General features: G+C 66.4%; 108 protein-coding genes (1 of these 108 running past the window's edge). 57 read left to right on the top strand and 51 right to left on the bottom strand.

The window, feature by feature from the left end:
• Positions 1-51 precede the first annotated feature (51 nt).
• The gene (locus ACXI0D_RS10145; RefSeq protein ID WP_119007574.1) at positions 52-2226 is read left to right on the top strand and encodes a glycoside hydrolase family 3 N-terminal domain-containing protein; all 2175 of its coding nucleotides are present in this window, start codon (positions 52-54) and stop codon (positions 2224-2226) included.
• A 131-nt stretch (positions 2227-2357) separates the two neighbouring features.
• Positions 2358-2912 (top strand): hypothetical protein, encoded by a 555-nt coding sequence (locus ACXI0D_RS10140; protein WP_119007573.1) that lies wholly within the window; start codon positions 2358-2360, stop codon positions 2910-2912.
• Positions 2913-2982: 70 nt separating this feature from the next.
• On the opposite strand, the gene ACXI0D_RS10135 is transcribed toward ACXI0D_RS10140, so the two are convergent.
• On the bottom strand, positions 2983-4149 hold the full coding sequence (locus ACXI0D_RS10135; RefSeq protein ID WP_119007572.1) for a PQQ-dependent sugar dehydrogenase: 1167 nt from the start codon (positions 4147-4149) through the stop codon (positions 2983-2985).
• A 169-nt stretch (positions 4150-4318) separates the two neighbouring features.
• Here ACXI0D_RS10135 and yiaA point away from each other — a divergent pair, with 169 nt between their 5' ends.
• A complete protein-coding gene (gene yiaA, locus ACXI0D_RS10130) occupies positions 4319-4771 on the top strand; it encodes an inner membrane protein YiaA (protein WP_049444529.1) in 453 nt (150 codons plus the stop codon).
• A gap of 69 nt (positions 4772-4840) precedes the next feature.
• Here yiaA and ACXI0D_RS10125 read toward each other — a convergent pair whose 3' ends face one another.
• From ACXI0D_RS10125 to ACXI0D_RS10100, 6 genes are all read right to left on the bottom strand, one after another.
• Entirely contained in the window at positions 4841-5164 is a 324-nt protein-coding gene (locus tag ACXI0D_RS10125; protein WP_119007571.1) for a hypothetical protein, read from the bottom strand.
• A gap of 110 nt (positions 5165-5274) precedes the next feature.
• A complete protein-coding gene (locus ACXI0D_RS10120) occupies positions 5275-6576 on the bottom strand; it encodes an APC family permease (RefSeq protein ID WP_049444533.1) in 1302 nt (433 codons plus the stop codon).
• Positions 6573-7334 carry a L,D-transpeptidase family protein gene (locus ACXI0D_RS10115; protein ID WP_119007570.1) on the bottom strand — a complete coding sequence of 254 codons (762 nt, stop codon included), beginning with the start codon at positions 7332-7334 and terminating at the stop codon, positions 6573-6575. The genes ACXI0D_RS10120 and ACXI0D_RS10115 overlap by 4 nt, the downstream gene beginning before the upstream one ends.
• A gap of 15 nt (positions 7335-7349) precedes the next feature.
• Positions 7350-8198, bottom strand: coding sequence for a MurR/RpiR family transcriptional regulator (locus ACXI0D_RS10110; protein WP_119007569.1), 849 nt, complete (start codon positions 8196-8198; stop codon positions 7350-7352).
• Positions 8199-8792: 594 nt separating this feature from the next.
• Positions 8793-9887, bottom strand: a complete 1095-nt coding sequence (locus ACXI0D_RS10105) for a dipeptide epimerase (protein ID WP_432592984.1) — start codon at positions 9885-9887, stop codon at positions 8793-8795.
• Positions 9884-11323, bottom strand: a complete 1440-nt coding sequence (locus ACXI0D_RS10100) for a C40 family peptidase (RefSeq protein ID WP_049444538.1) — start codon at positions 11321-11323, stop codon at positions 9884-9886. Before ACXI0D_RS10100 ends, ACXI0D_RS10105 begins: the two co-directional genes overlap by 4 nt.
• A 132-nt stretch (positions 11324-11455) precedes the next feature.
• On the opposite strand from ACXI0D_RS10100, the gene ACXI0D_RS10095 reads away from it, so the two are divergent.
• The 9 genes from ACXI0D_RS10095 (at position 11456) to hglS (ending at position 22488) form a co-directional block, all read left to right on the top strand.
• Positions 11456-12940: a transglutaminase-like domain-containing protein gene (locus ACXI0D_RS10095; protein WP_479642554.1), complete on the top strand. Its 1485-nt coding sequence runs from the start codon at positions 11456-11458 to the stop codon at positions 12938-12940.
• A gap of 51 nt (positions 12941-12991) precedes the next feature.
• Positions 12992-15991, top strand: a complete 3000-nt coding sequence (locus ACXI0D_RS10090; protein WP_101764802.1) for a TonB-dependent receptor — start codon at positions 12992-12994, stop codon at positions 15989-15991.
• A gap of 32 nt (positions 15992-16023) precedes the next feature.
• The gene (locus ACXI0D_RS10085) at positions 16024-17565 is read left to right on the top strand and encodes a serine hydrolase domain-containing protein (RefSeq protein WP_479642553.1); all 1542 of its coding nucleotides are present in this window, start codon (positions 16024-16026) and stop codon (positions 17563-17565) included.
• Positions 17498-18211: a M15 family metallopeptidase gene (locus ACXI0D_RS10080; protein ID WP_479642552.1), complete on the top strand. Its 714-nt coding sequence runs from the start codon at positions 17498-17500 to the stop codon at positions 18209-18211. Before ACXI0D_RS10085 ends, ACXI0D_RS10080 begins: the two co-directional genes overlap by 68 nt.
• Before the next feature lie 364 nt (positions 18212-18575).
• The gene (locus ACXI0D_RS10075; protein WP_101764805.1) at positions 18576-18947 is read left to right on the top strand and encodes a hypothetical protein; all 372 of its coding nucleotides are present in this window, start codon (positions 18576-18578) and stop codon (positions 18945-18947) included.
• Between the two features lie 232 nt (positions 18948-19179).
• The gene (locus ACXI0D_RS10070) at positions 19180-19590 is read left to right on the top strand and encodes an EF-hand domain-containing protein (RefSeq protein ID WP_014035758.1); all 411 of its coding nucleotides are present in this window, start codon (positions 19180-19182) and stop codon (positions 19588-19590) included.
• 95 nt (positions 19591-19685) lie between these two features.
• Positions 19686-20438 carry an HAD family hydrolase gene (locus ACXI0D_RS10065; protein WP_049412263.1) on the top strand — a complete coding sequence of 251 codons (753 nt, stop codon included), beginning with the start codon at positions 19686-19688 and terminating at the stop codon, positions 20436-20438.
• Positions 20439-20469: 31 nt separating this feature from the next.
• Positions 20470-20958 (top strand): hypothetical protein, encoded by a 489-nt coding sequence (locus ACXI0D_RS10060; protein ID WP_430344908.1) that lies wholly within the window; start codon positions 20470-20472, stop codon positions 20956-20958.
• 165 nt (positions 20959-21123) lie between these two features.
• The gene (hglS, locus tag ACXI0D_RS10055) at positions 21124-22488 is read left to right on the top strand and encodes a 2-oxoadipate dioxygenase/decarboxylase HglS (RefSeq protein WP_479642551.1); all 1365 of its coding nucleotides are present in this window, start codon (positions 21124-21126) and stop codon (positions 22486-22488) included.
• Between the two features lie 175 nt (positions 22489-22663).
• Here hglS and ACXI0D_RS10050 read toward each other — a convergent pair whose 3' ends face one another.
• The gene (locus tag ACXI0D_RS10050) at positions 22664-24178 is read right to left on the bottom strand and encodes an acetyl-CoA hydrolase/transferase family protein (RefSeq protein WP_101764809.1); all 1515 of its coding nucleotides are present in this window, start codon (positions 24176-24178) and stop codon (positions 22664-22666) included.
• Between the two features lie 375 nt (positions 24179-24553).
• Between ACXI0D_RS10050 and glnE the strand changes: the two genes are divergently transcribed.
• The gene (gene glnE / locus ACXI0D_RS10045) at positions 24554-27349 is read left to right on the top strand and encodes a bifunctional [glutamate--ammonia ligase]-adenylyl-L-tyrosine phosphorylase/[glutamate--ammonia-ligase] adenylyltransferase (protein ID WP_479642550.1); all 2796 of its coding nucleotides are present in this window, start codon (positions 24554-24556) and stop codon (positions 27347-27349) included.
• A 259-nt stretch (positions 27350-27608) separates the two neighbouring features.
• On the opposite strand, the gene ACXI0D_RS10040 is transcribed toward glnE, so the two are convergent.
• The 6 genes from ACXI0D_RS10040 to ACXI0D_RS10015 form a co-directional block, all read right to left on the bottom strand.
• Positions 27609-28169 (bottom strand): queuosine precursor transporter, encoded by a 561-nt coding sequence (locus tag ACXI0D_RS10040; protein ID WP_101764811.1) that lies wholly within the window; start codon positions 28167-28169, stop codon positions 27609-27611.
• A 75-nt stretch (positions 28170-28244) separates the two neighbouring features.
• The gene (locus ACXI0D_RS10035) at positions 28245-28757 is read right to left on the bottom strand and encodes a hypothetical protein (RefSeq protein ID WP_014035766.1); all 513 of its coding nucleotides are present in this window, start codon (positions 28755-28757) and stop codon (positions 28245-28247) included.
• A 32-nt stretch (positions 28758-28789) separates the two neighbouring features.
• Positions 28790-29293, bottom strand: coding sequence for a hypothetical protein (locus tag ACXI0D_RS10030; RefSeq protein ID WP_101764812.1), 504 nt, complete (start codon positions 29291-29293; stop codon positions 28790-28792).
• Positions 29294-29312: 19 nt separating this feature from the next.
• The gene (locus ACXI0D_RS10025; RefSeq protein WP_479642549.1) at positions 29313-30164 is read right to left on the bottom strand and encodes a DUF2145 domain-containing protein; all 852 of its coding nucleotides are present in this window, start codon (positions 30162-30164) and stop codon (positions 29313-29315) included.
• Between the two features lie 48 nt (positions 30165-30212).
• Positions 30213-30440, bottom strand: a complete 228-nt coding sequence (locus tag ACXI0D_RS10020; RefSeq protein WP_014645731.1) for a hypothetical protein — start codon at positions 30438-30440, stop codon at positions 30213-30215.
• A 153-nt stretch (positions 30441-30593) separates the two neighbouring features.
• Complete coding sequence (locus ACXI0D_RS10015) at positions 30594-31553, bottom strand: mitochondrial fission ELM1 family protein (protein ID WP_479642548.1); 960 nt, start codon at positions 31551-31553, stop codon at positions 30594-30596.
• A gap of 126 nt (positions 31554-31679) precedes the next feature.
• Between ACXI0D_RS10015 and ACXI0D_RS10010 the strand changes: the two genes are divergently transcribed.
• The gene (locus tag ACXI0D_RS10010) at positions 31680-32270 is read left to right on the top strand and encodes a malonic semialdehyde reductase (RefSeq protein ID WP_049443517.1); all 591 of its coding nucleotides are present in this window, start codon (positions 31680-31682) and stop codon (positions 32268-32270) included.
• 75 nt (positions 32271-32345) lie between these two features.
• The gene (locus ACXI0D_RS10005) at positions 32346-33053 is read left to right on the top strand and encodes a YceI family protein (protein WP_005415047.1); all 708 of its coding nucleotides are present in this window, start codon (positions 32346-32348) and stop codon (positions 33051-33053) included.
• A 196-nt stretch (positions 33054-33249) separates the two neighbouring features.
• On the opposite strand, the gene ACXI0D_RS10000 is transcribed toward ACXI0D_RS10005, so the two are convergent.
• A complete protein-coding gene (locus tag ACXI0D_RS10000) occupies positions 33250-33651 on the bottom strand; it encodes a hypothetical protein (protein WP_479642547.1) in 402 nt (133 codons plus the stop codon).
• 184 nt (positions 33652-33835) lie between these two features.
• Here ACXI0D_RS10000 and ACXI0D_RS09995 point away from each other — a divergent pair, with 184 nt between their 5' ends.
• Positions 33836-34669, top strand: a complete 834-nt coding sequence (locus ACXI0D_RS09995; protein WP_479642546.1) for a hypothetical protein — start codon at positions 33836-33838, stop codon at positions 34667-34669.
• 73 nt (positions 34670-34742) lie between these two features.
• Here ACXI0D_RS09995 and ACXI0D_RS09990 read toward each other — a convergent pair whose 3' ends face one another.
• Together ACXI0D_RS09990 and ACXI0D_RS09985 are read right to left on the bottom strand one after the other, a co-directional pair.
• A complete protein-coding gene (locus tag ACXI0D_RS09990; RefSeq protein ID WP_479642545.1) occupies positions 34743-35540 on the bottom strand; it encodes a siderophore-interacting protein in 798 nt (265 codons plus the stop codon).
• Positions 35541-35600: 60 nt separating this feature from the next.
• Positions 35601-36161: a PadR family transcriptional regulator gene (locus tag ACXI0D_RS09985; protein WP_014035775.1), complete on the bottom strand. Its 561-nt coding sequence runs from the start codon at positions 36159-36161 to the stop codon at positions 35601-35603.
• Positions 36162-36706: 545 nt separating this feature from the next.
• Here ACXI0D_RS09985 and aceE point away from each other — a divergent pair.
• Together aceE and ACXI0D_RS09975 are read left to right on the top strand one after the other, a co-directional pair.
• Entirely contained in the window at positions 36707-39394 is a 2688-nt protein-coding gene (gene aceE, locus ACXI0D_RS09980; protein WP_143994065.1) for a pyruvate dehydrogenase (acetyl-transferring), homodimeric type, read from the top strand.
• 148 nt (positions 39395-39542) lie between these two features.
• Positions 39543-41090 carry an HNH endonuclease gene (locus tag ACXI0D_RS09975; protein ID WP_479642544.1) on the top strand — a complete coding sequence of 516 codons (1548 nt, stop codon included), beginning with the start codon at positions 39543-39545 and terminating at the stop codon, positions 41088-41090.
• 62 nt (positions 41091-41152) lie between these two features.
• Here ACXI0D_RS09975 and ACXI0D_RS09970 read toward each other — a convergent pair whose 3' ends face one another.
• From ACXI0D_RS09970 to ACXI0D_RS09930, 9 genes are all read right to left on the bottom strand, one after another.
• A complete protein-coding gene (locus ACXI0D_RS09970; RefSeq protein ID WP_479642543.1) occupies positions 41153-41476 on the bottom strand; it encodes a hypothetical protein in 324 nt (107 codons plus the stop codon).
• A 305-nt stretch (positions 41477-41781) separates the two neighbouring features.
• Complete coding sequence (locus ACXI0D_RS09965; protein WP_479642744.1) at positions 41782-43125, bottom strand: type II restriction endonuclease; 1344 nt, start codon at positions 43123-43125, stop codon at positions 41782-41784.
• Between the two features lie 16 nt (positions 43126-43141).
• Positions 43142-43573, bottom strand: a complete 432-nt coding sequence (locus tag ACXI0D_RS09960; RefSeq protein WP_458074946.1) for a very short patch repair endonuclease — start codon at positions 43571-43573, stop codon at positions 43142-43144.
• Positions 43574-43575: 2 nt separating this feature from the next.
• Positions 43576-44826: a DNA (cytosine-5-)-methyltransferase gene (dcm, locus tag ACXI0D_RS09955; RefSeq protein WP_479642542.1), complete on the bottom strand. Its 1251-nt coding sequence runs from the start codon at positions 44824-44826 to the stop codon at positions 43576-43578.
• A gap of 196 nt (positions 44827-45022) precedes the next feature.
• Positions 45023-46114 (bottom strand): hypothetical protein, encoded by a 1092-nt coding sequence (locus tag ACXI0D_RS09950; RefSeq protein WP_479642541.1) that lies wholly within the window; start codon positions 46112-46114, stop codon positions 45023-45025.
• 199 nt (positions 46115-46313) lie between these two features.
• The gene (locus ACXI0D_RS09945; protein ID WP_479642540.1) at positions 46314-46682 is read right to left on the bottom strand and encodes a hypothetical protein; all 369 of its coding nucleotides are present in this window, start codon (positions 46680-46682) and stop codon (positions 46314-46316) included.
• 487 nt (positions 46683-47169) lie between these two features.
• Entirely contained in the window at positions 47170-47382 is a 213-nt protein-coding gene (locus tag ACXI0D_RS09940) for a hypothetical protein (RefSeq protein ID WP_479642539.1), read from the bottom strand.
• 91 nt (positions 47383-47473) lie between these two features.
• Complete coding sequence (locus tag ACXI0D_RS09935; RefSeq protein WP_479642538.1) at positions 47474-48799, bottom strand: XVIPCD domain-containing protein; 1326 nt, start codon at positions 48797-48799, stop codon at positions 47474-47476.
• Between the two features lie 21 nt (positions 48800-48820).
• Positions 48821-49690 (bottom strand): hypothetical protein, encoded by an 870-nt coding sequence (locus ACXI0D_RS09930; RefSeq protein ID WP_479642537.1) that lies wholly within the window; start codon positions 49688-49690, stop codon positions 48821-48823.
• A gap of 215 nt (positions 49691-49905) precedes the next feature.
• Between ACXI0D_RS09930 and ACXI0D_RS09925 the strand changes: the two genes are divergently transcribed.
• The 4 genes from ACXI0D_RS09925 (at position 49906) to ACXI0D_RS09910 (ending at position 54000) form a co-directional block, all read left to right on the top strand.
• Entirely contained in the window at positions 49906-50832 is a 927-nt protein-coding gene (locus ACXI0D_RS09925; RefSeq protein WP_101764824.1) for an XVIPCD domain-containing protein, read from the top strand.
• A gap of 165 nt (positions 50833-50997) precedes the next feature.
• Entirely contained in the window at positions 50998-52143 is a 1146-nt protein-coding gene (locus ACXI0D_RS09920) for a YncE family protein (RefSeq protein ID WP_479642536.1), read from the top strand.
• A 143-nt stretch (positions 52144-52286) separates the two neighbouring features.
• Positions 52287-52862 (top strand): hypothetical protein, encoded by a 576-nt coding sequence (locus ACXI0D_RS09915; protein WP_479642535.1) that lies wholly within the window; start codon positions 52287-52289, stop codon positions 52860-52862.
• Between the two features lie 40 nt (positions 52863-52902).
• Entirely contained in the window at positions 52903-54000 is a 1098-nt protein-coding gene (locus tag ACXI0D_RS09910) for a hypothetical protein (protein ID WP_479642534.1), read from the top strand.
• A gap of 46 nt (positions 54001-54046) precedes the next feature.
• Here ACXI0D_RS09910 and ACXI0D_RS09905 read toward each other — a convergent pair whose 3' ends face one another.
• Both ACXI0D_RS09905 and ACXI0D_RS09900 read right to left on the bottom strand, forming a co-directional pair.
• On the bottom strand, positions 54047-54463 hold the full coding sequence (locus ACXI0D_RS09905; protein WP_479642533.1) for an XVIPCD domain-containing protein: 417 nt from the start codon (positions 54461-54463) through the stop codon (positions 54047-54049).
• A 75-nt stretch (positions 54464-54538) separates the two neighbouring features.
• On the bottom strand, positions 54539-55018 hold the full coding sequence (locus ACXI0D_RS09900; protein WP_479642532.1) for a nuclear transport factor 2 family protein: 480 nt from the start codon (positions 55016-55018) through the stop codon (positions 54539-54541).
• A 221-nt stretch (positions 55019-55239) separates the two neighbouring features.
• On the opposite strand from ACXI0D_RS09900, the gene ACXI0D_RS09895 reads away from it, so the two are divergent.
• Positions 55240-56052, top strand: coding sequence for an alpha/beta fold hydrolase (locus ACXI0D_RS09895; protein WP_479642531.1), 813 nt, complete (start codon positions 55240-55242; stop codon positions 56050-56052).
• A 9-nt stretch (positions 56053-56061) separates the two neighbouring features.
• Positions 56062-56235, top strand: a complete 174-nt coding sequence (locus ACXI0D_RS09890) for a hypothetical protein (protein WP_182474440.1) — start codon at positions 56062-56064, stop codon at positions 56233-56235.
• 262 nt (positions 56236-56497) lie between these two features.
• Here the strand turns inward: ACXI0D_RS09890 and ACXI0D_RS09885 are convergent, their stop codons facing one another.
• The gene (locus ACXI0D_RS09885) at positions 56498-57178 is read right to left on the bottom strand and encodes a hypothetical protein (protein WP_101764831.1); all 681 of its coding nucleotides are present in this window, start codon (positions 57176-57178) and stop codon (positions 56498-56500) included.
• A 134-nt stretch (positions 57179-57312) separates the two neighbouring features.
• Here ACXI0D_RS09885 and ACXI0D_RS09880 point away from each other — a divergent pair, with 134 nt between their 5' ends.
• The 3 genes from ACXI0D_RS09880 (at position 57313) to ACXI0D_RS09870 (ending at position 59589) form a co-directional block, all read left to right on the top strand.
• Entirely contained in the window at positions 57313-57972 is a 660-nt protein-coding gene (locus tag ACXI0D_RS09880; RefSeq protein ID WP_080347471.1) for a hypothetical protein, read from the top strand.
• 36 nt (positions 57973-58008) lie between these two features.
• The gene (locus tag ACXI0D_RS09875) at positions 58009-58554 is read left to right on the top strand and encodes an RNA 2'-phosphotransferase (protein ID WP_049443664.1); all 546 of its coding nucleotides are present in this window, start codon (positions 58009-58011) and stop codon (positions 58552-58554) included.
• 66 nt (positions 58555-58620) lie between these two features.
• Positions 58621-59589 (top strand): polysaccharide deacetylase family protein, encoded by a 969-nt coding sequence (locus tag ACXI0D_RS09870; protein ID WP_101764832.1) that lies wholly within the window; start codon positions 58621-58623, stop codon positions 59587-59589.
• Positions 59590-59592: 3 nt separating this feature from the next.
• On the opposite strand, the gene ACXI0D_RS09865 is transcribed toward ACXI0D_RS09870, so the two are convergent.
• From ACXI0D_RS09865 to ACXI0D_RS09850, 4 genes are all read right to left on the bottom strand, one after another.
• Complete coding sequence (locus ACXI0D_RS09865) at positions 59593-60513, bottom strand: class I SAM-dependent methyltransferase (RefSeq protein WP_236251849.1); 921 nt, start codon at positions 60511-60513, stop codon at positions 59593-59595.
• Between the two features lie 65 nt (positions 60514-60578).
• Positions 60579-60773 (bottom strand): hypothetical protein, encoded by a 195-nt coding sequence (locus ACXI0D_RS09860; RefSeq protein WP_101764834.1) that lies wholly within the window; start codon positions 60771-60773, stop codon positions 60579-60581.
• Between the two features lie 96 nt (positions 60774-60869).
• Entirely contained in the window at positions 60870-61532 is a 663-nt protein-coding gene (locus ACXI0D_RS09855) for a hypothetical protein (protein ID WP_158297977.1), read from the bottom strand.
• A gap of 111 nt (positions 61533-61643) precedes the next feature.
• Positions 61644-62063: a hypothetical protein gene (locus ACXI0D_RS09850; protein WP_101764835.1), complete on the bottom strand. Its 420-nt coding sequence runs from the start codon at positions 62061-62063 to the stop codon at positions 61644-61646.
• Positions 62064-62153: 90 nt separating this feature from the next.
• On the opposite strand from ACXI0D_RS09850, the gene ACXI0D_RS09845 reads away from it, so the two are divergent.
• The gene (locus ACXI0D_RS09845) at positions 62154-62438 is read left to right on the top strand and encodes a hypothetical protein (RefSeq protein ID WP_014035798.1); all 285 of its coding nucleotides are present in this window, start codon (positions 62154-62156) and stop codon (positions 62436-62438) included.
• 120 nt (positions 62439-62558) lie between these two features.
• Here the strand turns inward: ACXI0D_RS09845 and dmeF are convergent, their stop codons facing one another.
• On the bottom strand, positions 62559-63539 hold the full coding sequence (dmeF, locus tag ACXI0D_RS09840) for a CDF family Co(II)/Ni(II) efflux transporter DmeF (RefSeq protein WP_101764836.1): 981 nt from the start codon (positions 63537-63539) through the stop codon (positions 62559-62561).
• A 50-nt stretch (positions 63540-63589) separates the two neighbouring features.
• Here dmeF and ACXI0D_RS09835 point away from each other — a divergent pair, with 50 nt between their 5' ends.
• Positions 63590-63874 carry a metal-sensing transcriptional repressor gene (locus tag ACXI0D_RS09835; RefSeq protein WP_049443556.1) on the top strand — a complete coding sequence of 95 codons (285 nt, stop codon included), beginning with the start codon at positions 63590-63592 and terminating at the stop codon, positions 63872-63874.
• A gap of 76 nt (positions 63875-63950) precedes the next feature.
• Here the strand turns inward: ACXI0D_RS09835 and ACXI0D_RS09830 are convergent, their stop codons facing one another.
• Positions 63951-64322: a MerC domain-containing protein gene (locus tag ACXI0D_RS09830; RefSeq protein WP_049443558.1), complete on the bottom strand. Its 372-nt coding sequence runs from the start codon at positions 64320-64322 to the stop codon at positions 63951-63953.
• Positions 64323-64391: 69 nt separating this feature from the next.
• Here ACXI0D_RS09830 and ACXI0D_RS09825 point away from each other — a divergent pair, with 69 nt between their 5' ends.
• Positions 64392-65717: a GTP-binding protein gene (locus ACXI0D_RS09825; protein WP_101764837.1), complete on the top strand. Its 1326-nt coding sequence runs from the start codon at positions 64392-64394 to the stop codon at positions 65715-65717.
• 78 nt (positions 65718-65795) lie between these two features.
• Here the strand turns inward: ACXI0D_RS09825 and ACXI0D_RS09820 are convergent, their stop codons facing one another.
• Together ACXI0D_RS09820 and ACXI0D_RS09815 are read right to left on the bottom strand one after the other, a co-directional pair.
• Positions 65796-67403, bottom strand: a complete 1608-nt coding sequence (locus ACXI0D_RS09820; RefSeq protein WP_479642530.1) for an ATP-binding cassette domain-containing protein — start codon at positions 67401-67403, stop codon at positions 65796-65798.
• Positions 67404-67669: 266 nt separating this feature from the next.
• Complete coding sequence (locus ACXI0D_RS09815; protein ID WP_432593023.1) at positions 67670-68569, bottom strand: LysR family transcriptional regulator; 900 nt, start codon at positions 68567-68569, stop codon at positions 67670-67672.
• Between the two features lie 228 nt (positions 68570-68797).
• On the opposite strand from ACXI0D_RS09815, the gene ACXI0D_RS09810 reads away from it, so the two are divergent.
• Positions 68798-69976 carry a serine hydrolase domain-containing protein gene (locus ACXI0D_RS09810; protein WP_479642529.1) on the top strand — a complete coding sequence of 393 codons (1179 nt, stop codon included), beginning with the start codon at positions 68798-68800 and terminating at the stop codon, positions 69974-69976.
• Positions 69973-71157: an MFS transporter gene (locus ACXI0D_RS09805; protein WP_479642528.1), complete on the top strand. Its 1185-nt coding sequence runs from the start codon at positions 69973-69975 to the stop codon at positions 71155-71157. Before ACXI0D_RS09810 ends, ACXI0D_RS09805 begins: the two co-directional genes overlap by 4 nt.
• A gap of 313 nt (positions 71158-71470) precedes the next feature.
• Here the strand turns inward: ACXI0D_RS09805 and ACXI0D_RS09800 are convergent, their stop codons facing one another.
• Entirely contained in the window at positions 71471-73087 is a 1617-nt protein-coding gene (locus tag ACXI0D_RS09800) for an EAL domain-containing protein (protein ID WP_101764842.1), read from the bottom strand.
• Positions 73088-73317: 230 nt separating this feature from the next.
• On the opposite strand from ACXI0D_RS09800, the gene cycA reads away from it, so the two are divergent.
• Both cycA and ACXI0D_RS09790 read left to right on the top strand, forming a co-directional pair.
• Positions 73318-74691 (top strand): D-serine/D-alanine/glycine transporter, encoded by a 1374-nt coding sequence (cycA, locus tag ACXI0D_RS09795; RefSeq protein ID WP_049444868.1) that lies wholly within the window; start codon positions 73318-73320, stop codon positions 74689-74691.
• 327 nt (positions 74692-75018) lie between these two features.
• Positions 75019-75795, top strand: a complete 777-nt coding sequence (locus ACXI0D_RS09790) for a lytic transglycosylase domain-containing protein (protein WP_101764844.1) — start codon at positions 75019-75021, stop codon at positions 75793-75795.
• A 7-nt stretch (positions 75796-75802) separates the two neighbouring features.
• Here the strand turns inward: ACXI0D_RS09790 and ACXI0D_RS09785 are convergent, their stop codons facing one another.
• On the bottom strand, positions 75803-77323 hold the full coding sequence (locus ACXI0D_RS09785) for a tetratricopeptide repeat protein (RefSeq protein ID WP_101764845.1): 1521 nt from the start codon (positions 77321-77323) through the stop codon (positions 75803-75805).
• Positions 77324-77483: 160 nt separating this feature from the next.
• Between ACXI0D_RS09785 and ACXI0D_RS09780 the strand changes: the two genes are divergently transcribed.
• Positions 77484-79565 (top strand): gluconolaconase, encoded by a 2082-nt coding sequence (locus tag ACXI0D_RS09780; RefSeq protein WP_479642527.1) that lies wholly within the window; start codon positions 77484-77486, stop codon positions 79563-79565.
• On the opposite strand, the gene ACXI0D_RS09775 is transcribed toward ACXI0D_RS09780, so the two are convergent.
• Both ACXI0D_RS09775 and ACXI0D_RS09770 read right to left on the bottom strand, forming a co-directional pair.
• Complete coding sequence (locus tag ACXI0D_RS09775) at positions 79543-79950, bottom strand: YciI family protein (RefSeq protein WP_005412102.1); 408 nt, start codon at positions 79948-79950, stop codon at positions 79543-79545. The two genes, ACXI0D_RS09780 and ACXI0D_RS09775, sit on opposite strands and share 23 nt — an antisense overlap.
• 207 nt (positions 79951-80157) lie before the next feature.
• Positions 80158-80373, bottom strand: coding sequence for a hypothetical protein (locus ACXI0D_RS09770; RefSeq protein WP_458220975.1), 216 nt, complete (start codon positions 80371-80373; stop codon positions 80158-80160).
• Positions 80374-80668: 295 nt separating this feature from the next.
• Between ACXI0D_RS09770 and ACXI0D_RS09765 the strand changes: the two genes are divergently transcribed.
• The 13 genes from ACXI0D_RS09765 (at position 80669) to ACXI0D_RS09705 (ending at position 93168) form a co-directional block, all read left to right on the top strand.
• Entirely contained in the window at positions 80669-81082 is a 414-nt protein-coding gene (locus ACXI0D_RS09765; RefSeq protein WP_479642526.1) for a YciI family protein, read from the top strand.
• Between the two features lie 67 nt (positions 81083-81149).
• Positions 81150-81572 (top strand): VOC family protein, encoded by a 423-nt coding sequence (locus ACXI0D_RS09760; RefSeq protein WP_075675489.1) that lies wholly within the window; start codon positions 81150-81152, stop codon positions 81570-81572.
• Positions 81573-81606: 34 nt separating this feature from the next.
• Positions 81607-82017 carry a VOC family protein gene (locus ACXI0D_RS09755; RefSeq protein WP_101764849.1) on the top strand — a complete coding sequence of 137 codons (411 nt, stop codon included), beginning with the start codon at positions 81607-81609 and terminating at the stop codon, positions 82015-82017.
• 23 nt (positions 82018-82040) lie between these two features.
• Positions 82041-82397 carry a DUF1428 domain-containing protein gene (locus ACXI0D_RS09750; RefSeq protein ID WP_014645774.1) on the top strand — a complete coding sequence of 119 codons (357 nt, stop codon included), beginning with the start codon at positions 82041-82043 and terminating at the stop codon, positions 82395-82397.
• Positions 82398-82442: 45 nt separating this feature from the next.
• Complete coding sequence (locus ACXI0D_RS09745; protein ID WP_458220972.1) at positions 82443-83705, top strand: RNA polymerase sigma factor; 1263 nt, start codon at positions 82443-82445, stop codon at positions 83703-83705.
• 106 nt (positions 83706-83811) lie between these two features.
• Complete coding sequence (locus ACXI0D_RS09740; protein ID WP_458220971.1) at positions 83812-85008, top strand: hypothetical protein; 1197 nt, start codon at positions 83812-83814, stop codon at positions 85006-85008.
• On the top strand, positions 84999-86099 hold the full coding sequence (locus tag ACXI0D_RS09735; protein ID WP_479642525.1) for a hypothetical protein: 1101 nt from the start codon (positions 84999-85001) through the stop codon (positions 86097-86099). The genes ACXI0D_RS09740 and ACXI0D_RS09735 overlap by 10 nt, the downstream gene beginning before the upstream one ends.
• A 98-nt stretch (positions 86100-86197) precedes the next feature.
• The gene (locus ACXI0D_RS09730; RefSeq protein ID WP_458220970.1) at positions 86198-86884 is read left to right on the top strand and encodes a hypothetical protein; all 687 of its coding nucleotides are present in this window, start codon (positions 86198-86200) and stop codon (positions 86882-86884) included.
• A 16-nt stretch (positions 86885-86900) separates the two neighbouring features.
• The gene (locus ACXI0D_RS09725; protein ID WP_458220969.1) at positions 86901-88553 is read left to right on the top strand and encodes a CsgG/HfaB family protein; all 1653 of its coding nucleotides are present in this window, start codon (positions 86901-86903) and stop codon (positions 88551-88553) included.
• A 353-nt stretch (positions 88554-88906) separates the two neighbouring features.
• Positions 88907-90556: a M28 family metallopeptidase gene (locus tag ACXI0D_RS09720; RefSeq protein WP_101764854.1), complete on the top strand. Its 1650-nt coding sequence runs from the start codon at positions 88907-88909 to the stop codon at positions 90554-90556.
• 212 nt (positions 90557-90768) lie between these two features.
• The gene (locus tag ACXI0D_RS09715; RefSeq protein WP_101764855.1) at positions 90769-92028 is read left to right on the top strand and encodes a sensor histidine kinase; all 1260 of its coding nucleotides are present in this window, start codon (positions 90769-90771) and stop codon (positions 92026-92028) included.
• Positions 92018-92788, top strand: a complete 771-nt coding sequence (locus ACXI0D_RS09710) for a LytR/AlgR family response regulator transcription factor (RefSeq protein ID WP_075675481.1) — start codon at positions 92018-92020, stop codon at positions 92786-92788. Before ACXI0D_RS09715 ends, ACXI0D_RS09710 begins: the two co-directional genes overlap by 11 nt.
• A gap of 35 nt (positions 92789-92823) precedes the next feature.
• Positions 92824-93168, top strand: a complete 345-nt coding sequence (locus tag ACXI0D_RS09705; protein WP_119007525.1) for a hypothetical protein — start codon at positions 92824-92826, stop codon at positions 93166-93168.
• Positions 93169-93207: 39 nt separating this feature from the next.
• Here the strand turns inward: ACXI0D_RS09705 and ACXI0D_RS09700 are convergent, their stop codons facing one another.
• Complete coding sequence (locus tag ACXI0D_RS09700) at positions 93208-93822, bottom strand: hypothetical protein (protein WP_014035825.1); 615 nt, start codon at positions 93820-93822, stop codon at positions 93208-93210.
• 309 nt (positions 93823-94131) lie between these two features.
• Here ACXI0D_RS09700 and ACXI0D_RS09695 point away from each other — a divergent pair, with 309 nt between their 5' ends.
• The gene (locus ACXI0D_RS09695) at positions 94132-95061 is read left to right on the top strand and encodes an oxygenase MpaB family protein (protein WP_101764857.1); all 930 of its coding nucleotides are present in this window, start codon (positions 94132-94134) and stop codon (positions 95059-95061) included.
• Between the two features lie 109 nt (positions 95062-95170).
• Here ACXI0D_RS09695 and ACXI0D_RS09690 read toward each other — a convergent pair whose 3' ends face one another.
• Positions 95171-95758 (bottom strand): TetR/AcrR family transcriptional regulator, encoded by a 588-nt coding sequence (locus ACXI0D_RS09690; protein ID WP_479642524.1) that lies wholly within the window; start codon positions 95756-95758, stop codon positions 95171-95173.
• A 133-nt stretch (positions 95759-95891) separates the two neighbouring features.
• Between ACXI0D_RS09690 and ACXI0D_RS09685 the strand changes: the two genes are divergently transcribed.
• The gene (locus ACXI0D_RS09685) at positions 95892-97106 is read left to right on the top strand and encodes an MFS transporter (RefSeq protein WP_101764859.1); all 1215 of its coding nucleotides are present in this window, start codon (positions 95892-95894) and stop codon (positions 97104-97106) included.
• A complete protein-coding gene (locus tag ACXI0D_RS09680) occupies positions 97103-98275 on the top strand; it encodes an MFS transporter (protein ID WP_479642523.1) in 1173 nt (390 codons plus the stop codon). The genes ACXI0D_RS09685 and ACXI0D_RS09680 overlap by 4 nt, the downstream gene beginning before the upstream one ends.
• 76 nt (positions 98276-98351) lie before the next feature.
• Here the strand turns inward: ACXI0D_RS09680 and ACXI0D_RS09675 are convergent, their stop codons facing one another.
• Positions 98352-100463: a M13 family metallopeptidase gene (locus ACXI0D_RS09675; protein ID WP_014035827.1), complete on the bottom strand. Its 2112-nt coding sequence runs from the start codon at positions 100461-100463 to the stop codon at positions 98352-98354.
• Between the two features lie 176 nt (positions 100464-100639).
• Between ACXI0D_RS09675 and ACXI0D_RS09670 the strand changes: the two genes are divergently transcribed.
• On the top strand, positions 100640-103702 hold the full coding sequence (locus tag ACXI0D_RS09670) for a bifunctional diguanylate cyclase/phosphodiesterase (protein ID WP_119007522.1): 3063 nt from the start codon (positions 100640-100642) through the stop codon (positions 103700-103702).
• Positions 103703-103797: 95 nt separating this feature from the next.
• On the opposite strand, the gene ACXI0D_RS09665 is transcribed toward ACXI0D_RS09670, so the two are convergent.
• Entirely contained in the window at positions 103798-104679 is an 882-nt protein-coding gene (locus tag ACXI0D_RS09665; RefSeq protein ID WP_479642522.1) for a LysR family transcriptional regulator, read from the bottom strand.
• 96 nt (positions 104680-104775) lie between these two features.
• Here ACXI0D_RS09665 and ACXI0D_RS09660 point away from each other — a divergent pair, with 96 nt between their 5' ends.
• The 3 genes from ACXI0D_RS09660 to ACXI0D_RS09650 all read left to right on the top strand — a co-directional run bounded on the left by ACXI0D_RS09660 (position 104776) and on the right by ACXI0D_RS09650 (position 107773).
• Positions 104776-105186 (top strand): DoxX family protein, encoded by a 411-nt coding sequence (locus ACXI0D_RS09660; protein ID WP_075675478.1) that lies wholly within the window; start codon positions 104776-104778, stop codon positions 105184-105186.
• Positions 105187-105217: 31 nt separating this feature from the next.
• On the top strand, positions 105218-106006 hold the full coding sequence (locus tag ACXI0D_RS09655) for a dioxygenase family protein (protein ID WP_049424806.1): 789 nt from the start codon (positions 105218-105220) through the stop codon (positions 106004-106006).
• 117 nt (positions 106007-106123) lie between these two features.
• On the top strand, positions 106124-107773 hold the full coding sequence (locus ACXI0D_RS09650) for a Na+/H+ antiporter (protein ID WP_014035832.1): 1650 nt from the start codon (positions 106124-106126) through the stop codon (positions 107771-107773).
• Positions 107774-107854: 81 nt separating this feature from the next.
• Here ACXI0D_RS09650 and ACXI0D_RS09645 read toward each other — a convergent pair whose 3' ends face one another.
• Positions 107855-108103 carry a DUF3297 family protein gene (locus tag ACXI0D_RS09645; RefSeq protein WP_012509930.1) on the bottom strand — a complete coding sequence of 83 codons (249 nt, stop codon included), beginning with the start codon at positions 108101-108103 and terminating at the stop codon, positions 107855-107857.
• Between the two features lie 90 nt (positions 108104-108193).
• Between ACXI0D_RS09645 and ACXI0D_RS09640 the strand changes: the two genes are divergently transcribed.
• Positions 108194-108736 carry a DUF6630 family protein gene (locus ACXI0D_RS09640; RefSeq protein ID WP_075675476.1) on the top strand — a complete coding sequence of 181 codons (543 nt, stop codon included), beginning with the start codon at positions 108194-108196 and terminating at the stop codon, positions 108734-108736.
• Positions 108737-108883: 147 nt separating this feature from the next.
• Here ACXI0D_RS09640 and ACXI0D_RS09635 read toward each other — a convergent pair whose 3' ends face one another.
• The 5 genes from ACXI0D_RS09635 to msrB all read right to left on the bottom strand — a co-directional run bounded on the left by ACXI0D_RS09635 (position 108884) and on the right by msrB (position 112114).
• Positions 108884-109159 (bottom strand): DUF4031 domain-containing protein, encoded by a 276-nt coding sequence (locus tag ACXI0D_RS09635; RefSeq protein WP_004153991.1) that lies wholly within the window; start codon positions 109157-109159, stop codon positions 108884-108886.
• A gap of 13 nt (positions 109160-109172) precedes the next feature.
• The gene (locus ACXI0D_RS09630) at positions 109173-109661 is read right to left on the bottom strand and encodes a hypothetical protein (RefSeq protein ID WP_014035836.1); all 489 of its coding nucleotides are present in this window, start codon (positions 109659-109661) and stop codon (positions 109173-109175) included.
• A 97-nt stretch (positions 109662-109758) separates the two neighbouring features.
• A complete protein-coding gene (gene motB / locus ACXI0D_RS09625; RefSeq protein WP_101764865.1) occupies positions 109759-110697 on the bottom strand; it encodes a flagellar motor protein MotB in 939 nt (312 codons plus the stop codon).
• Between the two features lie 3 nt (positions 110698-110700).
• Positions 110701-111555 (bottom strand): flagellar motor stator protein MotA, encoded by an 855-nt coding sequence (gene motA, locus ACXI0D_RS09620; protein WP_005407915.1) that lies wholly within the window; start codon positions 111553-111555, stop codon positions 110701-110703.
• 91 nt (positions 111556-111646) lie between these two features.
• Complete coding sequence (gene msrB / locus ACXI0D_RS09615; RefSeq protein ID WP_479642521.1) at positions 111647-112114, bottom strand: peptide-methionine (R)-S-oxide reductase MsrB; 468 nt, start codon at positions 112112-112114, stop codon at positions 111647-111649.
• A gap of 140 nt (positions 112115-112254) precedes the next feature.
• Here msrB and ACXI0D_RS09610 point away from each other — a divergent pair, with 140 nt between their 5' ends.
• Positions 112255-112626, top strand: partial view of a classical arabinogalactan protein 4 gene (locus ACXI0D_RS09610; RefSeq protein ID WP_479642520.1) — the 5' portion only. The gene runs 3 nt beyond the window's last position; only the first 372 of its 375 coding nucleotides appear in the window; it begins with the start codon at positions 112255-112257; its stop codon lies off the right edge, out of view.

Here is a 112626-nt window from a genome sequence, read left to right as displayed (position 1 = left end):
TCGGGATCGCTAGAATGCCGGGCTTGTAAACGTTTTCATCAAGGACTGCTGGTGGCCTCCGATCGCATCGAATCCCTCATTGCCCAGATGACCGTCGAGGAAAAGGTCGGCCAGCTGGGTGTCTTCGCGGACATGGTCCGCCCGTTCGCCCCGGACGTGAACCCGGAAGCCAACGTGCGCAATGCCGACCAGGTGCTGCAGCAGGTGCGCGAGGGCAAGGTCGGTTCCCTGTTCAACGGCGTGGGCGCCGAGCTGGGCCGCCGCATCCAGCAGGTCGCCACCGAGGAGAGCCGCCTGGGCATTCCGGTGATCCTGGCCGCCGACGTCATCCACGGCATGCGTACCGTGTTCCCGATTCCGCTGGGCGAGGCCGCCAGTTTCGAGCCGGAGCTGGCCGAGCGCACTGCGCGCGCCACCGCCATCGAAGCCACGGCTGCTGGCCTGCACTGGACCTATGCCCCGGCCGTGGACATCGCCCGCGACCAGCGCTGGGGCCGTGGCGCCGAAGGTGCCGGTGAGGACGTGGTGCTGGGGTGTGCGTTCGCCGCCGCCCGCGTGCGTGGCTTCCAGGGCAGCGACCTGCGCGCCGCCGATTCGCTGCTGGCCACGCCGAAGCACTTCGCCGCCTACGGCGCGGTGATGGCGGGCATGGAATACAACATGGTGGACATCTCGCCGCAGACCCTGCGCGACGTGCACCTGCCGCCGTTCAAGGCCGCCTTCGATGCGGGCGCGATCACCGTGATGTCCTCGTTCAATGACATCAATGGTGTGCCGGCCAGCGCCAATGCCGAGCTGCTGACCGACATCCTGCGCGGTGAGTGGAAGTTCCCGGGCGTGGTGATCTCCGATTACACCGCCGACATGGAGCTGGTCGCGCACGGCTATGCCGCCGATGACCGTGATGCCACTGCCAAGGCGTTCACCGCCGGCCTGGACCTGAGCATGCAGAGCGGCTTCTACGCCGAACACCTGCCGGGCCTGGTCGAGAGCGGCGACGTGCCGATGGCGGTGCTGGATGAAGGCGTGCGCCGCATCCTGTGGCTGAAGGAAACCATCGGCCTGTTCGACGACCCGTACCGTTCGCTGGACCCGGCGCGCGAAGCGGATACTTCGCACATCGGCGCACATGACGCGCTGTCGCGCGATGCCGCGCGCCGTTCGATCGTGTTGCTGAACAACCGTGACAACGTGCTGCCGCTGCAGAAGCGCGGGCAGAAGATCGCGCTGATCGGCCCGTTCGTGCAGGACCGCGAGAACATCGAAGGCTGCTGGACGCTGTTCGGCGACAAGCAGCGCTATGTGGACCTGGAAACCGGCGTGCGTGCCGCCATCGGCGACGAGGCGCTGCTGGAGATCGTGCCGGGTTGCGAACTGGAAGCCGCGATTCCGGGCGGCACCGAAGCGGCCGTGGCCGCCGCGCTGCGCGCCGACGTGGTGGTGCTGGCGCTGGGCGAACCGCAGCGTTACAGCGGTGAAGCGCAGTCGCGCGTGGAGATCACCCTGCCGCCGGCACAGCAGGCGCTGGCCGAGGCCGTGGCGATGACCGGCAAGCCGCTGGTGGTGCTGCTGCGCAATGGCCGTGCGCTGGCACTGCAGGGGGCGGTGCGCAATGCACAGGCCGTGGCGGTGACCTGGTACCTGGGCACGCAGACCGGCCATGCGGTGGCTGATGTGCTGTTCGGCGATTACAGCCCGTCCGGTCGCCTGCCGGTCAGCTTCCCGCAGGTGTCCGGCCAGCAGCCGTACTTCTACAACCACCCGCGCACCGGCCGCCCGGAACTGCCGACGATGTCGGAGTTCAAGGCCCGCTGGCGCGAGATCCCGAATGAGCCGCTGTACCCGTTCGGCCACGGCATCGGCTACACCAGCTTCGCTTACGGCGTGCCGCAGTTGAGTGCGGGCCAGCTCGGCTGGGACGACACCCTGACCGTCACCACCACGCTGACCAACAGCGGTGACGTGGCCGGTGAAGAAGTGGTGCAGCTGTACATCCATGACCGCGTGGCCAGCCGCGTACGTCCGGTGCGCGAACTGAAGGACTTCCGCAAGGTGGCGCTGCAGCCGGGCGAGTCGGCTGAGGTGGTGTTCACCCTGACCCGCGAGCAGCTGGCCTTCACCGGCCGCGATGGTGTGCTGCGTGCCGAGCCGGGCCACTTCGACCTGTGGGTCTGCGCCTCGTCGGCGGCAGGTGACGCCGTGCAGTTCGAGCTGCTGAAGGGCTGACCAACGCAAAAAGGGGACGGAGGGGATTAAGTCGTTTGTGCCAAAACGACTTAATCCCCTCCGTCCCCTTTTTGTTGTCCTCACTGCGGCGGCGCTACCATCGGTGTTCTTGAACCGATGGATGGCCCCGCATGCGCACGATCGCTGTGTTGATTCCCGCCCTGTTGCTGGCGGCCTGTTCGCAGCCGGCGCCGCCGGCCGAGCCTGCGGTGGATGCGCCGCCGCCGATGAAGGTCGGTGCTGCTGCGACGCCTGCGGCTGAACCGGCGATGCCTGCTGCTGAACCCGCTGCAGCTGCACCGGCTACCCCTGCAGCGGACGCGCCTGCTGAAGATGCACGTGCGCGAATCGAGAGCGTGCTCGGTGATGCCGCGCAGTATGAAAAGGTCTTCAACGCGTTCAAGACCGCGGTGGTCGGCGGTGATCGCGCTGCGGTGGTGGAAGAGGTGCGCTTCCCGTTGAACATCAGCGGCGGAAAGAAGATCACCGGCCCCGGTGAGTTCCAGCGCAACTACGAGAAGATCATCACCCCGGCGGTGGTCAAGGCGGTGTCCGAACAGGACTTCGGCAAGGTCTTCGTCAACCAGCAGGGCGTGATGATCGGTGATGGCCAGGTGTGGTTGAACGGGCAGTGCCTGGACAAGGCCTGTGCGCAGACCGAAGTGAAGGTCATCACCATCCAGTGAATGCGGACGGCCCCGCGTGCGGGGCCGTTGCGGGCAAACATGCCGGCCAGCGGCCGGCACTACCGGGGCATCAGGTCTTCGGCGTGAGCTTCAACAGGCGTGCCTTGCTGCCATCTTCCAGCAGCCACAGCGCGCCATCCGGGCCCTGTTCCACTTCGCGGATGCGCTCGCCCATGTTGAAGCGCTCGGCTTCGCGCGCGCTGTCGCCATCGAAGGCTACGCGCACCAGCGACGTGGACGACAGGCCGCCGATGAAGCCGCTGCCCTTCCACTGCGGGAACAGGCTGCCGCTGTAGATCACGAAGCCGGCAGGCGAGATCACCGGCGTCCAGGTCACATTCGGCGCGGCGAATTCCGGCCGGGTATCGTGATCGGGAATCGGTCGACCGTCGTAGTGGTCACCGTTGGAAACGATCGGGTAGCCATAATTGGCGCCGCGCACGATCAGGTTCAGTTCGTCGCCGCCGGCCGGGCCCATCTCGTGCGCCCACAGCTTGCCGTTGGCATCGAAGGCCATGCCAAGGATGTTGCGGTGGCCCAGCGACCACACCTGTGCGGCAACCCCGCCCTGGGAGGCGAACGGGTTGTCGGCGGGCAGGCTGCCATCGTCGTTGAGGCGGATGATCTTGCCGAGGTTGCTGCCCATGTCCTGGGCCGGATCGAACTTCTGCCGCTCGCTGGAGCTGATCCACAGCTTGCCGTCCGGACCGAAGGCGAGGCGGTGGCCGTAGTGGCCCTCGCCGCTGACCTTGGGGCTCTGCCGCCAGATCACCTTCAGGTCCTTCAGCTGGCCGGCACCCGAGGCGTCCAGCGCCAGCGTGGCGCGGGCCACGGCGGCACCGCGGGTGTCCAGCGTGCCTTCCTCGGCGTAGCTGAGGTAAATGACATGATTCCGGGCGAAGTCCGGGTGCAGGATGATGTCGCCGAAACCACCCTGGCCACCGTAGGCAACCTTCGGAACGCCGGTGATCTCGTGTTTCTGGCCGCTGGCCAGGTCCAGGTGCTGCAGCTTGCCGCGCTTTTCGGTGACCAGCAGGCTGCCGTCGGGCAGGAAGGTCATCGCCCAGGGCTGGTCGAAGCGGCTGACTTCGGTGGCGGTGAACGGGCGCTGGTCAGCCGGTGTGGCTGCCGGCGTAGCAGCCTGGGCGCCATTGGCGGTGGGATCGGCGGCATTGCAGGCGGAGGTGGCGAGGATAGGCACGAGGCCGAGGGCGAGCAGCAGGGGCGTGCGGGTCATGGGTATCTCCAGGGCGGGGATGCGGATGGCCGGGCTGTCCCTTGTATACCACTGCAGCGGTGACCGTCGTGGCCCGAAGGTCCTGCGCCCCCCTGTGCGACGGCAGCGGGATCGTCTAGGGTGGGCACGCCCGGGCAAAGCGTGCCCGTCTGCCTGCCAAGGATCTGCAATGAACACTGCCATGCCCCACAAGCCGTCCACCGCCTTCATTGCCGCCTCCTGGGTGGCCCTGCTGCTGGGTGCGGCGGCCTACCTGATCGGCCTGTTCAACGCCACGATGGCGCTCAACGAGAAGGGCTACTACCTGACGCTGCTGCTGTTCGGCCTGTTCGCGGCGGTGTCGCTGCAGAAGAGCGTGCGCGACCGCGTTGAAGACATTCCGGTCAGTGGCCTGTACTACGCGCTGTGCTGGTTCGCGCTGCTGTCGGCGCTGATGCTGCTGCTGGTCGGCCTGTGGAATGCCACGCTGGCGCCGAGCGAGAAGGGCTTCTATGGCATGGCGTACGCGCTGTCGCTGTTCGGTGCGGTGGCGGTGCAGAAGAACACCCGCGACCTGATCGCCGCCGGTGGCGGCGAGAGCAAGCGCAGTGCGATCGTGCCGCCGCTGCCGGAACAGGATTGATCGATCCGGTGTAGAGCCGAGCCATGCTCGGCTCAGTCGAGCATGGCTCGACTCTACCGCAGCCTGGCGCTATCGCTTCAACCGCGGATCCGCCAGCTGAGCTTCCTCCCAGCCACGACGCGCCGCGTTGCGTGCCTGCGCCCAGTCCAGGCGGCTGCGGCCACGTTCGCTGGCCCAACGTGATTCGAGCTCGCGTTCCACTTCCTCGTAGGCGCGGATCATGTCCTGCGCACGCGCTGCGTGGCCGATCCGGTAGGCCGGCTCGTAGTCCTCGAAGAACAACTGGTCGTCGTAGTAAGGCTCGGCCGTGTAGCGCTCACGCCAGTAGTTGCTGACCGCGTCGCGCGGTGTGCTGTCGTCCGGTACGCGGCCGGGAATCTGGTACTCGGTCATGGAAGGGCTCCGTTGTGGACGAAGCCTGATCGTGCCTGCGTGGCGGTTAACGGCCCGGTCCCGCAGCGTGATCGCCAGATCAATCCGCCGGGCATGGCCCGGCGCTACGCTCACCCAGCGTCGGCATCCTTGCGCGGCAGCTTGTAGATCACCGCGCCGATGGCGAACGCGACCAGTGCAGCAGCGATGTTCTGCCAGCTGGCACTGGCGAACAGCGCCAGGCACAGCAGCAGCGCCAGCACCGGAATCAGCGGGCCACCCGGCAACTTCAACGCACCGGGGCGGTCGGCGTAGCGCTTGGCCAGTACCAGTACCGCCGCGGCAGTGCCGATGTAGGCGAACAGGCGCGTGGTCATCGACAGCAGGGCCAGCTGCACGAACGAGCCGGACAGGGCCAGGCCGAGTGCGATCAGGCCCTGGCACAGGATCGATGCTGCCGGGGTGTGGAAGCGCGGATGCACCTGCGCCAGGATCTTCGGCCCGTAGCCATCGCGCGCCAGTGCGAACAGGAAACGTGGGCCCATCATCATCGTGTTGCTGTTGGTACCGAGGATGGAGATGGTGGCGCCGATGGTCAGGATCAGTGCCAGTGCCTCGCCACCGAAGCCGGCGGCGGCATCGGCCAGCGGCGTCGCCGAGCTGGACAGGCCGGCCAGCGTGCCCTGCGCCACCACCTGCACCGCGCCGTAGATGACGGTGACGGTGATGATCATGGTGATCAGTGCGAACGGAATATCACGGCGCGGATTGCGGTACTCGCCGGCGGCGGCCGGGATGTTCTCGAAGCCCGCGTAGGCGTACAGCAGCAGCAACGCGGCTTCGCCCATGCGCTGCAGGTCGTGCGGGTCCGGGCGCTGGCCGGAGAAGGCCAGCTGTGGATCGATGTAGAACGCACCGATGGCCACGAACAGCAGCAGCGGCAGCATCTTGCCGATCACCAGCACCACGCCGGTGCGCGCAGCCGAGCGCACGCCAATGATGTTGACGCCGGTGAGGAAGCCCAGCGACACCACGATCACCGCGATGCGACCCATGCCGGCGCCGGCCCACGGCCAGAAGCGCGCGACCGCATCGGCCAGCGCATTGCTGAGTGCGGCCGCCGAACTGATGCGGGTCAGCCAGATCATCCAGCCAATCTCGAACCCGGCGAATCGCCCGAACGCCTCGCGTGCATACAGGTAGCTGCCACCGGGCTCGTCGAAATAGCTGGCGGCCTGCGCGTAGCACAGCACCAGCAGCGCTACTACGATGCCAGCGGCGACCACGCCCCACAGGCTGAACGGGCCGAGCAGAGCGACGGTGGCGGCCGGCAGCAGGTAGATGCCACTGCCGATCACATCGTTGATCGACAGGCCGACGATCTGCCAGCGGCTGACCGCGCGCTGCAGCTGCGGTTCGTCCTGCGCGCTCAACGGGCGTCTCCGCGCAGTGCGGGCAGCTGCCACTGGGCCTGCAGGCGCGTGTACTCGGCGCGCGGCAGCAGCACGAAGCGCGGCGTATCCTGCGGCCGCAGCCAGTCCAGCAGCGCCTGCATGCGCGCCTGCGGCATGGCGGTACAGCCAGCGGTGGCCTCACCGGGCTGGCGCCAGAGATGGGCGAAGATGCAGCTGCCCTTGCCGGGCTGGTTGCCAGGGTTGTGGGCAATTACAAAACCTTCCCGGTAGCGCACATCGCCCTTGTTGTGCAGGTCCAGCCGCATCGGCTCGGTGGAGCCCTTGACCGCTGCACTGCCGACCTTCTTTTCATCCACGATGCGGTTGTAGAACGGCGAGCTGGGCACGTCCATGCAGTAGCTGCTGTCCAGCATCGGCTGGTAGGGCATCGCGGTGCCGGGGCGGGTGACGGCATAGCCGAACGCACTGCCGAGCGCGAATATGCCGGCCGGGCTGCGACCGTCCCCTTCCTGCTTCTGGGGGCCATCGGCCTGTGCCGGATGCAGGCCCAGTCCCCAGGCGCTGCCGGTTCGACCGAGCGCAACCGGGAACGCCTGTCCGTGCGTGTGCCAGCCCTTGCCGTCGCGCACATAGGCCTGCAGCTGCCCCTGGGTGCTGTCCCAGCCTTCGCTGGTGACCACGATCAGCTGGCGTGCGCCATCCAGCGGCGCTGCGTGAACGGACACCGCCGCAGCAAGCAGCAGTGCAGTAGTGGCAAGGCGGACCAGCGATCTCATCAACGTGCGCTCCGGTCAGGAATCCAGCAGGTGGTCGATCCGCTCCAGGTTCACCGCAAGCTGCTGCTGGCGATCCGGATTGGTGTGGCAGAGCAGCACGAACAGGAAATCGAGCAGGGCGTGCATGGCGCTACGGTACAGCAGCTGCGCGACCTGCGGCGTGCGGTCGTGCGCGCAGACCGCCAGTGCCGCATCAGCATGCGCGCGCAACGGGTTGGCGGTGTGGCGGGTGATGGAAATCACCTTGCCACCCATGTCCTGGAACTGCCGTGACAGCTGCGAAAGCTGCGGCAGATTGCCGAACTCGGAGAACACCAGCAGCGCATCACCGGGACGTGCGGCCGAGAGGTTGGCCAGCATCAGGACCGGGTCGGTGTGCGGCACCACCAGCAGGCCGAGCAGCGACAGCCGCATGGCGAATTCGCGGGCATACAGGCCGTCGTCACCCAGGCCGTACACGAACAGTTTGGGCGCACCGTCGAGCAGCTGCACGATGCGCTCGATCTCCTCGCGTGGATTGGCCTGACGTGTTTCCTCTTCGGCCTGTGCCTTGCTGCGGCGCAGGGCCTCGCCCAGGCGCAGGTAGTCGTCGCCGCTGTCGGGTTCGCTGGGGGCCTGTTGTGGATCGGCACCGGCGCGAGCCACATCCTGGCCGATCGAGTACTTCAGGTCCGGATAGCCCTTGAAGCCGAGTTTCTGGCTGAACTTCACCACGCTGGACTGGCTGATGCCCAGTGCGCTGGCCAGCTGCTGGGACGAGTAGTCACGCAGCAGGTGGGCATTGTCGAGGATGAAGTCGGCGATGCGGCGCTCGATGGCCGACATCTGCCCGCGCTCGGAACGGATCTTCAGCAGGGGCGGCATGCGGGGTGTCCGGGTGTCTGCAAAGGCGTTGCGGTTGGCAGCGTAAAGCGAATTATGGGGTGGGTCGGGCGGGTGGGGTTTGCGGGGGACGCCGCAAGTACGTCCGTGTAGGCTTGGCCGCGCTTGCTCGTTTGCGCTGTCCTGCGCAAACGGCAAGACCGGGGTTGGGCGTTCTGCCCAACCCGCCCGAGGCATGCCTCGGGCCCATGGCGCGGACACCCCTGCAAGCCCCACCCGCCCGACCCCGGACAGATCGCGCGCGTGCCAGCCGCGAAGGGGTTACGAGGTAGGGCAGAAGCAGGAGCATCCACGCATGGCGTGGATCCACGGGGTGCAGTTGTTGCCTTTGACGTTGAGTCCGTCTTGTAGCGAGCCGAGCACCGCAGGTCCGGCGAGGGCGAAGAGGCGCGGGTGTCTGAGCGCAGCGAGTTCCGCGCCGTCCTCGACGGACCGAGGAGCGCAGGGCACCGGCGTGCGCAGCACGTCGGCTCGCGGATGGCGGAGCGTTTCTTTTGGTTACTTTTCTTTTCGCGAAAAGAAAAGTAACGCGCGACCCAACGTCAGTGACACGCAGCGTCAGCCGCAAGGCAGAGATCACCCCAGCATCTCCAGCCCACGCACTTCGGTGATGCCCAGCCCCGGCACGTCGCTGATGCTGATCTCCGATTCGTTGAAATGCACACCGCCGCTGACCGGGTCGAACTGGCCCAGCGAGGGGCCGTCGAGGTCAACCTTGGTGATCACATCGCTCTTGGCCACGGCCAGGTGCACGGCCGCAGCCACGCTGATGCTGGACTCGATCATGCAGCCGATCATGCACGGCACGCCGTAGATGCCGGCGATGTCGGCGATGCGGATCGCGTTGGACAGGCCGCCGGTCTTCATCAGCTTGATGTTGATGATGTCGGCCGCGCGCTGCTGGATCAGGTCCATCACCTGGCTCGGGCTGAACACGCTTTCGTCGGCCATCACCGGCGTGTTGACGCGGTCGGTGACGTACTTCAGGCCGCTGATGTCGGCTGCTTTCACCGGCTGCTCCAGCAGTTCCAGCACGACGCCGGCCTCTTCCAGCGTGCGCATCGCATGTACTGCCTGCTTGGCGGTCCAGCCCTGATTGGCATCCAGCCGCAGCAGGGCGCGGCCTTCCACCGCGGCGTGGATGGCCTTGACCCGTTCGATGTCCAGGCCGATGTCCTTGCCGACCTTGATCTTCAGCGACTCGAAGCCGCGTTCGATCGCCGACAGCGAGTCGGCCACCATCTTGTCGATGTAGTCCACGCTGATGGTGATGTCGGTGGTGATCACCGGGTCGCCACCGCCGAGCATCTGGTACAGCGGTGCACCGTGCAGCTGCGCCCACAGGTCGTACAGCGCGATCTCCACCGCGGCCTTGGCGCTGGTGTTGCGCTCCATCGCGGTCTGCACCAGCCCACACAGGCGATTGAGGTTGACCACCTCCTGGCCGATCAGGCGCGGGGCAATGAAGTGGCGGATCGCTTCGATGATCGAGCCGTGCGTATCGCCGGTGATCACTGCAGTGGCCGGGGCTTCACCGTAGCCGGTGTGACCGGTGTCGGTACGGATCAGCACCACCACGTCCTCCACGGTTTCCACCGTGCGCAGGGCAGTCTTGAACGGCGTTTTCAGCGGCACGCGCAGCATGCCCAGTTCGATGGCAGTGATCTTCATTCAGGAGTCTTGGCGCGCAGGCGCTGGATGTTGGTGATGCGGTCGATGTAGCGGACGGTATCGCTGGCCATCATCGGTTCCAGCGGCGTGACCGAAACACCATTGAGATGGGCCTGCACGCGCGTGCCGTCGGCACCGAACCAGCTGCCGCCCGCCGTATCGTGGATGACCCAGGTGCGGCCGTCGACGTGGCCGATGGCCATCATCACGTGGCCGGGGATGTAGACCAGGTCGCCCACCTGCAGGTCGGTGACGGCGCGGTCGCGCACCGCCTTGCCGTCCTTGCCGGTGAACGGCAGGCGATCCAGGGCAGGGCTGACCGCCTGTGCACTGGTATTGCGTGGCAGCAGCACGCCGAAGCTGCGGTAGATCTCGGAGACGAAACCGCTGCAGTCGCGGGTGTCGTAGTCGTGGCCCCAGCCGTAGCGCTCGCCGAGGAACTTGAAGGCCTGCTGCAGCAGCAGGCGCGGGGTCAGCGGCAGGTAGTCGGCGGCGGTGTCCTGCGAGCGTGGCAGCAGCGCCGGCACCAGCTTCAACCGACCATCGGCTTCGCGTACCGGCAACTGCACCACCCACGACGCATGCGCCTGCTGACCGTTCACCGGTTCGGCGGCCGGCCAGTCGGCCAGCACCGGCAAGCGCACGCCCATGTCCAGCTGCAGGCGCGAGACGCGCGGCTCTTCCGGGGTGTAGGCGGTCTGCGCGGTGGAGCCGGTGACGATCCGGTACGGCCCCTTGGCGCCATAACCGAGCACGGTGGCTTTGTCGCCGCTGGCAATGGCCTCGGCTTCGATCCACGCGCTGTAGCGCTCGCTGTGCACGAACAGCCAGCGGCCGTCGGCGCTGCGATGGACCACGGCAACCTTGTCGCCGGGGAACAGCGCCGATTCCTGGAAGCGATCGATGTCGGTGTCGCCGATGCTGCTGAACACGCGCTCGCGGGTGGGGAAGGTGCGCAGTGCCGCGCGCTTTACCACCAGCCCATACTGCGGTGCCACCTGCGTGGGAATCGCATCGAGGCCGAGGTTGGCTTCGATCATGCTGCGCACTGCCGGCGCGATGGCCTGGCCCTTGTCGTTGTACAGGGTGCGGCTGGGCCAGCTCGACAGCGCGGTGATGCTGGCACGCACCGTCGCCGCATCAAGCTGGGCTGGCAATGCGGCGATGTCCTGGATGTGGCTGTCCTGCGCCTGCATCCGCACGTTCTGTGCCTCGATCTGGCCGCGGTCAAGGATCGGCACGTCGGCGTTGTCCAGGCGCGCGGCCCAGTACTGCGGGGTGAGGTAGGCCTCGTGCAGGCCGATCACATAGGGCAGCGGCGCGCCCGGGTCGGGCAGCGGTGCCGCCTGTGCAAAGGCCGGTGCGGCCAGCAGGCACAGGGCCAGGGTCAAGCGGCGTGGCCAATGCCGATGCCGTTCGCGGGAAGCCAGGATCATGCGCTGCACACCCTCCTCGAATGCCTGTTGGAATATTTATTCCTTTTGGCATCGAAAGCAAGAATAAATTATTGACCGGCATCCCGGCCCGTGTTACACAGCCGTTACCACCCGCGCTGGGGAAGTGTCGCTGTGGATCCTGCCGTTCGCAAACCGCGTCTGCCTGCCACCGCCGGCCTGTGTGCCGCGCTGCTGCTGTGGGCGTGGTCGGCGGGGGCAAAGGATCCCTGCAGTGCGCTTGATCTGGCGATCGATCGTGAGCGGGAATGGCAGCTGATCGACTGGGTCGACAGTGGCCAGTTCAACAGCGTGGTCATGGCGTTTGCCACGCAAGGCGTCTTCCCGCCGGCCGACTTCCAGTTCGAGCGCATGCGCCGCATCCGTCTGGATTTCAGCCTGGACCAGGCAGCCGCGAAGGCGGCCGTGCGCCGCTGGATTCCCGACCTGACCGACGAGGAATTCGCGCGCTGGGACCAGCTTGGCCTGATCGAGCATCTCGATATCGATGGCGAGCGCTGGTACTTCAAGCGCGCACCATCGAACCTGTTCCTGCTCAGCGACGAAGCACGTGCACGTCGCCGCGCGGATGCACCGATGCCGTCTCCGGGCCCCAACGAAGTGCTTAACGCACACCACGCGCGCGTGGTTGCCGCGGCCGAACAGAGTGGCCAGGCGTCGGTGCTGCCGCAGCGTATCGAATTCACCCAATCGCTTACGGTGAAGGCCGATGCCGTGCCGGCCGGCGAAACCGTACGCGCCTGGATTCCGTACCCGCGCGAGATCCCGGGCCAGCAGGAGCAGGTGCAGTGGCTGGGCGGCAGCCCGGGCAAGGCGCGGGTGGCACCGGCCAGCACCTTGCAGCGCACGGCCTATCTGGAAGCCAAAGCGGTGGCCGGGCAGCCGACCCGCTTCGAGGTCCGCTATGCGGTCACGATCTTCGCCCGGCATACCGCGATTGATCCGGCCAGGGTGCAGCCGACCCCGGCTGATCCGGCGTTGAAGCCGTATCTGGCCGAGCAGCTGCCACATGTGCGCTTCACCCCTGCACTGAAGCTGTTCTCCGACCAGGTGCTGCAGGGCGAGACGCGCCCGTATGAAGTGGTGCGCAAGCTGTTTGCTGCGGTTGACCGCATTCCCTGGGCCGGCGCGCGCGAGTACTCAACGATCAGCAACATCAGCGATTACGCGCTGCGTGCCGGCCATGCTGACTGCGGGCAGCAGACCCTGCTGCTGATCGCGCTGCTGCGCCTGAACGGCATTCCCGCGCGCTGGCAGTCGGGCATGGTGTTTTCCGACGATGGCAGTGGTTACAACAACCTGCATGACTGGGGCCAGGTCTACCTGGCGCCGTATGGTTGGCTGCCAATGGACGTGACTACCGGGGCGCTGGCCAGCGACGTGCCTGCACTGCGTGATTTCTACCTGGGTGGCCTCGACGGCTACCGCATCGCCTTCAACGATGATTTCGGCCAGCCCATCGTGCCGGCCAAACAGCATTACCGCTCGGAAACGGTCGACTCGCAGCGTGGCGAGGCCGAGTGGGCAGGCGACAACCTGTACTTCGACCAATGGAGCTACGACTTCCAGTGGCGGGTACTGCCAGCCAGGCAACGCTAGCGCGACACATCGCACACCACACCATTCAATTCTTGCAGGAGAGAGCAGGGGATGAAGGCTTACAGCATCAAGCGGGCGGCGTTGTGCGTCGCCCTCGGGGCGTGTCTGGGCGTGATCGCGCCCAGCGCATTCGCACAGGATGGTTCGGTGGTTGGCCGGTTGGTCAGCGAGGCCGGGCAGGTGCCGGCCGGTGCCACGGTGACCGTACGCAATCCGGCAACGGGTTTCGTCCGTTCGGTGCAGGCCGAGGCCAACGGCAGCTACCGCATTCCACTGCTGCCGGTAGGCACCTACGAGATGGAGGTCGGCCTGCCCGGTGGCGGCGCCAGCCGTGTTGGCCAGGTGACCGTCAGCCTCGGCAGCGCGACCACGGTGAACGTACCGCTCGGCGCGGTCAGCACGCTGGGCACGGTGGAAGTGCGGGCGCCGCAGGTGGTGTCGATGGTCGATGTGAAGTCCACCGAGTCGGCCACCAACATCACCCGCGAGGAACTCTCGCGCCTGCCGGTGGACCGTGACATCACCGCCGTGGCGCTGCTGGCGCCGGGTGCGGTGAAGGGCAAGGGGTCGCTGGGTGGCCAGGGCATTTCCTTCGGCGGTTCGTCGGTGGCCGAGAACACGGTCTACATCAATGGCCTGAACGTCACCGACTTCTACAACCGGGTCGGCTTCTCGTCGGTGCCGTTCTCGTTCTACCAGGAGTTCCAGGTCAAGACTGGCGGCTATTCGGTGGAGTTCGGGCGCAGCACCGGCGGTGTCATCAATGCGGTGACCCGCTCGGGCAGCAATGACTTCAAGGCCGGTGCCGAGCTGGTGTTCGAGCCGCGCGCATGGCAGTCGCAGGCACGTGACCGCTACGACGGCAATGGCAGCCGCTACATCACCGCCAGCCGCGACGACTACAGCCGCAGCGCGCTGAACGTATTCGCTTCCGGTGCGCTGGTGCAGGACCGGTTGTTCTTCTTCGGCATGTACGAAGCCCGCGACTACCGCCCGACATCGACCAACGACGCCGGCACCCGCTTCAACCAGGGCAAAGCCGATGACCCGTTCTGGGGCGGCAAGATCGATTGGCGCATCACCGATAACCAGATGTTCTCGCTGTTCGGCTTCTCCGATCGCAACAAGACGCTCACCGACGTCTATGCCTACGATTACGACCTTGGCAGCAGCGTGGGCGAGCGTGCCAACCAGATCATGAACACCGTGGGTGGCCGCAACTGGTCGGGCACCTACAGCTGGCAGGTCAACAATGATCTGACCATGAAGCTGATGTACGGCGAGAACAAGCGCAACCGCGTGCAGAGCTCGTTGATGGACGAGAACTGCAACCGCGTCTTCGACAACCGCACGGCCGGCCAGGGTGTGCCGCCGTCGCTGCAGGGCGACCGCAGCTGCACCAGCAGCTCGCAGCTGGAGTCGGCGCTGGATACGCGCAAGGCGGCGCGCGCGGACTTCGAATGGACCCTGGGCAACCATCTGCTGCGGTTCGGCCTGGACCGGGAAGAGAACACGTCCGACTACAGCCGCGCCTACCCTGGCCCGGGCGGCTTCCGCTACGACATCTACTACCGTACCCCCGGCAGTTCGCTGAACGGTGGCGTGGTGCCGGCCAGCGGCGTGGTCGTGCGCACCCGCCGCTATGAAGTGGAAGGTGCGTTCAAGACCATCAACTCGGCCTACTACCTGGAAGACAACTGGCAGGTCACGCCGAACCTGCTGCTCAACCTCGGCCTGCGCATGGAGGCGTTCGACAACAAGGGCGGCGACGGCAACAGCTACATCAAGATCGACAACATGCTGGCCCCGCGTGCCGGCTTCTCCTGGGACGTGCGCGGCGATGGCACCACCAAGGTGTTCGGCAACCTCGGCCGCTACTTCCTGCCGGTTGCCAACGTCATCAACATCAAGCAGGCCGGTGGCTTCCTCGACGAGCGCACCTGGTACGAGTTCCTCGGCTACACCGGCGCAGCCAACAACATCCCCAACCTGGGTGCGCAGATCGGCCCGGTGGACAACTCGCAGGGCGACGGCAGCGTGCCGGACCTGCGCGCGGAAGTGAACCGGGACATGGACCCGGTCTACCAGGATGAGGCCATCCTGGGCTTCCAGCAGATGATCAACGAGGCCTGGTCGGTCGGCGCCAGCGTGACCTACCGGCGCCTGCACAACGCCATCGATGACATGAACATCACCGCCACCGGGCAGTGCGGTGCCATCGACAGCGTGTGGATCATGGGCAACCCGGGGCGTACCAACACCGTGTGGGGCGACACCGACTGCGATGGCCGCAACGATGGCTGGATCAGCATCGACACCTCGAAGGAAGGCTGGGCGCTGTATGACGACAACGGCAACTATGTCGGCCAGCGCGGCTGGGTGAAACCCAAGCGCGACTACAAGGCGCTGGAGCTGCAGGTCGACCGCGCATGGGACGGAAAGTGGGGCTTCAATGCGTCCTATACGCTGGCCTATGGCCGCGGCAACGCCGAGGGGCCGGTCAACTCCGATACCGACTTCGCCGATGCCGGTCGCACCGAGAACTTCGACAATCCGTGGGTGAACTACCGGGGCTATGGCTACCTGGCCAATGATCGCCGCCATCAGTTCAAGTTCCGTGGCAGTTATGCGCTGACCGAGAACCTGAGTGTGGCCGCAACCCTGGGCGTGCAGTCGGGCAGCCCGATCACCCGCTTCGGTGCCGGCAATCCGTTCGATGCGACCGATTTCCACAGCTACTACGTCTGCGTGTCCAACTGCCAGGCGACGGTGCCATCCGAACGTGTGTTCGTACACTCGCCGCGCGGCGGTGATGGGCGCACGCCGTGGACCTACGATCTCGATGTCAGCGTTTCCTACAAGGTGCCGATTCCCACCGACCTGCGCCTGAAGCTGGCGGTGTACAACGTGCTGAACCAGCAGCGGGTGGTGACCGTGGACCAGGACTACGAGCCGCAGAACGGCATCGGCTCACCCAATCCGCTGTACCGCTACGGCACCGGCTTCCAGTCACCGCGCTATGCGCAGCTGACCGTCACATGGGCGTACTGAAGCCAGCCCAGCACGCTCGACGCTGCTTCTGCATGGCGGCGTTGGCGGTCTTTCCGGTTGCGGCGGCGCAGACGAGCGCGACCGCCTCGATCGATGCCGACGTCGCGGCCGTGGTCCAGCACGAGCATCTGCCCGGGCTGGCCATGGCCGTGGTCGAACAGGGGCGCGTGGTCTACCAGCGCGCCGAGGGTGCGCGTGGTGATGGCGGCCGCATCAACGAGGACACGCTGTTCAAGATCGCCTCCAACAGCAAGGCGATGACCGCCGCGCTGCTGGCGCGGCTGGTGCAGCAGGGCAAGCTGCGCTGGGACGATCCGGTGCAGCGCCATCTGCCGGAGTTCCGCATGTACGACGCATGGGTGGGCCAGCAGATGCAGGTACGTGACCTGCTGATCCACAACAGCGGTCTCGGACTGGGTGCCGGCGACCTGATGCTGTGGCCGGAGCCGAACGCGTTCACCCGCGCCGATATCATCGCCGGGCTGGCGCATCTCAAGCCGGTCAGCAGTTTCCGCAGCCACTACGCCTACGACAACCTGATGTATGTAGTGGCGGGCGAAGTGGCCGCTGCGGCCGGTGGCAAACCTTATGACCAGTTGATGCGCGAGCAGGTGTTCGAGCCGCTGGGCCTGTCACGCTGTCAGGTGGGCGCGTGGTCGCTGAAGCGCGTGGGCAATGTCGCGCAGCCGCATGCATGGCGTGGTGATCGCAATGAGGTGGTGAACGCCGACGGTGATATCAGCCCGGACCTGCCGTCGATGGCGGCCGGTGGCATCCGTTGCTCGCTGCGCGACATGACGCGCTGGATGCAGGTACTGCTGGATCCTGCCGTGGTGCCGGACTGGCTGGGCAGTGAACAGCGCCGCACGCTGTGGACGTTGCACATGCCGATGCCGCTGGGCGAGCGCCAGCAGCGCTGGGACAACGCGCACTTCTACGGTTATGGCTATGGCTGGCGCGTGTCCGACATGGATGGGCAGTGGAAGGTGGCGCACACCGGCACGCTGTCGGGCATGTACTCGTCGCTGGCGCTGCTGCCTGACCGGAAAGTGGGCGTGGTGATGCTGATCAACGGTGAAGGCGAGGATGCACGCACAGCGCTGATGCAGGCAGCGCTGAAGCGCTTCACCACACGCGACGATGCGAAGCCGGCGATGGAGTACCTGGGCGAGCTGAAGGCTGACCAGGCAACGCGGGCGGCGACCGGCCATTCGCGGCCATCCACCGCTGCGGCGCAGGAGACGAGCCGTACTGATCTGCCACGCTGGCAGGGTCGTTACCGCGATCCGTGGCTGGGCCCGGCCTCACTGTGCCCGGGCGCGGACGGCCTGCGTTTCAGCGTCGACAAGTCGCCGCGACTGCAGGCCACGGTGCTGCAGTTGCAGGGGCGTTGGCTGCTGCGCTGGGATACGCTGGGCGAAGACGCACAGGCCTGGCTGCAGCCCGGTGACGGTGCGCCGCCCACACTGGACCTGCGTGCCATCGACCCGGACATCGACTTCAGCTATGACTTCCAGGACCTGCATTTCACTCGTACTGGCGACTGCGCTGGCAGCGAGCGCCAGCGCCGCTGAACCACCGCGCGTTTCGCCGGCGATCGACGCCGCCAGTGCCGGTCTGGTCGAGATCCGTTCGCTGTCGCCACGCATCGAGATGGATATCCGCTACGCCGGCGCCAACAACTTCACCGGCGCGCGCGTACCGGGCTACGAGGCGCCCTCGTGCTATCTGCTGGCGCCGGTGGCGAAGGCGCTGGCGCAGGTGGAACAGGACCTGCGCGCGGATGGATTCGGCCTGCGCATCTACGACTGCTACCGCCCGGTGCGCTCGGTGCAGGCCTTCATGGCCTGGGTGAACGACCCGCGCGAGCGCTCGCGCAAGGGATTGCAGTACCCGGATCTGGACAAGCCGCGGCTGCTGGCCGACGGCTACATCGCCGAACGCTCCGGACACAGTCGCGGCGCCACGGTGGATCTGGGGCTGCTGGATTGCCGCAGCGGTGCATGTACGCCGCTGGACATGGGCACCGACTTCGATTTCTTCGGACCGCGCGCGCATACGCAGGCCAGCGGGTTGAGCGATGCACAGCAGGCCAATCGCCAGCAGCTGGTGCGCGCGATGGCGCGGCGGGGCTTCGTCAATTATCCGCAGGAGTGGTGGCACTACACCCTGCACCCGGAACCGGATCCCGGCACCGCGTACGACGTTCCGGTGCTCTAGGGGGTTTCGGCAGGGCTGCGCCCTGCACCTGCAGAGGCAACGGCCGAATCAACAGCAACAGCGTGCGTTCCGTGGGTTGGCGGGGCGGTGCCGGAGTGCGGGGACGCCGTAAATCCGTCCATGGAGGCTTGGCAGCCGCATCCATGCGGCTGACACCCCGCACTCCGGTACCGCCCCGCCTCTGACAGTTTCCCGCGGAGTCCGTTGTAAAGCCGAGCCGATGCTCGGCTGCTCTTTTTTCAATCGTCGAGATATTCGATCTCGATGGAGATTCATCCACGCATGGCGTGGATCTACCGTGGCCACCGGATCGGGTCCGGGGCAGATCCCTTACACTGGCCGCCTTCTCATCCCAGCCCGCCCGATGAACCTTCCCCTGCACTTCGGCCTGCTCGGCACCCTGGAGGCCGGCGCCATCGCGCTGCTGGTCGGCCTGCTGGTGTACTTCCTGTGGTCGCGGTTGTGCCGGCTGCTGCACTGGACGGTGGGGCATGCGATTGGCTGGTCCTGCGTCATTTCGGTGGTGGCCTCCGCCGGCATCGATGCGTGGAAGCTCTTTTACATGGGCATCGTGCGGCTGGAGTCGCCGCTGTACGCGCGCCTGTTCCTGGCCACCATCCACGATCCGAACGAACTTGGCAGCCGTGTCGTGCTGGAAATCGCCGGGGCGCTCGCCGGTGTCGCCCTGGGATGGGTGTTGTTCAGTTCGCGGTCATTGGAAAAAACCGTCGACTGACGCAGGTTTTTCGTTGCCTGCCGGTTAAATCCAGAGGCGCTGAATGCGCATCTTATGAGCCGCTCACTCGACGCTAACCAGCGCGCTAAAGCATGCGTGGAGGCGAGTGGTTAATCGTGCGTGTGGAGGCCGGTCGCGGCCCAAAATCGATTCAGAAAGGCGGTGGCAGGGTAGGTGCCGTGCGGAAACAACAGGCCGCGCAACACCACCCAATTGGTAGGAGACACCCCTGATGACTATTCGCAACCGCAAGCCCCTGATCGCCCTGATCGTCGCCGCCGGCAGCGTGCTGGCCATCCCGGCGATGGCCCAGTCGGCCAAGCAGCAGGCCGCGCATGCGCAGAATGAAGCGGCGCAGGCCCAGCAGGCGGCGGCACAGGCCGGGCAGGCGGCTGACCAGGCGACCGACGCGGCCGCAGCGGCCTCGGCGCAGGCCAACGGCGGTGGCCAGACCTGGGCCAGCATCGATACCGATGGCAACGGCACCATCAGCAAGACCGAGGCGCAGGTGAACGCCGGCCTGGCGCAGGTGTTCGACCAGGCCGATACCAACAAGGACGGCGAGCTGAGCGCCGACGAGTACAAGGCCTACGTGGCCGCGCAGCAGGCCGGCGCAGGTGCCGGCGCGGCGCAGGGCCGCTGATCCAGACCTGATTCGGGAAGACCGGTGCATGGGGACCCGGGCGGCTGCGGCCGCCCGGGTTTTTCTCGTCATCGCCACCCCTGTATCCTTGGCCGATGAACACCCCCACGCCTGCGCCGTCGCGCGCCATCGGCCTGGTCGGTTTTGACGGTGACGATACGCTGTGGAAGAGCGAGGACTACTACCGCAAGGCCGAGCAGGATTATCTTGACCTGCTGTCGCGCTACGTCGACGTGCATGACACCCAGACCGCGCGCCACCTGCTGGAAGTGCAGCAGCGCCACCTGGGCACCTTCGGCTACGGCGTGAAGAGCATGACGCTGTCGATGATCGAAGCGGCCATCGACATCACCGGCCAGCGCATCGAGGCCAAGGACATCCAGCGCATCCTGGATATCGGCCATGACACCCTGCGCCACCCGGTCGAGCTGATCGACGGCGTGCGCGAAGCGGTGGCGGCCATCGCCGAGCACTACCCGGTGGTGCTGATCACCAAGGGCGACCTGTTCCACCAGGAAGCAAAGATCAAGGTGGCCAACCTGGCCGAGCTGTTCCCGCGCATCGAGATCGTTTCCGAGAAGGATCCGGAGACCTACGCCCGCGTGCTGGCCGAATTCGACCTGCCGATGCAGCGCTTCGTGATGGTTGGCAACTCGCTGCGCTCGGACATCGAGCCGGTGGTGACCCTGGGCGGCTGGGGCGTGCATACGCCGTACGCGGTGACCTGGGCCCACGAGACCCAGCATGGCGTGGCCGACGATGAACCGCGCATGGTCACCGCCGATACCGCCCACGACTGGCCGGCTGCACTGGCGGCGATCGAGGCCAAGGCCGCTGCGGCGGCCTGACAGGGCGCGGCGGCTGCGGCAGAATCGGGGCATGAACGTCCGACTGCGCGCGCTGTTGTTGTCCCTGCTGCTGGTGCCAGCCACCGTGCTGGCCCAGCAGACCGCCGAGCGTTCGGCGGCCTACGCGGTGGAAACCGGTGACAGCTGGGTCGATGCCCAGCTGCAGGACATCAACCACTACGCCGAGCGCTACCCCGACGCCTTCCTCGACGAGGTGTCGCGCTATGCCGACGTACCGCGCGGCTACATCAGCGCACTGTTCACCACCCATGGCTGGCAGGCCGGGGATATCTACTTCGCCTGCTTCTGGGCCAAGGCCAGCGGCCAGACCTGCCGCGACAGCGTGCGCGCCTTCAGCCAGGACCCGGCCGGCGGCTGGGAGGCGGTGGTGAAGCGCATGCCGACCAAGCCGGAGAACCTGCATTACCGCGCGCTGCGCCACGCCATCGTGGCCAGCTACCAGCACTGGGACCGGCCGATCACCCTGGATGCCACCCTGAAGCGCCAGCTCAAGCGGTAGTGCCGGCCGCTGGCCGGCAACGGTACCCTTCCAGGCATCCGGCGGCTGCCGGCCAGCGGCCGGCACTACCGGTTTCCTTCATGTTGCTGTGCATATCGCCGCCGCCGCGCGCTCCGGCGACAATACGGGTTCGAGCTGTTCCCCGTTCCCGTAATCGAGTGACTGATGAGCGCCTCTTTCGTTTCGCCCGATGTGATCCGCCGCCTGTTCGCCCAGGCCATGTCCCGCATGTACCGCACCGAAGTGCCGCTGTACGGCACGCTGGTGGAACTGGTGGAGCGGATCAACGCGCAGGTGCTTGACCAGGACCCTGCGCTGGCCGCGCAGCTGCTGCGCAACGACGAGCGTGCGCGCCTGGACGAGGAGCGTCATGGCGCGATCCGCGTCGGCACCGTGCAGGAGCTGGCGACGCTGCGCCGCCTGTTCGCGGTGATGGGCATGTTCCCGGTCGGCTACTACGACCTGTCGGTGGCCGGCGTGCCGGTGCACTCCACCGCGTTCCGGCCGCTGACCGGCGCCGCGCTGGCGCAGAACCCGTTCCGCGTGTTCACCTCGCTGCTGCGCCTGGAGCTGATCGAGGACGAAACCCTGCGTGCCGAATCGGCGCGCATCCTCGAACGCCGTCGCATCTTCACCGACGGCGCATTGGCGCTGATCGACCAGGCCGAGCGTGATGGCGGGCTGTCGCAGGCCGATGCCGAGCGCTTCGTCGATGAAGCACTGGAAACCTTCCGCTGGCACGGCGATGCCACCGTCGACCTGCCGACCTACCACGCGCTGCACAACGCGCATCGCCTGGTGGCCGACGTGGTCAGCTTCCGTGGCCCGCACATCAACCACCTGACCCCGCGCACGCTGGATATCGACGCGGCGCAGGCGGCGATGATCGAGCATGGCATGGCGGCCAAGGCGGTGATCGAAGGCCCGCCGCGCCGTGCCTGCCCGATCCTGCTGCGCCAGACCAGTTTCAAGGCACTGGAAGAAGCGGTGCATTTCCCGGACAGCGAGGGTGGCGATGCCGGTACCCATACCGCGCGCTTCGGCGAGATCGAGCAACGTGGCCTTGCGCTGACCCCGAAGGGCCGCGCGCTGTACGACCAGCTGCTGTCGCAGGCACGCGATGCCGGTGGCGAAGGCAGTACGGGGGGCGACTACGGCCAGCGCCTGCAGGCGGTGTTCGCCAGCTTCCCGGATGACCACGACACGCTGCGCCAGGAAGGCTTGGGCTATTACCGCTACCAGCTGACCGACGCCGGTCGCGCCGCGCCGGAGCGCGTGGCCGATCTGCCGGCCGAAGTGCTGGTGGCTGCCGGCCTGGCCACCGCCGACCCGATCGTCTACGAGGATTTCCTGCCGGTCAGTGCCGCGGGCATCTTCCAGTCGAATCTGGGCGGTGAAGAACAGCGTGCCTATGCCGCGCATGCCAACCGCGAGGCCTTCGAGCAGGCCTTGGGTGTGGCGGTGAATGACGAGTTCGAGATCTACGAGCGGCTGCAGGCTGAGTCGCTGGCGAGCCTGCGCACCGCGTGAAGGTAGAGCCGGCCGCTGGCCGGCTGTTTTGGGAAGCCGGCCAGCGGCCGGCTCTACCCGATGTCCGTGCCTGGGGTCAGAGCCCTTTCCTGCGGAAAGGGATCCGACCCCGACGTTGCGCATGACCGGGGTCAGATCCCTTTTCGGTAGAAAAGGGCCCTGACCCCCAACACAGTCAGCCCTTCATCGTGCCGGTATCCAGCCAGCGCTGGTGCCACGACAGCGCTTCCGGCAGCAAGTGCGGGGTGTGCTTGCCGTAGCTCTCGCGGCTGGCACGGTCGAAGTAATCCTGCAGCTGCGCGCGGAAATCCGGATGCGCGCAGTTGTCGATCAGCACCTGCGCACGCTTGCGCGGGGTCAGGCCACGCAGGTCGGCCAGGCCCTGCTCGGTCACGATCACCGACACGTCGTGCTCGGTGTGGTCGACATGGCTGGCCATCGGCACGATCGCCGAAATGGTGCCGTTCTTGGCGGTGGACGGGCTCAGGAACGCGGACAGGAAGCCGTTGCGGGCAAAGTCACCCGAACCGCCGATGCCGTTCATGATCCGCGTGCCCATCACGTGCGTCGAATTGACGTTGCCGTAGATGTCCACCTCGATCATACCGTTCATGCCGATGCAGCCAAGGCGGCGCACCAGTTCCGGATGGTTGGAGATTTCCTGCGTGCGCATGATGATGCGTTCGCGGTAGAAATCGATATGTTCCTTGAACGTCTCGTTGGCCTGCGGGCTCAGCGCGAAGCCGGTGCACGAGGCGTAGCTCAGCACGCCGTCGCGCAGCAGGTCGAGCATGCCGTCCTGAATCACTTCGGTGAACGCGGCCAGGTCGCGGAAACCGCTCTTGGCCAGGCCGGCCAGCACCGCGTTCGGGATGTTGCCCACGCCCGACTGCAGCGGCAGCAGGTTCGGCGGCAGGCGGCCCTTCTTCACTTCGTGCTTGAGGAATTCGATCAGGTGCGAGGCGATCTGTTCGCTGGTCGCATCGATCGGGCTGAACGGGCTGTTGCGGTCCGGGCCGTTGGTGCGCACCACCGCCACGATCTTGTCCGGGTCGCAGCGCAGCGCGGTGTCGCCGATGCGGTCGTTGGCGTTCACCAGCGGAATCGGCTTGCGGTGCGGTGGCAGCGCGGTGCCGTAGTAGATGTCATGCATGCCGTCGACGCCGGCCGGCTGCCATTCGTTGACCTCGACGATCACCTTCTTCGCCAGGTCCAGCCAGGTCTTGTTGTTGCCGACCGAGGTAGAGGGCACCAGCGAGCCATCCTCGCGGATGGCCGAGACTTCGATCACGGCGGTATCGATCTCGCCGTAGAAGCCGAACCACACGTGCTGGGCGACGTGGCTGAGGTGGATGTCGATGTAATCCAGCTTGCCCTCGTTGATGCGGTTGCGCGCATCCGGGTCGCTCTGGAACGGCATGCGCATGGCGATGCCATCGGCCTTGGCCAGCGCGCCATCGAGTTCCGGCGCGGTGGAGGCGCCGGTCATCAGCTTGATCTGGAAGGGCTGGCCCTGGACATGCACCGCTTCGATGCGGCGCGCCAGTTCGACGGGAACGGCCTTGGGATACCCGGAGCCGGTAAAGCCGCTCATGGCCACGGTTTCACCGGGCTGGATCAGCGCGGCTGCGGCCTCTGCGGAGACCACGCGGTCACGGAGACGCGCGTTGGCGATGCGATCAACAGACATGACGACACGTGTTGCTGGGGGGAATTCCGATTATCGGCCATCCTCATCCGTACGGGGGGTTCTACCTTCGTGGAATGGCTTTTCCCCGCAGGGGTCACCCATACCCACCGGTTTTGTTTTGCAGTGCAGCGTGCAAAGTGCTTTCGCAGCCCGCACGATGGCCCTGCATCCCGACGTGGGGGAGGGAGCAGAGCCCGCTGGCAGTTCGCTGCAAGCGGGCTTTTTTATTGCCTGTCGCCCAGTATGAATACGCGCGACACACCGGGTCGGATCCTTTTGCCATGGGCAAAAGGCTCTGACCCGCGCAGTGCCAGCAATCCGGGGTCAGAGCCCTTCGCCGTTGGCAAAGGGATCCGACCCCGCGAGAATCGAGGCATGACCCTCGCCCCCGCCGACCTTCCCGCGTCCCTGCAGCCTCTTGTCGACCGCGCTTTGGCGCGCCTGGCCCAGGTCCTGCCCGAGCCCGTTCCTGCCGAGCTGCTGCCGCTGCTGACCCGCCTGGCGGTGGCCAGCGACTTCGCGCTGGACACCCTGGTGCGGCAACCGGCGCTGCTGGCGCAGCTGGCCGCGCCCGGCTGCCCGCCGATCCCGGCGCCGGTGCTCGATCCGCTGCAGCCCAGCGACTGGCCGGCGCAGATCCGGCGCTGGCGTACCGCCATGTCGACGCGGCTGATCTGGCGCGACCTGACCGGTCTGGACGACGTGGCGCAGACCCTGGCCGGCGCCACCGCTTTGGCCGAAGACTGCCTGCGGCTGGCACTGGACGCCTTGCAGCAGGAATTCGCCCAGCGCCACGGCGTGGTCCGCGATGGCGAAGGCACGCCGCAGCAGTTGGTGGTGTTCGGCCTCGGCAAGCTCGGCGGTGGTGAGCTCAACTTCAGTTCCGATGTGGACCTGGTCTACGCCTACCCGCACGGCGGCGAATCCGACGGTCCGCGCGCGTTGGCTGCCGAGGAGTATTTCGCGCGCCTCGGCCAGCGCCTGGCCAAGCTGCTGGACGAAACCACCGTCGATGGCTTCAGCCACCGCGTCGACCTGCGCCTGCGCCCGTTCGGCAGCGCTGGTCGCGTCGCGCTCTCGTTCGCGGCGATGGACCAGTACTTCCAGCGCGAAGGCCGCGACTGGGAACGCTATGCGTGGCTGAAGGCGCGCGCGGTGGCCGGCGATATCGACGCCGGTGAAGCGTGGCTGCAGACCCTGCGCCCGTTCGTGTATCGCCGCTACCTGGATTTCACCGCGCTCGACGGCCTGCGCGAGATGAAGGCGGCGATCACCGCCGAAGTCGCGCGCCGCGAACTGCATGAGGACATCAAGCGCGGCGCCGGCGGCATCCGCGAAATCGAATTCCTGTGCCAGGCGCTGCAGTTGATCCGTGGCGGCCGCGAACCAACCTTGCGCGAGCGTCGGCTGCTGGTGGCGCTGGACGCGCTGGTGGCGGCCGGGCAGATCGCGCCCGAGGATGGCAGCGCACTGCGCGAGGCTTACCTGTTCCTGCGCCGGCTGGAAAACCGCCTGCAGATGCTGCGCGATGCACAGACCCACGTGCTGCCCAGCGATGCGCTGGACCGCGAGCGCATCGCCGTCGGCCTCGGCTACCCTGACTGGGACGTGCTGCGCGCGGCACTGGCCGTGCAGCAGCAGCGGGTCAGTACCGAATTCGCCGCGCTGCTGGCGCCGCGAAAGGGCCAGGCCGCGCCCGATGCACTGGCCAACTACTGGCGCAGCCTGCCCGAGGGCAGCAATGCGCCGCTGCTGGCCGAAGCCGGTTTCCTCGATGCCAATGGCGCCGACCAGTCGCTGCGCGATTTCGCGCAGGGCACCGGCGTGAAGTCGTTGTCCGATGCCGCGCGTGCGCGACTGGATCGCGTGCTGCCCGCGTTGCTGCATGCGGCCACGCGCTCGCCACAGCCCGATGCCGCGCTCAAGCGCGTGCTTGGCCTGCTGCAGGCGGTGCTGCGCCGGACCAGCTATCTCGCACTGCTGGACGAACAACCGAGTGCGTTGGCGCGTCTGGTCGATGTGCTGGCGCGCAGTGCGCTGCTGGCCGAGCGCCTGGCCGCGTACCCGCTGCTGCTGGACGAACTGCTGGACGTGCGCGTGTCCGGGCCGATGCCCGATGCCGCCGGCATGCTGGCCGAGTGCCAGCAGGTGTTGGCGGTGGAAGATCCCGAATCCGCACTGCGCTGGCTCAATGAAACGCGACTGGCACTCAGCTTCCGCATGGCGATGGCCACGCTGGATGGCCGCCAGGGCGCGGTGGACAGCACGCGGCAACTGGCTGAGCTGGCGCAGGCGGTGGTGGTCACCGTGCTGGCGATGGCCGAGGCGGACATGCGCACCGCGCACGGTGAGATCCCTGGCGGGCGCTTCGCGATCATCGGCTATGGCAGCCTCGGTGGGCTTGAACTGGGCTTCGGTTCCGACCTGGACCTGGTGTTCCTGCACGACAACCCGGCCGGCGTGGATGCCAGCGATGGCACGCGTCCGCTGGAGCCGGGGCGCTGGTATGCGCGCCTGGCGCAGAAGGTGATGGCGCTGCTGGGTGCGGTTACCGCCGCCGGCCGCCTGTACGACATCGACGTGCGCCTGCGCCCGGATGGCGGCAAGGGTTCGCTGGTGTCTTCGCTGGCCAGTTACACCGAATACCAGCGCGAACGGGCGTGGACCTGGGAACACCAGGCGCTGGTGCGCGCGCGTGGCGTGGCCGGCGATGCCAGCCTGCTGGCCGACTTCGAGCAGGTGCGTGCGCAGACGCTGGGCCGCGAACGCGATGCCGGTGTGCTGTATGCCGACGTGTTGAAGATGCGTGGGCGCATGCGCACCGAACTGGACCGCAGCGATGCCGCGCGGCTGGACTTGAAGCAGGGTGCTGGCGGCGTGGTGGACCTGGAGTTCCTGCTGCAGACCGGTGTGCTCGCGCGCAGTGCGCAGCACGTGGCGTTGCTGCAGCCGCGCGATACGCCATCGTTGATCGATGCGTTGGCGGTTGCTGGTTTCCTGCCGGAAGACACCGCGCAGGCGTTGCATGCAGCGCATGCCACATTGCTGGAGGTAGGCCTGGCCTGCACGCTGGATCGACGTCCGCGACTGGCACCGACCACGCCCGCGATTGAAGAGGCGTGTGCCGCGATTACGGCGGCGTGTAGTGCTGCAGCGCTGCCGTTCGCCTGACAGCCAGCACAAAGCACCATCGGAGCAATGATCTGGCCGTTGTCCTGCTGTTGGTAGGTGCCAATCTTGGTTGGCACAATCCATCAGCGTTCATGAACCCGGCAACAGCGTGCCAACCAAGGTTGGCACCTACCAGGGCTATGGCCTGGCGATGACCTGCTGTTGGTAGGTGCCAACCTTGGTTGGCACAACCCATCAGCGTTCATGACCCCGGCAACAGCGTGCCAACCAAGGTTGGCACCTACCAGGGCGACGGCGGTCAGCTGGTGGCGCGCAGCGGCGCCATCTTCCACAGCAGGGCGCGGAACGGGGCCAGCAGGCAGACGCCGATCGCCAGCTTCACCGCCAGGTCGCCGGCGGCCCAGCTCACCCACGGCAGGGTGGAACCGGCAAACGCGATCGACCAGAAAATGGTGGTATCCACCGTCGCACTGCAGGTGGTGGCCACCATCGGTGCGCGCCACCAGCTGCCACGGCGCAGGCGGTCGAACACGGTGATGTCCAGCAGCTGCGCCACGATGAAGGCCGAGCACGAGGCAATGGCGATGCGCGGCGTGGCCACCCAGATCGACAGCAGCACCGCCACCAGGAAACCGATCCACGCCACGCGGCGCGCCGGGCCCGGGCCGAAGCGGCGGTTGATCAGGTTGCTGACCAGAAACGCGACCGGATAACTGAAGGCACCCCAGGTCAGCCAGTCGTTGATCGGGTACTGCACCAGCACGTTGGACAGCAGCACCACCGCGCCCATGGCCAGTACCGCCAGCACCAGGGCGCGGGCGGTCAACGGGGCAAACACAGGGGCAGGACGCACGGACATGGCGAGCCAGGGGGACAAAGGGAATCCCACATTATCCGCCCGGCCCGCGGCAAAGCCAAAACCGGTCGTTCAGCTTTACAGCGCTTCGCTCATCACATCGCCAGCGGCGTAGGCGGTGGGCACGTAGGCCAGCGCCTGGCCCTGTGCGCTCTTCACGGTCCAGCCCGCACCGGCCTCGGTGGGGTCGAAATGCACCTGCTGGCCGACCACGAACGCCGCCGTCTGGTCTTCGTGCACGCGCGCCGGCCAGCGCAGGGTAGCGGTCTGGTCGGCCTTGTCGGGCACCTGCAGCTGCACCTGGCGCTCGCCTGCCGGCGTGGTCTCCACCTTCTTCACTTCCATCGGCGGCAGCGGTACCGCCTTGGTGCGGGCAGCCCGGGCATTGCGTTCGCTGGCCTTGAACGGCGCCTTCGACAGTTCGGACAGGCCCGCCGACGCGGCGAGGGGGACCGAGACCACGATCAGCGAGGTGATCAGCACGCTGGCCTCACTGCTGTTCAACTGCGGCGCGGCGCCGGCATGGACGGTGGGCACCAGCAGCGCCGAGAGCAGCAGGGCAGAAGCGGGAACGCGCAGGCAACGGAACATGGAGACCTCCTGGTCAGGGTGGGGACGGCGACTCAGCGCCGGTTATCGAAAATGTCGCGCGGGCCGGTGGCCTCGGGCAGGTATTCCAGCGCACGGCCCTGGTTGTCCTTCAGCTGCCAGCCCTGGTCGGCGCCGGTCGGCTCGAAGTTCACGGTCTGGCCCACGGTGAACTGCACGGCGGGATCGCCGATGCCGCGCGGGTACTGCATCGATGCGGTGTTCTGCGGGTCGTTGGCATCGCGCAGCAGCACTTCGCGGCGGCCATCGACGGTGGTGGCGATCCCGCTCACCTCCATCTGTGGCAGCTTGATCTGCTGCGGTCGGGCCAGCGGCTGGCCCGCCTCGGCGGCATCCTGGGCTTCCTGCGCCGCCGCTGCGCGGGCCGAGGCCACCATCTGCGTGGACATCTCCAGGCTCGGCCCCTGCGGGCCCGGGTCATGGATGATCACGATGCGGCGTTCGGCGTGTGCGGCCGTCGACCAGGCCAGGCCGGCGACGATCACCATCGACATCAGGGAAACAGGCAGGGCGCGCATGTCGTTCTCCTTGCGGGATTCAGGGCGAGGCTGCGGCGGCACCGGCCACCGGCACGTGGGGGATCACCAGTTCCTGCTGCAGCTGGCTGCGCTGGTGCAGGAAGTCGAATACCGATTCCACCGTCACCACCGAATAGTTGCCGGAGATGCGCTCGCCGGCCGGATGGTCGGTGGTGGTGGCGTTGGCCACGAACAGGCGCGCTCCTACGCGCTTGCCGAGGCCGATATGCAGCACGCTGGGCTGGTACTTCTGTTGGCGCAGCCACTGCTGCGCCTGTTCGCGCTTGACGATGGCCGGCGCGCCTTCGGCCTGCGCCATTGCTGCCGCCAGCACCTCCAGCACCCACTGGTTGGAGTTCTGGTAGTCGGTGGCAAACGGGTAGGCGACCACGTTGTACCTGGTTTCGTGCAGCGCCTTGGGCTGGATCGAGGGCGACACCAGCATCGCTTTCAACGCCGCACGCAACGGCGCCGATGGCACGCCGATGCGCAGGTCGGTATGGCCGCCGCTCTCGCCGACGAAGTTGCCCAGGCCCTCGTGGTACAGCTGCGAGCTGTCGGTCTTGCAGCGGTTGAGCAGGTGCATCGCGCGCCAGCGGCCGTCGTCCTCGCGCAGCAGGAACGCCAGGTGGCTGTGACGCAGGCCGTAGCGGCTCAGGTCCTGGCCACCGCGCGCGGCGATCACTACGTCCACATCGGGCAGCGCGTCCAGCCGCTCGGCGGTGGTCCAGGCCACGTCCAGCATTGCCGCCTGCGACGCCACACTGGGGTAGCGCTCGCGGCACTCGGTGCTGTTGGCCCATGCAGGTGCGGTCGCCAGCAGGCTGGCGATCAGCAGCGCGGCGCGGGGCAGGCGGGAAAAACGATCCATGTCGGTACCTTCAACGGCGGGCAGGCCCGCGCGCCGATCATACGCTGCTCAGCGCAGCGGGCGATCCACGCCCTTGCGCTTGAGTTCCTTGTCGCAGGCGTCGCTGATCGGGGCAACCGGCAATGGCGGGCGCTGGCCCTTCGGATCGCGCAGCGCTGGCTGTTCGCGGTAGGCGTCCAGCTGCTGCTGGCATTGATACGAGATCGGGTCCAGCTCGGTGGGCGCGGTGGAGCAGGCAGCGAGCAGGGCCAGGGGCAGCAGGAGCAGGGTACGCATGAAGACGTTCAGAGTGATGGGGGAAGCTGGACTCTACCCGCGCAGCTGGATCGAAATGTTCAGAAATCGCTGCGCACCCGGGTAGTGCCGGCCGCTGGCCGGCAACGGTAGGTGTTCGGCAATGCGTACAGCGTTGCCGGCCAGCGGCCGGCACTACCGTGCTGCCAGCCGCGCTTTCACTTCTGCCGCGATCCGCGCGGTTTCGCGCAGTGGCTCGATGCGGTCGTACTGCCAGTCCAGCCAGTGCGTCTGCAATCGCCCGCGCTCGCGCAGCTGTTGCTGGAAGCGCGCCAGCCGCCCCTGCACGGTATCGGCCAGCGCCACCATCACCGGCATGCGCGTGGCGCAGGCCTCCGAGAGCAGGTTCACCGAATCGGGCGAGACCACCACGCGGTTGGCCCAGCCGAGCAGGCCACCGTAGGGATTGGTACCGTCGCCACCATCGCCCCAGATCACGTGCGGCAGGTCGGCGAACTTCGCGCGCAGGATCTCGGCCAAGGCCGGTGGCGTGCGTCGCGAGGTGGTCGCCAGCAGGCTGCCGCCTTCGCTGCGGATCTGGTCGGCCAGTGCCTGGAACACACCGACCATCGCCGTCTCATCCCACGGCGCCAGCGGCGTCGGCCCGCCCACCAGCAGCGCAGTGCGCGGGCCGGGCAGGGTACTGAAGCCGGCGAACGCGGCGCGGCCCCAGGCCAGCCAGTCATCGTCCACCGGGTTGAGGCTGCCGAGCAGGGTCAGCACGTTGCTGCCGCGCAGGGCGTCATGTTCGGGCACCACCACCACATCCCAGTGACGCGCGCCGATGCGCGGGTCCAGGATCTGCACCACCTGGCTGCCACGTGCGCGCAGCACGCGCAGGGCGCCAGCGGCCTGTCGGCCACAACCGATCGCCAGCGCCGGGGCCTCGGCGGCCAGTGACGCGAACGCCTCGCCATAGCCATTCACATCGCCCGGCAGGCGGCGCGGCGACAGCCAGCGCCAGGGCGCGCGGGGCTGCAGGACCAGCGGCTGATGGGTGCCCTGGCGCAGCGCCGAGGCCAGCGCGACCGCCTGGCGGACATTGCCCGCGCGGCCGTCGGTGACCGTCCAGGGCGCGCTCGATCGTTTCACCATTGGCATTAATTCGTTTCAGCCCTGCTGGGTGTTGCAACAGTCGCGACACTCTACACTGCGGCTCGTCGATTCGCCCCGCGCCGCCCGCGGGCACTGACTTCCTTTCGCCGCCCTGGAGATCCACCGATGTCCCACGCGCTCGACGCTGCTGCCCTCGATCAGCTGTTCCGTACTGCCCGTACCCAGAACGCCTTCCTCGACAAGCCGGTCCCGGCCAGCCTGCTGCAGGAACTGTACGACCTGGTGAAGTGGGGCCCGACCGCGGCCAACACCACGCCGGCCCGCTTCGTCTTCGTCACCTCGAAGGAAGCCAAGGACAAGCTGGCCCCGGCCCTGTCCGAAGGCAACCTGGCCAAGACCATGGCCGCCCCGGTCACCGCCATCATCGGCTTCGACCTGGACTTCCACGAGAAGCTGCCGTACCTGTTCCCGCACACCGATGCCAAGGCCTGGTTCGACGGCCCGCAGGAAGGCCGTCACGAAGCCGCCATCCGCAACGGCAGCCTGCAGGGTGCCTACCTGATCCTGGCCGCACGCGCGCTGGGCCTGGATGCCGGCCCGATGTCCGGCTTCGATGCGGCCAAGGTGGACGAAGCCTTCTTCGCTGGCACCTCCATCAAGTCGAATTTCCTGGTCAACCTGGGTTACGGTGACCCGGCGGGCCTGTTCCCGCGTCTGCCGCGCCTGTCGTTCGACGAAGCGGCGCGCATCGCGTAAGTCGCTGTATCGATTCCGGGCCGCCCCCTTGGCGGTCCCTGCTGTACCCACCCTACGATCCGGAGAGTTCCTGAGATGAGCGCCACCCGTAAACTGCTGCTGCCGCTGGCCCTGACCCTGGCCATCGCCGCCTGCTCCAAGCCGGCCGACACCGCTGCCCCGGCGGCCGACGCCGCCGCCCCGGCCACCACCGAGCAGGCCGCCACCCCGGCTGCTGATGCCGCCGCCGCTGCGCCGGCCGCCGAAGCGATCAAGATCGCCTCGGGCACCTACAAGCTGGACCCGAGCCACACCGACGTGCTGGCGCAGTGGAGCCACTTCGGCTTCTCCAACCCGAGCGCGCACTTCGGCAACGTCGAAGGCACCCTGGTGTACAACGCCGAAGACGTGACCAAGTCCACCGTGGAAGTGAAGCTGCCGCTGAGCGGCCTGAACAGCTTCACCGCCAAGTTCGACGAGCACCTGAAGAGCGCCGACTTCTTCGACGCCGCCAAGTTCGCCGATGCCACCTTCAAGAGCACCAAGGTGGAAGCCGCTGGCACCAACAAGCTGACCGTCACCGGCGACCTGACCATCAAGGGCATCACCAAGCCGGTCACCCTGGACGTCACCGTCAACGGCGGCGGCGAGCACCCGATGGCCAAGGTTCCGGCCGCCGGCTTCGATGCCACCACCACCCTGAAGCGCAGCGATTTCGGCGTCGGCGCCTACGCCCCGAACGTCAGCGATGAAGTGAAGATCCGCATCACCACCGAAGCCACCGGCGAAAAGCCGGCCGCTTGATGCACCCCACTCACTCGTCGTGAGAAGGCAGAAGGCCCGCTGAAAAGCGGGCCTTCTTTTTGGGTGCTGCATGCGAGGTGCCCGATGCCGATGGGGTTGCCGGCCAGCGGCCGGCACTACCCGGTAGGTGCCAACCTGCATTGGGAGGGTGCGGACCTGCATCTGGTGGGTGCGGACCGTTGGTCCGCACGATCCCTCAGCGCAACGTGCCCAACCACGCCCCACACGCTTCGCTCGGGCTCTGCTTGGCCTTCACCGCCAGCCCGCTCACGCGCACGAAGGTCTGCGCGGCCTGTGCCACCACCTGGCGTGCGATCAGCGCCGCCTGCTTGGTCGCGGCCTGCTGCTTGCGCAGCTGCACGATGTTGATCGAAGGCCGACCGACCGGCGCATATTTCTGGTCGCGGCGCAGCACATCGGCTACCTGCGCCACTTCGAATTCGGCCTGCAGGTAACGGTGCTGTGCCTCCACCAGCTCACGCAGCGGTACGCGCAGCGCAGCGGTGTCGGCGAAGGCGGCCAGGGCCGCATCGCAGGCGGCGTCATCGGCAAAGCGGGTACGCAGCGCATCCACGCTGGCCAGGGTCAGTTTGGCCATGTGGGCCTCGTTGCTGCAGGAAAGGAGCGCGATTGTCGCATTGCTTGCCGGGTAATGCCGGCCGCTGGCTGGCAATTGCATGGGAGTGTGCGGACCAACGGTCCGCACCCACCAGTCGATGGCGCAGCCAAGCGTGGGCTCGGCTCTACAATGGTCCGCTGTACCACCCACGGAAGGAAGATCCATGCAGGACGCGCAGTATTGGTTGAACGAATTCTGGACGGGCCTGAGCGTGCTCGATCTGCTGGGCGGCAGCCTGCTCGGCACGCTGCTGGGCCTGGTGCTGGGCATCTTCGCCTGGCGCCGGCTGCACCGCCGCGGTTGGCTGCAGCGGCGCAAGCGCTGGCATCACTGGTTGCTGGCCAGCTACGTGGTGCTGTTGCCACTGGTGACGGCTTTCTTCGGCCTGCAGCTGGGCTTCACCGCCGGTGCTCACCGCGCGCTGTTCAAGCAGCTCGATCATTTCCAGCCGCACCTGCAGACCCTGGTGGAAGGCTGGAGCGAAGGCTTCACCGATTCACTGGACGACCCGCGCATGCGCGAGGCATTGCGCAGCCAGGGCACGGTGGGCGATGTGGCCGACACCATCGCCTCGGCCTACCTCAGCGAACATCCGTTGCCCGGCCTCGAACGTCTGGGCAACGGCCCGCTGGCACGCGGCACCGGCTGGGTGATCGGCAAGGTGCGCGAAGGCCTGCTGCGCGGCATGGTGGAAGACACGCTGGTGGACAAGGCCGGCACGATTGGCCTGGAGCCCAAGGTGGTGCGCGAGGCGCTGACGATGCACGTCGATGAGCTGCTGCACACCCGTGGCGTGCTGCGGCTGGTGAAAGCGCAGATCAACGGCATGATGCCCGGCGTGTACTTCGGGCTGCTGATGCCGCTGCTGATCATCGCGCTGCTGGTGGCGCTGGAGATCTGGGCCGCGCACCGGTTCGGGTGGACGCGGCAGGTGGCATCCAGCGTGGTAGTGCCGGCCGCTAGCCGGCAGCTGCAGGTTCCTGCCGAAGGTTCATGAGGTTGCCGGCCAGCGGCCGGCACTACCCATTCGAAGGCGTGCGGACTAACGGTCCGCACCTACCGTCTTTTGTTCAATCGCCGTCGGTTTCGTCGGGGTGGGCCTTCCAGTAGCCGGTCGAGCGGATCCAGTCGCGCGGCACGCCCAGGTGGCCTTCGATGAACTTGCGCATCATCCGTGCGCGGCGCGATTCGGTGGCGATCCAGTAGAAGACATCGCCGTCCGGCGCTTCGAAGTCGGTCAGCATGTCTTCCAGCAGGGTGCTGCTGGCCGCCGGGAAGCCATTGCGCTCCAGCCAGTGGATGCGCACGTTCTCGTACTGCGGTAGCTCCTGGCGCTCGGCTTCGTCGCTCACTTCGATGAAGGCCTGCACTTCGGCGCCGTCCGGTAGCACGTCCAGCCAGCGGGCGATGGCCGGCAGCGCGGTTTCATCGCCGATCAGCACATAGGCGTCGTAACTGTCGGCCACCACGAACGAGCCGCGCGGGCCGCCGATCACCAGCACGTCGCCCGCCTGCGCCTGCTCGGCCCACGGTCCGGCAATGCCCTGGTCGTGCAGCACGAAGTCGATGGCCAGCTCGCCGGTTTCGTGGTCCCACCAGCGCGGGGTGTAGTCGCGCGACGGCGAGGGCTCCTTGCCGGCCGGGTAGCTGCGGCCTTCGGCGGTCAGCACCGGCAGCACCATCTCGCCGCTGGCGTTGGGGAAGAACAGCTTGATGTGGTCGTCGGCGCCGGGCGAATCGAAGCCGGCCAGATCGTCGCCGCCCAGCACCACGCGGCGCATGTGCGGGGTGACGTCTCCGGTGCGCAGCACGGTCAGTTCACGGAAGCGCACATCCAGGCGCAGGCGCGTGTTGTTGTGTTCGGTCATGGGGATACCTGCAAAGGTGTCGCGCGGGGGCGCGCGGCGTAGGGGAGGACCTGGCTGGATTCAGTCTGGCTGGGTCGTTGAAAGTGGTGATGCCTCGCTACCGGCGGTACCGTTCAGCAGGGCCGAGGCCCGCGTCAGCAGCGCCGCCACCTCGTCCGCCTCGCCCTCGGCCCAGCGGCCGTGGTGATGCACCAGCGCCCGCTTGAACTCGCGCAGGGCCGTGGCCAGCGGCGGCGGCAGCGAGGCCTTGGTGATCTCGCGGGCACGGTCGAAGGCACGTCGCTGCGCCAGGCGTACCTGGGTGCGCTGCACCTTCAGCTCGAACTCGCCGGCGGCGGTGATGCGGAAGATCCGCTTGCCGTCCACTTCCTCGGCCTCGATCCAGCCGGCCTGCTCGAAGCTGGCCAGCAACGGGTACATGGTGCCGGCGCTGGGCGTATAGGCCTGCATGAACTGGTTGCTGATCAGCTGCATCAGCTCGTAGCCATGGCGCGGCTGCTCGCCGATCAGGGCCAGCACCAGCAGGCGCAGGTCGCCGCGGCTGAGCACCCGCGGTTGGCCGTTGCGGCGCGGCACCGCCGGATCGGTGGAACGGGCTCTGGGAGAAGCGGTACGGCTCATTTCGATATATCGGTAAACGAGTGTGCAAACGATATATCGATATATCGAAGCCGGCAATCATCGATCCGGCCACAAGCAGGTCCGGTTTGGGCCACGGCCGGCCGCGCGCACAGCAAAAGGGGCGCCCCTTGCAGGGCGCCCAGGCGATGCTGTGGAAGGGAGCAGGGCCGCCAGGCCCCTCACTCGCGGCCCACGCTGGACCCGCTGGCGGCATCGATCCAGAGGCAGATGCGACATGTTGTCGCCGGTTCAGTACACCCGCCCGGGGCGCACCTATGGCGGTGCCGGAGTTGCCCTACAACCGTCATCGGCAGCGGTAACACTGCGTCCTGCACATGGGCGCAGCGGCCCGCAAGCGACAGCCCGCGCAGCCGCCAAGGCCCGCCGCAGGGCCGTCAGCGGGCCCGGCAAGCCCCTTGCGGACACTGGCCGGTTGCATCCATACGCCTGCGTAGCCAAGTGACGAAAGCCCTTGGTGCGCTACACTTTGCGGTCTAGAAATCTATACAACAGTCGCGCGCGTGCGTGCGGTTATGGGAGCGCTAATGAACTGGTTGAACGAGGTGCTGAACAACGACCCGAATCCTGTGGAAACCCAGGAGTGGATCGAGTCGTTGAAGGCCGTTATTGATGTCGAGGGCTCCGAGCGCGCGCATCAGCTGCTGGAAGGCATGGTGGAACTGACCCGTCGTTCGGGCGCCTACCTGCCGTTCTCTCCCACCACCGAGTACGTCAACACCATCGAGCCGCAGCTCGAGGCCAAGAGCCCGGGCAATGCCGAGCTGGAATGGCGCATCCGTTCGATCATCCGCTGGAATGCGATGGCCACCGTGGTGCGCGCCAATCGCAAGCCGGGTGACCTGGGCGGCCACATCGCCTCGTTCGCCTCCGGCGCCACCCTGTACGACGTGGGCTTCAACCACTTCTGGCGCGCCCCGAGCGAAAACCACCCGGGCGACCTGCTGTTCATCCAGGGCCACAGCGCCCCGGGCATCTACGCGCGCTCCTTCCTGGAAGGCCGCATCAGCGAAGAGCAGCTGGACAAGTTCCGCATGGAAGTGGACGGCGGTGGCCTGTCCTCGTACCCGCACCCGTGGCTGATGCCGGAGTACTGGCAGACCCCGACCGTGTCGATGGGCCTGGGCCCGCTGGCCGCCATCTACCAGGCGCAGTTCATGCGCTACCTGGAAAACCGTGGCCTGATCGAGAAGTCCGACCGCAAGGTGTGGTGCTTCATCGGCGACGGCGAGAGCGACGAGCCGGAAACCCTGGGTGCCATCGCCCTGGCCGGCCGTGAAGGCCTGGACAACCTGATCTTCGTGGTGAACTGCAACCTGCAGCGCCTGGACGGCCCGGTGCGCGGCAACGGCAAGATCATCCAGGAACTGGAAGGCGTGTTCCGTGGCGGCGGCTGGAACGTGATCAAGCTGCTGTGGGGCGGTTACTGGGATGCCCTGCTGGCCAAGGACACCAACGGCGTCCTGAAGAAGCTGATGATGGAAACCGTCGACGGCGAGTACCAGAACTGCAAGGCCTTCGGTGGCGCGTATACCCGCGAGCATTTCTTCGGCAAGTACCCGGAAACCGCTGCGATGGTCGCCGGCCTGAGCGACGACGACATCTGGCGCCTGAACCGTGGTGGCCACGACCCGCACAAGGTGTACGCCGCCTACCACCAGGCCGTGAACACCAAGGGCATGCCGACGGTCATCCTGGCCAAGACCGTGAAGGGTTACGGCATGGGCAGCGCCGGTGAAGCGCTGAACCCGACCCACCAGACCAAGAAGCTGGACGACGAAGCGGTGCGCCACTTCCGCGACCGCTTCAACATTCCGGTGACCGACGCGCAGCTGGCCGACGGCCAGGTGCCGTTCTACCACCCGGGCCCGGATTCGCCGGAAGTGCAGTACCTGCAGGAACGCCGTGCCGCGCTGGGCGGTTACCTGCCGCAGCGCCGCCGCAAGGCCGACAAGACCTTCGTGGCGCCGAAGCTGGAAGCCTACGACCGCCTGCTGAAGAGCAGTGGCGAGCGCAGCTACTCCACCACCATGGCCTTCGTGCAGAGCCTGAACATCACCCTGCGCGACAAGGAACTGGGCCCGCACATCGTGCCGATCGTGGCCGACGAAGCCCGTACCTTCGGTATGGAAGGCCTGTTCCGCCAGATCGGCATCTACGCGCCGTTCGGCCAGAAGTACAAGCCGGTCGACGCCGACCAGCTGATGTTCTACCGCGAAGACCAGAGCGGCCAGGTGCTGCAGCAGGGCATCAGCGAGCCGGGTGCGATCAGCTCGTGGATGGCCGCCGGTACCAGCTACTCGGTCAGCAACGTGCCGATGCTGCCGTTCTACATCTACTACAGCATGTTCGGCTTCCAGCGCGTGGGCGACATCGCCTGGCAGGCCGCCGACATGCGTACCCGCGGCTTCCTGCTGGGTGGCACCGCCGGCCGCACCACGCTGAACGGTGAAGGCCTGCAGCACGAGGATGGCTTCAGCCATCTGGTGGCCGGTGGCATCCCGAACGTGCGCAGCTACGACCCGACCTTCGGCTTCGAAGTGACGGTAATCCTGCAGCACGGCACCAAGCGCATGATGGAAGACCAGGTGGACGAGTATTACTACGTCACCCTGATGAACGAGAACTACACCCATCCGGAAATGCCGGAAGGTGCGGCCGAAGGCATCGTCAAGGGCATGTACCTGCTGACCGACGCCGGCAAGCCGAAGAAGGGCGAGCTGCGCGTGCAGCTGCTGGGTTCGGGCACCATCCTGCGCGAAGCCATTGCCGCGGCCGAGCTGCTGGACAAGGACTTCGGTGTGACCGCCGACATCTGGAGCTGCCCGAGCTTCAACGAACTGCGTCGCGATGGTTTCGACGTGGAACGTGCCAACCGTCTGCATCCGGAAGGTGAGCAGCGCAAGGCCTACGTGACCGAGCTGCTGGAAGGCCGCCAGGGCCCGGCGATCGCCGCCACCGACTACGTGCGTGCGTATGCGGACCAGATCCGCGCGTTCGTGCCGATGTCTTACACGGTGTTGGGTACGGATGGTTTCGGCCGTTCGGATACGCGTGCGAACCTGCGTCGGTTCTTTGAGGTGGATCGCTACTACATCGCGCATGCGGCGATTGCGGCGCTGGCGAAGGAAGGGAAGATGACCGCGAAGGATGTGGCTCGGGCGATCAAGCAGTACAAGATTGATCCGGAGAAGGCTAATCCTGTTGGGGTTTGATTGGGTCAATTAATTGACGCGAAAAAGGGCGGCCATTGGCCGCCCTTTTTCTTGTCGAAGCCCGAGAGCGTTCCGGCTATTGACTAATAAGTCTTGATGCGTTTCATTTGGGATAAGGACGAAACGCGCTCAGCGCAAGGGGATGGACGTGGCAGGGATAAAGATTGCAAAGGCTCTGATTGCAAAGCTGCCAGAGGGGCAGAGAACGGACGTAAAAGATAATCTCTGGACACTTTCAGGTGGGATCTGCCACCTATGTGGGCGTGAGATGAATAGGTCGTCGGACGTAATTGAAGCGGATCATGACGTCCCGGAATCAGAAGGCGGGGCGACGATTCTGGAAAATCTCAAGCTCGCGCACAAGGTTTGCAATGCAACCAAGCGCGCAAGCCCCACAATCGATGTCCGGCCGTATCTGAAGCTCATCGTCTTCATTCAGGAGTCGAGCGGTAGCGGCCCTGTGAGATATGGGGAATGCGCGAAGCTATTCAATATTGCGCCAGCCAATGTCCATATGACTCGGCGCTCAAACTCTGAGATGGAGTTTGAGCTTCCTGGTGGAAAGCGTGTGGTCAGTGAAGTTTATGCTCAGCAGAACAGGGCTGCAAAATTTGAGCACTGCTATCTGAGTGTTCCTAGAAGTGCAATCTATAATGATGATGAATGTCAACCTAGGAATATCAAGCCCGCTCAAGCGTGGGCGATATATAACGATCTTCAGCGAAATCCTCTGCATGAGCCGCCCGCGTGCCGTCTGGATCATGTGGCTGGTGACGAGTACAGATTACTAATGTTCGACGGACAGCATAAGACAGTGGCGTCTTGGATGTCTGGTTACGAGAACATTGTCGTCAAGGTCTACATTAATTTAACTCAGCAACAAGCAACGACCTTAGTCAATTCAATCCAGGCGAAAATAAAAAAATTGCCACTTTCTCCATTTGAAGTGGCAGCAAAGTTGGGCGATGAATGGAGAAATAGGTGGACAGCGTATGAAGAGGAAGTGACTGCCGAAGTGGCGTCTGAGGCAGGCTTCATCCGTTGGCTCGATTCAGTGGACCGGGCGCGTGGTCTTCAAGCTTTCAGAGAAGGACGAATTCGCCAACTCTTGGATCGTGATGATCTTCATCTTCTGCAGTTGATCAGAAGACAAGGGAATGCAGAAGGGTCGATTCCGGAGGCTACCTTTAAGATAAAAGTACTTCAGGAACTTCTACACTCAAAGGCGTTAGAGGACCAAGGGGAGCGTGGGGAGCAGAAACGGAAAAAAGAGGCCGATAACATCGTAAAGCTTCTTAATCACCTCTACACTCAGGTCTTTGAGGCGCCCAACGGAGGGGATGTATTCACTGTTGAGCAGGAAGAGGTTCAACGGAGAATTGTCTATCAAGGTGCATTGAAGTTTGTCTCGGAGATGCTTCGACGAATCGTCAATAATTATTGCACCACGGATGAGCGAATGGAGTTCATCGAGGCGGAATTCGACGATGAAAAATGGACGAAGATTAGCTCATCGGTCAATAGATTGGTTCAACATCCCATATGGCACCACAATTTCGAGGCGACTTCGAAGACGCGCGCCGTAAGGGATGCTCTCCAGAAAAATCAACAGGTCAAGGAAAAGTTGAAAGATGTTGGCCTTACTGCAGGCTATGTGCTCGGGGCAGAAGAGCTCGCTGGAGATTGGTTTAAATAACTGAGTGCGTGGCCACTTAGATGAAGGCCAAGGGGGTAAACACCCTTGGCCTTCAAGTGTTTTCAAGCGGGAATCACATCGACGCGAATCGAATCGTCGGTATTTCGGGATACAATTACTTCGTCGCCAGCCTTTGCTGCATCCATTACTGGATTCGACTGAAAATAAAGGCGATATTCGGATCGAGTTGGATGCGCCTCCCTTGAATCATACCAGGTGATATTGGCGGTTGCAGTCACCTTTCCGCCGTCATAGAAGAAGTGGGCGGGACCACGGAATTCATCATTCCCGAAGACCGCCTTGAGTCCTGCCACTCCATTAAGTTCATGCTGATTTGATGCGGCAGGGCTCGCCTCGACAAGAGAAAGAATCTTTTTTGCTTTCATCCTTGGTTTACCTTTTTGGAATTTTTGGCACAAGCAATCGGGGAATGCACTTCGTCAAAGAATTGACTTTCCGATGGCGCTTCGCAGAAATTGCGTGGCGCAAGCTCATATTTACTCAATAACGGCGAAAATGACAACCGCAATTTGAACTTGGATGCCGCTTCGGATCATTAATTGTCGCGACACGCGTTGCGGAACGATGAGTGGTCATCGCACTTCGTCGAATGAAATTCCGGCAGAGGAACTTCAGGAAGAAGACGGCATGATTAGTGTGCACTTGGATTCCGTTCCAGGCGCAGGTCACGTTAAATGCGCGTGCTTAGCAAAAGATTTGGTCGCTTGCTGGCCAGTTCTTCATCGAAAAATTCCCGGAAAGAAATCACGTTCTGATCATTGTAATAGAAGGACTCGTTAGTCTTCATCTTCAGAGATTCGGGAACCACCAATGTAATTTCTGAGCTGCGCAATTCATCTAATGCCTCCTTTGATACTCGATCATCTACGGTAGCCAAGAATATGGCGCAGTTGAACCGCTCGTGAGTGATCTGCTTCCAGCGCTCGCGCAGCGTGGTCTTAGCGGAAAGAACGGCTGCGTCCTCATAGCGTCGGCTCTTGTCCAGAGCGACCGTCGCCTGGTTTGGAAGAACAAAGTCAGGGCGCCGCTGACCAAGAATTGCCTGCGCTTCAAACTTCACGCCTCCGGCCGTCAGCATCGCAGCCAAGTGCGCTTCGAATGATTTGCCTGCACGGCTCTTCCGCTGCTGACTTGCAGACAGGAAAATCGAGTTCATCGACGGGAAGCCGCGCACGGCGGCTGTGGCAGTGCGGTCATGACCTGCCAGAACTTGAGCGACCTCGACTGCCCTCATACGGAGCTCGTATCTGCGGTAGATCGAGAATTCGATATCCCGGCTGACACTCATAAGTGCGTCGCCAGGCCTTTTGATCGACCATGGATCGAATTCCCTCTCCTGAATCGACTTGAGAAAGTCCGCCCGCGCCTCGCTCGCGAGTACATCGGGGCTGGGAAGCTTGGAGTACTTGGCTACCAGAGCCGCAATGGTGCCTTTTCGAAGTGCCGTATCAATCTCGTCAATCAGTTCGGCTGCTTCATCAATCTCGATGGAAGACGCCTTCTTGAAATCGGTTGGACTGAACAGGCCGAAGTGGAACTCGGCTTGGATATCGAGATGGCTCTCGAGCATCTCTGCTTCCACGGACGTTGAGTCCAGCACCATGAACCAATGGTGCGCGGTCCCCTCCGGCTCCAGAAGCGTGCCCCCCAGCAACCACGATGCAGGATTCAGTCCCGCGAACAGCTCGCCGGGGATTCTGGTGAAATGACACTCAGAGCGCTTGTTGCTGTAGAACTTGATGCCGGAGTCGATCCGGAGCTCTCCGGTTTGAGGCCAGAAGGAGGGACATATGGCTTCGAGAATGTGGGGGATGTCTTTTCTGGCGTGAAGCTCTGGAAAGAAGCCGGACTCGCGCACGTCGCGCGGCACATAAAAGCCGGACTGGTGTCCTCCGCCTTCATCCGCCCACGAGGCGTCGTTGCGAGAGAGTTTCTTCAGGAACAACGTCCCACTGCGAGCGACGAACGCTTCGATCAGAGACCACTGGTCCGGGTTCTGCTCCGGGAAAGCCATTTCCACCCGTTCCTCCTTACTGAACAGTTCGCCTTAAAGTGTCGGCCAATCCATCAAGAAATGAAGCTTGCTCTGCGATGGACTTGCCACGCAGAGAGCACTCCCAGACGGTCACGACCTGCCAGCCTGAGGATTCGAGTTCCTTGACCACACGACCATCCCGCGACCTGTTCTTGCCGATCTTATCTGTCCAGAACTCTGGGCGGGTCTTCGGCAGCCTGTACAACGGGCAATCATGCCCATGCCAGAAGCATCCATGCACGAATACAACCGTACGGTACTTTGGAAGCACGATATCCGGCCTGCCGGGCAGCTTCGCACCACCCAACCGATACCTCAGGCCTCGGGCATGGAGGCCCTTGCGTACAAGCACCTCCAGCTTTGTATTCGAACCACGTATCCGCGACATCTGCGCGGACCGTTGCTCCGGGGTGAGGCTGTCAACCAAGGTCAGCCCTTAGCCTTCTTCTTGGCCGGCTTGGCCGGCTTCGAAGCAGCTTCCTGAATCAGATGCGGCACCATGATGCGGGCGACTTCTCCGATGACAGGGACCACGACCGAGTTGCCGAACTGCTTGTAGGCACGAGTGTCGGAAACCGGAATGCGAAAGTTGTCATCAAAGCCCATCAGGCGCGCGCACTCGCGCGGCGTCAGGCGGCGCGGATTCTTCTTCGGACCTTGGGAAATGAGGATCTCTGAACCGTCTTTGTAGTAGCGCGCCGACAGCGTGCGGCACGTACTTTCGGGGGTCACCAGGCCGAAGCCGAAGCCATTGCCCTTGTCTCGATGCTTAGCAGCATAGTTCTGCAGGTAGTCCCACAGCTTGTCCGACAAGGTGTACTTGTCGAGTACTTTGCCTTTGGGGCCGCCGATGTACGGCTGGTCCTCTCCTTCGCTGCCATCCTGCTTGTGCAGGACCGAGCCCATGCGCGGGGAGATACCGAAATCAGGCAGCTCAAGTTCTTCCCACGTAAACGGAGTCTCTTCGCGGAAGCCAACAATGATGATTCGTTCACGATGCTGCGGGCCGAAGTGCTTGCCGTTGATGACCCGGTAATGCACGTGGTACCCGAGTTCGTTCTGGAGAACATCGATGATGGTCGAGAACGTGCGGCCCTTGTCGTGGCTCATCAGGTTCTTGACGTTCTCCAGCAGGAACGCGCGCGGGCGTTTCGCGTCGATGATCCGGGCCACATCAAAGAACAACGTGCCCTGGGTCTTGTCGGAGAAGCCGTGCGGACGTCCAAGGGAGTTCTTCTTGGACACACCGGCAATGGAGAAGGGCTGGCAAGGGAAGCCGGCCAGCAGCACATCGTGGTCCGGCACGTCGTTCTCGTGGACCTTGGTGATGTCCGAAGCGAAAACGTGGTCGGGGCCGTCGTGGAAGTTAGCCTTGTAGGTCTTTACGGCGTAAGGATCCCATTCGCTGGTGAAAACACAGCGGCCGCCCTGCTTCTCGAACGCGGTACGGATGCCACCGATGCCGGCGAACAGATCGATGAATCTGAACTGGCCCTCGCCGGACGGCGGCTCGCCGAAGGGCAGAAGGCGCTGGCGGATCGCATCGGCGATGTAGGGCTTGGGTTCTGTCTCGCGCAGCTGCCACCGCCGGACCGTCTTCGGATCAACTCCCAATGCCTGGGCGACCTCCTTGGGACTGAAGCGCTGCAGGGAGAGGTCGATCAGTTCGTACGCGTTCATGGGTGCTCCGGGAATTCGGGGGACATTATGTCCAATTTCTTCCCGTGGGAGAAGTAGGGGGCGGGCAACAGTACATGCTGCAGCACTGGAAGGAGTGGGAAGTCTCGAAGATCTCGACGGTTCACCCGATAGCCAGCCGTCCCGGGCTTGGAACGGCATCTTCCAGCCCTTTGGTCTCATCAACTGAGACTGCAGGTCAGCGGGCTGCGGTCCCCAACGGCTCCATTAGCGTCGCCAGCCATTCGGCGGACGCCTCCTCTGCTTGCTTTCCAGACAGAAGCTTCAGGATCTCGGGTGAGATTTTCTGTCCTTCATCACCGTATGTTCCCAGTTTGCGGAACATGGATACGGGCAGATTGCGATAGCCAATCGAACCGCTGCCGCTGATGGTGGTGTGCGCGCCGGATCTATGCAGCGACTGCTGTTGGATGAACTGCGCCGCCTGTTGCGTCACCTCAAATCCGATCACGGCGGCACGTTCTCTCAAACGTCTGTTGTTAAAGAGATACATTGGCTTGACGGACTTGTCGCGAATGGGCTTCACAATGATCATGTGCGCAGCCCTGATACCGGCGCGCAGCATCAGCTTCATCATTCGAAGCTCACCATCATTCAGACCGAAATGGCTTCCTGGATGCATCGGAAATTTGTGCTTCAGTTCAAGCATCCAGAGCTCGTTCTCGTGAAGACAAATCCTGTCGATGTTCCATGTTCCAACGAAGAACGGCTGAAGAAGGAAGTTGACCAGGAGTCTGGGGATAACCAGCTGCTGCCAGAATTCCTCCGTGCTCAGGGATGCGCCTAGAAAGCCCCAGATCGCCGTGTTCTGCCGCTGTTCGTCTCGAACTTCAGCAGACACTCTGCCGTAGCGGGGCGCGCCGCCAATTTCACGCACGAGCTTTGACAAAAGTTTGCGTGGAGTTGAGTGCTTTGTGGTCCATTGGCTGGCATGGAAATCATTGTTGATGAGCTCCAAGTGATACACCGTGCACACTTGCGCGAGCGCATCCAGGTACCGTTTCTGTCCCGCCTGCCTGCCTCGGAACCACACGAACGCGATAAGACGTGATGCATCCTTCGGTGATTGGACGATGAATGTCTCCAGATCAAGAAGCTGGAGTGCGCCATTCGATTCGGAGGCGACGTGCTCCAGCATCTGGTCGAATGCACGTTCCACGACCATGCCTTCAACAATCTGATGCTTATCCCGCTTCAGAATTTCATGTGCTAGTTCCAAGCTGGATTGGTCCAGTGAGCTGAATGGACCCCATGGAGTTTCGTCCTTCATACGCTGAAATTCCTGCCACTTTTGGAACAGGATAGCGTCAGATGATGTCGTATGTGACATCTTTAGCCGCGCCAGAGGCGGGGCTACATCAGCATCGGATCAACTGCATGCCTTCCTTGCGCAGCCGAGATTGGAGCAGAAAGCCACGCTGGGGAGGGGGATAGGGACGCTTGGCGCTCAGACCTGTCGTTGGTCGCATCTACTCCCGAACCTGCAACCGCTCAATAGCCTGCGCAGTCAACGCCACACACGCCATCTTCAACCCTTCCATAACCCGATCTCCCAGGTACTCCTCGGGCGCGCCATTCTGCCGAGTCCGCTCTGCAGCCAGCATCAGCTCCGCCACCACACGCAGCCCGGCCAACGCGCAATCCGCATCCGCCAGTTGAAGACACCGCCCAGGCAGTTGACGCCGCTCCGGCCAAGGCTGGCCATCCGCAGCCGCACCAGTTCCGATGCGGCGTAGCGTGGCGACGAAGGCGTTGGGATCGACGGACGGTTCGCGCTCGGGCTCGGCGTTGTCCGGATCGTACTGCGCGTGCAGGGAACGGAAGTCCGATGTGTTCATGGCAATGCTCCGTACAGGACAGATAGCAGCGCCACCGATAAAGGCGGCGGACGGTGCGTGGTTCGAAAGCCGGACAGTAACCAAGCCGGTGGGTCCGAAGACCCCCACGCACCGCCCGCCATGGAACGCGAACGGATTGCCAGCCGGCGCCACACAAAAGGTGACGCCGGCTGACAAGCGCAAAACACAAGGTTACTGAGCGGGCTTTCGAACCCCGCGCCACCCTTTTCCGGTGGCCCGCCAAGGTGTACTCGCATGGCTGCGAGATGCCAAGAAACCGTAGGCCGTAGAGGCCACAAATGCTGACGCTTACGGCATTGTTGCATGGCGCACGCGTGGCAGAATCCTTGCGGTGCAGTGGTTTCGGCCGGTGTTAAGTTACCGCCCGAATGCGCATTGAAAAGCACGGTTTGCAGATGATCGGGGTCTCAAAAGCGACAATCCGTCTGCAGGTCTGAGATCCGAAGCGTGCCAATTGCGACACGGCTTAACGTTGCACCCCGCCCGGACGTGGCCACAGAGCATCGTCGGGCTCCAGGTCGTAGTCGCTGCCGAACGCCAGTGCTGCTTCGCGTGGAGGAAGGTCTGCGTAGTAGCCCAGCAGGTATTCATCCATGCCGGGGTCGCTGTGGTCGATGGCGAACAGGTAGAGAAGTTCCCTGTCGAAGGCTTCCAGCCAGTCAGGGTCGATCTTGGCCATGGTCATCCTCCCGACGCAGGTGAGGATGACCTGAGGAGGTCTCAGGGGCTGCGATCTCTGCCCCCGAGGGAGGCCGCCTCAATCTGGGCGCTCAGCCCATGCGCATGGCGTGGCTCTGCTGTTCCTGCGTCCGTGCATCCAGCGCCTGCTGCGCATTCTGGCGGGCGAGCTCGTGCTGATCGCCCACCACAGCCAGTTGCTGCAGCGATTCAGCCACCGGCGTTTGTGCAGCCACGGCAGTGGGCATGCCTGCACGCAGGTGGGCAGGGTCAGATAGGTCGCCTTGTACAACAAAGATGGTGTGACCCGCCGCCTGATTGGCTGTGGCGTTGCTCAGCACCACATGGTCCACCTGTTCCAGACCCTGCTCGCGTGCCCTCACTGTCAGGCTGGCGGCGAGGTTCTCACTGGTCGCGTCGAAGGGGCGGCCGTGCTTTTCGTCCAGTGCAGCGACGCCTTGGCGAATCTGCTGATGGAGGGCATAGTCCGGGCTGCCTGGCTCTATCGCCGCGATTCGGCGTCCTTCCGTAAAGAGAGGCTCGGGCTCTTGCGTAGACACCACGCGCGGGCTCTTGGCGATCTCTCTGTAGGGATCTTCAGGATGAAACTGCTTCGCCTTGACCTCGCGTTCCAGGCGAACCTCGCGGGTCTCGTTCAACGCGGAAATCTCGGCGGGATCGGTCTCTTTGGTTGTTCTATCGAGCGGGGGAACGCCCACTGTGCGGTTCCAGCTGCCGTCTTTGGCGTCGTAGCTGTGATAGTCGAACTTGGTACCAATCACGTTCGGATCTACGGCGTCGCGCTGCAGGAGCGCTGCGCCCTCGAACTTGCTCAGCTCAACGAAGTAGAAATGCCCAGCGGGCTGCGGCATATCCAGGTGCACGCTGACGGCCGTCTTGCCAGCACGGAATGCGCCGGCAGCGCTGTTGTCCAGCATGTTCTGCCAGACTTTCTCGGCTGCCTGCTCGCCGCGTTTATGCTCCGTGGATACCAGCAGCAAGCGCGGCGTCCAGCAGTTCACATTGAGGTTGTTAGCTTCGAAGGAAACATCGTGGGACTTGAGCGTGCTCGTATAGGGCAGGTTGAGAGCAAGATCGGGCCTGCCGGCCTCCACCCAACTTCTGCGCTCCGCCAGGTCGTTCCTGATCAGATCCTGGCCGAAGGTTTCTTGCCTGCTTTCGGTGAACGCTACGTTCTTCTCGTTGCCGAACAGCGTAGCCTGTTGCTCGGCAACGGCGGTTGCAAAGCTGTTGGCCACCCGGCCAGGGAGACTGTCGTTGCGCACAACACCCAATGCCAGCAGTCCATAGCCATCATTGTCGGGAAGCTGCGCGAGATAGTTCCAATACAGCTCGCGATTTCCCTCCTTCGCGTAGGAGGACAGGACACGAATATCCTTATCGGTAAGTCCGCTCATGATTCATCCTTGAGATGCGGTTTACGGCTGAACGCGATAGCGGCTCACAAGATTAAGCACGGTGGTTTCCAGGCGCTGCCAGTCGCTCAGCATGACGCGTGCATAGTTCATCTCGATGGCGATGCTGTCGCCCACATCCACGATGGAATGGCGGCACATTGCGATCTGGCCTTCTCCGGCGCGTTCAAGTGTCTTTCCCTGAACTACAAGTCCGTCAGGAATGCGGTCTGCCGGGTCGCAGCTGATGAACGTTGTCAGTTGGCCCTCCGCCGAGCGGGCCACATACCAGTCTGGCTCCATCCCCGGGTTGTGCACGTAAGGCCTCCCCAGCGCAGCCTCCGAGTCCTTTGCATAGGCTGCCATCAACGATGGGTCGATCGCATACGGCGTCAGACCCCAGCGCTCGGGTTGTGCAACGCGCAGCGCAAGGTTCTCTACCGGGTCCCTTCGCTCCAGTGATCCCGGCGCGCTGGTGGCCTCACTACTGGACCGACGTGCCAGATAGTTCTGGATGGGAACGCGATCGATGTACCTAAGCTCGACCAGCACCTGCCGCCGGCTGTCCTGCGTGCTGCGCACCGGGCGATCACCGGGAGGCGCTGCATCGAAATCAGGCCAGAACACCGTGAGCATGACGCCCCCATCAGCCAGGGGGCCCGTCTGGTTGTAGTAGAGGTTGGCCGGGAACATGAAGCGGTGCGGGCCAAGCCGAGCTTCCACCGGCTGCGTCGTGTAGGTCTGTCCGCCCACCGTACGTGGGCTGGTTGCGGTTTCGGACATGGGGGTTCCGTTCGGGTCCTTTTCCGTGGATGGGGCCTTCGCGCAGGCGGTGGTGCTGAGCACGGCCACCAGGACGAAGTAGGCAAGCCGGCAAGCCGGTGCTCTGCTCATGGGCGATTCCCTTGCATGATCGAAACGACTATAGAACGGTGGAATGGCAAGCTCCAGTCGCTGCCGGAATGCCGCTCACGCCTGGGCCCATTACTGCACGCTGGCTCACAAATTCAGCAAGCCGCGATCGGCCTCCTCTATTCCTCCACCTGCCCCCCATCCCACCTATGCCATCATCCGCCCAGGACCGCAGTACCCATCAAGGCTGAACAGGCATGGAGCAGGCAACACGCTACACGGCAACGCTTTATCTGGCCGCCCCCGGCACCCCGCTGAAAAGTGGAGGCATCTCGCCGCGCGGCCATATGTACCTGCAGGTGGCGGCAGGCGACGAGGCCCACAGCTACGGCTTCGCACCACCGCGCCAGGCGCCGGGTGAAACCCGCACCGGCGTGCAGTACGCGCAGGTGCGCCACGACGATGCCGACCAGCATCTGGACCCGTACTACAGCCGCACCCTGGAAATCACCGAGGAGCACTACGGCTGCCTGCGTGATTTCGCCGAGGAACCGGCCGAGTTCGAATTCGATGTGGATCGCCCGGCCACCATCAACCGTTGCAGCGATTTCGTCTGGGCCGCCCTGCACTACGCCGGCCTGCATCCGCTGCCGGCGCCACTGGATGGCGGCAGCAACCTGGGCGAGTTCGCGGTGCTGTTCAACCTGCCGGAAATCCAGTGCATTGCCGCGCCGTTCCCGGGCAGCGATCTGAATGCCGAAACCCATCATGCGATGCCCGAGCGCGAGGCCGAGCATCATCGCCAGGGTGACCGTGCCAGCGATGAGCCGCCGCCGACGCCGATCGAAGTGGCGGGCACGCTGCTTGACCCTTCGCATCCAGACCATCGCCTGTTCTCTCAGCTGATCCAGAAAGTGGCCGAGCTGGACGCCGCGCACGGGCGCCCGTTCGATGCGGCCAGCCAGCGCATCAGTGCCAGCCTGCTGGTGCTGGCCAAGCAGAACAATCTCTCGCGCGTGGACCACGTGCTGCTCAGCCAGCCGACCAAAAACAGCCATGCGGCCGAGAGCATTTTCATCGTGCAGGGCGACCGCAACGATCCGGGGCACCGCCGCGCCAGCATCGCTACCGAGGTGGCGGCCAAGACCGATGTGGCTGATTCGCTGCGGTTGAAGGAGCAGTAATCCGCGCGTCTGCCATACGCGGGCAGACGCACGCCACGCCCCCCACCTGCTACCATTCCCCGGCAACCCCAGCCAGCCCACCCGCGCAGACAGATGCAGGTCGGGCCGTCGCAGTACGGCCCAGCGAGCCAGGACACCTTCCCGTGCCCATTCAAGGACGCTCGCATGTTCCGTAATCCTCTCTTCCGTTCGGCCGCCCTGGCCCTCGCTGTGTCGCTCAGCCTCGGCGTGCCTTCGGCGTTCGCCGACAACGCGCCTGCCGCCAGCGCCACCACCGCCGTGCAGCGCCAGGCCGTGGCCAAGGGCCTCTACGAGCTGGCCTACAGCCCGAAGCAGAACGCCGTGTTCGTGGCCTCGTCCGGTGGCTTCGGCGATGACGCCGGCCCGGCCCAGGTGCTGCGCCTGAACCCGGCCACGCTGGCCGTGGAAACCCGCATCCCGCTGGAGCGCAAGGCGTTCGGCGTGGTGCTGGATGACGCCCACAACCGCCTGTACGTGGGCAACACCGTGGACCTGTCGGTGACGGTGGTCGACACCGCGCAGAACAAGGCGGTCGGCACCATCCAGCTGATGGAGAAGAAGACCGGCAAGGACGGCAAGGCTGCCTACACCCACGACCTGCGCGAGCTGGTGGTCGACAGCGCGGCCAACCGCCTGTACGTGACCGGCCACAGCAGCCAGCCGGACGTGAGCAGCGTGCTGTTCGTGATCGATACCACCACGCTGAAGGTGATCAACACCATCGATGGCCTGGGCAATGCCAAGGCACCGGGCCTGGCGCTGGATGCGGCCAATAAGCGCGTCTACACCAGCAACCTGCTGGCTGATTTGGTGGTGGTGGGCACCGATTCGAACAAGGTGGTGGCGCAGCATAAGATCGCCGCCGAGCAGCCGATGAACATCGCGCTGGACCCGGCCGGCAAGCGCCTGTTCGTGACCGACCAGGGCTCGGAATTCCTGCGTGGCTACCAGGCCAAGAGCAGCGGCCTGGTCAGCAAGCATCCGGGCCAGCGCGTGCTGGTGCTCGACCGCAGCACCGGCAAGGAACTGGCCAGCATCCCGACCGACGCCGGCCCGCTGGGCATCCTGCTGGATGCACCGCGCAAGCGCCTGTACGTGACCAACCGCGAGGCGGGCGCGGTGACCGCCTACAACAGTGACAGCTACCAGAAGGTGGCGACCTACACGGTGCCGACCCACCCGAACAGCCTGGCGCTGGATGCGAAGAACAACGTGTTGTTCGTGAGCATCAAGAACGGCGAGAAGGATGACAAGGGCGCTGACGAGAGCGTGGCGCGCATCCAGCTGTAAGGCGCTGACGCCGGGCCCCGCCCGCCGACGTGACGCGTGAAGGAGGCAGGGTGAAGACCCTGCCTTCTTCTTTGTCCGGTTGCAGTGCCGGAGGCCGCCCGCTAGGGTTGAAGCCCATGGCAGGGAGCCAAAGGGTCTGAATCATGCTGGGTATCCATCGCTGGCTGCGCGCCGGCCTGTTCTTCACGCTGGCGAGCGCACTCGGCGCCTGCAGCAATCGCGTACCGGACGCGCCGGAGCCGCTGGATCTGGTCAAGCCGATCGACGTGGCCGAACCCGGCCAGGCGGTGCGGTTCGAGTTCGAGACGAATGCCCGCAACTTCTATCCCGGTCGACCCTATGTGCTGGATCTTGAAGTGCAGCGACATGGACCCGGGCCCGGCAGTGAGCCAGACATGGACAGTGTTCATGTTCCCTTCCAGCTGTCCCTGCAGCGCTGGGTCGCAGGTGCCTGGCAGGACGTTGCAACCTCTGATGTCCATCAGGCAAGGGCGCGCAATCTGGGGGAGCCGCTCCCCGAATGGCATGCATCGGCAGACTGGCGCTACGCGCAGCAGGTATCGATGGACGCCAACCGATACAGGTTGAGCATCGTCCCGCTGCCGCTGGAAACGGGTGCCCGCTACCGCCTGGATGTGCGCACGGTGCAGCCCACCGCTGCGCTCCAGCATTACCCGGCACAGCTGCGGGTTCATGCAGACCCACTCTCTGGAAAATAGTCGACATCCCACCGCTGGAAGGAACTGAAGGATTCTTCTTATGGATAAGCCGCGCTACACCGTAGAAATCGTCATTGCTGCACCTGGTACGCCGTTGGTGGACGAGAGAGGTGTACAGAAAGTTGTGGACGGGGTTCCGCAGACATCCGGGCCCGGGCACATGTTCTACGTGCTCCATGGGCCGGACAAGACCACGCGGAGTTTCGGCTTCGCGCCTTCCGAGCATGGAAGCATGAACGGGCCGGGCGAGGTCATGAAGACCGACGCGGCCGAGTACAGGAACCCCCATTACAGCCGCACGCTCGAGATCAGCGAGCAACAGTACAAAAAGCTTGAGGCGTTCGGCGCGCACCCGGACAAGTACGGCTTCGATCTGCAATACAAGGACGTGCGCCACAACTGCGTGGACTTCACCTGGGAAGCACTGAACCACGCCGGCATCGAGCGGAAGAGAAGTATCGACGTGAACGGGCTGGTCGGTCCTGCCGCGCAGCTTCTTCCGGATGTGCGCATTCCCCTGGGCATGAAGGGCGAAGGCAAGGACGCTTATCGTCCGCTGCGCAACATCCACGGCGTCGAAAGCATCGATCCGCCGTTCCCCGACAGCGAGCTCAACCGTACGAAAACCAACCCGATGCCCGATCGCACGTGGAAGCAGCACCTGCTGAGCGAGAACGACGACTTGGGTGAGCGTAGTGGTGAGCGGTTGGCCAACGACGCACGTGCGCCGGGTGATGCGTTGCATCCGCTGGACCAGCGCGTGCGTGCGGCGCTGGGTGAGGCCGCCGATCGGCAGGGGCTGCCGCCGGGACAGCAGCCCGAACTGCTGGCGGGCCACCTGACGCGCTTGGCGGTGCAGGGAGGCTACACCGAGCGCGACACCTTGCAGGTGGCCTTCAGCAGTGGCGGTGCGGCGGATTCGCCGGGCTATGTCTTTCTGCAGCGCACGGGCGAGACCGCATCACCGGATCCGGCGGCGAACCGCCAGCGCCTTTCGCTGGCCGATGCCCAGCAGGGCACGGTTGAAGAGGTGTACCAGCTCGCCAGCGTGCAGCATCAGGGCCGCGAGGCCAGCCGCGTCGCGCAGGACGATCAGCTGCAGCAGCAGACGCAGCACGCTCAGCCGCGAATGGGCTGATACAGGGTTTTCCACAGGCGTCGATGGCATCGACGCCTGGTGGCATTCACCCCAGGCGATGCACGGGATTCTGCTGCGGGTCCTGCGCCTGTGCATCCAGCGTCTGCTGCTCGGCCTGCACCGGCGGCTGTACACCCAGCCCCAGTTTCTGCATGGACTGCTCCACCGGCGTCTGTACCGCCACAGCGGTCGGCATCATCGCGCGCAGGTGCGCGGGGTTGGCCGGGTCGCCCTGCACCACGAAGACGTTGTGCCCGGCCGGGCGCTGGGCCGTCGCATTGCTGACCAGCACATGGTCGACCTGCTGCAGGCCCTGCTCGCGGGCGAGCACGGTCAGGCTGGCGGTCAGGCGCTCGCTGGTCTGGTCGAACGGACGGCCATGCTGGGCGTCCAGTGCGGCCACGCCCTGGCGGATCTGCTGGTTGAGGCCGTACTCGGGATGGTTGGGGGTGATCTCTGCCATGGCGATCGAACGGTAGCGGTGGGTCGTGGTGGACCCCGCCAGTATAGATCCGACCCGTGAAGCACGCCCGATGGGTCAGTCCGCTGCGTGATGGTCGTAGCTGATCACCCGTTCGGCCAGCCAGCGCCCGTCCACGCGGCGCCAGACCTGGATGAAACGGGCCTGGCCGACCCAGTGCTCCACGCCGTCCTTGCCGCGCTCGTGGAAGCGGTGGTCGCCGATTTCCAGCGCCCGCTCATCGTGCAGCGGGAACACCTGCAGCGAGGGCTCCACCAGCTCGCGGCGCAGGTGCCAGCCGCCCTTGCGCGCGTTGTCGCACATGCTGGCCACGCTGCGGCGGAAGTCCTCGCGGTTGCTGGCCGACTTGCCGTCCTTGTCATGGAAGAACTCCATGTCTTCGGTGGTCATCGCGGCGGCCTTGTCGGCATCGCAGGCCTCGAAGGCCACAGCAAACAGCTGGGTATCGGCCTGGCGGATCTGTTCGCGCAGGTCATCGGCGGGCGACGGTGCGGCAGCGAGGCCGGCAGCCAGCAGGGGCAGGGTGAGCAGCAACATGGCGAAACTCCCGGGAATGATGTGCGCAGGCTGGCATGCCGGTGACCACGGCGGTACGGCGCTGCGACGAAACCGGGAAGGCGCGGTGCGAAGGCCGGGAATGCCGGTGCGGCGCTGTGCGGAGGCGTGTGCAGGCGATGTCACGGGCGGGCGCGATTCCCTCACGGCTGGCATAGGGCGTGGCCGCTAGCCTGCAATCCTCCCCTTCCACAGGAGCTCCCATGCCTGCTTCCCGCATCCGCCTGCATATTGAAGACAGTGGTGGCGACGGCCGCCCGGTGATCCTCATCCACGGTTGGCCGCTGTCCGCCGATGCCTGGAAACCACAGGTGTCGATCCTGCGCGATGCCCAGCACCGGGTGATCAGCTACGACCGGCGCGGTTTCGGCCGCTCCGACAAGCCGGCCGAAGGCTATGACTACGACACGCTGGCGGCGGACCTGGCGGGGTTGATCGAGGAACGTGACCTGCGTGACGTCACCCTGGTCGGTTTCTCGATGGGCGGCGGCGAGGTGGCGCGCTACGTGGCCAACCACGGCCAGGAGCGCCTGCAAAGTGTTGTGTTCGCCGCGGCGGTGCCGCCGTTCCTGCTGCGCAGCGACGACAATCCGGACGGCCCGTTGACGCAGGACAAGGCCGATGACATGCGCAGTGGGCTGGAGAAGGACCGCGAAGCCTTCTTCGACGGCTTTACCCGCGATTTCTTCAGCGCCAACGGCCAGTTGATGGTGACTGAAGAGACGCGTCAGGCGGCGATCGCGCTGTGCCATCAATCCGACCAGGCGGCGGCGTTGGGCTGCATGAAGGCGTTCGCCACCACCGATTTCCGCGATGACCTGAAGAAGATCACGGTGCCGACCTTGATCCTGCACGGCGACAGTGACGCCATCGTGCCGTTCGAGGGCTCCGGCCAGCGCACCCATGAGGCGATTGCGGGCAGCGAGGTGGTGATCCTGGAAGGCGCGCCGCATGGCTGCAACACCAGCCACGCGGATCATTTCAATCTGGCGCTGCTGAACTTCCTGAAGCGGTAAGCTGCTGCGATGCGCCAGACCAATACACCTCCGTGGAAGAAGCCCAAGCCCAAGGGGCAGGCGCCGCAGCCGCTGTCCGATGCACAGAAGGCAGCGGCGCGGCAGCGGGCGGAGGAGAACGGGCGGCGCTATCCGAACCTGGTGGACAACATGTGGGCGTCGAAGCTGCCGCGTGGTGCGTGATGCATCCTGAGATGAGCGTGGGTTCCGCACTACGCGATTTCGCCATGCGTTCATCCACGCATGGCGTGGATCTACTGCCGCGGTGTGTGGGCGTCGAAGCTGCCGCGTGGTGCGTGATTCTTCCTGAGCTGAGCGTGGACTCCGCACTGCACGGTTTCGCCATGCGTTCATCCACGCATGGCGTGGATCTACTGCCGAAGTATGTGGGCGTCGAAGCTGCCGCGTGGGGCGTGATTTTCATTGAGTCGAGCATGGCTCGACGCTACAGGCGAGACAGTGGCTGCCAGCCTGCCTCCCTCCACGGCGCTATGTCGCGCTGCTGCACGTTGATTGCCTCGACCGGCAACCCTGCCAGTCGTGCCAGTTCTGCACGCAGCATTTCAGCGTCCACCGGTCGCGCGATGGCCACCTGCATGCGATCGCCCAGCAGTCGTACCTGCACGGGAACGACGGCATGGGCTTCATGCTCGCCGCCGGTGCGAGCGATCGGGTAGCGCATCGCCGTGGGCCGCCCCAGCTGTGCGAGCGCGGGTTGCCATGCCTGCAGCACGACGGACTGTGCGGCTACGGGAACCTGCACCTCGACGACGGTTCCCGGATAACCGATGAGATTGCCCACCATTACCTGGAAGCGTGCGCCATCGGGCACGGCGATCACGGTGGCGATCAGCACCATCAGCGAGAGGACAGCCGAAGCGAAGTGCCAGCTGCGGGGTGCGGTGGCCGCGCGGCTCGCCGTGCGCAGGCCTGGCTTGCGCCGCAGTTTGCGTGCGTAGATGCGGCGATCCTTCCTGCGGGGGCTGCTGCTGTGCTCGGGCAGGTTCAACGGGACGCGTGGCAGCCGGGCGACGCGGGCCTTGATCAGGCGCGACAGCAGCCACCACGCGAGCACGAACGCCAGCAGTGGCAGCAGCGTCCGCACGACCAGATACAGCATCACCATCAGGATTACCAGGGAAATTTCGGATCCAAACAACCGTGCCATCGTAACGGTGCTGCGTGGTGCGTGTCGCATCCGCCAGCCGACACGCACGGGGCGCTTGGTTAGGATGGCTCTTTGCTGTCATGGATGAACCGATGAGCCCTGCCACGTCCCGAATCCGCCGCATCTTTGGGCAGGGCCCGATCCTGATGATGCTGCAACTGGTCGCGCTGCTGTCCGTCGCGTTGGCAGCGGGCTTCTTCCACTATCGGGTCGACCTGCTGCTGGAGCCGATCAACGCAGCCTGCGGTGGCCCGGATGAGCAGGCACGGTTGCAGGTGGCCGAACAGGTGATGGCACGTGCCGGCGCATTGGATGACTGGCAACCCCTGAGCTGGATTCCGGTGGCAGGCATCGTGCTGGCGTTGCTGGGGGCCATGGCGGTATGCGCGAGCCGCGCGCTGTGGCTGCGCGATCGGCTACGCACGGCGAACCTGGCGCTGATGCTGCTGCACGGTGGCGCACTGGCCTTGGCCGGATGGGTGCTGCACCTGTACGAGAATGCGTGGCGCAATGTGGCTCGGCTGTCACCCACGGCGTGCCTGGTGGAGCTGGTGTCGGAGGGCGATGTACCGCTGGAGCAGTCGCAGCGCGTGGTATTCCACATCCTGACGCGGGTGAACGCTCCTTTGCTGCGCAACCCGGATGATCTGGCGCTGGTGCTGGCGGTGCTGTTGTTGGCCGCGATGGCCGGCGGCGTGGCCCTGTGGCGCGCGATCGCACGGGCCCGGGCGGCACGATCGGCAGGGGCGTAACTGGCATCCGGCGGTGATCTGCGGCAGCCTATGCCGATGAGTACGGATACTTCACACAAGCAGGCCAGCAAGTTCATGAGCCTGGTGTTGCGCCACGAACCAGAGAAGATCGGCCTGCAGCTGGATGCGCAGGGCTGGGCCGATGTCGATGATCTGCTGCAGCGGATGGCCGATCATGGCGTGGCGCTGGACCGGCACACCCTGCAGGCGGTGGTCGAGACCAATGACAAGCAGCGCTTCGCGCTGAGCGACGACGGTCTGCGCATCCGCGCCAGCCAGGGGCATTCGATCCAGGTGGATCTGGGCCTGGAGGCGCTGCAGCCGCCGGCATGGCTGTACCACGGCACGGTGGCTCGCTTCGTCGGTGCCATCCGTGAGCAGGGCCTGCGGCCTGGCGAGCGCCAGCACGTGCACCTGTCGCTGGATCGCCAGACCGCGCAGCAGGTGGGCGCACGCCGCGGTGCGCCGGTCATCCTCAGCGTGAATGCCGGGCGCATGCATGCCGATGGTCATGTGTTCCACCGTTCGGCCAATGGCGTGTGGCTGACCGCGCACGTGCCGCCGCAGTACATCGCCGGCTGAGCACACGCTCGGCGGCGCGCGGCAATCGCGCTACAGTCGACGCCTCGCCACTCCAGGGAAGACCCGATGCGATGCTTGCTGCGTGCGTTGCCGTTGCTGCTGTGTTCGCTGGCGGTACATGCCGCCGAGGTGGACCGCCGGATTGCGGTGACCATCGATGACCTGCCATGGGCACGGCTGGACCAGATTACGCCGCCGGACCTGCAGGCGCGGCATGCGGCGTTGATGGCCCAGCTGCATCAGGCGGGCGTGCCGGTGGTCGGCTTCGTCAACGAGAACAAGCTTGAGGTGGACGGGCAGGCGCAGCCGGCGCGGGTACAGATGCTGCGCGACTGGCGCGATGCGGGCTATGTGCTGGGCAACCACACGTACTCGCACATGGATCTGAATGCGAAGGGCGTGCCGGCGTTCCAGCAGGATTTCCTGCGCGGCGAAACGGTGCTGCGGCCGCTGCTGGCCGAGAAGGGGCAGGCGCCGCAGTGGATGCGCCATCCCTACCTGCGCGCCGGGCGCACCCCGGATGAGCGTGCGCAGATGGACGCGTTCTTCAAGCAGCACGGCTACCGCGTGGCGCCGGTGACGGTGGACAACGGCGAGTGGGTGTGGGCGTTCGCCTATGCCAACGTGATGAACGAGCAGGCGGACTCACCTGCACGCGAAGCGACGCTGGCGCAGCTGCGCAAGGGCTACGTGCCGTACATGCTGAACAAGCTGGACTACTACGAGAACCAGTCACAGGCGTTGCTGGGTTACGCGCTGCCGCAGGTGTGGTTGATGCACGCCAACGAGCTCAATGCGGCGACGTTCGCCGAACTGGTGGCGGCTACCAGGCGCCGAGGCTATCGCTTCATTTCACTGGACGAGGCGATGCGTGACCCGGCCTACGCACGCGGTGCCGAGGGTTACAACGGCCGCTACGGCCCGAGCTGGCTGCACCGTTGGGCGATGGCGGAGAAAAAGCCGAAGGACTTCTACGCCGGCGAACCCGAGGTGCCGGCGTGGGTGATGAAACTGGCAAAGGTCGATTCGGAGTAAGGCTCAGCGCTTGACGGCCAGCACGCCGTCCAGCGCCAGCTCGGCCTTGAAACCGGCCTTCTCCAACCGCTTGGCGACTTCACGCGGGACGTCGCGGCCGCTGGTCAGCTTGTTCGGCGCACCGGTGTAATGGAACAGGCGGCCACCTTTGCGGATGACGCGGGCGAGGTGGTCGTAGAACACCTGCGAGTACAGCTCGCCGGCGATGCCGAAGCGCGGCGGGTCGTGCAGGATCGCGTCGACGCTGTTGCTGGCCACCTGTTCGATCTGCTGCGAGACGTCGCCGTGGCTGAACTGCAGGCGGCCACCGGCGGCAGCCGAGTCCGGATCCGGCGACCATGGGTTGAGCGTGCGCAGCCACATCACATCGGCGTTCTTCTCGAACGAGCGGATCTGGCCGACACCGGCCTCCAGCGCGCACGCGGCGAAGTAGCCCAGGCCGCCGCAGGTATCGAGGATGACCTTGCCCGCCGGGGCGACCAGCTCCACCTTGCGGCGCGCATCCTCGAACGGCGACAGCTTCGAGGTCGGCAGCATCTTGATACCGTCGATCTCGAAGGTCGGTGCGCCCCATTCGGTCGGTACCAGCTTGATCAGTGAGCCGCTGTAGCGCGAGATCGGCTCGAACGCATCGCCATCCCAGTAGTACAGCGTGCGGTCCTTCAGCTTGCCCGGCCACGGGTAGGGCTGGCCACGGAAGTGGAAGCCGTCGGTGTGCAGTACCACGGTGTCCTGGCTGCGGCCGAGGTCGAGCGAGCCCTGCCATTCGGCGGCGCCCTTGTCATGGGCACGGCGCAGGGTATCGGCGCTGTCGCGGGTCAGCAGGGGGCCGGTGTAATGGGGCACGGCGGGTACCGGGGCGGTTCGGGGGAGGGCATGGTACCGCAGCTGTTGCAGAGCCGAGTCTTCCCATGGCTCCACCATGCCTGCATCCACGCATGGCGTGGATCTACTGCAAACGTAGCCGAGCGTGGGCTCGGCTCTACAGTTCAATCGCACTTCACCGCATACACCAGCCCGGCCCCGATCAGCATCAGCGCCATGTAGTCGCTGTCGCTGGCCTTGTGCAGGGCTCTCGGGCCGCGCTGCCACTGGCCATCGCGACCGAAGGAGACGAAGTACTGGCCGCTTTCCTTGTCGATGCGTAGACCGCCCGAAAGCCAAGGGCCAGCTGGTGAAATCATGAACTGAATGATGTCAGTGATGATTGAAGCCGAATCATTAAGCCCGAGCAGGAGAGGGCGCCTTGGCGCCCTTTCCTCCGTGGCAGGAGCCTGGTATCAGTCGGCCCTGATGGAACCGCGATCGCTTGCGCAGGCGCGCGGTACGCACCCCTCCATCAACGTATTCATGGTCTGCGGAGTATGAGCGAAGCAGAGTACTCTTGCGGTGTGGTTTCCCACGGTATTCGGTGGGTAGTACTCGCTATAGAAGGTTTGGCACCTTCCGTTGTCGATTTGCGCGCTACCTTGGATATTCCCGCTGACAGAGCTGTTGAATCTCACGGTTCCGTAGGAAACGAAGTTCTGGCCGGCTGATACCTGTCCATTTGGTGCATAGGCGAATACATAGTCAGTACTCTTTGCGTCAATAGCACCGTTCGACTCGATGCTTGAGCAATGCCATGCAGCGCTTCCTGGCCCCACCGTGATTGACTCTCCCTTGGCGGGATTCATCCCGATATCTGCGCAGGAAGCCTCGTGGTACCGCTTCGTTGCTTCCGATTGATCATCGTAGCGATATACATACTGACCCTTCGAGTTGCGGGTGAGGGACTGCTCCACACTGACCGTTCCCCCGATGGAGTCAGGCCATTCTGCGCTGCGAACAATTCTCGCTGGGGACTTCGCTTCGTCACCGGTCTGTCCTTCAGCCGGCATTCCATCTGCCGCCTGCATGGATGCTGAGACGATGAACATGAGAGCGGCTAGCTGCGATTTCATCTGGACCTCTCCAATCTGGGTGAGGCTCCATCTTCTCTACTTACCCAGTGGTGCACTGGGTAGCATCACGCAGTTGTTGGGATTTCAAACATTCCTCAAAAATTGCTGTCGCTAATCGCACTTCACCGCATACACCGGCCCAGCCCCGATCAGCATCAGCGCCATGTAGTCGCTGTCGCTGGCCTTGCCCTTCAGCGTCGCGCCCTTGTTGAAGTGGAAGATACCGAAGCCGCCGGCCATGCGGATCAGGGCACTGTCGATCTGATCGGCATCATCACGGAAGTAGCGGCTGATCTCGCTGCGGCTGGCTTTGTGCAGGGCATTGGGCTCGCGCTGCCATTGCTCGCCACGGCTGAAGGAGACGAAGTACTGGCCACCTTCCTTGTCGATGCGGAAGTCAGCGGGTTTGCGCGCGCTGGTGGCGAAGCAGCCCTGCAATGGGTCGGCGGAGAAGGGAAGCCCGGCGTCACCGCTGCAGGCGGTGGTCAGCAGCAGGAGGGCACCGGGCAGCAGCAGGCGGAGCGTGCGCATGGGATGTCCCTACAGGGCAGGTGCGGCTAGTGTAGGCAGCACGCGGGCGCGGCCCGTACAGAAATTCGGCAAGAACACAGGGGTTTTCGGATGGCGCAGGGCAAGGCACCGTGGTGCGGCGTGGGCAGTTGGCTGGGGATCGCTGTGGGGTGGGGTGCAGGCACCGTGGCAGCGCAGGCAGCGGTGGCTGCAGGCGGCAATGGCATGGCCGCAGGGCTGGGCGTGGGCGTGCTGGGTGCGGCGCTGGTGGGCTGCGGCCTGGCGGTGGCCGCGCGCGTGCGCGGTGAGCGCTGGCCGTGGATCGGCATTGCTGGCGCAGTGCTGAGCGCGCTGCCGCTGCTGATGTACCTGCTGCGGATGATGCTGAAGCTGTAGCGGTAGAGTCGAGCCATGCTCGACTCATGGATAGGACCAGCCAGGCATGGCCTGGCTCTACTGGGCAGCGGCGGCCGGCGCATGCCATGCCGGCCAGCGGCCGGCACTACCCGATGTGATTCACGCGCTGCGGTGGATCTCCACGGTTACATGCACCAGCTCTTCGTGGATGGCCAGCGCGTTGCGCACGGTATCGGCATCGAGGCTGGCGTCGCTGGTGACCACGCTGGCGCTGACCGCGTACTTGCCGCGACCCACCTGCCAGACGTGCAGGTCGGCCAGGCGTGCCGGCCACGGGCCCTGTTCGATCACTTCGCGCACTTCGGCCACCACCGGCGCGTCCATCTGCGCGTCGAGCAGGATGCGGCCGCTGTCGCGCAGCAGGCCGATCGCCCAGACCGTCACCAGCACGGCGCCGACCAGGCCCATCACCGGGTCCAGCCAGGTCAGGCCCAGCAGCTTGCCGCCGAGCAGGGCGACGATGGCCAGCACCGAGGTGGCGGCGTCGGCCAGCACGTGCACGTAGGCCGAGCGCAGGTTGAGGTCGTGGCCGTGTGCGTGGCTGTGGTCGTGGTGATCGTGGCCATGCCCGTGGTCATGGCCATGGCCATGGGTATGACCGTGATGATGATGCGCGTGTCCGGGGCTGTCGTGCAGCCACCAGGCGCACAGCAGGTTCACGCCCAGCCCGACTGCCGCGATGGCGATGGCTTCGTTGTAGTGGATCGGCGCCGGCACCCACAGCCGTTCCAGCGATTGCACGGCCATCAGCGCGGCGACGCCGAGCAGGGCGATGGCGCTGGTATAGCCGGCCAGGATCTCGATCTTCCAGGTGCCGAAGGCGAAGCGCGGGTCGTGCGCGTAGCGGCGCGCACAGCGGTAGGCGAACACCGAGAGGCCCAGCGCCAGCGCGTGCGAACTCATGTGCCAGCCGTCGGCGAGCACGGCCATGGAGTTGAACCACCATCCGCCGACGATCTCCACCAGCATCATGCTGACGGTCAGCCACAGGGCGCGGCGGGTGTTGCGTTCGGCCAGCGGATTGCCGTCGTCGAAGCGGTGTTCGTGGCGACGGGCGGCGGCAAGGGCGTCCAGGTGCATGGGAAGACCAGAGGGTGGAAGGATACCCCCATAGGGTATACGATCCATCCATGGCCCATGTACACAAGAATCGAAAGCAGCTGCTGACCCGGGTACGCCGTATCGGCGGCCAGGTGGCGGCATTGGAGCAGGCGCTGGACAGGCCGGAGGGTGAGGCCGGCGACTGTGCGGACGTGCTGGTGCAGGTTGCCGCCGTGCGCGGTGCCGCCCACAGCCTGCTGATGGAGCTGCTGCACGAGCACCTGCAGGAACACGTGGTGGGCGCCGAAGATCCGCAGCAGCGGGCGGACGAGGCCGCGGTGCTGGTGGAGCTGCTTCGTCGCTACGGCAAATGACCGGGTAGTGCCGGCCGCTGGCCGGCACCAGCAGGTTGCGTGCGGCGTTCATGGGGTTGCCGGCCAGCGGCGGGCACTACCCGTGCCGGTGCCGCGCGTTCCAGATGTGCGTGGCGGCCAGCAGCAGGCTGCCGGTGACGGTCATCGGCGTTTCCCAATCGTGCGAGGGCAGCGCCAGCGCGCCGGCCAGCAGCAGGCCGAGCCCGGTGCCGGCGGTGGCCCAGGCCAGCACGGGCAGTGGGTGGCGGCGCTCGGCCCGCCACAGCGCGTAGCCGGTCAGTGGCAGGGCGATGGCCACGAACAGCAGGTGCACCCACTCCGCTTCGGCCCAGGTGCCAAGCAGTGGCAGCGCGGCGGCAAGCAGGGGCAGCGCCAGGCAGTGCAGCAGGCACAGGCTGGACAGGGCGACCGCGCCGGCATCGAGCAGGGCGGCAGAAGGCGACTTCATCGGGGGAGGTTCCTTGCGCGACAATTGTTATACAGTAACATTTCCGTTCCGCAGCCAACCCGCTCCGACATGAACACTGTTTCCCGCGCCGACCGTCGCCTTCCGGTCACTGTGCTGTCCGGCTTCCTCGGGGCCGGCAAGACCACCCTGCTCAACCAGATCCTGCGCAACCGCGAGGGCCTGCGCGTGGCGGTCATCGTCAACGACATGAGCGAGGTCAACATCGATGCGCAGCTGGTGCGCGAGGGTGGCGCCGAACTGCGCCGCACCGAAGAGACGCTGGTGGAATTCAGCAATGGCTGCATCTGCTGCACGCTGCGCGACGACCTGCTGCAGGAAGTGCGGCGGCTGGCCGATGCCGGTCGCTACGACTACCTGCTGATCGAGTCGACCGGAATCGGTGAACCGATGCCGGTGGCGGCCACCTTTGCGGTACGCGACGAGCAGGGCTTCAGCCTGAGTGACATCGCGCGCCTGGACACGATGGTGACGGTGGTGGATGGCAGCGCGTTCCTGGCCGACTTCGGTTCGACGCTGCGCCTGGCCGAGCGCGGGCAACAGGCCGGGCCAGACGACGATCGCGGCGTGGTCGACCTGCTGTGCGAGCAGGTGGAGTTCGCCGATGTGATCGTGGTCAGCAAGGTCGACCAGGTGGATGACGAAGTGCTGCAGGACACGCTGGCCGTGCTGCGTGGCTTGAACCGCGACGCGAAGCTGTTGCTGTCCAGCTTCGGTGATGTGCCGCTGGCCGAGTTGCTGGACACCGGCCGCTTCGATTACGAGCGTGCGCAACGTGCGCCGGGTTGGGTGAAGGAACTGCGTGGCGAGCACACACCCGAAACCGAGGAGTACGGCATCGCCAGTTTCGTCTACCGCTCGCGGCGACCGTTCCATCCTGCGCGCTTCGCCCGCGCGCTGCAGTCGGGCATGCCCGGCGTGATCCGCAGCAAGGGCTGGTTCTGGCTGGCCAACCGCATGGACTGGGTGGGCGAGCTGAACACCGTGGGTGCCGCGACGCGGACGCAGGCGGCGGGATTCTGGTACGCCGCGCGCGATCGCGTGCGCGCCGGGCTGGAAGACACCGCGCCGTTGCTGCCGCCGACGCCGCTGCCTTACAGCGACCTGGGGTGGGCGCGGCAGCAGGCCGACTGCTGGAGCGCGCCGTTGCCGGGGCTGGAAGAATTCCCGGATGCGGCCGCGCATTCGGCGATGCAGCGGCTGTGGCACCCGTTGTGGGGGGATCGCCGCCAAGAGCTGGTGGTGATCGGCGTGCACATGGATGAGCGCGCGGTGCGCGCGGAACTGGATGCCTGCCTGCTCAACGAACAGGAGCTGCGCGCCGGCCCGTTGCTATGGCATCAGCTGCCGCAGGCGTTCCCGGTGTGGAAGCGCTGAGCGGGCGTTGAGGGTGCGGGGTGTGCCGGCCAGCGGCCGGCACTGCCCGCCATGCATCCATCCACGCATGGCGTGGATCTACAAGGCGTCGCGCCACTGCCAGCCATCGGCACCGACCTGCAACACCTGCGTCGGCTGCAGCGCCTGCAGCAGGTGCCGGTCGTGGCTGACCATCATCAGGGCACCCGGCCATGCCGCCAGCAGTTCTTCCAGTGCCTGCAACGCGCTCAGGTCCAGTGCGTTGCCGGGCTCGTCCAGCAGCAGCAGCTGCGGTGCGGGGTCGGCATACAGCACGCTGGCCAGCGCGCCTTTCACCCGTTCGCCATCGCTGAGGCTATGGGCTGCACGCTGGATGCGCTGCGCGTCCAGCCCGAGCAGGGCCAGCCGTGTGCGCAGTTCACCCGCATCAGCCGCCGGGTTGGCGGCCTGCACGGTGTCGAGAATGCTGCACTCGCCGGACAACCCCAGCAGCTGCTGGTCGAGCAGCGCCAGCGGTGCATGGCGTTGCACGGTGCCGCTGCGTGCAGGCAGCTGGCCGGCCAGCACGCGCAGCAGCGTGGACTTGCCACTGCCGTTGTCACCGACCACGGCGATGCGCTGCCCTCGACGGATCTCCAGCTGCAACGGTGCACTGCAGCCATGCGGCAAAACCAGCGAGTCCACCTGCAGAAGGCGTGCGCTGCCGCGTTCACCCTCACCGGCAAACAGTGCCAGTTCCGGCGCGGCCTGAACCGCCGAGGCTGCAGCGCGCAGCTGATCGGCGCTGACCTGCAGGCGTTCGGCCTGTACCTGCTGCGCGCGGCCGTGGCTGGCCTCGGCACGCTGCTTCTGCCGGCCAAGCAGGATCGGTGCCTGGTTGGCCTGCTTTGCATCGCGGTTGCCACGTGCCTGGCGTTGCTGCTGGCGTTCGTGTTGTTCGCGCGCGCTGCGTTGCTGCTGCCGGTGCTGGGCGCGCGCATGGTCGAGCTGTGCAGCAGCGGCTTCGCGTTCGGCGGCACGCGCGTCGGCGTAGTGCTGCCACGGCCCGCCATAGCGATGCAGCCCGCGCGCGTCGAGCTCAACGATCTGCTGCATCTGCGCCAGCAGCTCGCGATCATGGCTGATCACCAGCAGGCCACCGCGCCACTGCTGCAGCTGTTGGTACAGCTGCTGGCGATGGCGTGCATCGAGGTGGTTGCTGGGCTCGTCCAGGATCAGCCAATCGGCGCCGCTGGCCCAGGCGCCGGACAGCGCCACCTGCATGGCCTGGCCGCCACTGAGGCGCGCGGCGGGTTGGGCGGGATCGAGATCGTCGGGCAGCCGTAGCGCTTGCCATTGCTGCTGCAGGCGCTCGCGCAGATCCCAACGTTCACCGACGCAGGCGAAGTCGTTCTCGTCCACGCTGCCGGCTTCGATGCGTTGCAGTGCGGCCAGTTCCGCGCCGACGCCGGCCAGTTCACCGACCGTGCCGGCGGGGGGATAGCCGGGCGTCGGCAACAGGAACACGCGGCCGCTGCTGCGCACCTGCCCGTTCTCTGGCTGCACCCGACCGGCCAACAGGCGTGCGAGCACGCTCTTGCCGGTGCCATTGGCACCCACCAGGCCGGTGGCGACCGGTTCGAAGGAAAACGACAGATCGGAAAACAGCGGGCGGCCGTCGGCCAGCCGATACGACACGCGATCGAGCGTGAGGGAATGTGTGGTCATGCGACCTCCATGGATGCCGGGTTCTCCCCTGCGCGCAGGGGCGGGAAGAGTCAGGCCGTCTAGTGGGAAGACGGCGGCATCAATGGCGCATTGGTCGCGAGCCTCTTGGAGGAATGAGCGGGCAGTATAGCGGGGCTGGCTGAATGGTCGGGTGTGGCACCGCCAGGCATGGCCGACGCTACAAGGCATCCACGCATGGCGTGGATCTACTGCACGAGGCACGCATGGCGTGGATCTACTGTGGGCCGGACATGGGGGGACCGCGACTAGGGCACGGTTTCCAGGCGGGCGCTGACGAAATCGATGAACACCCGCAGCTTCGGCAGTACGTGGCGGCCCGAGGGCCACAGCAGGTGGAAGATGCCGCAGGAATGCACGTGTTCGTCCAACACGGTGACCAGGCGACCGTCGGCCAGCGCATCGCGCACCGAGTGCACCGGTACGAAGGCCAGGCCGACGTGGCGCAACGCCAGCGCCACCCGCGCCTCGATGGTGTTGGCCACCATGTGTACCGGCAGCTCCTGCGGGGTTTCCTCATCGGGCCAGTGGATCGGCCACAGTTCCAGCTTGCCGGTACTGGGGAAGCGGTAGTGCAGCAACGTGTGCTGCAACAGGTCGGCCGGCGTGCGTGGCGTGCCGCGGCGCTGCAGGTACGCCGGCGAGGCAACGATGCGGCGTGGAAAGACGCCCAGGCGACGTGCGTTCATGCGTGAATCGCTGGGCTCGCCGACACGCAGCACGGCGTCGAAACCCTCCTCGATGACGTCGACCAGCCGGTCGCTGAAATCCAGGTCGAGGCGGATGTCCGGATACGCCGCCATGAATTCGGCCATCAACGGCAGGGTGAGGTCGCCCACCAACGGCAGGCCGATGCGCAGCGTGCCGCGAGGCGTGGCGTGCGGCTGTGCCAGTTCGGTGCGCGCGGCATCGCGCTCGTCGAGGATGCGCCGGCAGCGCGCCAGGAACAGTTGGCCCTCGGCGGTGAGGGTGATGCTGCGCGTGCTGCGATGGAACAGGCGCACGCCCAGTGCATGCTCCAGCCGGGCAACGCACTTGCCGGCGGCCGAGGCGGAGATGCCCTGCAGGCGCCCGGTCTCGACGAAGCTGCGGGTGTCGGAGGCGTGGACGAAAGTCTGCAGGTTGGCGAGGTTGTCCAGGACTGACATGGGTGTGCGGGTGATGAAAGCGGCAGGGTAGGGGTGCGCGATCGCGACGGGCAGCGCCGCCACCGCAACACTGTGGTGCGAGGCGGGTCGCCGGCCGTTGCGGCCTTGCAGTTCCGGGCATGATGCCGATTGCGGACTCCACGGTCCACGATGCCCGGAGCGGCAACCGGCTTTTTGCGCCGTGCTGTGCTGCCTAACGTGGCGGGCCTCTCCCCACGGATCACCGCGATGAATGCCGTTCTTTCCCTTGAACCCGCGCCGACGCTGCCTTCGGTGCAGCGGCTGCTGCAGCAGGTCCACCCGCTGCGCCTGGTCGGCGCGGTGGTGCTGGTGCGTGAGCACGGCGTGCTGCGCCATGCCAGCGCGACCGGGCTGGCTGATCGCGAGTCGGCGATGCCGATGCGGCGCGACCAGCTGTTCCGGCTGTCATCGGTCAGCAAGCCGCTGCTGACCACGGTGATCCTGCGCCTGGTGGCCGAGGGCGTGCTCGACCTCGATGCGCCGGTGCAGCGTTGGTTGCCGGACTTCCGCCCGGCGCTGGCCGATGGCCGCATGCCGCCGATCAGCCTGCGCCAGCTGCTCAGCCACAGCAGCGGGCTGGGCTACCGCTTCCTGGAAGCCGATGCGGAGGGCCCCTATGCGCGCGTTGGGGTCAGCGATGGCCTGGATGCGAACCCGCTTTCCCTGACCGAGAACGTACGCCGGATCGCGCAGGCACCGCTGCTGTTCGAGCCGGGCAGCCAATGGCTGTACTCGTTGGGCGTGGATGTGGCCGGTGCGGTTGCCGAAGCGGCGACCGGTGAAACGCTGCAGGTGCTGTTCGAGCGTTTGCTGGCCGCCCCCTTGGGCCTGCGTGATACCGCGTTCGCCACGCGCGAGGGTGCGCGGCTCGCCACGCCCTATGTGAGCGACACGCCGCAGCCGCATCGCCTGCAGGAAGGGGAAGTGGTCGCGCCGTTCGAAGGTACGGTCGGCATCGAGTACAGCCTCGCGCGTGCCACCGACGCCAGCCAGTACGCTTCGGCGGGCGCCGGCCTGGTGGGTACCGCCGATGAAGTGATGTCGGTGCTGGAGGCGCTGCGCGATGTGCAGCGCTCCGGCCTGCTGCCGCCCGCGCTGGCGGCGGAGATGGCCAGCCCGCAGGTGGGCGAGCAGGGGCCGCCGGAACCGGCCGGCTGGGGCTTCGGGCTGGGCTTTGCAGTGTTGCGCGATGCTGCCGCCAGTGGCACGCCGCAGCGCGAAGGGACCTGGCGCTGGGGCGGTGCCTATGGCCACAGCTGGTTCGTCGACCCATCGCGTGGACTGAGCGTGGTGGCACTGACCAACACCCTGTACGAAGGCATGGATGGGGCCTTCGTCGATGAGCTGCGCGATGCGGTGTATGCCGATCTGGAGACCGTGCGATGAGCGGCCATGCCATCGATGCGGCCAGCCCGGCCGGTGAGGCCACGCGTCTGCCATGGGCGGGCCTGCTGGCGTTGGCCGGCGGTGGCTTCATCACCCTGCTCACCGAGACGCTGCCGGCCGGTGTACTGCGTCCGATGGGCGACAGCCTGGGGGTGAGTGATGCGGCGGTCGGCCAGCTGGTGAGCGTGTATGCGCTGGGCTCGGTGATGGCCGCGCTGCCGATGACCGCGCTGACCCAGCGCCTGCCGCGGCGTCCGCTGTTGCTGGCCGCCATTGCCGGTTTCGTGGTGGTCAACACGCTGACCGCGCTGAGCAGCAGTTACGCGCTGATCCTCGCCGCGCGCTTCCTGGCCGGCGTGAGCGGTGGCCTGCTGTGGTCGCTGGTGGCCGGTTACGCCGCGCGCATGGTGGTGCCGTCGTTGCAGGGGCGGGCCATCGCGGTGGCGATGGTGGGTTCGCCGTTGGCGCTGTCACTGGGAGTGCCGGCCGGTACGCTGCTCGGCCAGCAGATCGGCTGGCGCTGGGCGTTCGCATTGATGAGCGTGCTGGGCGTGGGTCTGCTGGCATACGCGCGCTGGACACTGCCGGCGCTGCCGGCGGCCGGTGCCGGCCAGCGCACCTCGTTGGCTACGGTCTGGCGGATGCCCGGCGTGCGCAGCACGCTGCTGGTGATGATGGTGTACGTGCTGGCGCACAACGTGCTGTACACCTACATCGAGCCGCTGGCGGTCGATGCGGGTGCCGGTGCGTGGCTGGACCGGCTGCTGCTGGCGTTTGGCGTGGCGGCGATTGCCGGCATCGGGATTGCTGGCTGGGGCGTGGATCGCCACCTGCGTGCGCTGGTGTGGGCGGCGGTGATCGGCTTCATCGTGCCGGTACTGACGTTGCTGGTATGGCCGGGCGTGGCCAGCGCGCTGCTGCTGGCGACGATCCTGTGGGGCGTGGCGTTCGGCGCGGTGCCGACGCTGTTCCAGACCGCACTGGCACGCCGTGCGGGTGCCGCCGCAGACCTGGCGCAGTCGATGCTGGTGACCGGCTGGAACCTGGCCATAGCCGCCGGCGGTGTAGCGGGCGGGGTGCTGCTGCAGGCCAGCGGCCCACGCCAGCTGGGATGGCTGCCGTTGCTGTTGCTGGCGGTGACCGTGGCGTGGCTGCTGGCACGGCCGAAGGCGTGGGCGTAGCGGCCGATCAGTGTCACGTGGAGCCGGCCAGCGGCCGGCACTACCGTGGTCCGCGCCATCCACGCATGGCGTGGAACTACCGAGCGCAGCGACCCGCGTTTGCTTTTGCTTTCTTCTGTTGATTCCGTGGTGGGACGCAGCCGGAACCTGTCAGAGGCCGGGGCGGTCGGGTTCGCGGGGGTGTCCGCGGCATGGATGCCGCGGCCAAGCCCCCATGGATGGGTTTACGGCGTCCCCCGCGAACCCGACCGCCCCGGCCAACTCCGGGATAGCTGTACGCGACCCACCACGAGGGGCTCTGCCGTTGGCCGTCCTACTCGATCCCCTCACGCTCGATCGGCACGCTGCGCGGGTTCTGCATGTGCTCGCGTGCAGCACCGTACTGCTGCTGCCGCTTGTGATGGAAAGCGACGAATTCATCACGCGGCAGCGGCCGCGAGAACAGCCAGCCCTGACCGAATTCCACGTGCCGGCTGTGCAGGTAGGCCAGCTGCGCTTCGGTTTCCACGCCCTCGGCCACCACCCACAGGCCCAGCTCCTTGGCCATGTCGATGATGTGCGGCGTGACCGGGCTGGTCGCGCTTTCGGTACCGATCGCATCGATGAACGACTTGTCGATCTTCAGCGCGTCCAGTGGCAGCTGCTCCAGGTACTGCAGGCTGGAGAAGCCGACGCCGAAATCGTCGATGGCCACGCTGTGGCCGGCGCGGCGGGCGGCGGCGAGCATGGTGCGTGCGCGGTCCAGGTCGAGGAAGCCGCGTTCGGTGGCCTCCATCCAGATCTGCTGCGGCAGGATGCCGCTGCCGGCCATGTGCCGGGCAATCATCTTCAGGGCGCGGCCGCTGCTGATGTCCTCGGCGGCGAGGTTGATCGCGATGTGCGCGCTGCGGTCGGCCACCAGCAGCTCGCGCATGTCGCGCACCACGTTCTCGATCACCAGGTCGGTGACGTCGGCGATCATGCCGGCCTCTTCGGCCAGCGGAATGAACAGGTCGGGCCGCACCTGGGTGCCATCCGGGCGTTGCCAGCGCACCAGTGCCTCGGCGCCGACGCAGATGCCGGTGTCCAGTTCGATGATCGGCTGGTAATGCAGGTACAGCTCGCGGCGGCGGATGGCGGTGGCCAGTTCACCGCGCAGCGACAGGCGGCGCCGCGACAGCCAGATCACCAGGCCGGCACCGGCGGCGGCCAGCAGCAGGCCCACCGGCACGTACAGCCACGCCTGCTGGCGGAACGCCGCGGCCAGCGCGGTGCGCGGCGTGGTGGCGATGGCCAGCCATTCCTCGTTGCGCGCGGTGGCGAACAGGGTGCTGTGATCCAGGCCTTCGCCGGGGTCGCGCAGCAGTGCCTGCAGCAGGTCCGGATCCAGGCCTGGCTGTTTGGCCAACAGACGTCCATCGGGGCTGGCCAGCGCCAGCCGCACGTTCGGGTCGGCAATGACATCGACGAAGCGGCGCGGGTCCACCAGTGCGTCGTAGGACCCATACAGGACCGCCAGCACCTGGCGGCGCCCGCTGTTTTCAGGGCGCACATCCACCGCGATGCCGGCGCCATCGCTGGTGACGTGGTCCGGCGTGGGCTGATCCACGTCGGACAGGAACGGTCCCCAGGAGGTGCAGCGCAGCTTGCCGCCTTCGAAGTAGCCCATCTGGTCGATCGATGGGGTGGTCATCACCAGGGTCTGCAGGCGCCGGATGTGCTCGGGACTGCAGGGCACGTAGCCACCGGCCTCGGCCGATTTCAGTGCCGCCAGCGCTTCCTGGTAGGACAGGTCGGAGCGGCGCAGGGTACGGTCGGCGATGTCGCGCAGGCGCTGCTGTTCGACGCTGATCGCGCGGTCCCAGGTGGCATAGGCCATGACCGCGATCGGCACCGCAGCGGCCAGCAGCGCCAGCGCGGTGCCGCCGATGATGACGCGCAGGCGGCTCATGGCCGGGGCTCCAGCGGGGCGGGCGGGGCAGGGCGCATGGTCGGGCCGGTCCTTGGGCAGGTGCGGCTATCTGAGCATGGCGCCGGGCCGGGCGGAATGGGATCAATACGGTATTCGGTCACATTGTGGTGAAAGCGGCCGACTTTGACGTAATAGGTCCGTCCGGCGCTGGCGCTTGGCGCCGTGGAGGACTACCGTCGGATGCTTCGCCCGTCCCTTAGCCCGCGCCCATGACCGAGCCCGCAACGCCCCCCGAGCACCTGCGCCGCAGCCTGTCCAACCGCCACCTGCAACTGATCGCCATCGGCGGTGCCATCGGCACCGGCCTGTTCATGGGGTCGGGCAAGACCATCAGCCTGGCCGGCCCGTCCATCGTCTTCGTCTACCTGATCATCGGCGCGATGCTGTTCTTCGTGATGCGCGCGATGGGCGAGCTGCTGCTGTCCAACCTGCAGTACAAATCCTTCATCGATTTCTCCACTGACCTGCTCGGCCCGTGGGCCGGGTTCTTCTGTGGATGGACCTACTGGTTCTGCTGGATCGTCACCGCCATTGCCGACGTGATCGCGATCGCCGCCTATGCGCAGTTCTGGTTCCCCGGGCTTGAAGCCTGGAAACCGGCGCTGGCCTGCGTGATGCTGCTGCTGGCGTTGAACCTGGTGACGGTGAAGCTGTTCGGTGAAATGGAATTCTGGTTCGCGCTGATCAAGATCGTGGCAATCTGCGCGTTGATCATCACCGGCGCCGGGCTGGTGGCGTGGGGCTTCACCTCGCCCAGTGGTCACACCGCATCGCTGTCGAACCTGTGGAATGACGGTGGCATGTTCCCGATGGGACTGGTCGGCTTCTTCGCCGGTTTCCAGATTGCGGTGTTCGCCTTCGTCGGCATCGAGCTGGTGGGCACCACCGCCGCCGAAACCGCCGACCCCGAGCGCAACCTGCCCAAGGCGATCAACTCGATCCCGGTGCGCATCATCATCTTCTACGTGCTGGCGCTGATCGCGATCATGGCGGTGACACCGTGGCGCCAGGTGGTGCCGGACAAGAGCCCGTTCGTGCAGTTGTTCGTACTGGCTGGCATTCCCGCCGCCGCCAGCCTGATCAACTTCGTGGTGCTGACCTCGGCCACGTCCTCCGCCAACAGCGGCATCTTCTCCACCAGCCGCATGCTGTACGGCCTGGCCGAAGAGGGCCACGCCCCGCGCGGGCTGTCGAAGCTGTCACGCGCCGCGGTGCCGGCCCGCGGCCTGCTGTTCTCATGCCTGTGCCTGCTGGGCGGCACGCTGCTGATCTACCTGATTCCCAACCTGGTGACCGCCTTCACCCTGGTGACGACGCTGGCGACGGTGCTGTTCATCTTCGTCTGGTCGCTGATCCTGGTGGCCTACATGGCCTATCGCCGCCGCTACCCGGAGCGCCATGCTGCATCGATCTTCAAGATGCCCGGCGGCGTTGCGATGTGCTGGGCCTGCCTGGTGTTCTTCGCCGGCGTGCTGGTGCTGCTGAGCCTGCAGGGCGATACCCGCCAGGCGCTGATCGCCAGCCCCGCGTGGTTCGTGCTGCTGGGCGTGGGGTATTGGGTGCGGCGGAGGGCTGCGAAGTAACCCGGCGTTTTCGTTCCATTGATTGATCCACTGTCTCCGGACGTTTCATCCACGCATGGCGTGGATCTACTGCCCGCCGCTGGGAACTGTCGAAGGCGGGGTGGGTCCGGTTGTGGGGGCGTGAGCCGCATGGATGCGGCGACCGAGCTTACATGGACGTACTTGCAGCGTCCCCCACAACCGGACCCACCCCGCCTCCTCGCAGGAAAACGGCTGTTGCTGTTGAGGTTGCCGGCCAGCGGCCGGCACTACCGCAGGTGCAGGGCGCAGCCCTGCCGACCCCCATTCACCCAACATTAGCGGACGCGGCCGGATCATCCGGCCGCCATGTCCCGTCGCCCCCTCCTGCTCGCGCTGTTGCTGCTGCCCAGCCTGTGGCCCGGGCTGGCCGCCGCGCGCACCGTCTATCGCTGCGTGCAGGGCAACACTGTCAGCCTGGCCACCGCTCCGGAACCGGGCTCGCGCTGTACCGCCAGGGAGATCGACGACAACGCCATCCAGACCCCGAACCTGTGGGGCAACATGGGCGTGTTCAGCGGCGTGCTGTACGAGCGCGAACAGGACGGGGCGCTGGTCTACTCCACGCGCAACCTGCCCGGCTCGCGGGTGTTCCTGAAGTTCACCGTGGCCACGCCGCCGGGCGAGCCGGCGCACGAAGGCCTGGGCAAGGTCGGCAAACCGCAGCTGGCGCAGCACGCCAGGCAGTTCAAGGCCGCGGCCAAGGCCACCGGCGTCGATGATGCCTGGCTGCGTGCGATCGCCCACGCCGAAAGCAATTTCGATGCGCTGGCGGTATCCAGCAAGGGCGCGCAGGGGGTGATGCAGCTGATGCCCGATACCGCGCTGGAATACGGGGTAAGCGATCCGTTCTCGCCGCAGCAGTCGATCGAGGGCGGCGCGCGCTACATGCGCGCGCTGTTGCGCCGCTACAACGGCGACCGCCCGTTGGCGGCGGCCGCCTACAACGCGGGCATCGGTGCGGTCACCCGCTACAAGGGCGTGCCGCCCTACGCCGAAACCCTGGCCTACGTGGACAAGGTGATGGCGCTGTACGCGCGCTACCGTGAAGCGATGGGCATCCGTACCGAGGTGCCGGCGCGCTAGCAGGCACTCAGCGCGAGGTGGAAGTGCTGACCAGGTCGTAGCGTTCGATGCGGCCGACACGTGCCACCTCGGCCTGTACATCCGCGCGCTGCTTGAGTGCGCGCCAGGCGGCATCGATGCGTACGTCGCCCGGCAGTGACGGATAGGTACGCATGTCCTGCAGGCTGGCCAGGGTTTCACCGCGTTCAACCGGCGAGCGCAGCTGTTCGATCAGCACGGCGGCGGCCCCGTCCAGGTTGCCTTCCTCCAGCAGCATTTCGCGATGGAACAGGCGGGCATCATCGCGCTGGGCCAGGATCACCGCGCGCGCCGCATCGCGTGCCTTGGCATCGCCACGCTCGCGGGCGGCGGCGAACTGCAGCAGCGCCTGCGCGGCCTTGCCGTAGCCGGCGAGGCCCGGCATGTCATTCACGGCCTGCGCAGCGTCCTGCATGCGGCCCAGCGAACTGAACACGAAACCGACATTCATCTGGTGCTCGACACCATCCGGGCCGAGCACGCCGATGCGTGCGGCCTGCTTTGCAGTGGCTAGTGCCTCATCGGTGCGGCCCAGCCGGCGCAGCGCGGTGAGCCGGCTGTTGAGCAGCCAGGCCACCCATTCCGCTTCGGCGGCGGAAGGTGATTCGCCGTTGCTCGCCGCACCGGCCATGCCCTCGGTCAACGACAGCACTTCCTCGTTGCGGTCCAGCATCAGCAGGGTGGTGCTGAACTCGGCCATGCGCGCATCCAGTGCGCGGTCGAGCAGGCCGGAGACGCGCAGTTGATCGAGGTGGCGCTGTGCCGCCTGCACCGGATCGAAGCGCGCATCGCCGCGATCGACATAGCGGTCGAAGCGCTTGTCGCTGCGCAGGCGGATGATCTCGGCCGGGCTGTCGATGCGCGCCAGCGTGGCTGGGATGCCGTCACCACGCCCGTTGTCGGCCTGCAGCGTGGCCAGCGCCAGCCACAGCCCGGTGGGTTCCAGGCCGCCACTCTTCCAGCCGTTGTCGAACAGCGCCTGCAGCAGGTCCATGCGCTTCTGTGGCTGGTCACGCAGGCGGTACTGCAGGTAGTTGATGGCGTGGTGATCGACCGGCAGCGGTGCGTCGGCATGCTGCAGTGCCTTCACCAGGAAGGTGGTGGCTGCGGCCGGCTGGTTGTCCGACAGTTCCACCGACACCTGGGTGAGCAGGACCTGGGCATCCTCCGGCAGGGCCTCCTGCGCCCGCTGCAGGTAGCGGCGGGCCTGGTCCGGCTTCTTCTGCATCAGCGCGGTCCAGCCGGCCACCTGCGCGGCGCGGCCACGATGCTCGGCATCGAAGTCGTCCAGCAGCGGATCCTCCATCAGCCGCTCCATGCTGATCAGTGCGCCCAGCGTATTGCCGCTGCGTGCCTGCTGGATCGCTTCATCCCAGCGCGTGGCGTACGCCGCGTGTACTGCATCGGCGGTGGCGGAGGGCTTCTGCGGGGCCACCGTGATCGAGGCGGAGGCGGACGCGCTGGCCAATGCGGCCAGCAGCAGGGCGGCCAGGGGGATGATGCGGGGCATGGAGGATCTCCATCCGTGGGAACCGCATTGAACCTGCTGCAGCCAGTGAGAACAAGCAGGGCGCATGGAACTCTGCTGTTCCCCCGTACGATTGGCCGTGGCGGATCGCACCTTCACCGTCTATTGTCGGTGCCTCTTCAGGCAGGAGCAGCGCAGCACGATGGCACGGTGGCAATGGATGGTGGCAGGGGTGGCGTCTGCAACGGCGGTGGCATTGGCAGCGACCTGGTGGGAGACGCCGCTGCACACGCTGGCCGAGCCTGCGGGCCCGGCGCCCACGCCATTGGCCTGGACCGCACAGATCGAGCCGTTGGCCGGTGACGGCCATCCCGGTGACCGGGACGGTGGATCCGCGCAGGCGCGTTTCGCCGATCCCTACGCGCTGCTGCGCGGTGCCGATGGCAGCATCTACTTCACCGATGCCGGCGACAACAACCGCATCCGTCGCCGACTGCCCGATGGCCGCATCGAAACCGTGGCCGGGCAGGGCGAGGGACGCGTCGACGGCCCGGCACTGCAGGCCAGTTTCAATACCCCCTCGGGCATTGCCGCCGACGCGCAGGGCAACCTGTATGTGGCCGACACCGGCAACCACGCGATCCGCCGCATCGGCACCGATGGCCAGGTGACCACGCTGGCCGGTGGCGAACAGGGCCATGCAGATGGCCCCGGCGCGCAGGCCCGCTTCGATGCGCCGATGGGCATCGCAGTGGATGCGCAGGGCCAGGTCTACGTGGCCGATACGTTCAATGATCGCATCCGGGTGATCGGCACCGATGGCAGCGTGCGCACCCTGGCCGGTGGTGATCGGCCGGGCCTTGCCGATGGCGTGGGCGCCGCTGCGCGTTTCGATACGCCGGTGGCGCTGGCCTTCGACGCGCAGGGTGCGTTGCTGGTGGCCGATCTGTTCAACAACGCGGTGCGCCGGGTGGCGGCCGATGGCACGGTCAGCACGGTGGTCGCCGCCGGTGGCGTGATCAATGGGCCGCTGTCGCTGGCTACCACCCACGATGGCGTGCTGTACGTGGGTGACCTGGATGGCCGCATCGTGCAGGTGACGCCGCAGGGCCACCAGATCGCGCTGGTCGGCAATGGCCGCCTGCCGCGCCTGGCCCGCCCCAGTGGCCTGGCGATGGATGCCGATGGCAGCGTGCTGGTGGCCGACGCCGCCAGCTACCGCCTGCACCGCCTGCGCCCGTTGCCGGTGGGTGACCTGCCGGCGCCGGCGCTGGTCGGCCCGGCCGCTGATGCCGCGTTGCCGAAGACCGGGGGCCGTTGGCCGCTGGCACCGCAGGAGGGCTGGCACGAAGTGGTCGGTACGCTGGGCGAAGTGCGTGGCAACTTCAGCGGCGAGAGCCGCCACCACCTGCACGGCGGCTTCGATGTACGCGGTGATGTGGGACAGACCGTGCTGGCGATCGCCGACGGCAAGATCAGCAGCCCGGTGGCGGCCTGGAACCTGGGCGAGCAGGCCGAGGGCCTGGCCGTGGATCGTCTCAAGTACATCCACATGCGGGTCGGCCGCAGTCCGCGCGACCAGCCGTTCGATGCGCGCTGGCAGGCGTTGTATGACGAGCAGGGCAAGCTGGAACGGATGCGCGTGCGCCGTGGCATGCGCATCCAGGTCGGTGACCGCCTGGGCAGCATCAACAACCAGGCGCACGTGCATCTGGCGGTGGGTACCGGCGGTTTCGAGACCAACGCGGTGGCGCTGGGCTTCCACAACTACGCCGACCACTTCGCGCCGCGCATCACCGATGTGGCCCTGCTGGACGACAACGACCAGCCGATGGCGGCGGGCAGCGACGGCGTAGTGATGGTGGCGCGCCAGGGCCGCGGCGTGCAGATCGTGATCGAGGCCTGGGACCAGGTCGACAACAACCTGCCGCGTCGCCGCCTGGGCATGTACCAGGTGGGCTACCAGATCCTCGATGCCGCTGGACAGCCGCTGCAGGGCTACGAGCAGCCGCGCTGGAACATCGTGTTCAACCGCATGCCGCCGCAGAAGGAAGCGGTGCGCGTGGCCTACGCATCGGACAGCGGCATCACCGTGCATGGCAGCGCGGTCACCCGTTTCCGCTACCTGGCCACCAACACCGTGCGTGACGGCCTGATGGAGACCGGGCGCTGGCAGCCGGCGGCGCTGCCGCCGGGCGAGTACATCGTGCGCGCCAGCGTGCGCGACTACAGCGGCAACGAAGGCGTCGGCCCGCGCGAGATCAGAGTACGGCTGCTGCCATAGCGGCAGCCGGGGCGCCGCAGCGTTCGCGTTCGGCGTCCATGTCCTCCAGCGGCCGCACCTCGATGCTGCCGAAGCGCGCCCAGGGGAAGTCGCGGGCGATGCGCATGGCTTCGTCGCGGTCGCGGGCGACGATCAGGTTGAAGCCGGCCAGCAGTTCGCGGGTTTCGGCGAACGGGCCATCGAGCACACGGCTGTGGCCATCGCGCACACGCAGGGTCTGCGCGGTGTCGACCGGCTGCAGCTTCTGCGCGGCCAGCAGCGTGCCTTCGGCCTGCAGCTTGTCGGCGTGGGCGAGGCAGTCGCGCATCAGCGCGTTGAATTCTTCGGTGGGCAGCGCCTGCAGCAGGGCAGGCTCGATATAGATCAGAAGCAGGTACTGCTGCATGGCACGGTCCTGGCGGGGGCGGGGTGCCCATGATGGCGCAGGTTTGTCTGCCGGCATGCTGCAGCGCGAAAAGCCGCCTGCGGCGGGCGAACGGCGAACGGCGGAGCCCCTCCGTGGTGGGGTGGGTTGGTCGCTGAAAGCTGGGTTTCTGCGGGTGGGCCGGGCGGGTGGGATTGGCGGGGACGCCGTGAATCCGTCCGTGGAGGCTTAGCCGCGCCATCCATGGCGCGGATACCCCGCCAATCCCACCCGCCCGACCCCTGACAGATTCCGGTCGCCGAACCACCACGGGAAATCAACAACAAGAGCGAAAGCGGGTCGCTTCGCTCGCAAAGCCGAGGCCGCCAGCCAACCGCCGTTGCTGTTGCTTTTGTTTTTTTTCTTGATCTTCCCGTGGTGGAACGGAGACAGGAACTTGTCCAAGGCCGGGTGGGTAGGCGGGGCGGGGGTGTCCGCGGCATGGATGCCGCGGCCAAGCCCCCAGGGACGGGTTTACGGCGTCCCCCGACCCGCCTACCCACCCGGCCAAACCCATGAACCCGAGCTTTTCAGCGACCAACCCACCCCCACCACGGAGGGGCTCCGCCGTTCGCCGATCGCCGCCGAAGGCGCGCTTTCCACGGAAGAAATAATTTTCAGAAGACGTGTCGATTCCCAGCCCCCTGGTTCGTTGTACCCAGTGAAGGGCACGCACCACGCGTCCCCACGGGAGACCACAATGAAAGTGATGGTGATCGTGAAGGCCAACGCCGACTCCGAAGCCGGCCGCATGCCCAGCGAACAGGAACTGTCCGAAATGGGCACCTTCAACGAACAACTCGTGGCCGCCGGCATCATGCTGGCCGGTGAAGGGCTGCACGCCACCCAGCGCGGCCGCCGCATTCACTTCGGCGGCGCGGCACCCATGGTCGAGGCCGGTCCGTTCGGTCCTGCCAGTGAACAGATCGCCGGCTTCTGGCTGTGGGAGGTGCGGTCGCTGGACGAGGCCGTCGAGTGGGCCAGCCGTGCGCCGTTCGGCAGTGGCGACACCCTCGAACTGCGTCCCTTGATCTCCGCTGAAGACTTCGGCGAAGCCTTCACCCCCGAATTACAGCAGCAGGAACAGCGTCTGCGTGCACAGCTGGAAGGTTGATCCGATTCATCTCCCTGCCGGGCTCGACCCGGCACTACCACCCTGAACCACACCACGGAGTATTGCCATGAGACTGATTCCCTTCCTCGGCTTCAGCGGCCAGGCCCACGACGCGATGGCGTTCTACGCCAAGGCACTCGGTGGCCAGGTCACCTCGGAAATGAAGTACCGCGACATGCCGCCGTCCGATGGCATGCCCGGCTGCAACGAGATGCCGGCGCAGACCCTGGACCACGTTGCGCACAGCCAGCTGGAGATCGGCAACGCCATCATGATGGCGGCCGACGGCCCCGGCGGCGGCGAGGGTGGCTCGACCACCATCAATGTCGACGTCGACAGCATTGAAGAAGCCGAACGCGTGTTCGCCGCGCTGGCCGAGGGTGGCCAGGTGCAGATGCCGATCGCCGAAACGTTCTGGGCACACCGCTGGGGCATGCTGATCGACCGCTACGGCAAGCCGTGGATGGTCAACTGCATGAAGCAGCCCTGATCCCGTCTCTTTGATCCACCCAGGAGCTTTACCGATGAGTGCACCGCAACCGCAGATGATCTTCGTCAACCTGCCCGTGCAGGATCTGAACGCGTCCAAGGCCTTCTTCGCCGCGTTGGGCTACAGCTTCAACCCGACCTTCACCAATGACGATGCGGCCTGCATGGTGATCAGCGAGAGCATCTTCGTGATGCTGCTGACCCAGCCGTTCTTCAAGCAGTTCACCACCAAGTCGATTGCAGACGCGCATCAGCAGACCGAGGTGATCACCTGCCTGTCGGCCGACAGCCGCAAGGCCGTGGACGTGATGGTGGACAAGGCACTGGCGGCCGGCGCCAGCGAACCGCAGCCCGCGCGCGACTACGGTTTCATGTACCAGCGTGGCTTCCAGGATCTGGATGGCCATCTCTGGGAAATCGCACACATGGACGGCGAGCCGGGCTGACGGCCGCCGCAGGGAGAACCCGCATGGCTTACGTGGATGCTTACGTGCTGCCGTGCCCGCAGGACAAGGTGGCGGCCTACCGCCGCCTTGCCCGCAAGGCCGGCGCGGTGTGGAAGGACCATGGCGCGCTGCAGTACATGGAATGCGTAGCCGACGATGTGGAACCGGGCAAGAGCACCTCGTTCCCGCGCGCCGTCAAGGCGAAACCGGGCGAGACGGTGATCGTCGCCTTCGTGGTGTTCCGCTCGCGCGCGGCACGCGACCGCATCAACGCAAAGGTGATGGCCGACCCGCGGCTGGCGTCGCTGGGCCCGAAGGACATGCCGTTCGATACCCGGCGCATGTTCTGGGGCGGCTTCAAGCCGATTGTTGAAGCGTGAGCTGCGGCGCTTGTGCGGGCCGGGCGTGCGTGCTGTGATCGGCGCATGCTCGAGCCCGCACTGACGCAGCGTCTGGAAACCCTCTGGCGGATGGAGTCGCCAGTGCTGATCGCGCGCCTGGCGCGGCTGCTCGGTGGCGATGTCGGCCGTGCCGAGGAACTGGCCCAGGACACCTGGCTGGCCGCGCTGGAGCGTTGGCCGGAGCAGGGCATCCCGGACAACCCCGGAGCCTGGCTGATGACCACCGCGCGCAACCGTGCCATCGATGTGCTGCGCCAGCACCAGCGGGTGGCGCAGCAGCACGCGCAATGGGGCGAGGAACTGCATCCGGCCGCGCTGCCGGCACCCGATGACAGCCAGGCGCTGGAGGATGACCTGGGCGATGACCTGCTGCGGTTGATGTTCGTGGCCTGCCATCCCGTGCTGCCGGCCGATGCGCGCGTGGCACTCACCCTGCGCCTGCTCGGTGGCCTGACCACCATCGAGATCGCGCGTGCGTTCCTGCAGCCGGAGCCGACCATCGCCCAGCGCATCGTGCGCGCCAAGCGCACCCTGGCGCAGAAGCAGGTGCCCTATGAAGTGCCACGCGCGGAGGCGATGCCGGAGCGCCTGGCCTCGGTGCTGGAGGTGATCTATCTGGTGTTCAACGAAGGCTATGCGGCCAGTGCCGGTGATGACTGGATGCGCCCGGCGCTGTGCGAGGAAGCACTGCGGCTGGCCCGCATCCTGGCGCATCGGTTGCCGGTGCCGCCGGTGCTGGGCCTGCTGGCATTGATGGAACTGCAGGCCTCGCGCGCAGCGGCGCGCGTGGATGCGCAGGGTGCACCGGTGCTGCTGGACCAGCAGAACCGTGCGCGTTGGGACTGGCTGCAGATCGACCGCGGGCAGCAGGTGCTGGCGCGCGCGTTGGCCATGGGTGGCGACCAGGACCCCTATGTGCTGCAAGCGCGCATCGCGGCCTGCCATGCGGCTGCGCGTCGCGCTGACGCCACCGATTGGCCGCGTATTGCTGCGCTCTATACACAGCTGCTGCAGGTGCAACCTTCGCCGGTGGTGGCATTGAACCGGGTGGTGGCGATCCTGCGCAGCGATGGTGCCTTCGCCGCATGGGCGCAACTGCAGCCACTGCTGGTCGATCCGCGCCTGCGCGACTACGCGCCGCTGCAGGTAGTGCGCGGCGAGCTGCTGCAGGCACTGGGACGGGAGCAGGACGCGCGCGATGCATTTGCCGAAGCCGCCCGGCTCAGCCAGAACCAGGCCGAGCGCGGACTGCTGCGGCAACGGGCGGGCCTGCCTCCCACGGAGTGAACCGACAAAGGCAGCACTTGTCGGCGGGCCCGTGAGCGGCTATGTTTCGCGCCCAGCGGACGCATGAGCGTCCGCGATCCGTGCGTATTGACCGAGGAGCGGTTGGATGTATTCAAGGACGAAGAGCGCATCGCGCGCTTTTGCGCGCCTGCTTGCCTGTGCCCTGTGCCTGGCCGTATGGCCGATGGCCGTGCAGGCCGCGGACAAATCACAGCAGGCCTATTGGGCCGGTTTTGCCTATACCGCTGACGCCGCCGCCGTGCAGGCGACCACGCCGCATGCGCATGCGGTGCTGGAACGGCGTGGCCTGGTCCCGCTGAACCAGACGCTGGCGCAGTCGCTCAAGCGCCGCGCACCGGCCCACCTGGAGCTGATCGACCAGCCGGTGGCGATGCTCGACGGCACCACCAGCGCCACCGTGCTGGCCGCTGCGCTGGACCGCGAGCTGGTCTCGGTCGAACCGATCGGCGACCAGTACAAGGTGCTGGTGGAAGTGGCGCTGCAGGCGCTGTTCTTCGACTTCCGCGAGCGCCAGGTGATCGCCTCCTATCCGCTCACCCTGCAGCGCATCGACGTGCAGGACTACCGTCCGGACAACGACGATATCGACGCGATCGTCGCCGATCTGCTGTACGGCGGCGCCGATACCAGCCTGTCGCAGGTACTGGCGGCCAGCCTGGCGCAGGCCCGGCTGCCCGACGCCGCTGTGCGTCGCCTGCAGGTGGGTGCGGTGACCCTGTCCGACGCGGTGCGCGCCAAGCTGCCCGACCCGAAGTGGGATGCGCCGCTGCGCGCCACCCTGGCCCATGAGCTGTCCAAGACGCTGTCGTCCAACACCGGCGTCGGCCTGCTGCCGCCGGCCTCGGGCCAGGCGATCGGTGGTGCGATGGCCGCCCGCTTTGCCGACGGCAAGGTCTACCAGCTGAAGATTCCCGAACCCGACTACGTCATCAACCTGCAGGTCGATGCACTGAAGAACGGCGTGATCGAGGAAACCCCGGCAATGAAGACGATGCTGTTCGGCGCCTTCTTCACCGCCAAGGTGACCGAGCCGTTCTCGGGCAAGGTCTATTTCGAACAGCCGCTGCGCAAGGGGGCCACCAAGGTGGTGCCGGTCACGCAGTGGCAGGTCGACCAGTGGTCGGCCAGCTACGAAACCCTGCTGGCCGGCTTCGACGCCTTCGCCGGCGCCGCCGCCAAGCGTGCCGACTCGCGCGCCTGGCTGGACGAACAGAAGCCGGGCGGCCGCCCGTTGCAGCAGCAGACCCAAGCCCTCCAGGAGTTGATCAAGTCATGTCGTTGATGCGTACCATCCTGCTCATCCTCATCGCGCTGGTGGTGGCCTCGCCGGTCGCTGCGCAGACCGCGAGTTCGCGCGGTACCGGCTCGGCCAGCTACGGCCTGCGCCTGAGTGCCGACACCCGCGCCCAGGCCCTGAACAAGGCCAAGGTCAATGCCCTGGAGGCGTACATCGCCGAAACCGGTGCGGCCAAGCTGCGCCTGTTCGAAGCACGCCGCGCCGAGTTCATCGGCGAGATCGACCGCTACGTGCTCAGCGCGGTGCAGCTGTCGGACACCGAAGACAAGAAGGCCAAGACCTACAGCGTCACCGTCCGCGCCGAGATCAACACCACCCTGCTGCAGACCAAGCTGGACGCCGGTTCGGCCGTGGCCGGTGCCACCGCCGCGCAGCGCTCGCTGCTGACCTTCCTGTTCATGGCGCGCTCGCAGGACACCGTGCAGTCGTTCCAGGACAAGGAATACCGCCGCGTCGACGCCAGCAGCAGCTACAGCGAGAACACCCGTGAGGGCGACAGCTTCCGCGGCAACTCGGTCAGCACCAACGGCAGCATCAAGCAGAACGGTTCGGTGTCGGTCACCAGCGGCGGCAGCACCACCGCCCGCGCCGACAACATCACCTGGAAGGTGGCCAACGCCGCCGAGGTCAACACCGCGATGACCGGTGCCTTCAGCGCCGCCGGTTACGAAGTGGTTGAAGCCGAATACGTGGAAGGCGAGTCGCGCGGCCTGCTCAGCATCGAGCGCATCCGCAAGGACTTCAGCACCGGCAACGACCTGGCCCCGGCCACCCTGCGCGACACCGCCAACGGCATCCGCGCGGCCAACATCCCGTACATCGCCGTCGGCACCCTCGACGTCGGCATGCGCGATCGCGATCCGGCCAGCGGCAACACCCGCGTGTTCGTCACTGTCACCGGCAAGGTGCTGGACGTGACCGGTCGTTTCCCGCGCACCGTGTCGTCGGTCGGCCCGGTGCAGTTCTCCGGCACCGGCCCGAATGAAACCGTGGCCCGTACCAATGCCCTGCAGCTGGCTGCCGAAAAGGCCGCCCAGCAGATGATCAACGAACTGAACGTCAAGGCGGTCCGCTGATCCGCCACCCCGGTGGGTGCCGAGCTTGCTCGGCATCGCCCGGGGTTACCGATTCCCCACGTGCCGCACCGCGGCCGTCTCTCCCAAAGGACTCTCACATGATCCGCAATACCGCTCTTGTCCTGGCCATCGCGGCCGCCACCCTGTCGATGCCGGCCCATGCAGGCCTGGGCAAGCTGAAGGACCTGACGGGCGCCTCCACCGGCACCTCCAGCAGCACCTCCAGCGCCGCCGCCCCGAACGAAGCTGCGCAGGAAGCACTGGTGCGTCGTTTCGTCAGCTCGCAGTCGCACTCGCTGCAGGCCCAGACTTCGTTCGCCCGTGCCTTCGGCCTGGCCGAGCAGGTGCAGCTGCTGGAAGCCGAGCGCCAGGCGCTGTCGTCGGGTTCGGTCAGCGTCGATGCGATGAAGAAGTCGGTGTCGGTCAGCGAAGCCGCCCAGGCCGCGATCGACGAGCGCCAGGCCGCGCAGCCGGAGCTGAACGCTGAATCCAAGCAGCACTACGCCGAAGGCCTGGTCTCGCTGCTGTCCTCGGCGGCCGAAGCGCAGAAGCTGGGTGGCGAAGCCAGCAACTTCACCGCCGGCATGAAGAACCTGGGCGCCACCCAGATGGCGACCGTCGGCCGCAAGCTGGCCGCTGGTGCATGGGTGGCCAAGGAATCGCCGGGCTTCATCCAGGGCCTGTACGGTTCGACCAAGTCGGCCGTGACCTTCGCCAAGAAGAGCAAGGTCAAGGTGCCGTCCAACGCCGACTCGATGCTGGGCCAGCTGGACAAGATGAACTGATCCGAGGCGAATCCCCATGCGTACGACCTCCCGTTTGATCGGCCTGGGCCTGGCTGCCGCGCTGCTTGCAGCCTGTGGCAAGCAGGACACCCCGGCCGAAGCGCCCGCACCCGCCAAGGACAAGGCAACCAGTGCACTGGCCAGCAATGCGCCAGTGGAAGCAGCGCCCCTGCGTGGCACGCCGGATTTCGGCGGCACCACCCAGGTCGCGCGCGAGGCCGACGGCATCGGCAGCACCCCGGAACTGGCGGTGCTGGCGGCGTTGCAGTCGGCGGTGGCGCAGGTCAACGGCGTACGCGTGGCCAGCCAGATGCAGAGCCTGCGTGCAGGCCTGCATGTGGATGTGGATGACGAACACGTCGGCGATATCCGCGCCGACGCGTTCACCCAGCAGATGATCGCCGGCTCGCAGGGCGCGGTGCTGGGCTATGAAATCCTGTCGCAGGACGAAGTGCGGCAGCTGGACGAGGAAACCATCGCGCGCGTGCGCGCCAGCGATGAAGGCTGGAGCTTCAAGGGCTCGGCATCCGCCAGCGCTTCCGGCGAAGCCACCGCCAAGGGCGCCGGCGGCTCGGCCAGCGTCAGGGAAAGCTACGACGAGAAGGTCAGTGTCGATGCCAAGCGTGGCGCCAGCTCGTTCGACTCCGACGTGACCCATCGCAGCATGCGCAGCTACTGGAAGGTGCGCGTGCGTGCACAGATTGCCCAGTACCGCGCACCGGACGAGCAGGGCAAGCCGAAGATCGTGGTCGCGCTGCCGCGCACCAAGTCCGGCAGCTATGCCGTGGGCGATGGCCGCGTGAGTGCCGATGAAGTGGCCGACGCGATCCGCGCGCGCCTGTCCGACACGCTGACCCAGACCCAGCGCTTCATCGTGCTGGACCGCGAGTTCGGCGACGAACTGCAGGCCGAGATCGACCACATCAACAGCGGTAACGTACGCCTGCAGGACACCGCACGCGTCGGCCAGCAGCTGGCGACCGACCTGATCCTGATCCCGACCATCGAACGCTTCGAGTACCCGCGCAGCGTACGCAACCTGCGCATGTCCGACCGCCAGGTGACCTCGTACTCCGGTGGCGGCCGCATCACCCTGCGCCTGATCAACGCCACCACCGGCCAGGTGGTGATGTCCGACAGCTTCGATCACCAGCTGGCCTCGACCGGCCCGAGCACCCTGCCGCGCGTGGTCAACGGCCGCAACATGGCCGCGGCGATGATGGAATCGCTGTCCGGCCAGATCGGCACCACCATCGTCACCACGCTGTTCCCGGTGTCGGTGGTGTCGGTGGACGGTGACCAGGTGGTGCTGAGCCAGGGGGGCGAAACCCTGCAGGCCGGCCAGCGCTGGCAGGCCGTGCGCCTGGGCGAGGAACTGAAGGACCCGCAGACCGGCCGCTCGCTGGGCCGCAGTGAACACCCGTGCTGCACCATCCGTATCGACCGCGTCGCTGCACAGACCTCGTACGGCACCATCGAAGACGGTGTCGACGCGATGCGCGGCGGCTTCCGTCCGGGCCAGATCGAACTGCGCCAGAAGCTGGGCAGCAAGCCGGCTGCCGCCGCTGCTGGCGCAACGGCCTCGGCAGCACCGGCCGCCGCCGCGCGCCCGGCGGCCAAGCCGAAGCCCAAGGCTGCGGCCGCCCCGGCCGAAGACCCGAACTGGTAACAGGCTCAAGCAACACACAGATGGGGTCAGAGCCCTTTCCCGCCGGGAAAGGGGTCTGACCCCTTCCTGTTTCCGTTCGTGTCGACCAAGGTCGACAATCACCAACAGCAGCGGGAAACTGTCGAAGGCGGGGTGGGTCCGGTTGCGGGGGTGTCCGCGGCATGGATGCCGCGGCCAAGCCCCCAAGGAAGGGTTTACGGCGTCCCCCGCAACCGGACCCACCCCGCCTACCTTCAGGAAGCCAGCTCCCGCTGTTGCTTCGGCTGTTGCTGTTGCCCTGGCTTCTGCAGGTGCAGGGCGCAGCCCTGCCGAACCCCTTACACTCCAGAAGGATTTCCCTGCTGGAGAGAGCAATGAAACGAGTGGTACTGGGCGTGCTGGCCCTGTCGGTGTCGAGCGCACTGATGGCGGCCACCCCGAAATTCGATGGCGCGCGGATCTCCGCCGACGTCAAGGAACTGGCCTCCGACGCCTACGAAGGCCGCTCGCCGGCCACTGCCGGCGAAGAGAAGACCATCGCCTACCTCAGCAAGCAGTTTGCCGACGCCGGCCTGCAGCCGGGCGGCGATCTCAAGGACGGCAAGCGCCTGTGGACCCAGGCCGTGCCGCTGCGCAAGGGCGACATCGTCGGCGCACCGCGGCTGGCACTGCACCAGGGTGGCAAGACCGTGCCGCTGGAGCAGGGCAAGCAGATCGCCGTGCGCGCCGCCATGAACGGCGCCAGCAACGTCGACATCAGCAAGGCCCCGCTGGTGTTCCTCGGCTACGGCGTGAAAGCCCCGGAGCGCAACTGGGACGACTTCAAGGGCGTGGACCTGAAGGGCAAGATCGCTGTCGTGCTGATCAACGACCCGGACTTCGAAACCGGACAGGGTGATTTCGACGGCAAGGGCATGACCTATTACGGCCGTTGGACCTACAAGTACGAGGAAGGCGCCCGCCAGGGTGCGCTGGGCGTGCTGATCGTGCACGAGACCGCGCCGGCGTCGTATGGCTGGGCCACCGTGGCCGGCTCCAACACCAACACCATGTTCGACGTGGTACGCGACAACCCGGCCGAGAGCCATCCGCTGCTGGAAGGCTGGATCCAGCGTGACCTGGCGGTGGAACTGTTCCGCTCCGCCGGGCAGGACTTCGAGGCGCTGAAGAAGAAGGCGCAGCAGCGCGACTTCACCCCGGTGCCGCTGACCGGCGCCAGCCTGGACGCGAAGTACGCGGTGAAGACCGAAGTGATCACCTCGCACAACGTGGCCGCGCGCCTGGAAGGCAGCCGCCACCCGGACGAGACGATCATCTACAGCGCGCACTGGGACCACATCGGCGTGGGCGAGCCGGACGCGCGCGGTGACCGCATCTTCAACGGCGCACTGGACAATGCCAGCGGTACTGCCTCGCTGATCGAACTGGCCCGTGGCTTTGCCAAGGAAAAGCGCCCGCAGCGCTCGCTGCTGTTCCTGGCGGTCACCGCCGAGGAGAAGGGCCTGCTGGGTTCGGAGTACTACGCCACCCATCCGCTGTACCCGCTGGAAAAGACCGTGGCGGTGATCAACATGGATGGCATGGCGCCGTTCGGCCCATCGCGTGACTTCGGCATCTACGGTGCCGCGCGCTTCGAGCTGCTGGACCAGCTGAAGGACGTGGCCAAGGGTTGGGATATCCGCTACACGCCGGACCCGAAGCCTGAAGCGGGCCTGTTCTTCCGCTCCGACCACTTCCCGTTCGCCAAGCGTGGCGTGCCGGCGCTGTCCTGGTCGGCCGGCCAGGACTGGGTGGACGGTGGCGTGGCCGCAGGCAAGAAGGCCTCCGAGGACTACACCGCCAAGCGCTACCACCAGCAGGGCGACGAGTGGCAGCCGGACTGGGTGTTCGCCGGTGCCGCCCGCGACCTGGAAGTGCTGTACACGCTGGGCAACCAGCTGGCCAACTCGCGCAGCTGGCCGAACTGGAGCAAGGACGAGTCGTTCCGCGCCGTGCGTGATGCCAGCGCCGACCAGCGCAAGTAAGGGAATGCGCCGGGTTCGCCCGGCGCCTCCCGGGTAGTGCCGGCCGCTGGCCGGCAACCTTGTGATGCTTGCGGAGGTCATGGGGAGCCGGCCAGCGGCCGGCACTACCAGATGGCCTTCCATCCCCACTTTCCCGGCCTTCGTCGCAGCCCGCTTGTTTGCCCGGCGGGCCGCCCTATGCTCGGCTCACCCCCTTCCTCCAAGGCGCCGCCGTGTTCGCCAGCCTCTCTCTCCTGATCCGCCACCTGCTGGCCTGGGCTGCCGCGCTGGTTGTCGCCGGCATGGTCTGGAGCGGCATCTTCAGCGGCATGAACGATGGCCCCGGCTGGGTCTTCGGCCTGCTGGCGATGTTCCTGATGATCTCCGCGCTGGGTAGCGCGATCACCCATGTACGCCGGGTCTGGCTGGTCGCCGGACGGCTGGATTCGACCACCTTGTCCGGGCGCCAGCGCCGCCAGGTGGAACTGCCGATGGATGCCGGCCAGGCCTACGCCGTGGTGGAAGCGGCAATCGCCGAACTGCCACGCGTCGAGGATGTGGAAAGCTCGGCCGGCAGCCTGCAGGTGCGCGCCTATGTTCGCCGGGTCGACCTCTGGAACGGCCGCCAGCCGTCGCGCTGGAACCTGCCGGCGCGGCTGGCGATCAAGCGCAACAGCGTGCTGGCCACGGTCACGCCGGGGCAGGGCACCAGCACCGTCACCCTGCTGTTCGAACCCGATGCCGGCTGGTGGGCCGACCTGCTGGCGCTGGACGAGGGCAGCAACTTCGAGAACGCTGAAGCGGTCACCCGTGCCATCAGCCGCCGTGTCGCCGACCAGCGCCGCGACGAACAGGCCGCCGCCGAACAGACACAGGTGGAAAAGGAGCTGTCGGTGGCGCGCTTGAACCTGCTGCACGCGCAGGTGGAACCGCACTTCCTCTACAACACGCTGGCCAACGCACAGGTGCTGACCCGCACCGATCCGGCCCGTGCCGAGCAGATGCTCGGCCACCTCATCCAGTACCTGCGCAGCTCGTTGCCGCAGGTGGACGAATCGGTATCCACGCTGGGCGTGGAGCTGGACCGCACCCGTGCCTACCTGGAAATCCTGCGCATCCGCATGGGCGCACGGCTGGCGGTGGAAGTGCAGGTGCCGAACGAACTGCACGGCGTGCACCTGCCGGCGATGGCACTGCAGACGCTGGTGGAAAACGCGATCAAGCACGGCCTGGAACCCAAGCCCGGCGGTGGCACGATCTGGATCCTGGCGCGCGGCTTCGATGACCATGTAACCGTGACCGTGGCCGACGATGGGCTCGGCTTCGGCCAGGGCACCAGCGGAACCGGCATCGGCCTGAAGAACCTGCGCGAACGCCTGCGCCTGACCTGCGGCGAGCAGGCCGGCGTGGCAATCGTTGCCAACTTTCCCAGCGGCGTGGCCGCGACCATGACCCTGCCGCAGTCGCACAAGGAGCGCAGCCATGCCGCTTGAAGCCCTGATCGCCGAAGACGAAGAACTGCTGCGGCAGTCACTGGTGGAGCAGCTGGGCCGGCTGTGGCCGGACCTCAAACTGGTGGCCGAGTGCGAGGACGGTGCCAGCGCGCTGGAGCAGCTGGCCGAGAAACAGCCGGACATCGCCTTCCTCGACATCCGCATGCCCGGCATCAGCGGCATCGAGGTCGCGCGCTCGCTGTCCGAACTGAGCCCGCGCACCCAGGTGGTGTTCGTCACCGCCTACGACCAGTACGCCATCGATGCGTTCGAGCAGGGCGCGATGGATTACCTGTTGAAGCCGGTCAGCGACGAGCGCCTGCTGGCCACCCGCGAGCGCATCCTGTCGCGGCTGCCATCGACGCGCCAGGACGATGCCGTGCTGGAGCGCCTGCTGCAGCGGCTGGGCCCATCGCAGGGCGCAGCGGAGCGTCCACCGCTGGCCTGGATCACCGCCAGCAACGGCCGCGAGACGCAGCTGATCATGCTGGAGGACGTGGCCTACTTCCGCGCCGATAACAAGTACACCACCGTGGTCACCGCCGCCGGCGAAAGCCTGCTGCGCACACCGCTGCGTGAGCTGCTGGAAGTGCTCGATCCGCAGCACTTCCGCCAGATCCATCGCTCCACCATCGTCAACATGAAGGCGGTGGCGGCGGTGAGCCGCGACGATACCGGGCGCGGCGTGCTGCGCCTGCGCGGGCGCACGGAAACACTGGTGGTCAGCCAGCCGTTCATGAGCCTGTTCCGCGGCATGTAGCCGCAGCAGCATCGCCCTTGCACCGAGGAACGAACATGCCCCGATTGTTGATTGCGTGCGTCGTCGTGCTGGCGCTGGCCGGCTGCGAAAAATCCCGCAACACCTCGATCACCCGCACCCAGGCCAACGGCGTGGATACGCTGTACAGCAAGGGCACCGTCGTCGATGGCGAGGCACGCTTCCAGTGCATTGCCAGCAGCAGTGGCGCCTGCCACTACCTGGTGCTTGATCCGGCCTGCAGCCCCGACGCCGCGTGTGCCACGCCGCCGCTGCGCCGGTTCGCAGTGGCGGTGGGAAAGACCGAGGCCATGCGTGGCCTGCCCAACGGCTTCCGCCAGTGCGTCAGCCAGGACCCGAGAGAACAATGCCACCGTGAGTGATCACGGTGGCATTGTGGGTCCCCCCGCTTCCCTGAAGGGTCAGTAGGCAGGTTGCAGCGTCAGGTCATGGTGGTGTTCGGTCTCGCCCACATGGTTGAGGCGGCCGACCAGTTCGGAGTGCTGCTTCATCCGCCCGATCTCGGTCATGATGCGGATGTCCTCGTGGCGCAGTTCGCGCTTGGCGGTAACCGCCTGCTTGTAGTCCAGCACTTCCGGGTAGTGCTCGGCCAGGTCCAGCGCCTCGGCCACGTGCTCGACGCTGTCAGCCTTGGAGCTGATGCGGGCGCGGCTGTTGAAGGCCTTCATCCAGCGCTCGAAACCGGCGGTGCGGTCGAACATGTTGGCCATGAACCAGATCACGAACAGGATCGAGATCCACGAACCGAACACCACGACCACGCGGGTGAAGGTGATGTGGTAGTCGTCGCGCCACAGGTAGTTGGTGATCAGGCCGAGGATCAGCAGCGAGGCCGCCTGCCAGCCGACGATCGAGGCGATCAGCCATTGGCACTTGGCCTGGGCCAGCACAGCCACTTCATCGCGGATCTGCTGCTCGCTGAGGCTGCGCCAGTGCGCGACCTGTTTTTCGAACGGGCTGCTGTAGAGCTCGTTGTCGCGAAGCAGTAGTCCCAAACCCTTGAACAAAGCAATCATGGCTGGCTCCTTGTGGAACGTGCGTCGATCAGCGTTGGACGGTGTGGCGGGTTCAGTTCTAGCACTTCCAGCGAGCCGTGCAATGGGCGCAATGCCAAGCGGCGTAAGGGTTTTGTCTGAATGGGTGAATCTTGGTGCGGCGCAGCATCGTGGTCGCAGCCTGCGACAGGATGTCGCAGGGTGAAACGTGCTGCGGCCGCACATGGAACCGTGGCTGAGCGCGGAGACTCGCCGCCGCCGTCGTGATCGCCCAGAATCGGGGGCGACCGCGCAACCTGCGGCCGTTCTTCCACCTTTCCTGGACCTGCGATGCCGGCTCTGCTGCAGCGACTCTCCCGCCCCGTCACCGCGCCGATCCGGCGCTGGGTACTGGAGGCCTTCCCGCGTGGCCAGAGCGGCATCGACTACGACCATCCGCAGGGCGATCCGGGCTGGTTCGGCCCGGACAGCGTCACCTGGCGGCTGCATGCCGAATTCCCCTCGATGCTCGCCGGTGGCCTCTGCGCGCTGATGCTGCAGACCCTGCACCCGCGCGCGCTGGCCGGGGTCTATGACCACTCCAATTTCCGCCAGGACCTGGTGGGTCGCCTGCGCCGCACCACGGCCTTCGTGGCCGGCACCAGCTATGCGCCCAGCGGCGAGGTGGAGGCGCTGGTGGCCAAGGTGCGCCGCATCCATGCGCAGATCCTCGGGCAGACCGCGCAGGGCGAACCCTACGCCGCCGATGATCCGCAGCTGCTGACCTGGGTGCATGTGACCGAGGCGTTCGGGTTCCTGCAGGGCTTCCGCCGCTACGGACGCGAGGTGCCGGCGCACATCGCCGATCGCTACTACGACGAGTACCGCTGCGTGGCCGAGGCGCTGGGCGCGGTGGACGTGCCGCGCAGCGAAGCGGAAGTAGCGGCGTACTTCTGTGCGCGGCAGCCGGAGCTGCGCGTCGACGAACGCTCGCGCGAGGTGCTGGAGGTGCTGTCCGGGGTGCGCCTGCCGGTACCGGTGCCGGGGCTGTCGCGCGAAGTGTTCCTGGGTGCGGGCGCGGCACTGCTGCCGGACTGGGCCGAAGGCATGCTTGAACGCAGTGCGCGCCAACGCGCGCAGGCGGCGGCGTCGGCGAAGCTGATGCAGGGCATGGCGCCGCTGTTCCGTCGCGCGCTGCCCGATGGCCTGGCCAGCCGCGCCTGCGCGCGCATGGGCGTGCCGGTGGCGGTGTTGCGCGAGTGGCCCGCGGTTGCCTGGTAGGTGCCAACCTTGGTTGGCACGCACTTCGCGATGCCACAGAAGCGCCAACCAGGGTTGGCATCTACCAGAGCGGATTCCGCAGTAGATCCACGCCATGCGTGGATGGGCGTTACCCGGCGACCTTCAACCCACGCAACAACATCTCCAGCGCTGCCGTCGCCTGCCGCAGGCGCGCACCACCGTCTTCGCCCTCGGCGATCCAGAACGCGGCTTCGGCCAGGCTGCCGTAGATCAGCGACGCCAGTGCCTGCGCATCCACCGCTGCCACCACGCCCTGCGCGATCAACTGTTCGATCAACTGCTGCATCGAGTGCACGCAGTGGCGCTGCGATTCCGGTGAGGCGCCACCGAGCACCGCGCGCGCGTCGCGCAGCACGATGCGCTGGATCTCCGGTTCCAGCGCCAATTCCAGGTAGGTGCGGCAGCGTTGCACGAAGCCGTCCCAGGCATCGTCTGCGCCGTCGCTGATCGCCTGCAGGCGCAGGTCGATCTCGGCGTCGAGCTGCGCGACCACGGCCGCCAGCAGGCCCTTCTTGTCGCCGAAGTGGTGGTAGAGCGCACCCCGGGTCAGACCGGCCTGGGCGGTCAGGTCGTCCATCGAGGTCGCGGCATAGCCATGCTCGCCGAACACCCGGCGGGCGGTGGTTAGCAGGCTGGCGCGGGTTTCTTCCATCTCGGCGCGGGTGCGGCGGACCATCCGGAGCTCCTTACATACGCGATGCATGATTATTTACATACGGCGCGTATGAATGTAGCCTCTTATTCATACGCTCTGTATGTATTGTCGTGGCGCCGCGTGCGCCAGGCAAGCCGCTGCCCTGGAGAATTCGATGGCTACCCCCTACCGCGACCTGTTCGCCGCCCCCGGCACCGCGGGCCTTGCCCTCGCGGGCCTGTTGGCACGCCTGCCGCTGCCGATGACCGGCATCGGCATCATCACCCTGCTGTCGCAGTTGCGCGGCAGCTACGCGTTGGCTGGTGCGGTGTCGGCCACCTTCGTGCTGACCTACGCACTGCTGTCGCCGCAGGTATCGCGCTGGGTCGACCGGCGCGGGCAGCGCAGGGTGCTGCCGTGGGCCACGGCGGCCAGTGCGGCCGGCCTGCTGTTGCTGCTCGCGTGCACGCTGCTGGCCGCGCCGGACTGGATGCTGTTCGTCGCAGCGATGTTGGCCGGCTGCATGCCCAGCGTGTCGGCGATGGTGCGCGCGCGCTGGACCGCGATCCACCGCGGTCGCCCGCAACTGCAGACCGCGTACTCGCTGGAGACCGTGTTCGACGAGGTCACCTTCATTGCCGGCCCGCCGTTGTCGGTCGGGTTGTCGGTGGCGGTATGGCCGCAGGCCGGCGTGCTGGCGGCCGCCCTGCTGCTGGTGGTAGGCGTGGCTGCGCTGGTGCTGCAGCGTGGCACCGAACCGCCGCTGCAGAACGGCGAAGGTTCAACGCCCTCGCGCTCACTGCTGCGGCAAGCGGAGATCCGGCTGCTCGCGTTGCTGATGCTGGCAATGGGCGTGATCGTCGGCACTGTCGACATCACCAGCGTGGCCTTCGCCGAACAGCGGGGGCAGCCGCTTGCCGCCAGCGTCGTGCTGTCGGCCTATGCGCTGGGCAGCTGTGCGGCGGGCCTGCTGTTCGGTGCGCTGAAGCTGCAGGTGCCGTTGCAGCGGCTGTTGCTGCTGGGCGCTGCAGCCACCGCGCTGACCACGCTGCCGCTGCTGTGGGTCGGCAGCCTGCCGGCGCTGGCCGTGGCGGTGCTGCTGGCCGGGGCGTTCTTCGCGCCGACGATGATCGTGGCGATGTCGCTGGTCGAACAGCGCGTGCCCGAAACGCGTCTTACCGAAGGCATGACCTGGTTGTTGGCCGGACTGAACATCGGTGTGGCGCTGGGGGCTGCGCTGTCCGGACAGAGCATCGACGCCGGTGGCGTGCGCAGCGGCTTTGTCGTTGCGCTGGTGGCAGGCGGTGGCGTGCTGCTGTTCGCCGTGCTCGCGCAACGTGCACTGCACCCGTCTGCTGCATCCACATCCCCTGAAGGAATCATCCCGTGAGCGCTTCATCGCCTGCGCATGCCGCGCCTGTGCCCCGCCATTCTTGGTGGGCGGTGTCCGCTGTCGGCCTCGCCACGTTCTCGGTGGTCACCACCGAAATGCTGCCGGTGGGCCTGCTGACCCCTATCGCCGACGATCTCGGCGCCTCCAACGGCACCGCCGGGCTGATGATCTCGCTGCCGGCCCTGCTGGCGGCGCTGTTCGCACCGCTGGTGGTGATCGCGGCCGGTGGCATCGATCGCCGTCGCATCCTGTGCACGCTGCTGGGCCTGCTGCTGGTCGCCAATATCGCTTCGGCGCTGGCACCGGGCATCGGCTGGTTGCTGGCCGCGCGCGTACTGGTGGGGTTCTGCATGGGCGGCATCTGGGCCATCGCCGGTGGGCTGGCAGCGCGGCTGGTACCTGCGCACCGTATCGGCCTGGCCACCTCGATCATCTTCGGTGGCGTGGCGGCGGCATCCGTGCTGGGCGTGCCCATGGGCGCGCTGATCGGCGATGCACTGGGCTGGCGCTGCGCGTTTGCGGCGATGGCGCTGTTCAGCGCGGCCGTGATGCTGCTGCATCTGCGCGCTGTTCCGGCGTTGCCGGTCACCTCGTCGGTGCGGCCAGGCCAGTTCGTGCAGCAGCTCGGACATCGCAGCCTGCAGCGGGGCCTGTGGCTGACCCTGCTGCTGGTGGCCGGGCACTTCATCGCCTTCACCTATGTGCGGCCGTTGCTGACATCCGCCTCCAGCGTGGATGCGTCGTGGATCGGTGCATTGCTGTTCGCCTATGGCCTGGCCGGCATCGCTGGCAACTTCATTGCCGGGCCGATGGCCGCGCGGCATCCACGTGGCACGTTGCTGGCGATCGCATCGGGCCTGCTGCTGACGCCGCTGTTGTTCCTGTGGCTGGGTGGCACGCCGGCCGGTGGCATTGCGGTGCTGTTGCTGTGGGGCCTGGCCTACGGCGGCGTATCGGTGGGCCTGATGAGCTGGATGATGAAGGCGGCGCCGCAGGCCGTGGAGATCGCCACGGCGTTGTATGTCGCGGTGTTCAACATCGGCATCGCACTGGGTGCATGGGGCGGTGGCCGGCTGCTCGATGGCGTGGGCCAGCATGCGAATCTGTGGGCAGCGGCCGGGCTTGCCATGGTCGCCACGCTGGTGATTGCCACAACGCGTCGGTAGATCCACGCAGTGCCAACCAAGGTTGGCCGCTACCCGGAAATGAAGCGGGCGCCTTGCGGCGCCCGTTCCGGTTACATCACCACACCTTGACCCGCTTGTCCGGGGCCAGGTACAGCTTCTGGCCTTCCTTCACTTCGAACGCCGGGTACCAGGCGTCGATGTTGCGCACGGTCAATGCGCGGAACTGGCCGGGTGCATGCACATCGGTCAGCAGCGAATTGCGCAGCGCCTGCTCGCGGCTCTTGCTGCGCCACGCCTGGGCGAAGCCGAGGAAGAAGCGCTGATCCGGGGTGAAGCCTTCCAGGGTCTGGCCCGGCTTGCCCTGCAGCGACAGCTGGTAAGCGTCGTAGGCGGTACCCAGGCCGGCCACGTCGGCGATGTTCTCGCCCAGGGTCAGCTTGCCGTTCACGTGCACGCCGGGGAACGGCTCGTAGCTGCTGAACTGCGCGGCCAGCGCATCACCGGCAGCATTGAACTGCTTCAGGTCCTCGGCAGTCCACCAGTTGTGCAGCTTGCCGGTCTCGTCGAACAGGGCGCCGGCGTTGTCGAAGCCGTGGCTGATCTCGTGGCCGATCACCGCGCCGATCGCACCGTAGTTCACCGCGTCGTCGGCCGCACCGTCGAAGAACGGCGGCTGCAGGATCGCAGCCGGGAACACCAGGCGGTTTTCCAGCGGCACGTTCATCGCATTGATGGTCTGCGGCAGCATCGCCCACTCGCTGTGGTCGACCGGCTTGCCCAGCTTGGCGATGTTGCGCTGGTACTCGAACAGCTCGGCGCGCTGTGCATTGCCCAGCGGATCATCACGGCGGATCTCAAGGCCGGTGTAGTCGCGCCACTTTTCCGGATAGCCCATGCCCACGGTCAGGCCGTTGACCTTGGCCTTGGCATGCGCCTTGGTCTGCGGCGACATCCACGACAGTGCATCGATGCGCTTGGCGAAGGCGGCGATGATGTTCTTCGCCATCTCGTCCGCACGCTCCTTGGTCTTCGCATCGAAGTGCTTCTCGACGTAGCGCTTGCCGATCGCTTCGCCGACCGCATGGTTGGCATCGTCCACCGCGCGCTTCCAGCGGTCGCTCTGCTGCGGCGTGCCGCTCAGCGCGGTGCCGTGGAAGGCGAAGCGGGCATCGGCGAACTTCTTCGGCAGGTAGGCGGCGGCACGATCCAGCGCGTGGAAGGCCAGGTAGTCCTTCCAGGCGTCCAGCGGCTCGGTGGCGACCAGCCTGGACAGGCCGGCCACGGCCTTGGGCTGCCACACGATGAAGTCCTGCTGGTTACCCAGCGCGGCTGCGTCGAGGAAAGCGTTCCAGTCCATGCCCGGTGCCTTCGCAGCGAAGTCGGCCTGGGTCCACGGATTGGCACCCTTGGTCACGTCGTTGGTTTCTTCCTGGGTGGCGTGCGCCTGCGCGATCTTCGTTTCCAGCGCGAGGATGCGTTGCGCCTTGCCCGCCGGATCGGCGACGCCGGCCAGCTGCAGCATCTGCGCGATGTAGGCCTGGTACTGCTTGCGCAGTTCGGCCATGCGGCCATCGCCCAGGTAGAAATCACGATCGGGCATGCCCAGGCCGCCCTGCACCAGGTACGGCGCGGTGCGGTCCGGCTGCAGCATGTCCACCGACACCCACAGGCCGAACAGGCGGTCGGTGTAGAAGTTGGTGGCGTTGAGCAGGTCGACGTCGGCGCGCAGGTCGCCACCCAGGGCACGGGCCAGCCCGGCCTTGTCGGCGATCGCATCGATGGCCTTCAGCTGCGGCTGCACCGGCGCAAGACCGTGCTGCTCGATGCCGGCTTCGTCCATGTAGGCGGCGTAGTAATCGCCGATCAGCTTGTCGTCACCGCTGGCCTGGGTGTTGCCGGCGGCGCCTTCGAGGATCGCGCGGGTATCGGCCAGGGTCTTCTCGGCGATGACGTTGAAGCTGCCGAAGCGCGAACGATCGGCCGGAATCTCGGTGTTCTTCACCCAGGTGCCGTTGGCGAAGCCGAAGAAATCATCGCCGGCGGCGATGCTGCGGTCCATGCCGCTGGCATCGAAGCCGAAACTGCCCAGCATCGGCTTGGCCGCAGCGGGGGCGGCATCGGCCGGCGCGGTGGCACCGGCGGCCGGGTCGGCCGGGCGGTCACAGGCGGCCAGGGACAGGCTGGCAACGATGGCCAGCGCCAGGGTGGGACGGCGCAGCTTGGACATGGACTTCTCTTGCAGCGGAAAACCCCAAGTCTAATCCGCTCCAGCGCCACTGGCCGCCCCCCTGGGCGGCCCGCCCTGTGCAGGATCTGGCTGAACGCGCAGACGCGATCTTCACGCCGTCACCGGGGTGGTGCATGCTGGACCCTGGAGCCCTGCGCGGACACGGGGAGGTGGCCATGCAGGACGGGGTCAGGCGTCAAGAATGGCGTCCGCCGGCCGTTGAGGTCGGGGACGTGGAGGATTCGTTCGCGCATGAAGCCAGCCGACTGCACAAGGAAGATCAACCGATGCCCGCGCTGAAACGGGCGTTGGCCCGGCCGCTGCGCGCCATCACCTGGGGCGGCGTGCTGCTGGGCGTGCTGCTGGTGGCCGGCCTGACCACCATGCTGGTCAATGACCACCACCGCCGCCTGGAAGCGGCGCAGCGGCAGAGCCGTGCGCTGGCGGTGGGCAGCGAGCGCCTGCTGGCGCTGGAGCTGCGCAACCTGGAACGGGCCATGTCCGGCATCGCCGCCGACGCCGCCGAACTGTTCCGCAGCGTGCCGGCACAGGCGCCGGCCTTGCTGGATGCCTCCATCGGCGGCGTGCTGCGCCGGCATGCCGAGCTGCACAGCATCGTCGTGCTCGACAGCTATGGCCGACCGCTGACGGCCGGCAAGGGCGACCTGCAGCTGCCGCTGTGGACCGACCCGCAGCGCCGCGGCCAGGGCAGCGCGCTGTATATCGGCCCGCCGCAGCGGGCCAGTGATGGCGGCTGGGTGGTCCCGCTGGCGTTGCCGATGGCCGGCGACCGCTGGCTGCTGGCGCGGCTGCGCTGTGGCGAACTGCAGCGCATCGTCGGTGGCCTCGATGTCGGCCCCAACGGACTGGTCTCGATCAGCGATGCCGAGGGCTACATGCTGGCCCGCGTGCCCGATCCGCACGGCACGGTGGGTCGCCGCTATGATCTGCCGCGCCGTGACCTGCTCGGCAAGCAGGCGGTGGTCGAGCTGGGCAGCCTGCCCGGCGCCGTCGACGGCGTGCCGCGCATCATCACCATCAGCACGCTGGAACGCAGCCCGCTGGCGGTGCAGGTCGGCTTGGCCGACGAAGACGTACTGGCGCCGTGGTGGCCGTACCTGCAGGCGTCAGTGGCGATCGTACTGGCCTACATCGCGGTGTTGCTGGTGCTGCTGTACGCGGTGCGCCGCAGCACCCGCAGCCAGCAGGCGATGGCCGAGGAGCTGAAGGCAGGCCACGCCGAGCTGCGCCTTGCACACCAGGTCGGGCGCGTCTGTACCTGGTACGTTGACGAGGACGCCGCACTGCTGCGCTGGTCACCGCTGGCGCGCGAGATCTTCGGGGTGCAGACCGATGCCCTGCCGGTTGCCGATTTCTTTGCACGCGTGCATCGCGATGATGCCGCGCGCCTGCAGCAGGCCTTTGACCAGGCCTTCGCCGGCAGCGCCGTGCTCGACCAGGTGTTCCGCCTGGTACTGCCCGGGGGCGAGGTGCGCTGGGTGGGCGCGCGTGGGCAGCGGGTGGAAGTGGCCGACAGCGAGCGGCGCATGATCGGTGCGCTGACCGACCTGAGCGAGCGCTACCAGGCGCGCGAACAGGTGAGCGAGGTGGAACGCCGCTTCCGCCTGTTGTTCGACCGCAACCCGGCGCCGTTCTGGGTGTTCGACCCGGATACGCTGCGCTTCATCGAGGTCAACGATGCGGCGGTGCGCCAGTACGGCTACAGCCGCGACGAGTTCCTGGCGATGAGCATCCTCGACATCCGCCCGCGCGAAGGCTGGGATGAGGTGAAGGGCGCGATCGCCAAGGCCCGCGTCGGCGAGCTGCAGGACGCCACCGTGCGCCTGCACCGGCGCAAGGACGGCAGCGTGTTCGAAGTGCGCGCCCACCTGTCCAGGCTCGATTTCGACGGACAGCCCGCATGCCTGGTGCTGGCCGAGGATGTCAGCGAACGGTTGGCCTACGAGCGTGACCTGGCCTACCAGGCGCGGCACAACCCGGCCACCGGCCTACTCAACGTGCGCGCCCTGACCGAACAGCTGGACGAGCAGCAGGAGGGCTACACCATCGCCTTCGTGCAGCTGCGCGGCCTGCAGCTGGTGGCCGATACGCTGGGCCGCGAGATCGGCGATGCGGTGCTGCAGTCGATGGCGACCCGGCTCGGTGGCCTGGGCGCGCGCTGCGGCACGCTGGCATTCCAGCCGGCGGAAGACTTCGTGTTCGCCATCGGTGCCGAGCACGATACCCAGCGCGTGCTGGACGACCTGCTGCAGATCGTGTCGGCGCCGATGCGCGGCAAGGATTCGCTGCACCAGTTCGAGCCACGCATCGGCGTGGCCGTGCACATCGCCGGTGACGGCCACAGCGCCGAGCAGGTGATCGGCATGGCTGCACAGGCCGCGCACGCGGCGCGCGCCGAAGGCAACGTGGTGGTCTGGTTCGACGCGGCGGTGACCACGCGGTTGGCCGACCGCCTGCGCCTGGCCGGGCGCATCCACGCCGCCATCGACAACGAGTTCCAGCTGTACTTCCAGCCGATCCGGCATGCCAGCGATGGCAGCCCGGCGGCGCTGGAGGCCCTGCTGCGCTGGCCGCAGGCCGACGGCAGCTTCATTCCGCCCAACGAGTTCATCCAGCTGTGCGAGGACACCGGGCTGATCCTGGCGCTGGGCCGCTGGGTGATCCGCGCGGCGGCGAAGGCGCAGCGCCGACTGGTCGAGGCCGGTTGGGGTGAGCTGCCGATCGCGGTCAATGTATCGGCGGTGCAGTTCTTCAACAGCGACCTGGTGGCCGAGTTCACCCGTGCCCAGCAGGAGTTCGGGCTGGCCCGCGGTGCGCTGCACGTGGAGCTGACCGAGAGCAGCCTGATGCGCAAGCCGGCGCAGGCGATGCAGACCATGCAGCGCCTGCACGAGCAGGGCATCAGCGTGTCGCTGGATGATTTCGGTACCGGCTATTCCAGCATGTCGTACCTGCAGCACCTGCCGCTGGACATCCTGAAGATCGACCGCAGCTTCGTCGCCGACGTGGAAACCAATCCACGCAATGCCTCGATCTGCCGCGCACTGCTGTCACTGGGCCACAGCATGGGCCTGACCATCATCGCCGAGGGCGTGGAAACGCCGGGGCAGCTGGACTGGCTGGCTGCGCACGGCTGTGACCAGGTGCAGGGCTATCTGTTGGGGCGGCCGGCGCCGCTGGAACGGATCATCGACGCGCTGGATGAAGTGGCCGCCTAAGTGGTAGTGCCGGCCGCTGGCCGGCATTCGCCCAGGACCGGGATGTGTCGCATTGCCGGCCAGCGGCCGGCACTACCGGCAGACGCCAGACTCGGCTATACCCCGGCTTCCACCAGATGGTCGATGAAACTGCGCACCTTCGGTGCCAGGTGGCTGCGGCTGGTATAGACCGCGAAGATGCCGATCGGCGAGGCCTCCCATTCCGGTAGCACGCGCACCAGGCGGCCATCGGCCAGCGCGTCTTCCAGCAGGAAGTCGGGCTGCAGGATCACGCCCATGCCGGCGATCGCCGCTTCGCGCAGCACGTCGCCGTTGTTGGCGTGCAGCAGGCTGCTCACCGAGACCTTTACTTCGCCGCCCGGCCCCTGCAGCGGCCAATGGTCACCGGCGGCCCAGTAGCTGTAGCTCAGGCAGGCGTGGGCCTGCAGCTCCTGCGGCGTCTGTGGCGTACCGCGTGCGGCCAGGTAGGCCGGCGCGGCGCACAGGCTCACCCGCGATTCGCCCAGGCGGCGCGCGATCAACGTCGGCCCGGGCTCGCGGGTGATGCGGATGGCCACGTCGTAGCCTTCCTCGACCATGTCCACCAGTCGGTCGGACAGGGCCAGGTCCAATTCCACCTGCGGGTAGCGTTCGCGGTAGCTGGCCAGCAACGGGCCGAGGCGGGCGATGCCCCAGCTGACCGGTGCGTTGATGCGTAACGTGCCGGAGGGCTCCAGCGCCTGCGCACCGATGCTGGCCTCCAGTGCATCGAACTCGGCCAGCAGGCGCACGCACTGGGCGTAGTAGGCCGCGCCGGCACTGGTAGGGCTGACCCGCCGCGTGGTGCGGTGGAGCAGGCGTGTGGACAGGCGCTTTTCCAGCGCGGCGACCTGGCGGGTGACGCCGGCGGTGGACATGTCCAGGGCCTGGGCGGCGGCACTGAAGCCGTTGCGCTCGACCACCGTCACGAACACGCGCATCGCCTCGAGGGTGTCCATTGTTGCGCCTTTTGAAATAAATACGGTCAATCCATCGTATTTATTGGCTCGCGAAGGCGCAATAACCTGTGCCCACTCCCTTCAAGGTGTTTCCCCATGCACACCACGACCGCTCCTGTTTCGCCGCTGGCCCCGTACGGCGCCACCCTGCTGCGCCTGGCCCTGGGTGTGCTGTTCCTTGTCCATGCGCTGACCAAGCTGCTGGTATTCACCCCGGCCGGTACGGCGGCGTTCTTCGAGTCTCTGGGCCTGCCCGGTGTGCTCGGCTACCTCACCATCGGCGTCGAGCTGGTGATCACCGTCGCGCTGCTGCTGGGCATTTACGCGCGCTGGGTGGGCCTGGTCGGCGTGCCGCTGCTGCTGGGCACCATCGTCACCGTGCATGGTGCCAACGGCTTCGGTTTCGCCAATGCCGGCGGCGGCTGGGAATACCCGGCGTTCTGGGCACTGGCGCTGGTGGTGCTGTTCCTGGTCGGCGACGGCAAGTGGACCCTGCGTTCGCGCTGATCGCCGCCTGACCCTGCAACTGGAGGATTCCATGTCCCGCCTGCCTTCGCTGTACATCTCCCATGGTTCGCCGATGACCGCCCTGCATCCGGGCCAGGTCGGCGTGCGCCTGGCCGAGCTGGCGCGCGACCTGCCGACGCCGCGCGCCATCGTGATGGCCTCGGCGCACTGGCTGGGCCGGCAGCCGCTGGTCGGCGCGCATCCGCAGCCACCGACGATCCACGACTTCGGCGGCTTCCCGCGCGCGCTGTTCGAACTGCAGTACCCGGCGCCGGGCGATCCGGCGCTGGCCGAAGAGGTGGCCGGCCGCATCGCCGCCGCTGGCCTGCCGGTGGCACTCGACCCGCAGCGTGGCCTCGACCACGGTGCCTGGGTGCCGCTGCGGCTGCTGCGCCCGCAGGCCGACATCCCGGTGGTGCCGGTGTCGATCCAGCCGATGCTCGGCCCCGAGCACCAGTTCGCGCTCGGCCGCGCGCTGGCACCGCTGCGCGAGCAGGGCGTGCTGCTGGTCGGCTCGGGCAGCATCACCCACAACCTGCACGACTGGGGCGACTACCAGGACGGCAAGGAAGCGCCGTACGTGCGGCCCTTCATCGAGTGGGTGGAGCAGCGCCTGGCCGCCGATGACCGCCAGGCCCTGCTGGATTACCGCCGGCAGGCACCGTTCGCCGAACGTGCGCACCCGACCGACGAGCACCTGCTGCCGCTGTTCTTCGCGATGGGCGCGGCCGGCGAGGGCGGCTTCGGTGCACGCCGCATCGACGCCGGTATCGATGCTGGCTTCCTCGCCATGGATCTGTACCGCTTCGACGGGGCATGAGCCGGGGCTGACGCGCGGCGGCCCCGGCCGTCGCGGTCATGGCCGCATGTGGTAGTTTTTTCCGGGTTTCCGGCGCTGGCCCTCGAGCCTCCCCGCGCGCCGCTTCCTGGAAGAAGCATGCATACCATTGAAGTCGTCCTGGCGATGCTGGTGGCCGTTGTCGCCAGCGGCTATCTGGTTCGCGTCCTCCCGTTCTCGTTGCCGCTGCCGCTGGTGCAGATCGGCCTGGGCGCGGTGATCGCCGGCGTGTTCAACCGCGGCCATGCGCTGGAGCCGGAGGTGTTCTTCCTGCTGTTCCTGCCACCGCTGCTGTTCCTGGATGGCTGGCGCATCCCCAAGCAGGGCCTGTTCCGCGACAAGGGCGCGATCCTCGAACTGGCGTTCGGCCTGGTGGTGTTCACCGTGATCGGCGCCGGCCTGCTGATCCACTGGATGATTCCGGTGATGCCGCTGGCGGTGTGCTTCGCGCTGGCGGCCATCGTCTCGCCGACCGACCCGGTGGCGGTCGGGGCAATCGCCTCCAAGGCACCGATCCCGAAGCGACTGATGCACATCCTGGAAGGCGAGTCGCTGCTCAATGATGCGTCCGGCCTGGTCTGCTTCCGCTTCGCAGTGGCGGCGGTGATGACCGGCTCCTTCTCGCTGGCCACGGCCTCGCTGACCTTCCTGTGGGTGGCGGTGGCCGGCCTTGCCGTGGGCGTGGCGGTCACCCTCGGCGTGTCCACGTTCCAGCGCTGGTTGTGGCGCCGCTTCGGCGAAGAGCCGGGTGCCGCGATGCTGGTCAACCTGCTGATCCCGTTCGCGGCCTATCTGCTGGCCGAAGAAATCCATGCCTCGGGCATCCTCGCCGCGGTCGCCGCCGGTATCGCGATGAGCTACGTCGAGCTGACCGGCCGTGTTTCCGGCAGCATGCGCGTGCAGCGTGCGGGGGTCTGGAACATGCTGCAGTTCAGCTTCAACGGCATCATGTTCGTGCTGCTGGGCGAGCAGTTGCCGGGCATCGTCGAGCGCGCCACCACCACCATGAACGAGTCCGGCCACCAGAGTGCGTGGTGGCTGGTGGTGTACGTGGTGGTGATCAACCTGGCGTTGATCACCTTGCGCCTGCTGTGGGTATGGCTGTCGCTGCGCTGGAACCTGTTGCGCGCGCGCCGCCGCGGCCTGGAGCGGGGCGAGGCACCGAACTGGCGCATCGTGGTGGCGACCTCGGTGGCCGGCGTGCGCGGCGCGATCACCCTGGCCGGTGTGTTGACGCTGCCGCTGTTCCTGCCCGATGGCAGTGCGTTCCCGGCGCGCGACCTGGTGATCTTCCTGGCGGCGGCGGTGATCCTGTTCTCGCTGATCGGCGCCAGCGTGGCGCTGCCGCAGCTGCTGAAGGGCCTGCAGCTGCCAGCCGATTCGGGCGAGCGCAAGGAAGAGGACCTGGCACGCAAGCTGTCCTCCAAGGCCGCGCTGGCCGGGGTCGAACGCATGCGCCAGCAGCTGGTGATGAACCAGAACACCGAGAACGTGCAGCTGTACAACGACGCCGCCTCGCGGGTGAGCCTGCTGTACCAGCGGCATCTGGAGAAGGACAACGACGGGCCCGACGTGGACCCGGAGAAAGTGCGGCGCATGGAGCTGGGTTACCGCCAGCTGCGCAGCGCAGGCCTGAATGCCGAGCGCGAAGAACTGTTCCGGCTGACCCGGCGCGGAGTGATCTCCGACGAGATCTCGCGGCGCCTGATCCGCAACCTGGACCTGCTGGAATCGCGCAAGCGCGAATGACGCTGTGGTCGGGTACCGTTGATCGGGGTCAGCTCCCTTTCCGCAGGAAAGGGAGCTGACCCCAGGATCCGGGAGCCGTGCTTATTCCGGCTTCGTTTCCAGGAAATACGCCTCGACCTTGCCCTTGACCTTGATGGTCATCGGGTTGCCGCGGCGGTCGCGGGCCTTGCCGGCCTGCACGCGGATCCAGCCTTCGCTGACCGAGTATTCCTCGACGTTGTCGCGCTCGACGTCGTTGAAACGCACACCGACGCCGCGCTCCAGCGCCTGCGCATCATGGAAGGGGCTGGCCGGGTTGATCGCCAGGTGGTCGGGAGGGGTATCGCTCATCGCTTCATTCACAGTGACGGCCACCAAGGCCGGCTTCAGCGGCACAGGATAAACCGTAGAATGCCGGCCTGCCCCAGAGGAAGTTCCGCCATGCCCGACAACAGCGACTATTTCGACTTCGAGGAAGACATCCACGACTTCGACGAGGAGGGCTTCGAGGCGCGGGTCTGGAACCTGCTGGTGCTGATCAACCCGGGCGACGAAGAGCTGGCCCTGCAGCAGTTCAACCGCTGGCGCGAGCACCTGTCCGAGGACGGGCAGCCGCTGGAAGCGGACAGCGACTGGCTGCCGGCGCTGTTCACGGCCATTGCCTGGCAGTCCGGTTTCGAGGTCGAGCGTGACGACCTGGAATCGCTGCAGTCGGCGGTGAACGAGCTGTCGGCACGCTTCAACCTGCAGCTGGACTGGGGCGGCGACCTGGACGACGAGGACTTCACCGAAGACCTGGACGGCGTGCAGCTGATGTCCACCGCCTTCGACCGCCTGCGCGAGCACAACTACACGCTGTGGAGCGTGGATGCCGGCAGCGACGGCTTCACCGGCGTGATGGCGCTGACCCGCGACGACGACGCGATGCTGGCGCTGTGCTCGCTGCTGAACGTGGAAATCCGGCTGGGCAGCGACCCGTTCTGAGCAGGGCAGGTGGGTGCGGAGCCCGCCTATGGGGGATGCCAACCTTGCTCGGCATGCCCTGTGCCTGATGTGCGGACCAAGGTCCGCACCCACCACAGCAAGTGGTAGCCCCACCCAGCACAGCAAGCGGTAGCCACCCACGCCTGCCTACGGCCGGTATTGCGCCCTGGCGTTGGCGATCACTGCTTTGACCAGCTCGCGGTCGGCGTGCCGGGAAATCGCCCGCGCACCGAGCGCGATCGCCTGCGCGCGCAGCTCGGCGGTGACATCGTAGTGGGCGCCGCTGGCCTTGTTCTGGAAGGCCCGCGGGGGAATGCCGAGCTGCGCCGCCATCGCGTGCAGCTCGGCCAGGGTGTCGGCCATCAGGTGCGCCCAGCGCTGTCCGCGCCAGGGATGCACCGCGTCATCGACGTAGACCGTCACCGCCGCGGCCGGTTCAGGCCTGCGGCTTGCTGTCGCTGTCAGCGGCCGGGGTGGCCTCGGCAGCGGCGTCTTCGGCCACGTCGCCCTCGGCGGCTTCGCCTTCCTCGCCCTCTGCAGCGTCGACGCCTTCGAACTCGGCGACCAGCTTGTCCAGGTACTCGTCAGCGGTCTGCTCGGATTCGGCGGCCAGGGTGTCCAGCAGCTTCTGCAGCAGTTCGGAGTATTCCAGGTTGACCTTGCGGCCTTCCTTCTCCTGCACGTTGGCCAGGTGCTTGAGCATGGCCAGCATCGGCACCGGATTCTCGGCGTTGCCCATGGTCTGGCCGCCGATGGCCAGCAGCCACTCACGGCCCTGCAGGCCGATGGCCGCAACCACCTGGCCGTCTTCGTTGGTCAGCACGGCATGGTTCTGCACCTGCTGCTGGGCGTTCAGGCGGAGGAACGGGCGCTTGGCCTGCTGCTTCTTGCGCTTGTCGCGCTTGGCCTTGGAGTTCTGGGACATGGGGTGGGGTCACCTGGAAACGGAAAGACCGCCATTGTAGCGGCCGCGTGCAGGCGGGGTCAGATCCCTTTCCCATGGAAAGGGATCTGACCCCGATTCAGCGCGCCGGCCCCTGCGCGGCCTGCACGTCCGGGTCGGCGGCGGGGGCCGACAGCCCCACCTGCGGGCCGGCACCGGCCAGGGCGGCTGCTTCGGCGGCCTGGGTCATCACCACGATGCTGATGCGGCGGTTGATCGGGTTCTGCGGGTCGGCCTTGTCGAACAGCACCGACGACGACAGGCCGACCACGCGGGTAATCTTGCTGTCCTCCAGGCCGCCGTCCACCAGCGCGCGGCGTGCGGCGTTGGCACGATCGGCGCTCAGTTCCCAGTTGCCGTAGCCGCGCGCAGCCGAATAGGCGGTGATGTCGGTGTGGCCGGTCAGGCTGATCCGGTTCGGCACGTGGTTCAGGTAGTTGGCCAGCTCGTGCAGGATCTGCTGCGTGTACGGCTTCAGCGTGGCGCTGCCGAGGTCGAACATCGGCCGGTTCTGCTTGTCCACGATCTGGATGCGCAGGCCTTCCGGGGTCAGGTCCAGCAGCAGCTGGTCCTTGAACGGCTCCAGTGCCTGGCTCTTGCTGATCGCTTCCTGCAGTTCCTTCATCAGTGCTTCCAGCTGCTGCTTGTCGCGCTGCTGCTGGTCCACCGGCTGCGGCACCGCTTCCTTCTGGTTCTGGAAGGGATCGTTGCTGCTGCCCCGCGAGATGTCGGTGGCACCACCCAGCTTGATCATCGAGGTGCTGGCGCCGCCCGGGCCGGCCATGCCGGGCGCCGGCGTGGCGTTCTGCCCGCTCAGCGGGCTGGGGTTGCGGAAGTACTCGGAAATGGCCGCACGGTCGTTCTTGTTGGTCGTGGCCATCAGCCACAGCACCAGGAAGAACGCCATCATCGCGGTCACGAAGTCGGCATAGGCCACCTTCCACGAGCCGCCATGATGGGCGGCGTGGCCGGTCTTCTTGACCCGGCGGACGATGACGGTGGGCTTGGTCTCGGCCATGGCTTACTTGACCGTCTTCAGGTGCTGCTCGAAATCGGAGAAGGCCGGACGCACGTTCGACGGCAGCGTCTTGCGGGCGAATTCCAGCGCGATCTTCGGGTTGTAGCCACGCAGGCAGGCCAGCAGGGCGGTCTTCACCGATTCGTAGATGCGGCTGTCCTGCTCGGCGCGCGCTTCCATGGCGGCGGCCATCGGGCCGACGAAGCCGTAACCCAGCAGGATGCCGAGGAAGGTGCCGACCAGCGCGCCGGCCACGTGGCCGCCGACCTCGACGATGTCGCCGCCGATCGAGCCCATGGTGATGACGATGCCGAGCACCGCCGCGACGATGCCGAAACCGGGCAGTCCGTCGGCGACCTTGGTCAGTACCTGCGACGGTGCCATCGCCTCGGCATGGTGCTTTTCCAGCTCCAGTTCCAGCAGCGGCTCCAGCTCGTGCGGCTCGATGTTGCTGCCGATCATCAGGCGCAGGCAGTCGGTGATGAAGTCGATCAGGTGGTGATCGGCCTGCACCTTGGGGTAGTTGCCGAACAGCGCGCTCTCGGCCGGGCGCTCCACATGGTCTTCCAGCGCCATGAAGCCTTCGCGGCGGGCCTTGTTGAGCAGTTCATAGAGCAGGCTGAGCACATCGATGTAGTCCTGCTGCTTGTAGCGCGGGCCCTTGAACACGCCGACCATGGCCTGCAGGGTCTGCTTGACCGTCTTGGCCGGGGTGCCGACCAGGAAGGCGCCGAGTGCGGCGCCGCCGATGATGACCAGTTCGTAGGGCTGCCAGAGGGCACCCAGGCGGCCGTGGGCACCGAGGTAGCCCCCGATCACGCTGATGATGACGACCAGGAATCCAACGATGATGAGCATGGGGCAACGCAAGGAGAGGGGATATCTCCTTGTCGGCCCGTCCCCCGGTTTTCTGAAGAGGGAATTCTGTGAAATCGGTCAGCGGGGTGTTTCAGCCCGCCACGCCGCTTTCTGCGCCGCCACGCTGCAACGGGTCGGGCCAGGGCTCGCCATTGCCGGTGAACGAAAGTGAGACGGAGTTCAGGCAGTGGCGCTCGTAGGTGGGCGGCGGGCCGTCCGGGAACACGTGGCCCAGGTGGCTGCCGCAGCGCGCGCAGGTGATCTCGGTGCGCACCATGCCATGGCTGGTATCGCGGATCTCGCGCACGTGCGCCGGGTCGAACGGGGCGAAGAAGCTGGGCCAGCCGGTACCGGAATCGAACTTGGTGCTGGAGCGGAACAGCGGCAGCGCACACAGCCGGCAGCAGTAGACGCCCTCGCGCTTGTTGTCGAGGAACACCCCGCAGAATGGCGCTTCGGTGCCGTGCTGCAGCAGCACGCGGCGCTCTTCGCTCCTGAGGCCGGCAATCAGCGCCTCGGTCTGGGTGGCGGTGGGGGGCGTCAGGTCGAAGGCAGTCATGCCGGCTCTCCGTGGGGTCGATGGCCTGGGGATGCCGGAAAACGTGGGGGTGCCGGCGCGCGCTTGCAAGTGTGACGGCCGTTCATGGGCGGCACACAGGTACAGGCGCAAGGTGAATGTGATCCACGCCGGAGCGTGCCATGAAACCGACCCTTCCCCTGCTGTTGATGGCCCTGTTGCCCGCATTGGCGCTGGCCCAGGTGCCTACCGCCGACCCCACCGCCACCCGCAGTGCGACCACCGTGGCACCGGCGCCGGTGGTACCGCCGCCGCAGGCCGCCCGCCCGCAGCCGCAGGTGTTGCCGTCGCCGCAGCCGGCGCAGCCGATCAGGTCCACCGGTCCTGCCCAGGTCGCGCCGGCGTCGGTACCGAAGCCGGCCGACAAGGTCTATGACCGCAATGGCCGCATCGTGCCTGGCGTGCGCCCGGCCGGCCCCAACCGCGTGTTCGATTCACGCACCGGCCGCTATTACGACAGCGTGCCGGCCGGCGACGGCCAGCAGATCAAGCGC

The organism is Stenotrophomonas sp. C9D9 (assembly GCF_056491205.1).
The sequence above is the reverse complement of the archived record's forward strand: the minus strand, read 5'-3'. Positions and strand labels throughout refer to the sequence as shown.

Bases quoted from the DNA above. Each gene is read 5' to 3' on its own strand.
- ACXI0D_RS09875 (WP_049443664.1), top strand. From the start codon at position 58,009: ATGAGTACGGATACTTCACACAAGCAGGCCAGCAAGTTCATGAGCCTG.
- ACXI0D_RS09745 (WP_458220972.1), top strand. From the start codon at position 82,443: ATGCTCGAGCCCGCACTGACGCAGCGTCTGGAAACCCTCTGGCGGATG.
- ACXI0D_RS09640 (WP_075675476.1), top strand. From the start codon at position 108,194: ATGCCCGACAACAGCGACTATTTCGACTTCGAGGAAGACATCCACGAC.
- ACXI0D_RS09790 (WP_101764844.1), top strand. From the start codon at position 75,019: ATGTCCCGTCGCCCCCTCCTGCTCGCGCTGTTGCTGCTGCCCAGCCTG.
- ACXI0D_RS10060 (WP_430344908.1), top strand. From the start codon at position 20,470: ATGAACGTCCGACTGCGCGCGCTGTTGTTGTCCCTGCTGCTGGTGCCA.
- ACXI0D_RS09685 (WP_101764859.1), top strand. From the start codon at position 95,892: ATGGCTACCCCCTACCGCGACCTGTTCGCCGCCCCCGGCACCGCGGGC.
- ACXI0D_RS10030 (WP_101764812.1), bottom strand. From the start codon at position 29,293: ATGCGCGCCCTGCCTGTTTCCCTGATGTCGATGGTGATCGTCGCCGGC.
- ACXI0D_RS09705 (WP_119007525.1), top strand. From the start codon at position 92,824: ATGCCCCGATTGTTGATTGCGTGCGTCGTCGTGCTGGCGCTGGCCGGC.
- ACXI0D_RS09835 (WP_049443556.1), top strand. From the start codon at position 63,590: ATGGCCCATGTACACAAGAATCGAAAGCAGCTGCTGACCCGGGTACGC.
- ACXI0D_RS10015 (WP_479642548.1), bottom strand. From the start codon at position 31,553: ATGGTGAAACGATCGAGCGCGCCCTGGACGGTCACCGACGGCCGCGCG.
- ACXI0D_RS09880 (WP_080347471.1), top strand. From the start codon at position 57,313: ATGAGCCCTGCCACGTCCCGAATCCGCCGCATCTTTGGGCAGGGCCCG.
- ACXI0D_RS10035 (WP_014035766.1), bottom strand. From the start codon at position 28,757: ATGTTCCGTTGCCTGCGCGTTCCCGCTTCTGCCCTGCTGCTCTCGGCG.
- ACXI0D_RS09925 (WP_101764824.1), top strand. From the start codon at position 49,906: ATGGAGCAGGCAACACGCTACACGGCAACGCTTTATCTGGCCGCCCCC.
- ACXI0D_RS09890 (WP_182474440.1), top strand. From the start codon at position 56,062: ATGCGCCAGACCAATACACCTCCGTGGAAGAAGCCCAAGCCCAAGGGG.
- ACXI0D_RS09965 (WP_479642744.1), bottom strand. From the start codon at position 43,125: ATGGCTTTCCCGGAGCAGAACCCGGACCAGTGGTCTCTGATCGAAGCG.
- ACXI0D_RS10110 (WP_119007569.1), bottom strand. From the start codon at position 8,198: ATGCCGCCCCTGCTGAAGATCCGTTCCGAGCGCGGGCAGATGTCGGCC.
- ACXI0D_RS09655 (WP_049424806.1), top strand. From the start codon at position 105,218: ATGTCCCGCCTGCCTTCGCTGTACATCTCCCATGGTTCGCCGATGACC.
- yiaA (WP_049444529.1), top strand. From the start codon at position 4,319: ATGAACACTGCCATGCCCCACAAGCCGTCCACCGCCTTCATTGCCGCC.
- motA (WP_005407915.1), bottom strand. From the start codon at position 111,555: ATGCTCATCATCGTTGGATTCCTGGTCGTCATCATCAGCGTGATCGGG.
- ACXI0D_RS10100 (WP_049444538.1), bottom strand. From the start codon at position 11,323: ATGATCCTGGCTTCCCGCGAACGGCATCGGCATTGGCCACGCCGCTTG.
- ACXI0D_RS09940 (WP_479642539.1), bottom strand. From the start codon at position 47,382: ATGGCCAAGATCGACCCTGACTGGCTGGAAGCCTTCGACAGGGAACTT.
- ACXI0D_RS09845 (WP_014035798.1), top strand. From the start codon at position 62,154: ATGGCGCAGGGCAAGGCACCGTGGTGCGGCGTGGGCAGTTGGCTGGGG.
- ACXI0D_RS09730 (WP_458220970.1), top strand. From the start codon at position 86,198: ATGATCCGCAATACCGCTCTTGTCCTGGCCATCGCGGCCGCCACCCTG.
- hglS (WP_479642551.1), top strand. From the start codon at position 21,124: ATGAGCGCCTCTTTCGTTTCGCCCGATGTGATCCGCCGCCTGTTCGCC.
- ACXI0D_RS09815 (WP_432593023.1), bottom strand. From the start codon at position 68,569: ATGTCAGTCCTGGACAACCTCGCCAACCTGCAGACTTTCGTCCACGCC.
- ACXI0D_RS09810 (WP_479642529.1), top strand. From the start codon at position 68,798: ATGAATGCCGTTCTTTCCCTTGAACCCGCGCCGACGCTGCCTTCGGTG.
- ACXI0D_RS10115 (WP_119007570.1), bottom strand. From the start codon at position 7,334: ATGAGATCGCTGGTCCGCCTTGCCACTACTGCACTGCTGCTTGCTGCG.
- aceE (WP_143994065.1), top strand. From the start codon at position 36,707: ATGAACTGGTTGAACGAGGTGCTGAACAACGACCCGAATCCTGTGGAA.
- ACXI0D_RS09830 (WP_049443558.1), bottom strand. From the start codon at position 64,322: ATGAAGTCGCCTTCTGCCGCCCTGCTCGATGCCGGCGCGGTCGCCCTG.
- ACXI0D_RS09920 (WP_479642536.1), top strand. From the start codon at position 50,998: ATGTTCCGTAATCCTCTCTTCCGTTCGGCCGCCCTGGCCCTCGCTGTG.
- ACXI0D_RS09740 (WP_458220971.1), top strand. From the start codon at position 83,812: ATGTATTCAAGGACGAAGAGCGCATCGCGCGCTTTTGCGCGCCTGCTT.
- ACXI0D_RS09905 (WP_479642533.1), bottom strand. From the start codon at position 54,463: ATGGCAGAGATCACCCCCAACCATCCCGAGTACGGCCTCAACCAGCAG.
- ACXI0D_RS09950 (WP_479642541.1), bottom strand. From the start codon at position 46,114: ATGAAGGACGAAACTCCATGGGGTCCATTCAGCTCACTGGACCAATCC.
- ACXI0D_RS09995 (WP_479642546.1), top strand. From the start codon at position 33,836: ATGCAGGACGCGCAGTATTGGTTGAACGAATTCTGGACGGGCCTGAGC.
- ACXI0D_RS09860 (WP_101764834.1), bottom strand. From the start codon at position 60,773: ATGATTTCACCAGCTGGCCCTTGGCTTTCGGGCGGTCTACGCATCGAC.
- ACXI0D_RS09670 (WP_119007522.1), top strand. From the start codon at position 100,640: ATGCAGGACGGGGTCAGGCGTCAAGAATGGCGTCCGCCGGCCGTTGAG.
- ACXI0D_RS10080 (WP_479642552.1), top strand. From the start codon at position 17,498: ATGACTTCCAGGACCTGCATTTCACTCGTACTGGCGACTGCGCTGGCA.
- ACXI0D_RS09850 (WP_101764835.1), bottom strand. From the start codon at position 62,063: ATGCGCACGCTCCGCCTGCTGCTGCCCGGTGCCCTCCTGCTGCTGACC.
- ACXI0D_RS09990 (WP_479642545.1), bottom strand. From the start codon at position 35,540: ATGACCGAACACAACAACACGCGCCTGCGCCTGGATGTGCGCTTCCGT.
- ACXI0D_RS10040 (WP_101764811.1), bottom strand. From the start codon at position 28,169: ATGTCCGTGCGTCCTGCCCCTGTGTTTGCCCCGTTGACCGCCCGCGCC.
- ACXI0D_RS09750 (WP_014645774.1), top strand. From the start codon at position 82,041: ATGGCTTACGTGGATGCTTACGTGCTGCCGTGCCCGCAGGACAAGGTG.
- ACXI0D_RS09865 (WP_236251849.1), bottom strand. From the start codon at position 60,513: ATGGTGGAGCCATGGGAAGACTCGGCTCTGCAACAGCTGCGGTACCAT.
- ACXI0D_RS10070 (WP_014035758.1), top strand. From the start codon at position 19,180: ATGACTATTCGCAACCGCAAGCCCCTGATCGCCCTGATCGTCGCCGCC.
- ACXI0D_RS09690 (WP_479642524.1), bottom strand. From the start codon at position 95,758: ATGGTCCGCCGCACCCGCGCCGAGATGGAAGAAACCCGCGCCAGCCTG.
- ACXI0D_RS10140 (WP_119007573.1), top strand. From the start codon at position 2,358: ATGCGCACGATCGCTGTGTTGATTCCCGCCCTGTTGCTGGCGGCCTGT.
- ACXI0D_RS09785 (WP_101764845.1), bottom strand. From the start codon at position 77,323: ATGCCCCGCATCATCCCCCTGGCCGCCCTGCTGCTGGCCGCATTGGCC.
- msrB (WP_479642521.1), bottom strand. From the start codon at position 112,114: ATGACTGCCTTCGACCTGACGCCCCCCACCGCCACCCAGACCGAGGCG.
- ACXI0D_RS10050 (WP_101764809.1), bottom strand. From the start codon at position 24,178: ATGTCTGTTGATCGCATCGCCAACGCGCGTCTCCGTGACCGCGTGGTC.
- ACXI0D_RS09885 (WP_101764831.1), bottom strand. From the start codon at position 57,178: ATGGTGATGCTGTATCTGGTCGTGCGGACGCTGCTGCCACTGCTGGCG.
- ACXI0D_RS09895 (WP_479642531.1), top strand. From the start codon at position 55,240: ATGCCTGCTTCCCGCATCCGCCTGCATATTGAAGACAGTGGTGGCGAC.
- ACXI0D_RS09725 (WP_458220969.1), top strand. From the start codon at position 86,901: ATGCGTACGACCTCCCGTTTGATCGGCCTGGGCCTGGCTGCCGCGCTG.
- ACXI0D_RS09910 (WP_479642534.1), top strand. From the start codon at position 52,903: ATGGATAAGCCGCGCTACACCGTAGAAATCGTCATTGCTGCACCTGGT.
- ACXI0D_RS09720 (WP_101764854.1), top strand. From the start codon at position 88,907: ATGAAACGAGTGGTACTGGGCGTGCTGGCCCTGTCGGTGTCGAGCGCA.
- cycA (WP_049444868.1), top strand. From the start codon at position 73,318: ATGACCGAGCCCGCAACGCCCCCCGAGCACCTGCGCCGCAGCCTGTCC.
- ACXI0D_RS10105 (WP_432592984.1), bottom strand. From the start codon at position 9,887: ATGAAGATCACTGCCATCGAACTGGGCATGCTGCGCGTGCCGCTGAAA.
- ACXI0D_RS09735 (WP_479642525.1), top strand. From the start codon at position 84,999: ATGTCGTTGATGCGTACCATCCTGCTCATCCTCATCGCGCTGGTGGTG.
- glnE (WP_479642550.1), top strand. From the start codon at position 24,554: ATGACCCTCGCCCCCGCCGACCTTCCCGCGTCCCTGCAGCCTCTTGTC.
- ACXI0D_RS09650 (WP_014035832.1), top strand. From the start codon at position 106,124: ATGCATACCATTGAAGTCGTCCTGGCGATGCTGGTGGCCGTTGTCGCC.
- ACXI0D_RS09900 (WP_479642532.1), bottom strand. From the start codon at position 55,018: ATGTTGCTGCTCACCCTGCCCCTGCTGGCTGCCGGCCTCGCTGCCGCA.
- ACXI0D_RS10020 (WP_014645731.1), bottom strand. From the start codon at position 30,440: ATGCGTACCCTGCTCCTGCTGCCCCTGGCCCTGCTCGCTGCCTGCTCC.
- ACXI0D_RS09935 (WP_479642538.1), bottom strand. From the start codon at position 48,799: ATGAGCGGACTTACCGATAAGGATATTCGTGTCCTGTCCTCCTACGCG.
- ACXI0D_RS09755 (WP_101764849.1), top strand. From the start codon at position 81,607: ATGAGTGCACCGCAACCGCAGATGATCTTCGTCAACCTGCCCGTGCAG.
- ACXI0D_RS10085 (WP_479642553.1), top strand. From the start codon at position 16,024: ATGGCGGCGTTGGCGGTCTTTCCGGTTGCGGCGGCGCAGACGAGCGCG.
- dcm (WP_479642542.1), bottom strand. From the start codon at position 44,826: ATGAACGCGTACGAACTGATCGACCTCTCCCTGCAGCGCTTCAGTCCC.
- ACXI0D_RS10010 (WP_049443517.1), top strand. From the start codon at position 31,680: ATGTCCCACGCGCTCGACGCTGCTGCCCTCGATCAGCTGTTCCGTACT.
- ACXI0D_RS09805 (WP_479642528.1), top strand. From the start codon at position 69,973: ATGAGCGGCCATGCCATCGATGCGGCCAGCCCGGCCGGTGAGGCCACG.
- ACXI0D_RS09645 (WP_012509930.1), bottom strand. From the start codon at position 108,103: ATGAGCGATACCCCTCCCGACCACCTGGCGATCAACCCGGCCAGCCCC.
- motB (WP_101764865.1), bottom strand. From the start codon at position 110,697: ATGGCCGAGACCAAGCCCACCGTCATCGTCCGCCGGGTCAAGAAGACC.
- ACXI0D_RS09945 (WP_479642540.1), bottom strand. From the start codon at position 46,682: ATGAACACATCGGACTTCCGTTCCCTGCACGCGCAGTACGATCCGGAC.
- ACXI0D_RS09820 (WP_479642530.1), bottom strand. From the start codon at position 67,403: ATGACCACACATTCCCTCACGCTCGATCGCGTGTCGTATCGGCTGGCC.
- ACXI0D_RS09765 (WP_479642526.1), top strand. From the start codon at position 80,669: ATGAAAGTGATGGTGATCGTGAAGGCCAACGCCGACTCCGAAGCCGGC.
- ACXI0D_RS10005 (WP_005415047.1), top strand. From the start codon at position 32,346: ATGAGCGCCACCCGTAAACTGCTGCTGCCGCTGGCCCTGACCCTGGCC.
- ACXI0D_RS10025 (WP_479642549.1), bottom strand. From the start codon at position 30,164: ATGGATCGTTTTTCCCGCCTGCCCCGCGCCGCGCTGCTGATCGCCAGC.
- ACXI0D_RS10065 (WP_049412263.1), top strand. From the start codon at position 19,686: ATGAACACCCCCACGCCTGCGCCGTCGCGCGCCATCGGCCTGGTCGGT.
- ACXI0D_RS09870 (WP_101764832.1), top strand. From the start codon at position 58,621: ATGCGATGCTTGCTGCGTGCGTTGCCGTTGCTGCTGTGTTCGCTGGCG.
- ACXI0D_RS09800 (WP_101764842.1), bottom strand. From the start codon at position 73,087: ATGAGCCGCCTGCGCGTCATCATCGGCGGCACCGCGCTGGCGCTGCTG.
- ACXI0D_RS09855 (WP_158297977.1), bottom strand. From the start codon at position 61,532: ATGAAATCGCAGCTAGCCGCTCTCATGTTCATCGTCTCAGCATCCATG.
- ACXI0D_RS09710 (WP_075675481.1), top strand. From the start codon at position 92,018: ATGCCGCTTGAAGCCCTGATCGCCGAAGACGAAGAACTGCTGCGGCAG.
- ACXI0D_RS09985 (WP_014035775.1), bottom strand. From the start codon at position 36,161: ATGAGCCGTACCGCTTCTCCCAGAGCCCGTTCCACCGATCCGGCGGTG.
- ACXI0D_RS09780 (WP_479642527.1), top strand. From the start codon at position 77,484: ATGGCACGGTGGCAATGGATGGTGGCAGGGGTGGCGTCTGCAACGGCG.
- ACXI0D_RS09695 (WP_101764857.1), top strand. From the start codon at position 94,132: ATGCCGGCTCTGCTGCAGCGACTCTCCCGCCCCGTCACCGCGCCGATC.
- ACXI0D_RS10075 (WP_101764805.1), top strand. From the start codon at position 18,576: ATGAACCTTCCCCTGCACTTCGGCCTGCTCGGCACCCTGGAGGCCGGC.
- ACXI0D_RS09930 (WP_479642537.1), bottom strand. From the start codon at position 49,690: ATGAGCAGAGCACCGGCTTGCCGGCTTGCCTACTTCGTCCTGGTGGCC.
- ACXI0D_RS09660 (WP_075675478.1), top strand. From the start codon at position 104,776: ATGCACACCACGACCGCTCCTGTTTCGCCGCTGGCCCCGTACGGCGCC.
- ACXI0D_RS09700 (WP_014035825.1), bottom strand. From the start codon at position 93,822: ATGATTGCTTTGTTCAAGGGTTTGGGACTACTGCTTCGCGACAACGAG.
- ACXI0D_RS10090 (WP_101764802.1), top strand. From the start codon at position 12,992: ATGAAGGCTTACAGCATCAAGCGGGCGGCGTTGTGCGTCGCCCTCGGG.
- ACXI0D_RS09630 (WP_014035836.1), bottom strand. From the start codon at position 109,661: ATGTCCCAGAACTCCAAGGCCAAGCGCGACAAGCGCAAGAAGCAGCAG.
- dmeF (WP_101764836.1), bottom strand. From the start codon at position 63,539: ATGCACCTGGACGCCCTTGCCGCCGCCCGTCGCCACGAACACCGCTTC.
- ACXI0D_RS09825 (WP_101764837.1), top strand. From the start codon at position 64,392: ATGAACACTGTTTCCCGCGCCGACCGTCGCCTTCCGGTCACTGTGCTG.
- ACXI0D_RS10000 (WP_479642547.1), bottom strand. From the start codon at position 33,651: ATGGCCAAACTGACCCTGGCCAGCGTGGATGCGCTGCGTACCCGCTTT.
- ACXI0D_RS10125 (WP_119007571.1), bottom strand. From the start codon at position 5,164: ATGACCGAGTACCAGATTCCCGGCCGCGTACCGGACGACAGCACACCG.
- ACXI0D_RS09915 (WP_479642535.1), top strand. From the start codon at position 52,287: ATGCTGGGTATCCATCGCTGGCTGCGCGCCGGCCTGTTCTTCACGCTG.
- ACXI0D_RS09675 (WP_014035827.1), bottom strand. From the start codon at position 100,463: ATGTCCAAGCTGCGCCGTCCCACCCTGGCGCTGGCCATCGTTGCCAGC.
- ACXI0D_RS10135 (WP_119007572.1), bottom strand. From the start codon at position 4,149: ATGACCCGCACGCCCCTGCTGCTCGCCCTCGGCCTCGTGCCTATCCTC.
- ACXI0D_RS09775 (WP_005412102.1), bottom strand. From the start codon at position 79,950: ATGCAGCAGTACCTGCTTCTGATCTATATCGAGCCTGCCCTGCTGCAG.
- ACXI0D_RS09760 (WP_075675489.1), top strand. From the start codon at position 81,150: ATGAGACTGATTCCCTTCCTCGGCTTCAGCGGCCAGGCCCACGACGCG.
- ACXI0D_RS09970 (WP_479642543.1), bottom strand. From the start codon at position 41,476: ATGAAAGCAAAAAAGATTCTTTCTCTTGTCGAGGCGAGCCCTGCCGCA.
- ACXI0D_RS09665 (WP_479642522.1), bottom strand. From the start codon at position 104,679: ATGGACACCCTCGAGGCGATGCGCGTGTTCGTGACGGTGGTCGAGCGC.